Genomic DNA, 115,343 nt, shown 5'->3' on the forward strand with positions numbered 1-115,343 from the left:
GCTGAAGGCCGGCTGCTGGTGCGGCGGTTCCTTGTATGGCGCCCTTCGTTTTGTTCCCTTTGCGGGGACTTTTGGTCAGGTATGACCGGAAAGCGGAATTTTCCCTTTGGGTATTCATAAACAACTTTTGCATCCGCGATTTGCGGCATTTCTTCATTTTCTTCAAAAGACGAATCCGACATGGTTTGCTCTGTCTGGTTCGTCTGTTTTTCACTATTTTCATCATCGCCTAAAAACAGGCTGAACATTTTATTAAACCAGCTCATGAATCATCACTCTCTAACTCCCTTATATTTTTCGGGGACGATTTTTAGTATACCACTGCTTCATCAGTCAGAAAAGGACAAGGTCATCCTAATCCGTTTCGTCCGCCGAATAAAAAAACCGCTAAGTTTGGCTACCCAGCGGCTTCTTTTTACATGTATTCGAAAGTTTGTTTCATTTTATGCCGTTTTAAAATGTGAAGGCTTCCCCTGTCTGATGACTGTCATCAAGGACGAGGATTCCTTTTTCCTTCGGTGCATCGGGAAGGTTCAGTTCTTTTGCCGAGCAGATCATGCCGCTTGACGCCACACCCCGAAGCTCTGCATCTTTGATGATCATACCGCTTGGCATCACAGCTCCCACTTTGGCGACGACGACTTTCTGTCCGGCCTCGACATTCGGGGCACCGCAGACGATCTGCAATGTCTCGCTGCCGACGTTTACTTTGCAGACGCTTAATTTATCGGCGTTCGGATGTTTCTCTTTTTCCTCGACATAACCGACGACAAATTTTGGCGAAAGATCAACCGTCAGTTCATCTTTCAGACCGTTGCGGATCAATATTTCGTTCACATCCTGTACAAAGCTTTCAGAAAGAGCGATTGACCCGCTTTCCTCAAGACTTATATAGGATGAAGCGTTAAAAATGTTGTAGCCTGCCGTTTCTTTTGTGTCTTTATGAAAAATTTTGACGACATCTCCGTGGCGTTCAAAAGCGATATCTTCACGGGGAACATCTTGAAGGGCGATCAATAGCGTGTCGCCTACTCCTTCGCGGTTAAAAAAAACATTCATTGAAAAATTCCTTTCTAATCATTACTTTTTAGGGCGGTTTTTAGCGAGAATGAAAATCGGTTCGAGCTTTCCTTCTTCATATAAAAAAGAGAGCGCTGTGATCGGCACCGTGCCGTTTGCAAAAAAGCTCATCGACATTTGTCCGAGAATATCATACCCGCTGTTGTTGCGGATATCGGCGATGATCAGCACATCCTGATGAGGGACTGACACCGCAAGAGCACCCTGCGCTTTTTTTTCATATTCAGAGAGAATCGATTCATTTAAAACCCGGCTGGCATCGTAGCCGTCATTTGATCTGAAAAAGTAAAAATGGTTGCCTGCGACAACATCTTCTTTGACAACCGTGCGAAGCGAGCGGAGGTTGAACGACGCCGTCTCCCTGATTCTTTCCTTCGTCCAGCCCTCTTTTTCAAGCATGTTCTCATCAATGAGCCGATACGTATTGCCAAGATCAAGCGCATAATAAATTCTCGTCTCGGCTGTATGGTCATCGAAAATCAAGGGAATGCCGGCGCTGGACTTATCGGGGAATGACGTCGAGCGGATCACGGGATAAATCAGGCTTTCCCGGCCTTCCATCTCCTGTGACTGGCCTTTCATGGCATTGAGCGCTTCCTCCGTATAATAGACGACTTCGTCGATGGCTTCTTCTTTTTTCTGCTCCCATTTCGCGATAATGCCCGGAAGCTCAAGGGTGATGCCTTTTTTCGTGTGTTTATCCTCGATTCTCAGGCTATCTTTTTCCCTGTCAAAATGAAAGGCCCAGCTGTCATTTTGCAGGCGTTTTTTCAATATATCGGAAAGTTTCCTTGACGTCATTTTCATAGAGGAACTCTCCTTTCTGCTACTTGTTCAGAGAATCCGTCAAAAATTGCTCGATTTCCTCTTTCGTTTTTCGATCCTTGCTGACAAAGCGATTGATTTCGTTTCCGTCTTTGAATACGAGAAAGCTCGGAATTCCGAAAATGTCCCATTCAGCGCATGTGTCGATAAATTTGTCACGGTCGACATAGTAGAATGTGAACTCCGGATAGTTCGCCTCAAGCTCCGGCAAAAACGGTTCGACAAAACGGCAGTCAGGACACCAATCCGCCGAAAACATCAACAGGGACAAATCATCATTGACAGCTTTTTGCAATTCTTCATTAGACTCGATTTTTTTCAATTTACAACGCCTCCAATATATAATCTGATCATCCATTCGGATCATACCAGACAACCGGCTGTATAGCCAGACTTTTGCAACCTTCCGCAACAGATGAACGCTTCTTTATGTATCATACCCTTATGACGATTAGGCAACCTTACCTAACAGCCTACTTCATATCATTAGCATAATTTTTTTGCTTTATCAAGCCATCCTCGTTTAACATGGTGAATGAAAGGGTAAAAATATCCGTTAAGGCGCCGCAGCCATTAGCCGGGTCCGCTGCCCTATGAAAAATCAAAGTCAGGAGGAAGTTGTATGGAATTCATCGTTTATCTTGCCGGAGAAATACATAGCAACTGGCGCGAGGAAGTAAAGGAAAAGGCGAAATCTCTTAAACTGCCGATCACATTTGTAGGGCCGATGGAAAACCATGACCGTTCCGACAATATCGGCGAAGAAATTCTCGGAAAACAGGCCGATGCAATCGCTAAAGATGATGCTGCCTCCGATTTAAACAACTTTAGAACCTCAGTTTTAATGAACAAGGCGGATGTCGTCATCGCGCTTTTCGGAGAAAAATATAAACAATGGAATACAGCCATGGATGCGTCCTATGCGATCGCAAAGGGAAAACCGCTGATCATCATTCGTCCCGAGTCTCTCCACCATCCATTAAAAGAGCTGTCCAACAAAGCGAACATCACCGTTGAAACTGTAAACCAGGCGATCAAATCGCTGTCATACGTGTTCGAAAGCAAATAAAAGAAAAACCTGTGCATCTTGCACAGGTTTTAGTCGTTTTCGATGATTGACCTGACCAGGGAATCATCGCACACCTTCACCAGCTTGATGAGCAATTCTTTTGCCGCTTGATAGTCATCAACATGGATGATGGATGCTGATGTGTGGATGTACCTTGAACAGATGCCGATGACGGCTGAAGGGATGCCTTCATTTGAAATATGGACCCGCCCGGCGTCTGTTCCTCCCGGGGAAACAAAATATTGATAAGGAATGCCATTGGATTCAGCGGTATCAAGGACAAAATTCCTCATTTCGCTGTGCGTCACCATCGTCCGGTCGAAAATCCTGAGCAACGCTCCTTTTCCAAGCTGGCCAAATTGATGTTTGTCGCCGCTTGCATCATTTGCCGGGCTTGCATCCAGCGCGAAAAACAGATCCGGCTGAATCATATTGGCCGCCGTCTGGGCGCCTCTTGTTCCGACTTCTTCCTGTACGGTTGCCCCGGAGTAGAGCGTATTCGGGAGTTCTTCGCCTTGCAGCTCTTTCAGCAGTTCAATGCTTAACCCGCAGCCATAACGATTATCCCAGGCTTTCGCCAATATTTTCTTTTCATTAGCCATCGGGGTAAACGGACAGATCGGCACGATTTGCTGTCCCGGCCTGACACCGATTTTTTCGGCGTCTTCCCTGTCGTCCGCTCCGATATCAATCATCATGTTTTTAATGTCCATCGGCCGTTTTCGCTGTTCATCTGTTAAAAGGTGCGGAGGCGTGCTTGCGATCACACCTGGTATCGGCCCGTTTTCCGTATGAATTTCGACCCGTTGCGCCAAGAGAACCTGGCTCCACCATCCGCCGAGTGTTTGGAAGCGAAGCATGCCGTTGTCTGTAATCGATGTCACCATGAATCCCACTTCATCCATATGACCGGCCACCATAATTTTCGGGCCGCCTTTCCGGCCGTTTTTAACGCCGAATACGCTTCCGAGTCTGTCCTGAATGATCTCGTCTGCATATTTTTGGAGCTCTTTTTTCATGAAAGCCCGGACAAGATGTTCATTTCCGGGAGCTCCCGGAAGCTCCGTCAGCGTCTGAAAAAGCGTTTTCGTTTCCTGATTCATCAGTTTCCCTCATTTCATATGTATCTAGTTCACATTTTACATAAGTGTGCAGTATGTTTCCAGAAGAGAGCCCATTCTTAACATCAAAGGACATGTTCTGTATAATGGAAAAAAGAAGCTTTGGAGGTGCCAAAAATTATGAAATTGCGCCATTTTCTTCTCGGAGCCGGAATCGGCATCGCCGCAGCCGTCGTTGTCAAACAATATGTGATGACGCCTTATATTTCTTCAGAAAAGGCGCTCCGCATTGTCAAATCTGCTTTTAAGCAGAGAGGACCGATTGACGGCTCATGGATATATACCGTTCCAGAGTCATATACCGTAAACGGAGAAACCGTCATGGTGTATAAAACCGGCATTACCCGTTCCGTTTTTGGAGAGCTTGAGCAATATGAAGTCATGGTTGACGCTCAAACAGGAATGATCGTTGATGTGATTGACACGGCGGCATAAAAAGCTGCGGCAAAAAGGCCGCAGCTTTTTATATAGCGCGAATCGGCCGATAGACAGGATGCCACATAGCGTCCTGCACAGCCTGTATGACATCTTTCGGCTCTTCTTCTGCCACACCGTCCTGAACGGCCGCTTTGATGACCGCCGCTGCAACGGTTGCCGATACCGTCCGCAATTCCTCGACCTGCGGAAGCAACGCGGCACCGGGTCGGCCGGTATCAACCATATTCGCAATCGCTTCAGCGCTTGCGTAAAACATATTGTCGGTAATCCGCCGTGCTTTTGCAACAAGTGTGCCAAGTCCCAGCCCCGGAAAAACAAAAGCATTGTTCGCCTGGCCGATGACATATTCTGTACCGTCATATTCCACTGGATCAAACGGGCTACCGGTGGCTACAAGCGCCCGGCCTTCCGTCCATTTGATCAGGTCGATCGGCTTCGCCTCAGACAGCGGAGTCGGATTAGACATCGGAAATATCGCCGGCCTTTTGACATGAGCCGCCATTTCTTTAACAGTTTCTTCGGTGAATGCCCCAGATACGGTCGAAGTACCGATCAAAATTGTAGGCTGAACCTTTTTGACAACTTCAGCCAAATCAATCGTTTGCCCCGGTCCGTTTCGTTCAAACCCCTTGACTTCTTCGGCGAGCCTTGCATACGGCTTTTGCAGTTCCTGCAGATCGTCCATGTCGTCCGTCAGCAGTCCGTTCCGGTCCACACACCAAAAACGGCGGTAGGATTCTTCTTCTGACATCCCTTCCTTCAATAAAGCGGCACGAATCTGCTCGGCATTGCCGATACCGGCGGTACCCGCTCCAAATATGACGATTTTATGGTCTTTCAGCGGCATTTTCGATATTTTGACAGCCGCCAGCACCGCTGCAAGCGTGACAGCGCCCGTTCCTTGGATATCATCATTAAATGTGCATACCTTGTCTTGATATGTTTTTAAAATCCGGCGGGCGTTTTGCGTTCCGAAATCCTCCCAGTGCAGCAAGACACCCGGGAAAGTCTCGGTCGCAGTCTGAACATACTGTTCAATAAAGGAATCATAGCGCTCGCCCCTGATTCTAGAATGCTGGTTTCCGACATACAGCGGATCATTGAGAAGCTTTTCCTGATTCGTCCCGGCATCAATCACCACAGGCAGCACCCTGCTTGGATCAATGCCGGCTGCCGCGGTATATACGGCAAGCTTTCCGATAGAAATGGCGATGCCTCCTACACCCCAGTCCCCAATGCCGAGAATTCCTTCGGCATCTGTTGCAACAATCAACTCAATATGCCCCTTTTTGGCCGCCATGTTTTTAAAAGCCGTTTTCATGCCTTCCGGGTCATTGACAGATAAAAACAGGCCCCGCGGCTTTCTGTATTCATGGCTGTACTGCTGGATCGCCGTTCCGACAGTCGGGGTATATACGATCGGCAGCATTTCTTTCATATGATCATTCAGCAGCCTGTAAAATAAAACTTCATTCCGGTCATGAAGCGCCGTCAAATAGACGTTTTTGCTTAAGTCATCAGGCTGTGAACGGAATTGCTGATACGCCCGCTTCGCTTGCTCTTCAAGCGTCAGTACCTTCGGCGGAAGAAGCCCCGTCAGCCCCAGCGCTTTCCTTTCTTCGACAGTAAATGCAACCCCTTTGTTAAGGAAGGGGGTTGACAGGACTTCAAATCCCCTTAATTGTGTTTCGATGACTTGTTCATTCCCTTTTGTCTGGCTCACCCGTCTTCTTCCTTTCACATGTTCATTATCTATAGCATGTTTATCAATCGGGCAAACCATTCACCAAAAGCGCAAGCTTATCGTCTTTCTCTTTTCACGGATTCCGTGATATCGCCGTTTTCATCCCATTTTAAAGCTCTGTAAATGGCATCATGGTAAAAAATGTACCATGCATGTTGTTCAGCGGCTTTTTTCTGCCATGTTTGTTTTGCGGTGATCGATGTCATCGGATAATCATCATAAGCGAGCACCCACAAAGGATTCCGGTGGGCATGAGTCGGCATGATATCCGCCATATGAAGAGCCATTTCCCCCGAATCTTCGAGTGTGATGACAGAGTGGCCGTCGCTGTGGCCGCCTGTATGGTGCATTGTGATGCCTTCCAAAACCTCAAGTTTTTGTTCAAAGGTCTTCACTTGATGCTGAACCGCTTCCCAGTTTTCTTTCCAATATGTATTCTTGGAGCGGATATTCGGATTTTTCATTTCTTCCCATTCTATAGAGGATGTATATATTGCAGCATTCGGGAAAACGGAGACAAGATCATCTCCCTCATAGCGCGTCAATCCGCAGGCATGGTCAAAATGAAGATGTGTCATGAGAACAGCGTCAATATCCGCTGTTGAAAGCCCGATCGTCTGTAATGATTCGTCAATTGACGATTCCTCTGTCACACCATAGTTTCGTTTTTGTTTGTCCGTCAGTTTTCCGCGGCCGATTCCCGAATCAATCAGCAGCCTGGCCCCGTCCTTCTCCACAAGAATCGGATCTGTTCTAAGCTCAATCTGATTTTGGTCATTCGCGGCATATTTTTTCGACCAAAGCGGCTTCGGGACAACGCCGAACATGGCTCCCCCGTCCATATGTGTCACACCGCCGTTAAGCCATGTCAGCTTGATATCTCCAATGTTCAAAGTTTCCATCATCATCCCTCCTACATCTTATCGTAGCAAAAACAAATAAAAAAACAGACGGAACGGTAAGTTCGTTCGTTTTTTTAGTTTTTTTAGTCGTCCTTCCCTACCTTACTTACGACGTTCCGTTACCGTACCTTCGTTAGGTAAGTACGGTCCGGTTCGGTCCGGTTTCCGGTTTCGGGGCCGGAAAACTTTTTTAAACTTTTTTTCCTTACTAATTTTACGGTTTCCGGTACTAGTACGGTTTTACCCGTTTTTCCCTTAAAACGAAACCGGCCCGTCCTTCGGTTGGGTCGACGAAGTACTAACGGAACGGTCGTACGAAAACCGTAAACCGTAACGAAACGGAACGGTACCGGTTACCGTTTAGTAGGAAGGAAAGGAACGTTCGTTTTAGGTTAAGGAAAGTAAATTTACTTAAACTAAAAGTACCCGGCCCCGGGTTCGGGTTTCCGGTTTTTAAAAACCGTTTTTAAAAGGTAGGTACGTCCGTCCCCTTTTCCGTTTCGGCCCGACCGGGAACCGGTACCGTCGTCCTACTAACTTTTTTACCTTTTTAAAAACCGAAAAACCGGTCGGTAGTTAGGTTTGGGTAGGGACGGGCCCGGCCCGTTTTTCCTTTACTAGGTCGGGCCGTTTTTACGGTTTTTACCGGACCCGGAACGGTACTAACAAATAAAAAAAACAGACGGAATGTCTGTTTTTTTATGCTCTCCATTCAGCTTCGACTCTGTAGATCGGCTGGCCTTTGGCGGCAAATTTTTCTTCATATTCGGTCATGACGTTTCCTTCAAAGCCGCTCTGGTGCAGATCAAGGCTGACAAACGTCAAAACGAGTCCGTATTGAGAGAAGCTTGTTAGAGAATATTCAAATAGCCCGCGGTTGTCCGTTTTAAAATGGATCGCTCCCTTTGCGCCGAGGACCTGCTCATACTTTTTCAAAAACGCGTGATTGGTGAGGCGCCGCTTTTCATGGCGCTTTTTAGGCCACGGATCAGAAAAGTTCAAATAAACGCGATCGACTTCTCCTTCCGCAAAAACATCTGAAAGCATATCGGCATTGATGTTCAACAGCCTTGCATTAGGCGCTTCAGCTTGTTTTACTTTATCTACCGCGGTGACGATGACGCTCTTAAATAATTCGATGCCGATATAATTGACATCCGGGTTCTGCCGGGCCATTCCTGAAATAAACTGCCCTTTCCCGGTTCCTACTTCAATATGGATCGGATTGTCATTCCCAAAAACGGAATGCCATTTCCCTTTATATTGGGACGGTTCGCTGATGACAATATGAGAGTTTTCAGCCAAATAATCATCCGCCCAAGGCTTGTGACGCATTCGCATGTACTTACACCTCTATCTGTTATATCGTCTTACAACATACCATGAAATACAAGAGCCTCGCAAGAGCTCTTTTCAAAGCAAAAAGAACCCGACGATCGCCTTCGGGTCCTTCATGTATAAAAATAAACTTTATGAACATTTTAAACCATATACTTTTAGAATGAAGGGATGTGCCAATATTATGGGCTTAAATCGAGAAAATCAAATTCATCTATTAAAAGACATTCTCTCAGACCACCAAGCAGATTGCTCCGGTACTGTTGCCGAATGCGAACAGGTGGAACGGATCATCAAGTCTTTAATGGCGAACACAAATCTGGACGGCAATCTGAAAGGCGTCCTTGAAGATATTTATCTGTACAGCCAGAGAGGAAGATCGTCCAATTCGCTCAACGACCACATCCTGGAGCACCAAGACCGCCTCACTCAGTGGGTGGAAGAAATCGGCTCACTTTCATGAAGATCTGGCGAGCCGCTGCAACAGCAAATGCAGCTGTTCAAGCCCCTGGTTGAAGCCGTCCTGATTTCCTTTCGCCTTTTGCCAGACGGTATTCATCGCAGCTTCTGCCAAGACGTACCACGCCATTCTTAGCTTAAGATTGTCCGTTAAAGAGGCGCCGTAGCGTTCAAGCCAGCTTTCCCATTCCTGCTCTTCAACATAGTGATAAAGAAGCGGCCCCAAATCGATCGCGGGGTCCGCAATCATCGCTCCATCCCAATCGATTAAATAAAGCTGATCCTGATCTGTTAGAAGCCAATTATTATGATTGACATCGCAGTGGCAGACGACTTTTTCCCCGGACTGCACATCTTCCAGATGATGCTCCAGATAAAAAAGCGCTTGATCCAGCTGCGAAATTGGATATTGCCGGGCCTGGATAAACTGCTTTAATTGAGTGATCACAGAGATTGGCTGGAAAGGCTGTTTTCCAAGCCTTTTCAGCATGTCTAAAAGCTCTTTGGAGCTGTGGATTTTCCGAAGCATTTCAGCCACCGCCTGACTGTTCATATCCTTCGGTTTCAGCTCTCTGCCTTTGAGCCAGTGCTGTGCTGTAATCACATCCCCGTTTTCCATTCGTTTTGTCCAAACGAGCTTAGGAACAATTCCTTCCGCGGACAGGACAGCCAAAAAAGGAGAGCTGTTTCGCTTTAAAAAAAGCTGTTGTCCGTTATGTTCTGCATAATATGCGTCTCCTGTAGCTCCTCCTGCGGGGGAAATCTCCCATTCGCTACCTAGTAATTGTCCCAACCAGTTCATATCGATTTTCAACCCATCATTTCATTAAAAGATTTTAAAAGCATCTGCATCCCTTGAAGGGAGACAAACCGCCTGTATTGATCGTCTCTTTGTTTTCAAATAAAAAGACGGCTATTGAGAGTCATTTGTGCTAAACAATAGCCGTCTTTTAAATTTTAGCGCTATACGCTAAACTTCGTCAAGCAAAACTAAAAAATCCCTTTTGGTTCGTAAAGAACATACGTACCGATGCCGTTCAGCTGAAGCCATCCGCTGACCGGGACCATCTCCTGAAAAAATGTAAAAGGATCGCAGTATAACAAATAGCTTTTCCCATCCGGAAGCTTCAGCTCTTCCTTTTTCGCAAATGGACAGTGGACGACAATGATTTCATTCCAGCCGTCAATCTTTCCAATATGATACAGCCTGTAAGCGATCGCCTCTTTCGTTTCTTCCAAAAAAGAAAGGTGTTTCTTGACCTCTCCGGGTGTTCGGAGGCGAAAAGCAGGATGGGCTTTCCGCAGGGCAATCAATTTTCGCACATATTCTATATCCCCGTGAAGCGCCGCTCTTTTTTTCCAATCGAGCCGATTGATCTGATCGCTTGCTCTGTAGCTGTTTTGATTCCCCTGCTTTGTACGGCAAAACTCCTGTCCGCTATGAAGAAACGGGACACCTTGCGACAGAAGGACGATCGCGATGGAAAGCCGCTGTCTGAGCCGTTTGGTCTTTTGATCTTCCTGCAAACAGAAAGCCATCTTATCCCAAAAGGTATGGTTGTCATGAGATTCGACATAATTGATCGACTGTTGCGGCGATAAAAAGCCTGGGGAACCGGCGATTCCATCCTGAACCGCCGCTTTCTTCCGGACATCGCCCAACGCAAATCCGCGGTCTTCAAGGTGGAACGTGCTCCCCTTTACGGCATCCCTGAATCGGTCGTTGAAAAAGCCGATCCCCGGCATATTCCCCGCATTGTGGAGCGCTGCCTTTTGTCCGTCTGGAAGCGGCGTGTTCAAATCCCAGCCTTCACCGAACAGCAGCACCCCCGGTTTGACACGCTCGGCAAGCTGTTTGATCCGGCGAACCGTTTCGATGTCTAAGATGCCCATTAAATCAAAGCGAATCCCGTCGACATCATAGTCTTCCAGCCAGAAGCGGATGGAGTCGAGTATAAATTTCCTAGCCATCAGCCGCTCTGAGGCGATGTCATTTCCCACACCCGTTCCGTCAGCGGGAAAGCCGAATTCATCGTGACGGAAAAAATACCCCGGAACCGTTCTTTCAAAAGGGGAATCCTCCCTCTTGTAAACATGGTTGTATACGGCATCCATGATGACGTTCAGCCCGTTTTTGTGCAGCGCCTGGATCGCGGTTTTGAGCTCGATGATCCGCTTTTTCGGATCTTGAGGATCAAGGGAATAGCTTCCTTCAGGCACGTTAAAATGGAGGGGATTGTAACCCCAATTATATGATGTCCCCGGATCAAGCTCGTCAACCCCGGCAAAGTCGTTGAAAGGGAGGAATTCGACATGGGTGATCCCGAGTTCTTGCAAATAGGATACCCCTGTTGAGAAACCGCCGGCCGTTTCGGTATGTTCTTCTGTTAACGCTAAATATTTCCCCTTATACTGCATGCCGCTCTCATCATGAATCGAGAAATCGCGGATATGCGCTTCATAAATAACGGCATCACACGGACTTTGAAAAGCTTGAGGATCGTGCTTTTCGACTTTTAACTCGTCGGGATCAAGGACAACTCCTTTTTCACCGTTGGCCGTCACGGCCTTTGCATACGGATCGGCCGTCCTAAACCGTTCTCGATTGACATAAATGTGATACATATACATCCAGCCGTTCATATCGCCGTCGACGGTGATTTCATAAACACCTTTATGTTTTCGGACCATTTGAAGCACCGTTTTTTGCGTTCCATCGGGGCTTTGGAGTTCAAGCATAGCTGCGGAGGCACTCGGCGCCCACACTCTGAATATGGTCCGTTCTCTGGAATAAATGGCGCCCAGTGTGCCTTCGTAAAAAAAAGCTTGATCAAATTCCGCCGTTCTGATGACGGCTCCGATCTGCAGATCCGTCCATTCGCTTCCTCGGCAGCGGACTTTATGGACCCGCCCCAAAGGAACGGGTCCTTCGCTTTCCAGCACATATTTGCGGTGCTCTTTCAGTTCTCGCGTTTCCTTTATCAAAAGCCCGCTCTCCTTTCCCTGTTCATCTTCAAGCAGGAAAGGCGGGCCAAAGCAATCAGTCCGGTTTCCCGGAACCAATACGGTGATTGTGCGCATCTCATCCAGATAAGCTTCAAAAGGGCGGCTGATATTCAGCATCACAGTCTCTCCTTCATCCGGAGGATTTATGCTTTTAAGCGGAGAGATTCCGTCCCGGTTTTCACAAAAACAGGTGTTGAACCGATCAATTCTCCGTCCGCTTGGAAAAGCACTCTCTCATTGGTATGAAAATAGATGTCTTTCGTTTTAAACGAGGTGACCCCTTTTTTTCCGATATGTTTGCCAAACATCATCGCAAACAACAGCCCGGCTTTTTTCAGCGCCGGGAGATCTTCAATGATCATCACATCCAACTGCTCCTCCCGCGGATTTGCGTTTGGCGCAATCTTCATTCCTCCGCCGTAGTATGGGTGATTGGAAACAGATGCAAACCAGATTTTTTTAAACGTCCGTTGTTCAGCACCGCTTTCATAGGACAGGACAAACGGTTTGAACGTAAAAGCGGTGGCTAAGAACAACAGCGGCTGAATCAGGTGATTCAGCCGGAAAAAGAACGTCCACTTCGGCATATCAGACATTTTCTTGAGAAAACAGGCGTCAAAACCTAAACTGAGATGATTGACAAAGTAAAGTTCATGTACACTATCTTTTGTCCGGAAACCGCCGAGCGCATAAGTGCGGGTCAGCGAGTGTCCGCCCCGTTTCATTCCCTTGAATACGTCCGATTTTTTAACAGAAAATCCGCGCTTAAAGTCATTTGCCGAGCCTGCGGGTATGACGCTCAGCTGAATATCCCCCAGGCTGACCAATCCGTTCAAGACTTCGTGAATGGTGCCGTCGCCGCCGATGACGAGCAGACGTTTCAGTCTGTCATCCTGTATCGTCGATATTTGCCTCGCCAGCACTTCGGCATGTCCCTGATGCTGAGTCAAAAACGAGCGATACGATATGTTTGCTTTTTGGAGTTCTTTCTGCAATGATTTCCATACTCTGAGAGCCGCTGAGTTTCCGGCTTTCGGATTGATGATGATATACCATTCACTCATGATTCCATTCTCCATCTTCATAATATGAAATAAAACGGGGAATTAATCCAGCCATTCCTTTCTCCGCTTCGATTCCGACACTCCGTAAGACAGCAAAATTTTCGCAGCTTTCAGCTGCCGGCTTTTGATCGGGGCAAAGTTTTTCTGCTGCTTCGCCAGCCAGTCACCCCATTGTCTTCGGTCATAAATCTCGATCCCGTAGGGAGGTTCGGGATAATCGATATATGATGTTCTGCTGATGATGAATTTGCGCACCGGCAGTTCGATATCCGATCCTTTTAAGAGCTGTGAAAGGATCGAACCTGTTCTGAGAAGTTCAGTGGTCGGATTGAGAACAGACCTTTCCTTGCCTCTGACGGTTTTCTCCTTCCAAAAACGGTCTTTGGAACCGATAAAGGCGCTTTCCTTATCACCTTCAAGAAATGCCAAACAATAGATTTCAAGCGGCGTCAGGATGATGATGCTCAACTCAGCCGCCGCCTGGCTGACCTGCAAAACCGGATGATACATAATAAAATACGAATCCGGCAGCTGCTGCGCCAAAATTTGCAGAATTTTATCGCTTTTTATTTCCCGGGAAAGGCCTGATATGTCTGAAATCGTCGAGCTCGCCCATTTTAATTGAAATTGATAAAGGCGCTCTTTAAAAAAAGCAGCCAGCTCTTTTTCACCGGCGGGAATTCTGGCGATCAGATCCCCATCCATTTCCTCTTCCAAACCGTTAAACCATTGATCAACGGCTTCTTTTCCATTATTAATATCGGATAATTCTTTTTTTCTTTTTAATGAAAATGTTCTCTTTTTTCGGCTGCCATCGTTTTCTGAAGGAATACTTTCACCGCGGAAAAATCCTTCCTCTTTTTTTTCCGCCATTTCTTTCAGCGACTGCCAGCGCTGCTTTTTTAAGCGGATAAACTGATTCATATAGTGATAAGGGTCTTGCTCATATCTTGAAATGCAATCCTGAATTTTAACAATCTGTGCCATCGCTGTTCATCTCCGAATCCTGCTTTCTGATTTGCTCCCCGTTGCCGAACAGAAAAACGGCTTTATGTTCATATTTGGGAAGCCTGTCTAAATGAGTCTGAAAAAGGGTGCACTGCCGGGCAGTGAATGAAATCCCGCCTTCAAGCGGCTCCAGGCACCCGCTAAACGGAGCGGAGCCTTTCCACTTCCTGGCGACAGTCATATGCGGGTGGAAAGGCCGTTTCTCAATGTCAAAACCGGCAGCAGCCGCGGCTTGCTTGACGCGTTCCCTCAGCTGAAAAAGGGGGGCGGAATGCTCCGGTTCTACATGAAGAATCCTCGGCTCTGAAGGTTTTCCAAAGGTCCCGAGCTGTTTTAAACAGAGCGCAAAAGGAGGCGTTTCATCAGAAATAAGCGCAAGCTTCTTCTCCAGCGCGGAAAGCTGCTCCTTACCCGCTGGTCCGAGAAAGACGAGGGTAAAATGATAATCTAAAGGATGCACCCATCTATGAAAAGAAAGTTCCGGACGGCCGCTGATCGTTTGATGTAACGGCTCTGCAAGCTCAGCCGGAAAAGGGATTCCGATAAAATAATGCGGTTTTACTGGCATATGTATGACTTCCTTCCATTGATCTTCTTTACATTTTAACAAAAAACAAAGGGACTTATAACCTCTCCATTTTTCACTTTTCAATGCCTTATGATAGGATATTGAAAAAGAATGTTTTCTAGAAAGGGTGCCCAATGTGAAAGATGTGCAGAACATCGCGGAATTAATCGGGGATACGCCGCTCGTCAAATTAAACCGGGTGCAGCCTGAACACGCGGCGCAAGTTTATGTAAAGCTTGAATCCTTTAATCCAAGTGGCAGTGTGAAAGACCGGGCCGCTTATCAAATGATTCTTGATGCAGAAGAAAGAGGCCTTCTCAAACCAGGCTCTACAATCATTGAGCCGACAAGCGGAAACACGGGGATCGGGCTGGCTATGAATGCGGCCGCGAGAGGCTACAAAGCGATTCTTGTTATGCCTGATACGATGACGAAAGAACGGATCAACCTTTTAAAAGCCTATGGCGCGGAGGTCGTTCTGACTCCAGGGGACGAAAGAATGCCGGGGAGCATCAAAAAAGCGCAGGAGCTTGCAGAAGAGATCCCCGGAAGCTTTATACCGATGCAGTTTGACAATAAAGCCAACCCTGATGCGCACAGAAAAACAACAGCTTTGGAAATTGCCCGGGCAATAGAAGAAATCGGCAAACCGCTTGCGGCTTTTGTAGCAACTGCGGGGACGGGCGGAACGATAACCGGAACGGGTGAAACCCTGAAAGAGCTGTTCCCGGAAATTACCGTTCATGTGGCAGAGCCGGCCGGCTCCCCTGTTTTGTCAGGAGGCAAACCGGGCAAGCACAAACTCGTCGGGACAAGCCCCGGCTTCATTCCGAATATTTTAAATGAGGATGTCTATGACGAAATATTAAAAATTACGGATGAAGAAGCTTATGAGATGACGCGCAGATTGGCGCGTGAAGAAGGAATTCTCGTCGGACCTTCTTCAGGAGCTGCCTGCTTCGCTGCCGTTGAAACCGCAAAAAAACTGCCGCCGGGAAAAATTGTCGTCTGCATGACAGCCGACACCGGAGAACGCTACTTATCGAGCGATCTATTTTCTTTTTCTGAAGCTTGAGTGAAAACTCTCGCAGTCTAGGAAGGCCGAGAATCGGAGCGGGCTTTCACCAGCACAGAACTGCCAACGAAGGCAGGGGTTTGCCGCCACACTGAAAGCTTGATTTCTGATCAGAAATCAAGCTTTTTTATTAGGAGGAAACCGATGATTGTACGGCGGCAGCTTTCTTCGACAGGATATACATGCCTGCGATCAGCAAAAAAGACAGCGTGGATAATATGCCAAAGAACAAGTAAACATAAAGCGCGGAAGAACGCTCATAGATGAGCCCGCCCATAAATGTGCAAAACCAGTTCCCCAAACCGTTTCCGACGGCTGTATATAAACTGATCGCCGTCGCGCCTAAATGATCCGGCGCAATCTTTCTGACATACTGCAGGGCAGCGGGAATGAACAAGCCGACGGAAAATCCCTGCACGATGCATGTCGCATATACGAGCGGCAGCGAAGGCGCAGCATAATAGAATATCCAGCGGAGCGAGGAGATGAGAATGGCAAACATCAAAACTTTTTCAATCCCAAACCGCTGAATCAAACGGCTTGCTGCTTTCATGAAAGGGGCTTCACTGCCCGCCGCAATTAAAAAAGCGATCCCCACTCCCGCGAGCGTTCCGCCGATTTCCTGAATATAGATTCCGAAATAAATATTATGGGCTAAAGTAGGGCCCATCATAAAAAAAGCTGCCGTCAAAAACAGAAAATACTTCTTCAGCTTAAAGAGTTCTTTGATTCCGGCCCTCAAACTGATGTTCATCGCTTTATTTTCTTTTGGGAGCCTTGCAGAAAAGAAAGCCGACAAGATTAAAAAAACAACATACGTATAAAAAATGAGTGCCAGATGAAAGGTTTCAGCCAGATTGCCCATAAAGAAAACGGCTCCCGCAAAACCGAGCGCCCCCCACAGCCGGATTGATCCGTAGGGGACCCCGGACTTTTCAGAAAAGCCGAGTGCAATGCTGTCTGAAAGCGGAACGACAGCGCTCTGACATGCAGCCAGGAAAATCATCGCCACGATCAAGACCTCATAAGATGCGGACAGCGAAAATAGCAGTGTGAACAATGCGGTCAACAATAATGCAGTCGTCAGCAATGCGGTCGGTCTCCTCGTCAGATCGCTCATCAATCCCCAAACAGGCTGGATGAAAATCATCACGACGGGGCTGATCGACATGATCAAGCCGATTTGGCCGCCGGACAAATGGACGGCATCTTTCAAATAAACGGACAAAAGCGGATAAAACGCCCCATAGCCAAAAAAGAACAAAAAATAAAAAGAATAAAACCGTTTGTTCATATGTAAACTCTCCCTCTTAAAGAGCTTCATTCCACCTTAACTATATGCCTTATTTCCAAATCCAGCAATCCTTTATTTAAAAAGGCCGCTCCAATAATGAGCGGCCTAAATGATGTCCGTTTCATGTCAGATGTTGTGCGATCGGTTTTGCGGCCGGACGGGAAAACATCCATTTATTTTGCCAGTTCGTATATCGCCTGGGCATAAAGGGAAACTGACTGCAACAGATCATCCACTTCCATGTATTCGTCCTTTTGGTGGGCGACGTCAGGCCGGCCCGGGAAAAGCGGTCCGAACGCGACTCCGGCTTGTAAGGACCTGGCGTATGTCGCACCGCCGATCGAGATTAATTCCGCTTTCTTTCCTGTCTGCTCCTCATAAACGCGCTGAAGCGTTTGAATCAACTCATGATCTTTTGGCACATAGTGGGGCTTGCTGTCTTTAAAGCTGACAAGCTCCGTCCCTGGCATGCTCTCAAGCGCGTTTTTCACACAGCCGCTCTCCCCTGTTACCGGATAGCGGATATTGATGCCGATCTCGCCGCCTTTGCCATTTGCATAAGACAGCCGGCCGACATTTAATGTCAAATCTCCGCTGATCTGATCGGTTGCGGCAATCCCGATCTTTTTCCCTCTCGTGTCACCAGCGAAAGCATCGGTGACCGTTTCGACAAAATGGAGGCCGGCTCCATCAAGCGCCTGTGTATGTAAAAACTCTGCCAAAACAAGACCTGCGTTGACCCCGTTATCGGGTTCCATCGCGTGGGCTGATTTGCCGTGCACCTTTAAAACTGCCGTATCACCTTCCTTAAGCAGCCGTCCATCGGCATGTTTTTCCTTGACGAAAGAGGTGAAAGATTCTTCAAAATCGCTTGTGATCGGCCCGGCCAGAACAGCTTCTGCATCATCAGGCACCATGTTTAAGCGGCGGCCTGATCCGAATGACTTCAGAACCAGATCAGCTCCTGGATCAGCCGCGGGACATTTTATTTTCAAAGCCGCATCAATCAGTCCTTTTTCAGCATAAATGATCGGAAAATCAGCATCAGGCGCAAAACCGGCTGAAGGCATGTCTTCATGTTTAAAATAATGTTCCACACATCTCCAATCGCTTTCTTCATCCGTTCCAATAATGATTCTGACCCGCTTTGATAAAGGCAGATTCATTTCTTTGACGATTTTCAGCGCGTGAAACGCGGCCATTGTCGGTCCTTTGTCATCGAGCGCTCCCCTTGCGTATATCCGTCCATCTCTGATGTCGGCGGCAAACGGGTCACTCGTCCATCCGTCTCCAGGGGGGACGACATCGATATGACACAGCACTCCAATGATGTCGTCTCCTTCCCCCCATTCAATATGACCTGCATACCCATCAAGATTTTTCACCGTGAAGCCGTTTTCTTCACCTTTTTCCAAAAGCGTTGTCAAGCATTGATGGATTCCTTCTCCGAACGGCTTTTCAGGGCTTGCCGTCGCTTCATCAAGGACGCTGTTGATTTTCAAGAAATCTTGAATATCCCGGACAATCTCATTCTTTCTTTTTGATACTTCTTGTTCCCAGTTCATATTTTCGCCCTTTCTTTTAAAAGATTAACCTGAAACACTTGCAAAACCAGCTGATAACGAATAATATAGATATTGTTTTGTTACAATGTTCGTTATTGGAGGAAATGATGTTTAACATAAAAGAAAACCAAACCACTGTTAAAAAAGAAATACTTGCCGGCCTTACAACATTTTTTACGATGGTTTATATCGTCGTCGTCAATCCCGGCATTCTCTCAGGCACAGGTGTCCCTTTTGACCAGGTGTTCACCGCTACGATTATTGCCGCAGTCGTCGGAACGCTTTGGATGGCGCTGGCCGCAAACTTTCCGATCGCGATTGCGCCGGGCATGGGGCTCAACGCCTATTTTGCGGTTTCAGTCGTCGGCTCATCAAATGGCGAGATTTCGTATCAGACAGCATTCAGCGCTGTCTTCACAGCGGGTATTCTCTTTATTATCTTATCGCTAACACCGCTTAGAAAACAACTGATCGAAGCCATCCCGGCTAATTTAAAATACGGCATTACAGCGGGAATCGGCCTGTTCATCGCGTTTGTCGGCTTAAGAGGAGCGGGTATCATTACGGCAAACAAAGCGAATTTAGTCGGACTCGGCGACTTGCGCTCCCCTGAAGTGATCCTAACATTGATCGGACTCGCTTTTTCCGTCATCCTGATGGTCATGAATGTAAACGGAGCCCTGTTTTTCGGGATGGTGTTGACCGGGCTGATCGCCTTTTTCACCGGGCAGCTGAGCTTTGCCCAAGGGGTTCTGTCACTGCCCCATCTGCCGGAAAAACTGATTGTCACAAACCCTTTCGCCGCCTTCGGCGATGTCATCCATTACGGCCTCTACTCGGTTGTCTTCTCTTTTCTCTTGGTAACGATTTTTGATACGACAGGGACGATGATCGGTGTTGCCGAACAGGCGGGGCTGATGAAAAAAGGCAAGCTGCCGAACGCGAGAAAAGCGCTGCTTGCCGATTCAACAGCGACGACGATCGGCGCCATGTTCGGGACAAGCCCGACAACCGCCTATATCGAGTCATCGGCTGGAGTTGCCGCAGGCGGAAGAACGGGGCTTACATCGTTGACAGTCGCCGTCCTCTTTGGTGCGGCACTGTTTTTCAGTCCGCTTGTCAGCGCCGTCTCAGGCATTGCCGCCATTACGTCGCCGGCATTGATCATTGTCGGAAGCATGATGATCGGAGCTGTCACAAACATCCGCTGGAAAGAGCTTGATGAAGCATTCCCGGCTTTTCTCGTCATCTTGGCAATGCCACTGACATCCAGCATCGCAACAGGCATCTCGCTTGGATTTATCTCATACCCAATTGTTAAAGCGGCAAAAGGGAAATGGCGTGACATCCATCCGCTTGTCTTAGTGTTTGCGATTCTATTTTTCATACACCTCTTCTTTTTAGAAGGACATTAAACTGCGAACCCCCGTTTTTACAAACGGGGGTTTTATATCTCCTGGACGACAATGCATCCCATCTTAAAAAGAAGACGGAGCTTTGAACAATAGGCTGACGGCCAGGTTGACACAGCACCAGATGAGCCCCGGGAAAAACAGCCAATTGATACAGCTGCGCCTTGCTTCACGATAAGCGGTGCTGTCATGATCCGCCCCCAATAAATAAGAGCGTTCCATCACCTTGTCAAACTGGATGGCCACCAGATTTCGGTAAGCGGCGGCAAAAATCAAAAGGGCTATCGCTTTCAGCCAGACCGGCCCTAACAGAATCAGCGCCGTAAAAATGCTGATCAGTCGAATGAGCTGTCTTTTATAATCGGGATGGCGCAGCATCACTTTGAAAAACACTTCCCGGCAGCCATTTTGCACCGTTCGCGTTTGAAAAAGGGGCTGAGACTTTCTAAAAAACAGCCTCGGCTTTTTCGCCCTCATTGTTTTCCCGGGCTTGGGGATGGTGCCATCCTGGTTAAAAGATAAGAAAAATGCAGCCAGCTTCAGCTTGTGCTTCGTCTCAGCATCAACTTGATCGTAAAAAAGAAACAGATCCTTAAGCGAAGCCATGATGCTGTACACCGCCGCCACAGCCAGCACCAGTGCGACCCCTATAAGCACATACATAGAAGCGGATAGAACGGCGAACGAAGCGCAGATCAAAACGAGCAGCACCTCTCCCGCATGCAATAGCCGGTATTTCAAGCGGGGCGGCCTTTTGAGGTGCAGCTGTTTTAAACTAATCATGAACAGATTGATACAGAGATAGAAAAAGAAAACAGCGATACAAACTGACAGATCCATCTGCAACTTATTGATGTAAACAGGAGCACAAACCGCGATTAACAACAGCCATTTGCAAAGCTGAAGCAACAGGCAATAAACAAACCCGCATACTTTCATCTCAAAAATGACGGTTTTTTTCTGTAAAAGATACAGCTGATCCGCTTCCATCAGAAACGTCCGCACCGATCCAAACAGCGTAAAAAGCGCCGGGATCAGTAAAACCATCCCCGCATGCCATTCATGCTGCGTCACAGCTCCGCCATTCACCCATTTGATATACTGATAGACTAAAATCGCGATACCGGGCAAAACGATATACAGCCAAACCGTCCAGTCAATCACCAGGTTCAGAACGCCGAGCTGATACCGATAATCCGCCTTGAGCCTGCTTCGAAACAGTGATCGTCCATTCATAGGGCTCCACCCTTTACCGCCTCATAAAAACAATCGAGCAGCGATCCTTCCGGCAAGCCGGTCTTCACTCGGAGCTCTTCAAGCGTTCCCTGCATCACCAAGCTGCCGTTTGTAAGCAGCAAAAAGCGGTCGCAGATTTTTTCCGCGGTATCGAGAACATGTGTGCACAGGAGAATCCCCGCTCCCCGCTGTTGCTCTTCTTTCAGCATATCCAAAAAAAGCCGGTTTGCGATCGGATCAAGTCCGATAAACGGTTCGTCAATAATATATAAATCGGGCTTCATCAGAAAAGCATGGATGAGCATCAGCTTTTGCTGCATCCCTTTTGAAAATGTACCCGGATACTCATGAACGGCATGCTCCAATGAAAATTGCTCCATGAGCCGATTGGCTCTGCGATAAAAAACAGACTCGTCCTCCTGTAAAAAAGTCCCTAAAGCTGTGATGTGCTCCCAAAGGGTCAATTCATCATAAAAGCTTGGCTGCTCTGGTATGTATGCATATTTTGGTGTTTCATTCCAGTTTATCTCGCCGGTCACATGCCTAGTTAAACCGAGAATCGTTTTGATCGTCGTGCTTTTTCCCGCCCCGTTCGGACCGATTAAGCCGACAAGCTCGCCTGCTCCAACAGTAAATGCAATGTTTTCAATCGTCGGTTTCTCCTCTTCATATCCTGCTTGTTCAATATGTACTGAAAGCTTCACCGAATTCACCACCTCTGTTTTTTATTACGTATCAATCAGGAAAAAGTTTGTTTTTTTTATTAAAATGAACGTTGGTGTATGGGGATTTCCCCGCGTTTTTCGTTTTTTTCATGAATTTGGAACGGGTTTTTTGCTGGATATTTGTCTAGATCATCGTGTATAATATTTATTGATCATTTTCAGGGAAAGTGATCACAAATCGTCCATGCTGCATTTTGGAGTCGTAAGTTGTGGTAGTCAAGTCCATTCGATCATACGATAGGGAGTGGTTGTTTGAAACCTTCAACAAACCGAATGCTAACCAGGATCAAATCAGTCTACATGTTCATTCAAGAAAAAGGACTCGTTACAACCCAGGAACTGGTTGATGAATTTGGCACTACACCGAGAACAATCCAGCGTGATCTGAATGTGTTGGCATACAACGATTTAGTTCATAGCCCCAGCAGAGGCAAATGGGAAACAACAAGAAAAAAAGTAAAAATCTCCTCGTAGAAATATTCTGAAAAATAGAACATTAACGCAAAATATCATATAAGACAACCATTAAACATACAAAAAGCACCAAACGTCAAGTACGTTTGATGCTCCACTGCTTTTCATAGAATACGGGCTCTGCCAATTCTTTCAGACACTCGAATGATCAGAGTGTCTTTTGTTTTTTAATGCCTCAAGTTCGGATTCTTTCAGCTCCCTGTATTCTCCAGGCAGAAGCTTTGGATCGAGCTCGACATCCCCCATTTTCAGCCGCTTCAAAAAGATCACTTCGCGGCCGACGGCCTTCAGCATCCGCTTGACCTGATGAAACTTTCCTTCCGTGATCGTCAAAAGCAGCCGGCAGCTGTTTTCATCCTGTATCACCGCTTTGGCAGGCTTAGTCATATATCCTTCGCCGATGTCAACTCCTGTCTCAAGCTGAGCGGCAGCCTCCGGTGTCATCGGCTGATCAACATGCACTTCATATGTTTTCGGCACGTGTTTTTTAGGCGACAAAAGCTGATGCGACAGCTGCCCGTCATTGGTAAGAATCAGCAGGCCTTCCGTATCTTTGTCAAGCCGTCCGACAGGAAACGGCTCAAACCTTAAAAGCTCGGGATCGAGCAGATCAACAACCGTCTGCTGACGGCTGTCCTCCGTTGCCGAAAGCACCCCCTGGGGCTTATTCATCATCAGATAGATGAACTCCTGATAAAAGACAGGCTCACCGTACACCGTCACTTCATCCGCATCTGGATCAACCTGTGCTTTCGCATCCTTGACCATTTTGCCGTCTAATGCCACCGCGCCGTTTTTCAGCATTTTTTTGACATCTTTTCTCGAGCCGTAGCCGCTGTGCGACAGAAACTTATCCAATCTCATACAGCATGTCTCCCTTCCAGATCAAAAGAAAAGCCTGCTCATCAGGCTTTTCTTTTGAAAAAGCGATTTAGCCGCTGACCGAAGATTTTTTCCAGCAGTTTCAGCCGATAAGCCAAATACAGATAGATCGCACTGCCGGCCGCGGATGTGATGAGGATCACGATGGCGGAACGAATCGGTCCGCCTTCATAGGAAATAAATAAGCCGAGCAACGCTTGGACAACCCATAAAACAATTCCCATAACCGCCGTCAGAATCATCATCAGCAAAAGCCTTTTAAACAATTTTCGATAGGAATATCCTGCATGGCGTTTGATCATAATGAAACCGTATAGCAAGGATGCTGAATAGCCGAGGGCTGTCGCCAAAATCGAACCGTTCCCCTGAAACAGCTTGATCAAAGGAACGTTGAGCGCGATTTTGATGATGATTCCGATCAACAGGCTGACCACCGCAAATTTCTGCTTGTTCACACCCTGCAGCATCGCTGCATTGACAGTGAATAGAGAAAATAACAAGGCCAGGGGTGCATACCAGAATAGGATATTTTGTCCCATTTCAGGGTGCAGGTTGTCAGATCCATAAAAGAACGTGTACACCGGTCCTGAAAGGAGCGCCATACCGACTGATGCCGGAAGGACGATGAAAAGAATGATCTGCATCGCCTGATCAATCTGTCTGTTTAAAGCGGGAAAATTTTTGTTGGTGAAGTTTTCGGTCATCGCCGGGATCAGCGTCAGTCCGAAGGCCGTCGCAAGAGATACCGGGATCATCACCAACTTGGGAACATACAGCGTCACAATCGCCAGCATGTCCTGGCTGATGTCGCCATAGCCCGCTTCAATCATCGCCTTATTGAACGTATTCGTATCAATATACTGATAAAGCGGAATCGCCAGCCCGACAAACACGTAAGGAGCGGCATAGCAGAACAGCTCCTTAAACATCTGCGTATACGTAATATTGGATGGCGGAACGAGATTCGGCTTTAGCGCCAGCAGTGCGCCTTTCCGTTTCTGCCAGGAAAAATAAAGGGTGAAAAGCCCGGCAAACGCACCGATCAAAGCGGCGAAAGTCGCATAGCCGACAGCTACGACGAGACCGCCGTTCAATACTTTCATCACCAAATATGTGGCGGTTAAAAGAAAGACGATTCTGGCAATTTGCTCAACCACTTGTGAAACGGCTGTGGGCCCCATCATCTGATGACCTTGGAAAAATCCCCTGACAAGTGCTAATATCGGCACGACCAGTAAAGCCAGACTGACCATGCGGATGACGTAAACGACATGTTCAATCGTCAGTCCGTTGTTCTCTGCACCGCCGAGGGCCACCTGTGCAAAAAACGGAGCGGACATGTAAAGAATCGAAAAAGCAATAATGCCCGTGACGAGCATCATCGACATTCCCGCGCGCAGCATCCTTCTCGTTGTCTCGTAATCACCGATCGAATTATATTTCGACACAAACTTGGACACAGCCGCCGGAAAACCCATCGTGGCAATGCTCAAAAACATCGTGTATTGATTATAACCGTACTGGAACAGGGCACCGCCCGTGGCACCGACCATAGCTCCGAACGGAATCAAATAGATCATTCCAAGGATCCTTGAAATATAGGTACCAAGCGTTAATGTAAACGTGCCTCTTAACAGTTTGCTTGACATGTTCCCAATCACCATTTTTCTACAATAGATTCAACTTTTCTATTTTAACACACAGGTGCTTCACCTAGGTAATAATAACATGGCTAAATTTTAACAGAACTTGCTTCATCGTTTTCTAAAGGGGGCGTTATTTCGTTATAATATAAAATGAAGCGCGGATGATGATTTGTCACTTTCTGAGGCATCTCTGCATCCGGCAGGCTTTACACAAAGGAAAGTTGAGGATATGTTTATGAGTCAATTCGATTGTATTGTCATCGGCGGAGGACCTTCCGGGCTTATGGCCGCCATCGCGGCCGGTGAGCAAGGGGCCGATGTTCTCTTGATCGACAAAGGTAACAAACTCGGACGCAAGCTGGCCATTTCAGGAGGCGGACGCTGCAATGTCACCAACCGTCTTCCCGTGGATGAAATCATCCGCCATATTCCCGGAAACGGACGCTTCCTATACAGCGCTTTTTCCGAATTTAACAATGAAGACATCATCGCATTTTTCGAGCGCCTCGGTGTCAAGCTGAAGGAAGAGGACCACGGAAGAATGTTTCCCGTTTCCGACAAAGCGCAGAGCGTTGTCGACGCCCTGTTGAAAAGGCTTGAGCAGCTGCATGTGACAATCCGGACGAACGAAAGTGTCAAATCGGTCATATATAAGGATCAGAAAGCATGCGGCATCATCACAAACAACGGAGAAAACATTCCAGCCTCATCAGTCGTTGTGGCGGTTGGAGGCAAAAGCGTGCCCCATACCGGGTCGACGGGAGACGGCTATGCATGGGCTGAAAAAGCGGGCCACACGATTACAGAGCTCTTTCCGACAGAAGTTCCGGTCACATCGGCCGAGCCTTTTATTAAACAAAAAACCTTGCAGGGCTTATCATTGAGAAATGTCGCCGTCAGTGTGCTGAACAAAAAAGGAAAGCCTGTCATCACCCACAGGATGGATATGATTTTTACGCATTTTGGCCTTTCAGGCCCCGCCATTCTGCGATGCAGTCAATTTGTCGTGAAGGAATTAAAGAAACAGGAAACAGTCAGACTGAAGATCGATTTGTTCCCTGAGCTTCACGAAGAGCAGCTTTTTCAACGGATGCAAAAAGAGCTGAAAGACGCGACGAAAAAAACGCTGAAAAACGCGCTGAAATCATGGATGCAGGAAAGGTATCTGCTCTTTCTTTTCGAACGCAATCAGATCGATCCTTCTGAAACCTTTTCATCTCTTTCCAAAGACCGTTTCAGAGCGTTCGTCAAAGATTGCAAGGAGCTGACCGTCAGTGTGAACGGCACGCTTTCGCTCGATAAAGCCTTTGTGACAGGCGGCGGTGTTTCCGTAAAAGAAGTCGATCCTAAAAAAATGGCCTCCAAAAAAATGGACGGTCTCTATTTCTGCGGGGAGATTCTTGATATTCACGGATATACAGGTGGGTACAATATCACATCAGCCCTTGTCACCGGAAGGCTGGCCGGCTTGAATGCAGGCGAATTTTCAATCGCTCAAAGAAAAAAATAAAATAACCTCAACCCCTTGACAAACAAGGATTTGCGAGGCATCCGCGCCAAGATTCAGACTTGTGCCTTTTTTGAAAAGTATGTTACGGTTAAAGAGTTTTGTTTCACCTGATTGTGGGGTAATAGGAGAAGCTAGGCCAAACCTCCTGAGAGAGAATGAAATTTTTATGTGCAACTCATACTAAACATATGGATGGGAAGAAGGACGAAAAATGATTTAGAGGGTGAGGATGAATTTGAAAAATATCTCAAGCGTTTTTTGGATTGTGATTGTTATCACATCAGCAGCAGTATTATGGGGAATCGTTGCTCCGGATAACCTACAAGCGTTAACGAGTTCGATTCAAGGATATATCACGAATACACTTGGATGGTATTACTTATTGGTGGTTTCTCTATTTGTAGCGTTCAGCATCTTTTTGATCTTCAGTCCGATCGGAAAGATCAAGCTGGGGAAACCGGAAGAAAAACCTGAATTCTCTCGCTTATCTTGGTTTGCCATGCTTTTTAGCGCAGGTATGGGCATTGGTCTCGTATTTTATGGCGCGGCTGAACCGATCAGCCATTATGCCATTAGCTCTCCATCAGGTGAAACAGAAACAGCCCGGGCCTTCAGAGATTCTCTGAGGTATACATTTTTCCACTGGGGATTGCATGCATGGGCAATTTATGCGATCGTCGCTCTTTGCATCGCGTACTTTAAATTCAGAAAAGATGCGCCTGGCTTGATCAGCGCGACTCTGTTTCCGGTCTTCGGCGACAGAGTCAACGGACCGCTTGGAAAAGGGATTGACTGCATCGCTGTATTTGCAACCGTCGTCGGTGTAGCGACAAGTCTCGGAATCGGCGCCACGCAGATCAACGGCGGACTCCATTATCTATTCGGAGTACCGAACAGCTTCCAGGTGCAGCTGGCGATCATTGCAATCATCACCGTTCTGTTCTTAATTTCCTCATGGAGCGGAATCGGAAAAGGCATCAAGTACTTGAGCAATACGAACATAGTGCTGGCCGGCATCCTGATGATCTTTATGCTGTTCGTCGGACCGACGGTATTGATTATGAACTCGTTTACGGACACGCTTGGAACGTATATCTCCAACGTAGTGCAAATGAGCTTCCGCCTTGCGCCTAATGATCCGGACAGCCGTGAATGGATCAATTCATGGACGATTTTCTACTGGGCTTGGTGGATCTCCTGGTCGCCGTTTGTCGGTATTTTCATCGCCCGCGTATCAAGGGGGCGCACAATCAGGGAATTTTTGATTGCCGTCTTGTTTGCGCCTACTGTGCTGGCGTTTCTATGGTTTTCAATTTTCGGGGTTTCAGCGATGGATCTTCAGCAAAAAGGGACCTTTAACATTGCAAAACTGTCTACAGACACGATGCTGTTTGGAACATTTGACCACTACCCGCTGACTATGATTACATCTATCGTTGCCTTGGTGCTCATTGCCGTATTCTTTATCACTTCTGCAGACTCGGCAACATTTGTTCTCGGAATGCAAACGACTTACGGTTCACTGAACCCTGAAAATTCGGTCAAGATATCATGGGGCATCATCCAGTCAGCAATGGCTGCGGCGCTTCTGTATTCAGGCGGACTATCGGCGTTGCAAAACACCGCGATCCTGGCCGCTCTGCCATTTTCAATCGTGATCATCTTCATGATCGTATCGCTTTACAAATCTCTGTCCCAAGAACGGAAAGAGATTAAAAAGTCCGAACAATTTCAAAAACCGAGAAGCCCTCGGGTGAAAAAAGCATAACTGAATAACTTCAATAAAAGCCGGCTAAAGCCGGCTTTTTCTTTATCTTTGAAATGCGCTGGCGACAGGAGCAGGAAGCTTTGGGAACTTATACGATGCTTTCCGCCGTCACCGCAGTATCAGGTCTTGTGTGTACAATCATTTTGGATGTTTTTAATGGCCTATGAAGTATCATTCCAGCATATAAAGAAGATCACGCTTTCTGTACAAGCTGATGCTACTCATTTCTTTTGTTCTGAAATCATCTTTTATACTTCTCAAGTTCGACTGTTTACTACATTCTTTATTTATCATTTGCTTGAATAACACATGAAGACTTAAATTAATTTTTCTTTTTTTTACTAAATTTCCCTTAGAATTTGCCGATAAAAAAATTGGAGGAGGTGCCATTTCATAACATTCATTAAAATTGTTTAAAGGAGCGTTTAAAATGAAAAAAATCATGATCAGTTTGGCTTCATTAGCAGCCGCAATTTCTCTTTTTGTTTTCCCTAGCAGCAGCTCTGCAGCAACATACTACAGTGCTGGACCAAGCACTCCAAGTCTACTAGTTGGTGTTTATGGAAAAAATGTATGGTCTCAAAAAGCGTACTGGGATCTTAGAAACATTGACAGCATTCCTGATACAGCTGTAATAGAATCGATCAATATTCGTTATGGATTAGATTCCAATGCAGGCATGAATTTCAGTAATACCCATGTGGCTTTATTTAATGAAAAAGGTGAAGGCAAATATACGTATACTGGCAATCCAATTCCTTCTTATGGTAGTTTAATGGATTCTGGTTTAGCAAACCCTTATTTTAGAGGTCAAAAAGTGAAACAGCTATGGAGTGTTCAATACTATACTTCAAATAGTCTTCGCGGCTATATAAAGCCTAACTTGAATATTTTTTGGAAAGATCCCAGCTTAGGACATTCAGGAAGTGTCGCAATCCAATAATGATTTTTAACTAAAGGGCTGAAAATCAGCCCTTTATTCATATTTTTATCTCTCATCCGATCACGACTTTCCAGCGCCTAGTTGATCTCGTTTTCAATGTTGTCAATAATAGATTATAAAGTCTGTTATTTCCTGTATAAAATAAGTGCCGAAAAACAGTAAAGCTGTTCGCCTTGAGGGTCGCATGCGGCAGATACGTCATATTTTATATCGACCAGCTGGTCTTCGGACAGCTTTTTTAAAAATTCGTTGATTTCGTGCTGCAAATCTTTTTCGTGTTCTTCATCAAATACGGCAACCTTCAGCATACGCTCTCTCCTTTCTATATGAAAGGTATTCACGAACAGCCGAAGTTATGATCAAAAAAGAGACTGTGAGGCGCTTGGCGACGTTCGCATTGCAAAATGAAAAAGCTTCTTACCGCCAAGATAAGAAGCTAAGACCTTATGTTGTTTTCGGCTTCGTATCGCCGGTCCACTCAAGCATGCCGCCGATCATGTTTGTCACGTCAAATCCTTTGTCCTTCAGGTAGAGGCAGACGTTCTCACTGCGCTTCCCTGAGCGGCAGACAAAAATATAAGATTGATCTTTTTGAAAGATGTCGATCTTTTCCGGTATGTCACCCATCTTAATATGAACGGCTTCCGGGATCATGCCTTCGGCCACTTCTTCATCTTCCCTGACATCAATGATGTTGAGCGTTTCTCCTTTTGAAAGCTTTTCCTGCAGCTTGTCAGGTGTGATTTCTTTTACTGTCATATTTCCAGCTCCCTTTATCATGTACGTGAACATATTATAGCAAAAGTCAGGAGCGGATTTCTATCGGAGGGTGCTTTGGTTCAGCTTGTTGTCGGGAAAGATCGATTTTCCAAACGATTGGAAAGATCCGCTGCCCGCGGCGGCTCCCTCTGCCATGCCCGCTCCAACCAGACAGACCAGCATGACAGCTGAAAAGCAAATGACCTTTTTCATATGATCCCCTCCTTCACTTTGCATATTTGATTTCTTGCACAACGGGATTTCTCAAGATACAAATCACTTTTTTTGTCATCACCCGAGCACAGATAGTAATCGGCAATATCTTTTGTCAATTCGGCGACATCCACCCACAGCTTCTTACCTGCCAGGTATTCCAATGAAAATTCGATATCCAGCGGATTTCCGGTATCATACAAGGCAAAAATAAGCCTGAATTTCGCCGTATATTCTTCCTCACCATCTTCGACAGACCTGGAAAAGCCCTTTTTGCAGAGCCGGCTCGCTTCTTCGCGGCGGCCGTTTTTATACATGAGATGAGAAAGTTCGAAGATGGTGTTGATGCCAAAAACGGACCGCTTATGGAGATCAACGGCAAGCGCCTTTCGAAAATGCTCCTCCGCCAAAAGAGGCATGTTCCGATTCGCATACTTCAGTCCCATATTATGATGGATGAGTCCGATAATTCTTTCATTTTGAAGAGAAACGGCCTGATCCAATGCCCGTCGGTAGTGCTTCTCCCCCTGCTTCATGCGGAACAGGTCAAACTGGTTCGAACCGAGAATCATGTCGCATCCAATCGCTTTATCTATGTAATCGTCATGTTTGCTGAAGATGGAAAGCGCTTTTTCGGCATGGTTCATCGAACGGAAATGATCATTAATCTGATAGTAGGCGCCCGCGATTTTATAATGAAATTCCGCTTTTTCGATTTCATCTGTCAGTTTATATAGTTTGTTTTCCGCTTTCTTGTAGCAGCTGATCGCCTCAAGATAATTTTTCTCATGAAATTCGTACATGCCGGAAAAAAAGTAGAAATAGTATTGAATAACATCATCAGCATGCACAATCGTTTCCTTCTGTCGTTTGATTTCTCTGAAAAGCTCGGCAGATTCGGCAAACTGTTCGGTCATCAATTTGAACCTGTAATCGAGCAGATGAAAATAAAGCTGTAAATCTCCTTGTTTCTCCATTCCCGAAAGCAGCCTCTTAATCTCGTACTTTAAAGATACAGCTTGGAGCGCTTCATGGCGCTTGATCATGGTATACCATCGGTTCAAAAGTCCGGCCGCCTTTTCGTACGCCGTTTTCGCATCCACTTCTTGATTCATCCTTTCTTATTTTCAAAAAATGGCCATACTATTATTTCCTTTTTATAACTTTATTTTACAGAAAATGATTGTTGTTAGCAATCAATTTTCTAATCGGTCAGCTCCAGTGCTTCAGCTGGCTTTCGAGATTTTGCGCTGTCACAAGGCCCTTTTGGAACTGGCTTGGACAGGAAAGATTGTATTTTTTGATTTTCCGGTTGATGTCTTCAATCTCTTCTTCCCGTTTATTCGATTTGCTGGCTTTTTCGATTTCTTGCTTTATTTCCTTTTGCAGCTTCAGCCATTCGGGCAGATATTTGGCGTTTTTCAGCGTGCTGGAAAGCGCGTCTCCTTGAAGCGCTTCTTTTGAGAGCGGTTTGCCGAAGCCGGGCAGAGATTGAACACCGCCGTCTTGATTAAGACTGTCTTGAACAGCCTGATCGATCCAGTGAATATAGCGTTTATCATTTTCTTTGCTCATGTGTACCGCCTCCTTTCATGAAAAAACACACCCGCTTCATAAACGCAGGTGCAGTGTCACGCTTCCGCTGAGTGAGACCGCTCCGCCGGACCCGTTGCTTCCGCCTTTTTCAGGACTTGATAGGCCAGCCACATGATCGAATAACCGAGCAGGCTGACGCTGAAAAATGGAACGATTCCCGGCAGGTAGGCAAAAACGGCAAACAGCAAGGCGGTAAGCGCGATCATCGTCAAGGTATATTGCAGGTACGAAATCCCGAGAAGCAGGGAAAATTTTAAATACAACCGCTTTTTCCAGTCGAAATGGGCCAGAAGCGGAAACACATAGAACAGCATGATGACGTATAAAAACCCGAACACCATAATGACGAAACGAAGAATGTGCAAAAATAGATTTTCCGGATGAATAAATGCCAGATCAACATAAATAATCGCTCCAACGATCAATAGAATGAAGCCGATTGCGTTCGCGCGGAAAAATTCCCCGCGGTACGCCTGCCAAAACGTCCGAAAGATCGGAATGTCCGAGCGGCCCATCACCCATTTCCTTGTGACGGCAAATAAAGCGGCGGTCGCCGGCATAAATCCGAATACACCAAACCCGAAAAGTGTAAACGCAAACCACAGCAGATTGGCATAAGAAAATCTCATCACCCACTCGCAAAAGCTCAGCACTCTTCCCATGGAGACATCCTGTTCCACGTTTTTAGCCCCCTTTTCAGTGTATGGCTTGGACCTGAAGAAGCTCTCGAATGTCGATCGGCCTTTTTTCCTTGATGGAACGCCACAATCCTTCCCCGGCTGCGATCGAATAGGCGCCGGCTTCAGCCCCAGCCAGAATCTCGTAATCCCTCAAAGGGTCTTTTCCTGAAAACAGCTCCTCCATAAGCAGGGGATCTCCGCCGCCATGTCCGCCGGGCTTCTGAACGACGCGGATCGTTTCTTTCGACTCGAACAGCGGAAAATAGTCGATCGTCTGCTCATCCACTTCAAAAGGAATTCTTCCTGGAGCATGGTATTCTTTCGTTTCCAGCCTTCCTTTTGTACCGTTGATCGCAAGGCGGTAGCCTTCATACGGAGCGGAAAAAAGCAGCGAATAATTCAATATGGCACCCCCGTCATATTTCAAAACGGCGGCGTAGGTGTCTTCGATGTCGATTTCTTCATCGAATATACAAGCGTCAGGCCGGTAGCCGGAGTATAAAAGATGCTGATTGTCATCCGCTTTGATGTGGTCATCCTCGGGATCGCCGTCTTTCCATCTCATATAGTAACGGCATTTCTTTTTGACGTGACATGTCCCGCAATAACGCGGCTCCCCTTTTTCAGGGTTCATTTCACCGTCCGGTCCGTAGTAGTTCAGACCGCCGTAGGAAAAGACTTCACGGGGTTTTTGATCAAGCCACCAATTGACAAGATCGAAGTGGTGTGTGGACTTATGGACGGAAAGCCCGCCGGAGTACTTTCTCATTCTGTTCCAGCGCTTAAAATAGCTCGCTCCATGGTACGTGTCGATATACCAGTTCAGGTCAACCGATGTAATGGTGCCGAGCTTTCCTGCAAGAATCATCTCTTTAATTTTGCGGTGGAATGGATTATAGCGGTAGTTGAACGTGACGGTCACTCTGCCTTTGCTGGCCTTTTCGGCTTCCAATACAGCTCTTGCATCCCCGGCTGTTGTCACCATCGGCTTTTCAGCAATCACGTCGATATTCTTTTTTAAAGCGCCCAAAATATAGCGGGCATGTGTATCATCGCGGCCCGCAACAATCACAGCGTCAGGTTTGACTTCCTCAAGCATGGCCTCAAATCGTTCAGCGCGAAAAAAAGGTACCGGCCCAAGCTCCGGAAATCTCTTTTTGCAGACGGCTTCCCGCAGCGGATCATCATCCAAAAGCGCGGCGATCGAGTGCTTCCGTCGGTATTGCTTCAGAAGAGGCTCGATAAACATATTGATGGCGCGGCCGCTCAGCCCGCAAATCGCATATTTTTTCATTGGCACCCCTCTGTTCATTGACCTTGAAGCGTCTGAATGAGCTTCACCGCTTCAGAGGTTTTCTTTGCATAGACCGGAATAAATGCAGCCATATCCGTGTTCAGTTGAAACGTGTAGCCGTTCAAACGTTTTTCCCCTTTTTTAATGATGGCGGCATACATCTGCTCCCGGCCGTTTTTGCCGGCAGCACTGTATGGCGACCGCTCTTCTGATCGAGCCTTGAGCGGCTGAAGTCCTTCAGGATCGTAAAAAGGTTCAAACATGTCTTCTGGAACGATAAACAGATCTCCTTCTTTCGCTGCGATTTCAACAAGCAATTTTTCGGGTGAAGCCGGGAAAGCCGTAACATGCAAGCCCTCTTTCCCGGCGGCTTTCCCGATGTTCTGCTTAACTTGTTCCGGCGCATCGGAAAAGACAAAAACATCCGTCCCCGCCGCCTCGCCCTTTCCGCAGGCAGAAAGAATAAAGGCAGCGATGGCCGGCATGAATAGCCAAACAAGCTTTCTCACCTTTCTCCTCCGTCCACAAAGCGGCTGCTTCTCTCAAGCTCTGTAAGCGCCATGATCAAGGCGCCGACTCCGTGCAGATCATTGGTGCTTTTGTCGCGGCCGACATAATACTCATACGTTCCTGCTGATGTGCCGACGCAAATGTCTTTTAGCAGCAGGCCTTCCTCAAGGCTGAACTCGATTTTCTCCGCCAGAAGCCCCCTGTATCCCTTTAGCGCCTTTTTTTGATATGACGGGTCGATATAGCCCATCCGCGTCCCTTTTGCCATCACGTATATATACAGGCATGAACAGGAGCTTTCAAGCCAGTTGTCCTCCCGTCCGCCTTTATCAACGACCTGGTACCAGAGCCCTGTTTCCTCATCCTGAAAATCGGCGAGGCTTTTCACCATTTCTTGAAGCGTTGCCGTCCATTCCCGTCTTTTTTCGTGATGCTGCGGGAGGAGCTCGATCATATCGCTCAGTGCAAGGGCGTACCAGCCGATCGATCTTCCCCAAAACTCAGGGGAGCAGCCTGACTCCGGATCGGCCCACGGCATTTTTCTTTTCTCGTCCCAGGCATGGTAATACAATCCTGTCCGAGCGTCTTTTGTATGCTTTCTCATCAAATTTTCTTCGAGGACGACCATATCGTGAAGCTCCGGCTCATTGAAGGCCCGCGCGAATTTCAGGGCGAATGGTCCGCACATATACAAACCGTCAAGCCACATTTGGTAAGGGTATTTATCTTTGTGCCAAAAGCCGCCTTCTGCCGTTTGATTGAGCGTTTCAAAAAGGCCCCGCAGCTTTTTCGCCGCCTTCAGGTAGCGTTCATCTCCCGTCTCTTCATACAAAGGAAATAAGAGAAGCCCTGCTTGAATGGCATCCAGCTCATCTCTTGCGAAATAAAAGTTTCCGTACTCATCAACGAGATCATCAACGTAATCTTTTACATAATTAAAATACGTCTGTTTTCCCGTTTCATTCCAAAGATGAATAAGACCGCACAAAAACACGCCTTGATGGTAGTGCCAGCGTCCGGCGGGGGGCAGCCTGTCTACTGTATACGCTTTCATTATTGTTTTGGCTGCTTCCTCAGCGACAAAAAGCGGTGATTTTGTGGCGAGAGATTGGTTCATTTCACTCAAATCCTTTCATTCAAGAATTTTTCAGTAAATTCCTTCTTCTCCAAACTTCTTGGCCATCCTGTTCGCAAACATGACCAGCACGAGTCCCACAGCGGCTTTGAACAAACCGACAGCCGTGCTGTAGCTGAATTGCCCCTGCTTTAACCCGGCCGTATACACATACGTATCAAAGATCTCGGCTACTTCCCGGTTCGTAGCATTCAACAGCAGGTACACATGCTCAAATCCAAGCTCCAAGGTATCGCCGATTTTCAGAATCAGCAGTACGACAATCACGCTTCTGATCGCCGGCAGGGTAACATGCCACATCCTCCGCAGGCGATTGGCCCCATCCATTTTTGCCGCTTCGTAAAGCTGCGGATCGACCGCGGTCATCGCCGCCAAATAAATGATCGTCGACCATCCGGCCTCCCTCCAGATGACCTGAAGAATATACATCGGCCTGAACCAGTTTTCATTCAGCAAAAAGTTGATTTTTTCCCCGCCAAAATAGGCGATCAACTCATTAATCAGCCCTCCGTCCACCGTCAACAGGACAAATGAAAGCGAAACGACGATGACCCAGGACATAAAATGCGGAATATAAATCATCGTCTGGACAAATTTTTTAAAAAGTGCGATTCTGACTTCGTTGAGCAAAAGAGCTAAAATAATCGGAATCGGAAAAAATACGACAAGGTTTAAGAAAAACAACACCAACGTGTTCTTCAGCAGCATAAAAAAGGTCGGTTCTGTAAACAGTCTTTCAAAATGCTTAAATCCGACCCATTCGCTCCCCGTTATGCCGAGAAATGGCTGGTAATCCTGAAAGGCGATGACAATTCCCCACATCGGTACATACTTGAAAAGAAGAAAGTAAATCAATCCCGGAAGGATCATTAAATATAAATATTTTTGCTGAAGGGCTTTCTCAAAAAAACGCGTCTTTCTCTCTTTTCCGACAATCAGGGCCTTTTCCTTCCCGGTCGGAACTTGTGCAGCTTTCATAAACGGCCTCCCTTCACGGTGTTTGCTTCCACTTTAAATCAGGCCGCAAAATGCAGTCTACAATCATATCATCACATCGCCCGCTGCTTTCTTTCCAAGCTTTAAGATCTAATAAAATGAAACGTTGATTAGGAAATGATTATTGACAAATTCACACAAAAGTCGGATTAATTATATATGAGCAATTCATTTCCAGACTCGGTTGGGGGGGAATTTATGAAAAGGAAACAATATAAGTTTTACTATAAGCTGGTGACCTTCTTTTTGATTCTCAGCACCATTCCGGTCGTCATCGTCGGCTTTTTTTCCTATCAAAGATCAGCGGAGACGATTGAACAAAACGTCACAAACGAAAAGCTCCAAACCGTTGGCCAGGCGCAATTGAATATCGAACATATTTTAAAAACGGTTGATCATTCCTTCACCCATTATGTCCGTTCCTACCCTTTAATTCAGACGCTAAGCCTGAGCATCACGCCAGAACGCTTTCAGCTGTACAACCAAATCAATAAAGAATTAAACAAGCTGCAGACATTTGACACCGACTTGAGCGATATCACCTTGATCAGTGAAGAAAAAAAGTGGTATATCAACAATTCGGGGCTATACCATTTGGATCAGCGGCGGCAAGCCCTGATGATCTCGCTCTACAACTCGCTAAAAAGCCGGTCAAGCTGGGTGCTTGAAAAAAACAATGCCCTTGTCGCTACAAAGGAAGGAACAGCTGAAAACTGCCCGTACAATATCAACCTGGTCAAACAGCTTCCTTTGAACAGCATGGAAAACAAAGGTCTTGCGATCGCAAGCATTCCTTCCTGCTCGCTCGTGAAAAGAATGCCGCTCAAATCAAAAACAAGCAGCATGATGGCGCTCGATGACAACGGCCGGATTATGCTGCATCCCAAGCCCTCCATGATCGGACAATCGATCAAAAATGAAGGGTACTTCAAAAAAATCCGCAGGCTGTCAACAAAAAACGGGCAGTTTGATACAATGATCAATGATACAAATTACAACATTACATACCAGAAATCCGACTATAACAACTGGATATACATTTCTCTCACGACCATGCCTGAGCTCTATCAGCAAACCACTTCAATCGGCTGGTTCACCTTTACGATCTGCGCCATTTTGTTAGCGCTTTCATGCTTGTTTTCCTGGTTCGGATCACGCCATTTCTACAAGCCAATCAAGGTTCTTTATGAATCCGTCTCAGGCTTCACCTCAGGAACCGACTCCGGGAAAAAGCGGCCTGAAAGCGAATTCGAATTGATTGAGCGGAATATTAAAGAGATGAAAGATAGAAATCATGACCTCACGATACGGGTGAAGCAGCAGGTCTCACAATTGAGGCAGTATTTTTTGACAAGACTTTTGCTCGGCAAGCTGACGGAAGAGGAAATCAAAGAGCGCTTCTCAGGGCTCGGATTTCCCGAAGATTGGAGCCATCTCTCCATCTTTAGTTTGCAGATTGATACACTGAAAGGTACGGCATATGAAAAAAAGGATCTCGATGTCCTGCTGTTTGCGATCAACAGTCTTGCGGAACGCGCCGTGCCGCAAGAAAAGCGGCTGCCGCCAGTCGTCATCGACAAAACGCAAACAACCATCATCATCAACCGCGGCCAGTCACTCGACAGATTTCACCAATATTTAAAAACGGCCGCCGTGTCCATTCAGGAAAAAATCCATAAGGAGCTCGGACTCCATGTCAGCATCGGCATCAGCCAGCCTTTTACAAGCCTTTCCATGTCCAAGCATGCTTATCTGGAAGGTCTTGAAGCCTTAACATACAGGCTGCAATCCGGAAAGCGCGCGGTCATTTTCTTTGAGCATCTTGACCGGAACAAAGCGTTGCTGACCCAGTTTCCCAAACAGATTCAAAATGAGTTGTTTGAAGCGATTAAAGCGTGTGAAGAGGAAAAAGCAGCCGAGAAGCTCCGGCTTTTGCTGGACGCCATCTGCTCTGAGAACGCGAACCCGCATCAATGCCAGGTCGCCATTGCGAGACTGCTGAACAACTTAATCGAATATATGCACCTGCTCGGCATCGAACTGTTCGAATCGGATGGAAACAAAATGCTGTATGACGATATATTTGAGCTGACCACATTGGAAGAGATCGAAAGCTGGCTGAACAGACAGATGATCGGAAAAATGATCGAGACGCTCTCAGTCAGAGAAGAATCGCAGTACAAAAACATCTCAGAGCAAATCGTCCATATCATCCAGCAGGAGTTCGATACCGATCTGACCCTTGAATCCATCGCCGGAAGACTCCATTACAACCCGAATTATTTAAGCAGCATTTTCCGAAAAGAAATGAAGATATCATTCAGCGAATATTTATCATCATACCGTCATCATATCGCGAAAAGCTGGCTGACCGAAACGACCTTGTCCGTCAAAGAAATCTCTGAAAAACTGAAATATAAAAATCCGCAAAACTTCATCCGTTCATTCAAAAAACTGGAAGGGATCACACCCGGAAAGTACCGCGAATTGAAAAATCATTCGGCATAAATAATAACCACCCGTCATCAAGGGTGGTTATTATTTTTGATGTCCCCAATTATGCTGGACATAAGCCGCCATGGGTTTACATTTATGTTAAATGATTTAAAATAATACATGAAAAGGATACTTCCTGTTAGGAGGTCATTAAATGCCATTAGGAACTTTAATAGTTTCCATCTTAGCCGTTATCGGTACTGTATTTCTGATTATTAGAGCATTTAAAAGACAAAGATCCAATTGAGTAAGAAGGAGGATGCCTCAAAAACATCAATTGGTTATTTTAGAACCAGAACAGACTGTTCAGTAGCAGGCGAAATCGCCCCATCCTATAGAGTCAAAATTACATAAAAACAATCCCGGGGGGCCGGGATTGTCTCCTATTTCTCCGCTTTTTGAAACGCTTCTTCATACTCCTTTATCACTTGATCGCCGCCGTTTGAGCGCCATTTTTCGACCGCTTGTTCAAATTGGCTTTCATCTATCTTCCCGAGGATGAATTGATATGTGGCATCATCGATGATCTTTTGCAGTTCATCTCCCCTTTCCGATTCGGTTTGGGAGTACAGGCTCTCAGCCGGGTTTGAGACGATGATCTTTTGATTGTCTTCTGTCAGCTCTTCATATTTTGAACGAAGCGGATCTCCCGTGTTTTTCAAATAGGCTTTATCAATGCCGACAAGTGAGACAAGCGGCTGAATTTCGGCTTGCCAGTCTTTCAGGTTTTTCTCAATGCGTTTGAAATGTTGATCCCCTTCTTTTTTGTAGTGAACCCCTTCGATGCCGTATGTCATCAGGCTGTAGACATCCTCTTCTGCAATTCGGTCAAAAAAGGCTAAAATCCGTTTCAGCTCTTTCTCCGTTTTGACGCTCGTTTTCGGAAAGGCGAAGATTCCATTATGTCCGCCGGATGCCCAGACGTGTTCTTTCCCGTCAGGTCCTTTGATGCGGTTGATGATATCAAGCTCCATCTTGTCATCAACAGACTGGTCTCTTAAATTGACGGCATCGACCATGTTTCCTACATAAATGCCGGATTTCCCTTGAGAAAACAGCTCCTGCTGCTGTGTTTTGCTTGTTACCGGAAAATCCTTATTGATCAGCCCTTCGTCATACAACTTTTTCATATACTTCATGGTGTCCATATATGCTGTCGTCATGAAAGCAGGGGTAAACTTGCCGTTCTGTTCTTTCCAGTCTGTCGGCATCCCCATATATGAACCCAATGTTTTAAACGCCCCGTAAATCAGATCATTTCTGTCGGCAAATCCAATCGTATCCTGCTTTCCGTCTTGATCTGGATCATTTTCTGTAAACGCTTTGGCCGTTTTGTATAAATCATCCAATGTTTTCGGCATCTCGAGACCCAGGTTGTCGAGCCAATCTTTGCGGATGACGATCCCTTGTCTTGATAGCGGGCGCTCTCTGTAGATGCCGTAAAGCTTTCCATCGATTGATGCATTTTTATTGATGAGCTTGTTCATTTTGCTCAGATTCGGATAATCCTTTAAATAAGGGCCGACTTCCCAAAACATCCCCGATCTGAAGGCATTCATGACAGATGAATTTTTGATGTCCTGAATGGTGACCACTTTCGGCAGGTTTCCGGCGGCGAGGGCGGAATTCAAGCGGTCTTCTTTGACCGCATCAGGCACCCACATTAAATCAAGCTTTGTATTGGTGAGCTCTTCAATTTTTTTAATCGCCGTATCCTTTGGCGGCTGCTGGTGATAGAGAATCACCATCCAGCTCAAATCAAGGGGAGAATCAAGATCCACCTTCTCATCCTTTGAAGAAGCCTGGTCGGCTCCCTTCGAGCAGCCCAGCAATCCCCCCGCCAAAAGCAGCAGCATCAACATCGGGATCAGCCATTTTTTCCCCATATCGTCCCCTCCGTTTTCATCCTTTTATAGATCCTAATAACGCTCCCTTTGCAAAGTGCTTTTGAATAAACGGATATACGAGCAGCACCGGTATGGTCGCAACGACGATAACCGCCATTTTAATCGTTTGCTCCGGAGGCGGTGAAGCCGCTCCCATTTCCGTCATATCTCCCTGCATTCCGCTTGATACAATCACGATTTGCCGAAGCAGAACCTGAATCGGCCACTTCGTCGAATCATTCAAATACAGAATCGCCTGCATATACGTGTTCCAATAGGTGACGGCATAGAACAGTGAAATCGTCGCAATCGCCGGCAGGGACAGCGGCAGAATGATGCGGAAGAAAATCCCCAGATCATTGCAGCCGTCCATTTTCGCTGATTCTTCCAAACTATCCGGGATATTTTGAAAGAAATTTTTTAAAATGATCAGGTTAAAGGCATTGATGGCGGTCGGGAGAATCAGAGACCAGTAGGAATCCAAGAGTCCAAGTGTTTTGACGACGAGAAATGTCGGGATCATACCGCCGCTGAAGAGCATCGTAAAGACGACTAAAAACATCAGCACCCGTCTGCCCGCCAGCTCTCTTCTCGACAATCCGTAGGCCATCAGTGAGGAAAGAAACATGCTGACCGCCGTTCCTGCGGCCGTCACAAGAATGGAAATGATTAAGCTTCTGTAGACAATATCGGTCGAAAAAATATATTTGTACGCCTCCAGTGAAAAAGTCGTCGGGATTAAAATGAACTTTTTCGAAATCACCTCTTCCACTGTCGCAAAAGAAGCGGCTATCACATGGATAAACGGCAGTACACAAACCAGTCCAAATCCCGCTAAAAATGAATAATTCAATATGTCAAACAAACGGCTACCTGCAGAATGTCTGATCGTCATTCCACCCCTCCTTGTAAGCGCTATCAAAAAATTACGATATCGTGTCTAAAATGTAGCAAACAGAGGTGAGAGCGTCTATAATCATTTTTTAAGCAGGGGCGGGAAAACGGAGAATCGGATTATGACCTTAAGAAATGACATGTCAGGTCCCGAGAAGGTCTGACGTGTTGACTTTCGGCGTGTAGCCCAGCTCGCGGACAGCTGAGTCAATCGACCACGGCTTCTGTGGATTGTCGCTGACTGCGTAATATGTACCATACGTGATCCCGGATTCGATGGCGGCTTTAAAAATACTGATAAGGTCCGTGTGCGACAACAGTGTTTTGATTGTTCTCGGCTTTTTATGAAGCGTTTCTTTTTCGTTGTCAGCCGCTGTTCCGATCCGCAAATTGATAACGGAATGCGGAGCCTCTGAATGATGTGCAAACAAATGACCGAGGTTTTCGGAAGCCAATTTCAACAGTCCGTACAAGCTTTTGGACTGCGGGTAGTCATCTGTCTGGATCTCCCTCTCTAAAAGAGACACCCCGTCTTTTTCATAAACATCTGTGACATGGTTGCTGCTGGCAAAAATAACTTTGGGAACACCGCACTCGGCTGCCGCCCGCAAAATGCTGTACGTCGCTTTAAAGTAGATGCCGGTCATTTTCTCGAATTCATTTCGGTCAAGGAGATCGCCGGACGGCTTTACAGCCAAAAGGTTGATCAGCACGTCTGTCCGCGCCGGAATACTGTTTACCACCTGTTCATAATCTGTTGCATCACCGCGGACAAACCGGGCTGACATTGCCGATTCAGGCTTTTTCAAATCCATGACCGTCAGCTCATACCCGTCCCGTGACAGCCCCTTGGCTAAAATGCGCCCCACCGTTCCGTTTCCTCCGAAAATCATCACCTTTTTCACAGCTTTTTCATTCCTCCTGTTCAGAGCCACGTTTTTAAAAAGTCAAGCGCTTTCTGCCTCATCACAGCCGTTTCAATGTGGCCGGAATGAGAGCGGAACACTTCATAGCGTTCGCCCGCGTTTTTTTCTTTATACACAGAAGAAAGCTTTTCCTCAATGATGTCAATTCCTGTGACAGGCGTCAGTTTGTCCGCTGTCCCGACAAGGCTCAGATGCGGCCTTGGTGCGATCAGACTTTCGATTTGGGCAGTGGAGAAGTGCTTGACGAGCCCCGGAACGTAAAAATACAGATTGTGGCGGTCCAGGTTTTGCGTTTTGAGCAGTGTTTCACTGTCGACTTGGCCGCACATATCAACGCATACGCTGACCCGTTCATCCAATGCCGCCGTCCACCAGGCCATCACTCCCCCCATTGACATTCCAAGCGTTGCCATCCGGCTGCTGTCCGAATCATCCCTGGCTTCTAGATAGTCGAGAGCCCTCAGGCTGTCGTACACCATCATTCCCCACATCACCCGGCCTGTCCACAGCATTTCTTTAAACGTCTCGCTTTCCGTTTTCCCGCGCCTGTCTCCGAACGCCCAATGATCGATGGCAAGCGCTGAGAACCCAAGGGATGTGAGCTCCTCGGCATATGGCGGCGACGCTAAATATTCCGCACCTTCAAGAAGCTCTTTTTTTCCTCTCTCATAACGCCCGCCGTGGGAATGGCAATAAAGCACGGCTGGAAGCGGGCCCTTCGCATGCTTCGGCTTTGCAAAATAAGCCGGAACCGGTTCCATCCCGTTTAAGTCAAGCAAAAGCGTTTCAACCATGAATGATTCCTTTTCTTCAATCCTAAGGGTGCTGGCTTGAATGTCCCTTTTTTCCGGCAAATCGCCGAGCAATTTGAAAAGGTGTTTGCGCATATTGGTGCTCCTTTCTTTTTATCGCTTGATTCATTAATACGATTTGAAAGGGCTTTTTACCTTTTTCCAGCTGAAAACGCGAGCCTTGTTCAAAACAAAAAAGGCGGTCATAAGAAAGATAAACAACAATACCCATGGTGATGAAAAAAGGAGAAGCAGTAAAAAACATGCCGTTAAAAAAAGGCAAACCATTTGGTAAACAAGGCCGGATAGCAGCTTATAAGCAGCGGCCAGACCGCACAGCGAATGGCAGATGAAAAAGGCGTTTGCAATCGCAACCAGGGCCTCAACATTCAGAATGTGAAAAAACAAACAGACAAAAACCATCGTATGGATGCAGAATATCAATCCTAAAGCTGCAAGCGGCTGATTGCTCTTTGACCGGTACGCAAAAAACCCGCCGGCTTGCGAAGCTATAAGCCTGGCAACTCCGCCCGCAACCTGAAAATAAGCGCTCATACACAGGACAGCAGTCAGGACCGCAATCACCGGCAATGCAAAAGAACCGAACAGCGGTGTCAGCATGATCACAAGCTTCAACTGTCCGCTTTCAAAGCGCTCAGGATCAATCCATTGAACAGCCGCGGCTGTCACCAGGTAAATCACGGTTACCGTGAGACAGCTGATCATGACGGCCCGGGGAATGGTTTTCTTCCGGTCTTTCACCTCCATGCTGTAATTGCCGACGATTTCCCAGCCGACCAACGCCCAAAACAGCAAAAGCAACCCCCAGCCAAAATCGGCAAACTGAAATGTCCCTTCCACGAGCGGCCCCTCCCTGAAATGAGGAACGGATGCCACACTGCTCCCAAACAAGACGAGCGCAGCCGCCGTGGAAAAGATGAAGGAAACCATCCCGACAAACGAAAGATTAAAGCACAGGACAATCATGCAAATGATGAAAAACAAAAAACCATATCCTGCGGCGGGGATCGAAACATCGCCTGCAAGCGAATGAATATATTCGCTTGCCGTCATTAACACTGCGGCGGGTCCGAAGCTGGCAGCCATGATAAAATAAAAGACAGCAACCTTTTTGATCCGGGGACCGAACGCTTTTTCAGCCGCATAGGCGACCCCCGCATCATTCGGATGCTCAACGCTTAACCTGGCAAAGACCCAGGCAAATAAAAAGCCGATGCCCATCATCAGCAGCCACGCAAAAATCGCGTAATCCCCCGCTATCTGATGAATCATCGGCGGCAATAAAATAATCCCCGATCCTAAAATAGGCCCTGTCATTAAACCGCTTAGCAACACGGACCCAAGCTTTTTTTCTTTCATAATGAGCACAACCCTTCCAAGAAGCAATTTAAAATGATTGTAATCTTGTTTGTTTAATCAGTAAAATAGATATTATCGATTCCAAGATTCGAATTTTTCGATATTAGAAAAAAAGGAGATAGTTGAAATGGAAATCCGGCATCTGAAAACGTTCAAAACCATTGTGGAAATCGGAGGCTATACAAGAGCGGCCGATTATTTGGGCTATGCGCAATCAACCGTGACATCACACATTCAGGCGATCGAACAGGAAATCAGAAAGCCGTTGTTCTACCGGCTGGGGAAAAAAATGCTCTTGACAGAAGCGGGGAAACACCTTCTCCCTTATGCGGCGGAAATGATAGAGCTTTATGAAAAAGCGAGGCACATTCCCGAAAATGACCAGGAACCGTCGGGAAACTTAACCATCGGGGCTTCCGAGTCTTTAACCGTTTACAGATTGCCTGCGATTCTTCATGAATTTACAAGCCAATATCCGCAGGTGACGGTGACATTAAAGTCCTCAACATGCTGGCAGCTGAGGGATGAGCTGAAACAGGGTAAAATTGACATCGCTTTTCTATTGGATAAGGAGCGCAAAGAGGATGACCTTCAGATCGAAAGTCTTGTCGCAGAGCCGATGGTGTTCGTGTTTCCAAAGGGACATCCATCCGGTGAGACAGCCTTTGACGACCTGGCTTTTTCCGCGAATGAAACGTTCTTATACACGGAACACGGCTGCAGCTACAGGGACTTTTTTGAGGAATACTTGCAAAAACAAGGCGTCATAACCGATCATACGATGGAGTTTTGGAGTGTAGAGGCGATAAAACAATGCGTGATGTGCGGTTTAGGCGTCTCTCTCCTGCCATTGATCACGACGAGGACTGACATCAGCGAAGGGAAGCTTCAGGGCACAATGGTCCGCGACGCCCTTTTTTCTACACAAATGGCTTATCATAAAAACAAATGGCTGTCGCCTGCCATGACGGCTTTCCTCGAAATTGTCCGCAGGCAGGCCAAAGAATGGGCGCAAGAGTTGGCAGAAGTTTAGATGCCTTCGGTATTCATCAGGACGATTCGCCATCCATCAGGATCTTCGACTGTCACGCCTTTGTCTTTCCAATATGGATTTTCCGGCGGCACTTCTTGATATCCCATAGCAGCGAGCCTCTGCAAAATGGCCTTGATTTCATGCGAATCAGGCATGTAAAACACGAGCAAATTGTCTTTTGTCGGTGCGGGGCAGGGGCTTCCGCTGACATGGGAAGTGAACTCCAGATGGTATTTTTCATTCGGCAGGCCGAACATCACACCGTCATAACCGGCATGTCCGGAAAATTCGCCAAGCCTTTCTAATCCCAGCCCTTTTTCATAAAAATCGATGACTGCACTCATGCGGTCTGTCGGCCGTGCCATTCTGACCTGCACAGCGGAAAAATCGGCAAACTTCATGATGATCACACTCCTTTATCCATATGTTACGACTGACGCCGGCTGCTGAAACCGGCTAAAATCATGAAAAACCCTCAGACTTTGGCCTTAAAGAGGAGCCGGTTAAAAAAAGAACCATTGCGAGAAAAAAGGCTTCGGCCCTGTGAAATCCAGGGCTGAAGCCTTTTCTTTAATAAGCCGGTTAATTCGCGACTATATTCACTAGCTTTCCGGGAACAGCGATCACTTTTCTGATCGTTTTTCCTTCCAGCTGTTCTTTTACTTTGTCATTGTTTTTGGCCAGTTCTTCAAGCTCTTCTTTTCCAGCATCAGCCGGTACGTTTAACTTCGCTTTCACTTTTCCGTTCAGCTGAACGACGATTTCGATTTCATCATCGACAAGCTTTGCTTCATCATAGACAGGCCATGATTCATATGTGATCGTTCCTTCATGCCCGAGGCGGCTCCACAGCTCCTCAGCAAGGTGCGGCGCTACAGGAGAAAGCAGCTTCACAAAGCCTTCCATGTATTCCTTCGGAAGCTCGTCCGCTTTATACGCTTCATTGACAAAAACCATCAGCTGGGAAATCCCTGTATTAAAACGCAAGCCTTCAAAATGGTCTGTCACTTTCATGACTGTTTCATGGTAGACGCGCTCAAGCGTTTCACCGGCGCCTTCTTTGATCTTGCTGTTCAGCTCGCCATTGTCATCGATAAACAGACGCCATACACGGTCTAGGAAACGGCGGGCTCCGTCAAGTCCTGTCGTTGACCAGGCGATCGATGCATCGAGCGGTCCCATGAACATTTCGTACAAACGGAGCGTATCCGCGCCGTGCGTCTCGACAATTTCATCCGGGTTGACGACATTGCCTTTAGATTTGCTCATTTTCTCGTTGTTTTCGCCAAGGATCATGCCTTGGTTGTACAGCTGCTGGAACGGCTCTTTCGTCGGGACGACACCGATATCATAAAGGAATTTGTGCCAGAAGCGCGCATACAATAAATGAAGAACCGCATGCTCGGCGCCTCCGATATACATATCGACAGGAAGCCATTCCTTTAATTTTTCCGGCGAGGCGAGTTGATTCGGATTATGAGGATCGATATAGCGCAGGAAGTACCAGCAGCTGCCGGCCCACTGCGGCATTGTATTCGTTTCCCGTCTTCCTTTTTTGCCAGTCTCAGGATCTGTCACTTCCACCCACTCTTTAATGTTGGCAAGCGGGGATTCACCTGTACCGCTCGGCTTGATTTCAGACGTTTTCGGCAGCATAAGCGGGAGCTCTTCTTCAGGGACGGGTGTTGATGTGCCGTCTTCCCAATGAATGATCGGAATCGGCTCGCCCCAGTAGCGCTGACGGCTGAACAGCCAATCGCGGAGGCGGTATGTCACCTTTTTCTCACCTTTGCCGTTTTCTTCAAGCCACTCGATCATTTTTGCAATCGCAGCCGCTTTATCAAGACCGTTCAGAAAATCGGAATTGATATGTTCGCCATCTCCTGTATAGGCATCTTTCTCAACATTCCCGCCTTTAACGACTTCTTTGACGGGCAGACCGAAGGCCGCAGCAAACTCATGATCGCGTTCATCATGGGCCGGCACAGCCATGACCGCCCCGGTTCCGTATGTAGCCAGAACATAATCCGCAATCCAGACCGGAATGTTTTCTCCGTTTGCCGGATTGACCGCGTAAGCCCCTGTGAAGACGCCTGTCTTCGTTTTGGCCAGGTCTGTCCGCTCTAAATCGCTCTTTGACTGAATCTCTTCAATATAGGCATTGACTGCATCCTGCTGTTCTTTCGTCGTAATTTTTTGAACAAGCTCATGTTCGGGAGCGAGTACGGCATATGTCGCGCCAAACAGTGTATCAGGACGCGTTGTGAAAACGGTGAACGTTTCATCGCTGCCGTCGATGGCAAAATGGACGTGAGCGCCTTCAGAGCGGCCGATCCAATTCCGCTGCATTTCTTTAATGCTTTCCGGCCAGTCAAGCTCTTCAAGATCTTCAAGAAGGCGGTCGGCGTATGCCGTAATTTTCAGCATCCACTGCTTCATCGGACGGCGTTCTACGGGGTGGCCGCCGCGTTCGCTTTTTCCGTCGATGACTTCTTCGTTGGCCAGAACCGTTCCGAGCGCAGGGCACCAGTTGACAGGCACTTCATCTATGTAAGCGAGTCCTTTTTCATAAAGCTTTAAGAAAATCCACTGTGTCCACTTATAGTAGGCCGGATCTGTTGTATTCACTTCACGGTCCCAGTCGTACGAAAAACCGAGGGCCCTAATCTGGCGGCGGAAGTTGTCGATGTTCTGCTTTGTAAAGACCGCAGGATCGTTTCCTGTATCAAGCGCATATTGCTCAGCCGGAAGCCCGAATGCGTCCCAGCCCATTGGATGCAGGACATCATACCCTTGCATCCGCTTCATGCGGGACAGGATATCCGTTGCTGTATAGCCTTCGGGATGGCCGACGTGCAGCCCTGCACCTGACGGATACGGAAACATGTCCAATGCATAAAATTTCGGTTTGGATTTATCTTCAAGCGTGGCAAACGTTTTGTTGTTCAGCCAATAGTCCTGCCACTTTTTTTCGATTTTTTGATGATCAAAACTCAATTGAAAAACCTCCTTATTGTGCGTACGGCTTCGTTGTTTCAAGTATGGACGGGCCTGACAGCTTTATATTCAGATTATTCTAAAATCAAAAAAACTCTCCCATCCCCAAAAGGGACGAGAGATTTTCCCGCGGTACCACCCTTGTTAGCGTGCAGGCTGCACACTCACTTGATATCTTTAACGCAGAAATGCGGCAGCAGCTTATCACTGCTGCAACTCTGAGGCGAGTTCAGAAGCGCATTTGATTGACTTTCACCAGCCGTCAACTCTCTAAACAAAATGGGCTTCTTACTGCTCCTCTTCACCGTTCTTGCCGTAACCGTAATCTTATCTGTATTTTATAGAATTCTGTTCATAAGTGCAAGCAGGTTTGTATACAATGGGAATGTGCTGAAAAAAGGGTAAGAGTGAGGATCTTATTCATGTGGAGATTTGTTTTGCCGTTCGGAGTTCTGTACATTTGCCTGCTGTTCTCTGACAAAGTCAAAACTTCTCAATACAGCTTCACCGCCGTAGCCTGCAATAATCGATAAAATCACAAGCTGAATTCCCGAGTCGGGTTCCGCAGATAAAACAAGCAAAATAGAAGCAACCATACTGACAAGAATATCTTCAAAAAATCCAAGGTAAATGAATCGTTTCGTTGTTCTCGGTTTCTCAAGGCGCCCTCTTTTTTTAATATGCCCGAGAACCCCCATAATCCCTCCAATCAAACAAGCAACAAAAACTTGATGCAGCATCTTCATCACCTTCCTAAAGCCCTTATTTAGTCAAGCGACTTCAGGCCATCGAGCAGCCCCCCTAGACCCCTGTGCGATGATATTCGATACTACCAAACAGAAAATGTGTTCTGTCTTTGAAGAAAAAAAGCTTGTTTCTTCCATTATATGTGAAGATTTGGTTGATAATCTTGATTCCTTTGATTCATTTTCGAGTAATTACAATTACCTATTTTTTCTATGCATTGTCATTACTGTGGTGATGGGTTGGCAGCTGCTTTTCTTTCCTTCCGTATAAACATGCCGTTCCGATGCCGATCGCTAATATGGCGATCATCACCGCCAACAAAGCCTGCATGCTGAAAACATCAACCAGCACGCCGCCAAAAAGAGGCCCGATCATCCTTCCTCCTGTGGCCATGCTGTTGACAAACCCTTGGTAAAACCCTTCTTTTCCCTGCGGGGCGAGGCGGTTGGCTATCGTCGGAACCGCCGGCCACACAAGCATTTCACCTATCGTCAGCACGATCATGGCAGCAAGGAACGCCGGAAAATGTTCCGCCGCAAACAAAATGCCGTAAGCAAACATAAAAACGACAAAGCCGATCACAATCTGTTTCAACAGCGATTCGGCTACCCGTTTCACAAAGAGGCCGATCAGCGGCTGTCCAAGGACGATCAGCGCTCCGTTTACCGTCCATAACAGGCTGTACTGGCCAAGGGATATACCAAGCTCCTGTGTGTGTGAAGCGATGGTTGAGGACCACTGGGAATAGGCGATCCAAGCCAGAAGATATCCCGTACATACGATCATCAGGGCGGCAAACCGCGGCTTCACATTGACCGTATCGGCATGATCGAGAACAGATGACTGAACCGTCTTTTCCGTCCGGATATGTTTCAATCCAAAAAACGCAATCAGGAAAAACAATGCATAGAGAAGCGCATTCGCAAAAAATACATAAGTGAAAGAAAAAGAGGCGACAAGCCCTCCGAGGGCCGAACCTACGGCAACCCCCGCGTTTTGTGCCACATACACTGCGTTAAACGCTTTTCTTCCGCCTTCCGGCCAAACCGAACCGGCCATTGCATAACATGCCGGAAAAACAATGCCCGAACCAAAGCCGGCCGCTGTCAACAGAAGAATGTAAGCGGTCCAGCCGTGAAAAAAGACAAGCCCTGACAGGCAGGCAAACGTCATCACAATTCCTAAAAGAACCGTTTTAAAACCGCCGATTTTATCAAAGAGAAGTCCGCCGCACAAGTTGCCGATGACATTCGCACCGGAGTTGAGCATCAACACGAATCCGGCTGCTGTTAAAGATTTGCCCAGGTGCTGGTGAATATAAATCGTATTCAGCGGCCACAAAAAAGAAGCTCCCGTTACATTGATAAACATCCCGATGACCAAAAGCCATAATGTTCGCGGCATTGTTTTTCCTTCTTTCTAAATTTAGTTCCTCCTAGATTCTATTCGTTCTCCTTGTTTTTTTCAATTGAAGAGAATTCTGTTTTCCTCATTTAAAAAACCCCTTTGAAAAGGGGCTTTTAATATTCAGCAAAAGGATCATTTCTGTTTTTCCGCTACAAACCGCTGATGAGCGCTTTTTTCAGGTCCAGGAGCATGATGTAATTGCATCTTCTCAGGCCCGCCGCCCTCTTTGTTCCATGCGTCAACAAACTGTTTTGCCTCGGGACGTTTACCGCATCCTGCTAACGGATGATCCGGCTATTTCGCTTCAGCCGCTCCGCCGGGCTTTTTGCCTGTTTCTTTCGATTGAAGTTCTGCCAAAATCCCATTTTGAAACAAATCGATATAACGATTTTCTGCATTTAGTGACTCCGAAAAAACAGCCGCCGTTGCTTTTTTACGGGGTTGAAAATGAAAATACTGTTCGATCTCGTCCACGCTGATAATCTTTCGGCTGCCGCTGTCCGTCCCGTTTGCCCATGAGACGAAGAGCGTCATGATGACCGCCAATCCCAGCGCACCCGTCATCATGATCACTTTGATCCCCTCCTAATCAAAAAAACTCTTCCGCACTCTGCAAGAGTTTTTTCCGCTTTCCTTTAAACATCCTACATCTTGGCTGCTCCGATCCCTCATTGTTCATCAGGTCTCAGCTTTCCTTTTTTCTATCGGCTATTTTGCCATTCATTTTATGCAGGTTACAGAAATATCTAGTTAAACATTTTTTTCATAATAAGTTAAAATATGATTATCAAAACAGAAAGGAGAGGAAAAATGGAATCTTTAATGGGGATTGGATTTTTATCTATTATGTTTTCCATCGGCTATTTGCTATTTGTCTTTATTCGAAAGTTCTTTTCCAAAGAAGACAAAAGGCTTTCAAGAAAAATCTTCTATCCTTGTTTTATCGGCGGGCTTCTTCTGATGTTCATCACTGCGCCATTTACAGATCAGCAAACATATTCCGCCGCAAAAAAATCTGAAGATTTGACGGCGGAAGTGAAAGAATTAACCTCTGAAAAGTCAAATTTACAAAAAGAACAAAAGACATTAAAACAGCAGATCAAACAAGCACAAGAAAAGCTAACAGCCACTCAAACAGAGAATAAAGCGCTGAAAAAAGAAAACGAAAAACTCGCCAAAGAAAAAGACAAGCTGACAAAAGAAAAAAAATCATTGACTGAAAAACTCGCAAAAGCTGAAATCAAAAGCGGGGAGGAAAAACCGGAGCTAAAAGAAAAGAGCGCTTCCGCCGCCCCTCCGTCAAACAACAACGACAGTTCTTCGCAAAATACCGCACAAAGCAATCAAGAGTGCAAAATCAAGGGAAGCGTCAACCACATTTACCATACACCGGGAAGTACATACTACAACCGCACGAAAAACGTCGTCCAATGGTTCTGTTCAGAAAAAGAAGCCCAGGCGGCTGGATACAGGCCGCCTAAACGTTAAAAAAGCCGGCATTGCGCCGGCTTTCATTCTATAATTCTCTTCTTAATGCCGTCAGCACATTCGTTCTTGTCGCTTTGACGGCCGGATTGAGGCCGGAAAGGATCGCGACGCCTGCGCTGATGGCGGTGGCGATGATGACAAGGCTCAACGGAATATAAGAAAATGTAATGTTGAACTCTTCCCCTCCGCCTTGAGTCATGGATGTCAGAAGCGGCGGAATCATTTTGTTCACTAAAAAGCTGACGCCGTAAGAAATGACCACACCGAAAACCGATCCGATGATGCCGATATAGGCGCTTTCCATCAAAAACATTTTGCGTATCACATTCGGGCTCGCGCCGATCGCCTTCATAATGCCGATTTCCTGTGTGCGCTCTGTGACCGCCATCGTCATCGTGTTGAAAATGCCGATCGCGGAAATCAGTACGGCAATGACGCCGACGAAAATCAGGCCGATTTTAAAAGCCATGAAAAACACATTGATACTGTCAAGCTTTTTCGTCACTGAATCAACGTAGAACCCTTTGTCTTCCAAATCGCTTGTCAGCTGTCCAACATGTTCAAAGCTGTCGGCAAAGACTGACAGTGTTTTTTGAATGACACCGTCGGCTTTGTCCGTTTTCAAAAAGTCGCTGAATTGTTTTGCCATTTCATCGCTGATATACACATTCGTATCGCTTGCCCAATCATATGAAGGCTTCTTCGTCACTCCGACAACTTTAAAATCGTACGTTTTTTCTTTGCCTTCTTCCCCTGTTTTCTCATCGATTTGCGAGACCTTTAATTCAATCGTTTTGCCGAGAATATCTTGTTGATAGCCTTTTGGCTCTTTTATATCTTCCGCATTGCTGCTCATCTGCTTTTCATATTCTTCGGCTTCTTTTTTCGTCCAGAATGTCTCTCCAAAATGATAGCCGACAACAATTTCATTCGGGGATTTCGCAACCCGTCCGCGGTCCAGGTCAATATTGGCCTTTTGCTCCGCTGCCATATCGGTTATCGTAACATACGGAATTTGCTGATTGGTCCTGTCGCCTAATTTGGCTTCAACAGGTACATTCACTTGTGCACGCTCAATGATGGCCGCCACATCATCGCGGTCTGCAAACTCATTTAAATCTTTCTTTTGTACGGGCTTGTCACTCTGCCCCTCTTGACCGACAATATCGATTTTCGTCACAACCTGCTCCTTCATCAGCTGCTCGGTCAGCGATTTTTGCAGGCCAAATCCGACGGAGGAAAGCACGATTAAAAACGCGCAGGCCACAGTCGTCGCAAGGATCGTCATAAACACGCGGAGACGGTTTTTCTTCATATTTCTTCTGATGAATGTCAGCTGATCCTTAAACTTCAACAGGCTCCACTCCCTTCTCCAGCACACCATCTGCTAAATGAAATTTCGTATCGGCGATCGATGCCACTTCGTCATCATGGGTGATGATCACAAAGGTAATGCCCCGCTCCCGATTCAGCTGCTTGATAAATCCAAGGATTTCCTCTTCTGTTTCCGTGTCCAGGCTTCCCGTCGGCTCATCCGCCAAAATGATGGACGGATTTAAGATCAGCGCGCGGGCGATGCTGACGCGCTGCTGCTGCCCTCCTGAAAGCTCGTTCGGATAATGGCCGGCATGATTTTCAAGGCCGACGCGGTGCAGCATTTCGGTCACCCTTTGTTTGCGCTCCGCCGGGCGGACGCCTTTTAACGTAAGGGGCAGCTCAATGTTGTCAAATGTCGTCAGACTCGGAATGAGCTGAAAGCTTTGAAAGATAAAGCCGAAATGTGCGAGGCGGAACTCCGCCCACTCTTTTTCATTGAAGCCCGTTACATCCGTCCCGCCGATCGCGATCTTTCCCTTTGTCGGCGCAATATAGCCGGAGATTAAGTTTAAAAGCGTCGATTTTCCCGAACCGCTTCGCCCGACGATGCAGGCGATTTCTCCTTTTTGGACCGTGAGCGAGACATCCTTCAGCACTATAATTTCATTTTCCCTGCCTTTTTTTCCGACTTTAAACGAATGGTGAACATGCACTACATTGATCATATTTTGTAAATCTCCCTTCTTTGTTTTCAGCCCCGAGCTAAGTTAATCTTCCGGAAACAAACCATATAAACCGGATCAGCCGTTGAGAGTTGTGGTTGGGTGCAAATATACTGAATGAAATGCACGCCAGAAATTTACGTCCACATCGTCTGCACAATAAAACCAAATCCGAAAAAACAAAAATGAAGACAAAAGAAATCACCACATTTGCAGCCAAATTTATATATTTCCTTTTCTCGGCTCTATTTCTGCTCCTCGCTTTTAAATTGCCTACTAAGAGAACATTTTAGGAAATAAAGATGCATTAATTGTATTATTCGTTATAGTACAATTAATACATTAATGACATGCTTTCAAATTGTCAACACATTTTTCTAAGTTTCAAAAAAATAATACTTAATATGATTAAAACCCTTTGAAATCAAACAGATTAAAGATAAAAGCCGGTGAACCGTCAATGCGGATCACCAGCTTTTGATGTTATTCGTATTTGATTGGGTCTTAAGACGGCGATCGACCATCGTTATGTTTTGGCTGAGAACGACAAATCCAATTTCCTTCCGATCGCTATATTAGAACAATAGAAAATTCAAATTAACAGCAAACCCGATAACGTTGTAGAAAAACAAAGCTATTTTAAGACAAAAAGTCGCTTTAGATAAACCTGTACCAGGCGAGAATTATGCTAAATAACATAACAGTTCTTCAAAAAATCACGTAAAGATCAAGAATGCAGCAGACACCGAAAAGCAAATAAAAAAAGCCAGCATGAAGCCAGCCCGACACTCAAAATTCTATGATTCTTTTCTGGATGAGTATTAGGGCGTTGCCGTCGTTTTAACAGCCGGATTATAGTTTAAAAACATAAACCACTGAAGTACGCGAGGTAACATAACCGACAAAATTGACGTAACTCCCCCTATAGTAAACCAAAGTTATTAGTTATTCCAATAAAACCCATTCCCTTAAATTCACCTTAGTTATACAGGCCTCTATGATTTTCGAAATTAAGAACAGGACTGAATTCTATTCAAATGTTCACTCATGAAATTTTACTCTTTTCATTTACACTACTGGAATATAAATTATAATACTCTCCTTTTTTCTCAAGCAATTCACTATGGCTTCCCTGCTCAACAACTGAACCATCTTTCATAACAAAGATAACGTCAGCATCTACTATTGTTGACAATCGATGTGCAATTATAATACATGTACTTCCCATTTTCACAAAATAAGAAGCTACTTTAGCTTCGTTAACAGAATCTAATGAGCTTGTCGCTTCATCTAATAAAACAATACTGGGTTCATGGATTAAAGCCCTGGCTAATGCAATTCTTTGTCTCTGTCCTCCTGAAAGATTCATTCCCATATTTGAAATTAACGTATATTGCTTCATAGGCATTTCATTAATTTCTTTATCTATGTTTGCAATTTTTAATGATCTTATAATATCTTCATCACTTACATCAGATTTACCCATCGCTATATTTTCATAAATTGATTTGTTAAATAAATAAATATCTTGCGGCACAGCCCCCATATTTTTCCTTAGTTCTTTTTTGTTGATTTTGTCAATACTAACACCGTTATAAAGTATATCGCCGCTCGTTGGTTCGTATAAACCAAGAAGCAATTTTCCTAAGGTACTTTTGCCGGATCCTGACCTCCCGACTATAGCGACCTTTTGCCCCTGTCCTATTCTTATATTAATGTTATTTAAAACAGTTTCAGAAGTTTTTGCATAGGTGAAATCTACGTTTTTTAAAATGATATCACCTTCTAGGGAAATCGCAGGTCGCTCCTCGTTATCCTTTTCAACCCGTGCGTCAGTAATATCTTTCACCCTGTCGATATTTGTCGTGATCACCAATAAATCGTTTATCAATTGAAACATGGAAGTGGTTGTTGAAAAAAACATTGTAGTTACAGAATAAAAGGCCAGAACCTCTCCAAATGTCAACTCTTGCTTTATATACATATGAAAACCAACTAACAAAACAATAAATGGACCAATGATTTGAATCCCTTGGGAAAACGTATTATAAAAATTTAATAACTTACCTTTCTTTTTATATCTTTTTATAACATTTTTCAGTTGTTTATTCCAAGTATGAAAAATATCATTTTCAATCCCGGATAATTTGATATTAAATATACCAGTAATGGTTTCGATTTGCAGTCTTTGTATTTTGCTCCGCTCCAATATTTCGTATAAGTTTAATTCTTTTAATTTTGGTCTTATTGAAAAAGTAACTGCACTAAAGGCTATAAACAAAAGTGAAACTAATATAAAGAGAAACAAAGACTTATATGAAATATATAGTAAGATAACAATTAGAGAAACGACATCAAGAATTCCTTTTATCGCCTTTTCGGACAATAAATCTTTTATATATTCAATACTACTTAATCTGTATTGAATATCTCCCGTTGGCCTAGATTCGAAGAATTTATAAGGTACTCTTAATAAATGTCCAAAAACTTTACTAATAAGTGTAGTATCTAAAGTAGATTTTATATTAATTAAAACGCTCCCCTGCAAATACTGAAGCAAGAAAAAGATAATTAATAACGTTAAGGAAGCTGTTATTTCTAGTTCAGATATAAACCCTTTTTCCATTACATTATCGGTTAATTTTTGTATTATAATTGGAATTAACAATGTTCCCATCGCTGTTAAAAAGGATAAAACAAATAATAATATAAATGTTTTTTTGTTTTCAAGAACACTTAATAACAAAAATTTGAAAGAATGTTCTTTTTCTTCTTTTGGTTTAAAATCACTATTTGGTGAAGGCACTAATACTATTTTCGAAAATGATCTTTCAACCTCTTGCAAAGTAAAAGACCTTCTTCCTATTGCTGGATCAACAATGGTAAACTTGTTTTTCCTTACTTTTTCCAAAATGACAAAATGATCATTATTCCAGAATAAAATAGCTGGAAGGTTTATGATTTCTAGAGCTTTAGCTTCAGTTTTATATACCTTTGAATCAAAATTTAAAGTTTTAAATAAATCATGTATTTGTTTTAAATTCAGTCCGTCTCTCCCTACTTCGGCTATATCTCTTAAATCATTTAATGTGTTAAAACTGCGATGAAACCTTAAAATCATAGCAACACAGCACAAACCGCATTCTGTCTGATGAAATTGTTCAATAAAAGGAACTTTTTTCAACGTCAACCCACCATTGCCTTTTTTAATAGAATTTTCTCACTACTCCAGCCATAAGATGTTATTTAAATTTGGATTTAAATTTTTCAACATGATGTACCCATAACCTGTTAAACCAATCATTAGCCCAAACAGGTGATTATCTGGATGATTTTTATTTAAAATTACTTGTTTTATCGTATCTTCATAAATTTTCAAATAAGTATTTTTACAATATTTTTTGAGACTCAGATCATTCATAATATCAGCTGTATAATCAAGAATTAACAAGCTTCCAAGATCTCCGTGACAAAGGGTTGAATTATTTCCAAAACCTTTTTCTATTGTAGTCTCTATAGCCCTTTCTATTTCGATATCAATAAATTTATCATCATAACCGTTAGCTTTTAAAAGTATTCTATTCAATAGAATTCCAGGTGCTCCATGACACCAACCATTGCTGAACCCCTCATCTCCAATTTGAATATGCCAATTTTTATCTTTTTTTGAATATAACCCTCGTTCAAATTCCAAAGCAGACGCAACCAGTTTTAAAATGAAAGCATCTTGAATTATAGGGTATAGTTGCATCATTGTAGCTGATATACCGCTACTTCCATGAGCAAATCCAGTGTAACCTTCTGAAATCTTGCTCCAGTCTATTTTATCTTTTGTTCCTTTTAATTCTAATATTGCAATAAACCTTTTATATAACCTTCTTAATGTTTCAAGTAAAATTTCTTGTCTATCTTTTTTATCAATATTTTTATATAAAGACAAGACAACTGAAATAGCTCCACTTACCCCTGAAATAATGTCTTCTCGCTCATTCATTTCTGAAAATTCAATCAATAATTCTGTTCCCTGAATTGCTATCGAAACATATTCCTCCTCATGAATATGCCGTCCGGCGTGATAAAGTGAATAAATCATACCGCCAATACCCGAGAATCCGCCTATTTCCAATACAGTTTCTTTTTTCGTAAGCTGCAATATATCCTTTATAAGAGAACTAACCGGATTTAAAGCTTGAATAGCTGCATTTTTGTATTTGTGATTTTTGGTAATATCGTATAAATAAGCAAAAAATAATGCTATACCACTATTACCTTTATATAAGTCCGATTCTACTCCAGATATCTGTGTAAGTTGTTCTTTTTTACCATAAATCATCAACCCAAGCCAAGTATATTCTTTGCGGTTATTATATTCTCCTAGAACTGCTTTATCTATTATAAAGTCTCCAATTTTTATTAAATCTTCAATTTCAGATTGCGTATCTCTGTTTATCAAACTCCTTGTTTCTGTTTGAAAAGAAATATTGGTTAAAGCATTATCACCTTCATAATTATTATAAAGAAAACTTAAATCAATAAAGTCTAACTGCATTTCAAAATCACTGGTACTCATCTTATCAATTTTATTTTTAGCTGCTTCTAGAGGAGATTTTAATAATTTTACACCCTTAACTACCTTATCATAAGAATTTTTAATTTGTTTCGAATTAGCATTTGTGTAAAAATAAGGAATATCTCCATTTAAAAGATCCATATATTCACTTTCAAGAAAATTTTTAAGCCTCTCATGAGATTTACTTAACCCAATTCTTGACAAATAAACTTTTCTATGTATGGCGTCCTGAAGTAAGTCTGGATGATAACTAGTGTTTAATAAATTGGAATATAGATAAGTGGCCTTTATAATTAATCTGCATTGAGCATCTCTAAATGCAGTATATATATTTTCAATGAAAAGACTTTTATTATTTTGTATCCATTTATAAAGTGCTGAGAAACCTTGCTTAATATCAATTACATATTTATCAGCTCTTAATACGTTATTTTTATGTTTCGGTAAATTCTTCTGAGTAGGTAAAACTCCATAGTCTCTAACAATTTTGATTTCATCTGTACCTGCATTTTGTATAATTGAAGATTTTAATGCAGCAACTTGTTCCTCAGCACCACTTACTCCGCCAAAATCAAAGTAACCATTATCATCATTAGCGAATGTTACTCTGTTAGGCAATAAATAAATCGAACAAACAGATTGGTTAATTAACTTTTCTGCATTAACACTTGCAGATGATTCATTGGAATCAGTATTTAATTCTCCGTGAAAAATAGTTTCTATATCAATTAAAATAGGGTTATCTTTATTAGCGATTATATTTTCGTAATGAAAATCTTTGGAGTTAAATGTATACAGCAAACAAAGGAATTGTCCTATTTTATAATAATAATTTGAGGCATCCTTTAGATCATCCAGTTCTTCATAATGAATATACTCCATCCAACCGCATGCAGAGGTTGAGTAAACTTTCGCTGTCTTTAATTCTAAGTAATCTTTTATTTTCATAGAATTAAGCCATTTTATAAAATTGTTATACTTCTTTTCCAACATCATTTCCTTAGGTTTGTACACCAGCTTATATCCAGAACTAAAGGTTATTAAACTTACTGACTTTGCACCTCTATGAGAATCTCCTTGTCCCAAATCTATTTCTTCTATTTTTCCAAGCGTTCTAGAGTTGTTGAATTCTGCGTCTAACTGTTTATAATTTTCTCCTGTATTCTTAGTTATAGTGATTATAAAATTTATAACCTCAAAAGTACGTTTATCAACCAAGTTAAATAAATGGGGATAATCTAAATATAAGTAACGCAGGTAACTTTTGTCTTTTAACAAACAATCTTTAAAATATAAAAACCTCTCTTTTGTAGTGTCCCCTTTTAATTTTGACTCTTCCCGAGCTATATTTATCTCAAAGATTATAGTCTTGTAAAATATTTTATAAAGATCATTGTAAGTATTCTTAAATATACAATCAACTATATTCTGAAAATTAATAATATACTCTTGTTTTAATATTTCGTCTAGGAATACCGATATATGGTAGTTTACAAAAGGTTTTATCACTCCAATAAAGTCATAATCATAATAATTTTTCTCTATAATATTTTCAATTTTTTTATTTTCTTCTGTATTTAAAATGATATCGATCCATTCTTCAGACAAAGCTCTTTCCCTTGAAGAGTCATCCCAATGTTTCTTAAGATCCATAAAGTCCTTTTTGGTTGTTTCTATAATCACATTCTCTATGTCTGATAAAGACTCTTTTTTTTCAGGAAAAAAGGTAACCCAATAATCTAACACATCATCAAATGAGACTGTCGAATACTCCATAAAAATCGCCCTTTCTTCTTAGACTATGCCAATCTTTAAACATGAAAAACCTATAATTTATAATAAAAGAGTAATAATTAAACTAACATAGATTATATAAAACCAGTCTATTTTATAAACTTTAAGTTGTATAGGGTGAAAAAAAATGGCCCTCCATTTTTTCATAGAATTAAACTAATTATATTTGACTATCAACCCATTTTCTGTTAATATGGTGATAAAATAAGGAATAGAAGGAAGATGATAGGTGATAAAAGTTAGAAGCACTTTCTTATAAAAGTTCAATATACTAATTAAATCTCTAAAAGCGGGGTACTTTTGGAAGTGATCAATTTACTTTTAATTGAAGATGATGTATATTGGTTGGATAATATCAAGAAATTTTTAGAAGATGAATCAGATATCAAAGTAGTAGGTGAGATTATTGGAAGAAAAAATTTGAATAATTTCTTAGCATCTAATATTGATATTGATGTTATCTTATTAGATATAGAGTTAGAAGGAGACCTAGCTAACGGTATAAATACCTGCTACGATATTATGAAGAAAAAAGAAAACACGAATGTTATTATTCAAGCTTCCAACAACATGAATGCAGAGTTAATCAAAAAGGCATTTACAGCTGGTGCAATTGATTTTATATTTAAAAAAAATTATAAAGACCTACCTAATAAAGTAAGATATGCAAATAGTCCCTTTAATCCTTACAAAATATTATTATCGGAATATTCTAAACTAAAGAGGGAATCGATTCTTTCTCAACTTAGCCCTGCAGAAAAAGAATTGTATAAATTAATTTGCAAGGGTCACAGTAGAGCGAATATCAGTAAAATCCTTTTCAAATCTCCAAATACAATTAAAAAACAGATAAAAAGCATTTTTAAAAAAACAGGCTATAAAACAACACAAGAGCTTCGAGAGCATTTAAGTTGGTCAACATGGAAAAAGCATCATTAATTTAATACAAAGGAATGAAATTTACTTATCTGATTAACAAAAAACAGGCTATAGATGTTAATTGGCATAAATTTGATATAATATCAAATTTATGCCTTTTTACATTAATTTTATTGAGGACAAAAATGAAAAACCTTATTTTTCTTCAGAATATCTTTTTATAGGGCGACTATTTCGCAATTTGAGGTAAATTTTACATATAAACACCCCAACGTAGTACCAGTTGGGGTGAGCGTATTTTAACATAATCAAGTTGTTTTTTATTTACCACACGAGACTGTACCCGCGCATTCAGCTGACCAAGTACAATATTTTCCAAAATTATTGCCTAATCCTACACTCCTAGCTATGGCAGCCGATACTGCATCAGTTGTACCACCAGCAATTTCAGACATGTCTTGCTCTCTAATCTCTTCCAACAAATTACCTGAAGGATGATTTTCATTATTGTTTCTTCTTAAAATCGGATTTTTGAAATCTTTCCCCATTTTACTCACTCCTAGTTTGAGATTCGATAACGTTATCATAAATAATTTTATTTTATACTATTTAATTTTAATAGGGTGAAAAAAAATGGTCCATATTATATTAACAAATAAGCTACTCAAGAGTTTATTCTTAAAAGCCAAAACTTAACTCTTCTTATTGAATATTCTTGGAATCTCAAATCTATATTTCTCGTCTTAAAGCAGATAAAACATCCGTTCTTGTCGCTTTGATTGCAGGATTTATGCCCGATATGGCTGCGACCCCCACACATATAATCATTGCAGTGATTACAAGATTAAATGGGATATAGGAAAACGTCATCTCCATACTACCCATAGTTGCACCCTTTTCCACAGATGACAGTATTTGCGGAACGATTAAGTTAACCCCAAAACTGATCCCATAGGAAGTAATCACACCGATTATTGAACCTAAAGTGCCTATATATAAGCTCTCCAGTAAAAACATTTTTCGAATAATAGACGGGGTCGCCCCAATTGCCTTCATAATACCAATTTCCTGTGTCCTCTCAGTTACTGCCATCGTCATCGTATTAAAAATACCTATTGATGCAATGATAACTGCTACTGTGCCTACAAATATCAATCCTATTTTAAATGCATTAAAAAACACACTTATATCATCAACCATTGTTGTAACTGAACGAACATAAAAACCAGAGTCTTGTAAATCTTTTGTAACCTGCTCAACATTTTCGAATTTATTTGCATACACATTTAGTTCTTTATTAATATCTTTATTTTTATTAGCATCGATAAGAATATTCTCAAAATCCTTTTTTAATTTATCGTTTATTAAAACATCAGTATCTGACATGCCGTCCTGCTTAGGTTTTTCTTTTACACCTACAATTGTTAACTTAATTGTTTTCTCTTTTTTTTCTTTTCCTGTTTTAGGGATTTTGAATTCAACCGTTTTCCCGATTATGTTTCCTTTATAACCTTCAGGTTCTTTGATATCTGTTGGTTCCTTAGCATTTTCTAATTGTTTATTATAATTTTGTCGTTCTTTTTCAGTCCATAATTGACTCGCAAAACCATATCCAACAACAATTTCATTAACTGCATCAGGCATTCGGCCTTCTTCCAGCTTCATACTCTTTTTCTTCTCTTCTTCCATATTAGTGAATGTCAGATTAAAATCACCTTTTAGGTCATTTAACTTTATTTGTATTGGTTCAAATAAAGTTGTCCTCTCTATAATTGCTGCAATATTATCGTTCCCTTTAAATTCAGACAATTCATCAACATCGACTTCTTTTCCATTTTTTTGCCCTTTGACTGCGATTTCCGTAATAATTGTTTGACTCAAGATACTTTCTTCTGTTGATTTTTGAAGCCCAAATCCCACAGAAGCAAGAACGATTAGAAACGTACAACCTATCATAGTTGATAATATAGTCATGAAAACACGCAATCTATTTTTTTTCATATTTCTTCTAATAAATCTAAGCTGATCCTTAAACTTCAACAGGCTCCACTCCCTTCTCCAGCACACCGTCTGCTAAATGAAATTTCGTATCGGCGATCGATGCCACTTCGTCATCATGGGTGATGATCACAAAGGTAATGCCCCGCTCCCGATTCAGCTGCTTGATAAATCCAAGGATTTCCTCTTCTGTTTCCGTGTCCAGGCTTCCCGTCGGCTCATCCGCCAAAATGATGGACGGATTTAAGATCAGCGCGCGGGCGATGCTGACGCGCTGCTGCTGCCCTCCTGAAAGCTCGTTCGGATAATGGCCGGCATGATTTTCAAGGCCGACGCGGTGCAGCATTTCGGTCACCCTTTGTTTGCGCTCCGCCGGGCGGACACCTTTTAACGTAAGGGGCAGCTCAATGTTGTCAAATGTCGTCAGACTCGGAATGAGCTGAAAGCTTTGAAAGATAAAGCCGAAATGTGCGAGGCGGAACTCCGCCCACTCTTTTTCATTGAAGCCCGTTACATCCGTCCCGCCGATCGCGATCTGTCCCTTTGTCGGCGCAATATAGCCGGAGATTAAGTTTAAAAGCGTCGATTTTCCCGAACCGCTTCGCCCAACGATGCAGGCGATTTCTCCTTTTTGGACCGTGAGCGAGACATCCTTCAATACCTTAATTTCGCTTTCTCTGCCTTTTTTTCCGATTTTGAATGAGTGGTGAATGTGCTGAATGTCAATCATTTTCCCTCTCCTTTATAACAATTTTGTCTTTTTATAAATGGCAAAATAGCTGATTAAAAAGCCGATGACAGCGCCCAGGATCATGCCGAGCAGATATCCGATAATGGAATCGCCGGCGGAATAGCCCATATATCCAAAGGCGAGAACACCTAGAATAATAACCAAGATTTGAATCGGCCGATCAAGCTTCTTCCATAAGAAAAAGCTCCCGTTTCGTTCGCATGGATGTTTAATAAAGCTGACATACCCGATAAGATAAAATAGAACTCCCATTGCAGCCGGAATCAGTAAAATATATTTCGAATCCATGACCCACGAAGGATTTACGTATATAATCGGGATTAAATACTGAAAAATCGGAGAATCCACAATTGGATATCTTCCCCAAAAATGATCACTTCCTATGATGATGCCGAGATTGATAGCAGGGAGCACCACAAGTAAAACGGGCAAAATCGTTACGGAAAAAGATGTTAACAACTGGGCAAATATATTTCCCGTTAATGCTCCTGCCGCCATCACCAGAGCATACGCCATAAAGCTGATGATCATCGAGCCGACCATAAAGTGATCGAAAAATTCGACGCTTCCGGGATTTAATAGCATGATCAAAAGCTTTGACAACATGTAGCCCAGCAGCTGGGCGCCTACGATAATAGAGCTTCCCATCCAAAATTTCGTGTTAAACACCTGGCCTCGTGAATACGGCAGGCTTAACGTAAAATCCAGCAGCCCTTTGCTTCGCTCAAGCCCCACTTGGACTATCGCCAACAGCACAGCCGGCGCCCAGAAAAATTGAAGTGAACCGCCGGTTTGATAATCTAGATAAAATCGGCAATCTTTAGGATAAAAATGATCACTCAAACATCCCTGATAAGTAAAATATTCGCTTATGATTGAAATAGGAGTGCTTAAAAAGAAAAGCAAGAAAATCACAAGCAATACGGCTTGATGCTGTTTCCATTCCTTATAAAACAGCCCTCGGTCTACCATCTTCGCTTCCCTCCAAACTTCGCGATGAATACTTCCTCAAGGCTGACTGGAAGCTCGTTCCACACCTTAGGAGACAAACTTTTAAGAAACTGCTTTTTTACGTCATCTTCTTTCGGGATGAGGACTGTATAAAACACGCCCGCATGATCTAAAACAGGAATTTCCCTCTCTCTGATTTTCAAATCGACATCTTCTTCTTCAAAAGCCATCTGAATTTTGATAAAGTCGCCTTTCAGATCGTCAAGATCCATGACATTTGACAATGTATTGTCTTCGAGAAATCCGATTCGGCTGCACATCCGCTCGATATCTTCAAGCCTGTGTGATGTGATCAGGATAGCCGTATTATTCTCAGCGACTTCATCGACCATCAGCTGAAGAACGTCGTGTCTTGTCACTGCATCAATTCCGTCTGTCGGTTCATCAAGCAAAATGACGGCCGGGCGGATGGCAAACGAAAGAATGAGTGACAGCTGTTTTTTCATACCCGTTGACAGCTCCCGGTATTTTTTTGAGTCGGATATGCCGTAACGGTTCATTAATTCATTGGCATATGTAACATCAAAATCGGGATAAACATTGCGTAAAATCGCAACGAGCTGCTTGTAGTTATACTTCTCAAAATAAGGGTTCTGGACCGGCATATAAACGATATTGCGCTTCACCAACGGGTGGTCTTTAATTTTGATGCCGTCAAATAAGATCTCCCCCTGATCAGGAAGCAGGATTTGCTGAATGAGCCGAAGGAGCGTCGTTTTCCCGGACCCGTTTCTGCCGAGCAGTCCGAAAATCTCCCCTTCTTCAAGCTTAAAAGAAATATCCTTGAGCACTTGTTTTCCATCTATCGTTTTAGAAACATTCTTTACCTCAATCATTCGTCTGGCCTCCTTTCACTTCTTCGCTGATTTCCGCCATCCATTCCTGCAGCTTTTTGATATCAACTCCTGCATAATGGGCATCGATGATCAGCTGCTTTAACTGCTCTTTCATCATCGTAATCTTCCCTTCATCAAGCGTGATTTTCGCATTTTCTGAAATGTATGTCCCTCTTCCCCGCAAAGTTTCGATAATTCCTTCGCGTTCAAGCTCTTTGTAGGCTTTGCTAACCGTGTTTGGATTTGCAATGATAATGGTTGCAAGCTCTCGGACAGAAGGAAGCTTATCTCCTGGTTTCATAATCCCTTTTAAACAAAGCTCTTTCATCTGCTGAATGATCTGTTCATAGATCGGTGTCGAGCTTCTCGGATCGATTTGAATCATCTATCTCCCTTCTTTCTGTCCAATTTCAATTTTCTTCATCGTACACCAGCTCCATCCTTATTAAGAACTTACATCAGGAGTCCAAATTTCTTTATAAGCCGCTCGAAGGCAGCTGATCTTTTGTTTACAGCACATGATGCTACTAGAATTGAAGACGCTATGTATCCCTGAACTCGCGGGTCCGCCGCTCCGTTCTTACGAGATCACTCTATTTTCGGCTTGATTTGTGTGTGGATATACTCGATGGAATCGCTCGTCAGGAATTCTTGCTCCATCTTTTTCTGGACGGCAAAACTGAACACCGTAAACATAAGCAGGAATGAGCAGGCAATAGCTACCGAGACAATCAAACTCATATATTTTCCATCACTGATCAAACGTTTCATCATCAATTTTATTTTATTCATTTTGAAACTCTCCTTTTAGATGAAGAGACTGTATTGGTGTATTATAAAACATAATACACTTAATACATTAATGACATGTTTGCAGATTGTCAACATATTTTCTTAAATTCGCGTTTAAAAATTAGGTTAAAAATACTATCCAATACGGAATTCGCAATGTTCAGCAAGTATTTCTATATAATAACGACAATAAAGGATGGTTTTACCATCAGGAAAGTTGAGGGTAAAAAAAGACAGCGCCCCCCCTCAAGGGACACTGTCCGTCAGAATATCATCATGCTGCAAACGGTTTACACATGGAAAAAGCTCCGTTTGCCATCTTTTTTCTTAGTCCAAAACACGATTGCATTTCCTGTAAGAATTAAAATGAAAGAAATCACACACCAAAAACAAATGGCGTTTATAACAAAAATTTCAAGATACGTTAAATAGATAGAGAATAGCAGACCGAATAGCAGCATCGCTTTCATCAACAAAGAAAAAAGTTTTCTTCCGCTAAACATAGAGACCGCGAATAGGCACATGTAATAAAAAAATCCAAGGACTGACATTGGGATTCCGCCGATTTGGGCATATTTGCTGTTATTGACTGCTGCACAATCCCCCAGCGGACAAAAAGTACTGCTTGATAAATGCGTGAGGTAGAGATAGAGAGAAACAAGCACCCCTAAAATTGCAATGATCTGCAGCAACAACAAACGTATGTGATTAAGCATTTTCACCGGCCTTCCTTAGCATGCCATTTAGCTGGTCTTCATCCAAACCATTCAATCTCTCTTCAATGGTACCTTGTTCATTGACCAAATAAAACACAGGGAAAATTTTAAAATTCAGTTGTTTACGGATTTGAGCATTCGCCGACATAATAGGAAATTGAAATTGATGCTCCTTTTTGACTTCGGCATATTTGCCTTTATCCCCTTGGCCGATCAGTATCAGCTTTGTATCCGGATACTCGGTCTTTAATTTTTCTAAAAGAGGATATGTCTGCTGACAAACTTCACAATCGATCCGGCCGATCATCACCACAAATTTCTTACCCTTATACTCTGTTAAGGAAACCGGTTTGCCATCTACTTCTTCTCCTTTTACCAACGGAAGTTCGGCTCCTTCCTTTAATCCGCCCATATCGACAAATGTCTCAATCGCAGCCTTGGGATTGGTCACCACCCAAATACCCAGGACAGCAATCCCCAACATCACGATCAACATACCCCACTTTAAATATTTTTTCATGAGATAACCTCCGCAGTTTTCTTGATTTGGCTTTTCTGCAAGTTAGCATAATGCCCATTGAGTTCCATCAATTCAAAATGCGTACCTTGTTCAACAATTTGCCCCTTTTCAACAACAAGAATTAAGTCTGCGCGAACAACCGTGCTTAAACGATGGGCGATGACGATTCGCGTACAATCCAATTCATCAAGGTTATCATGAATTTTTTGCTCCGTTTTCGTATCCAAAGAGCTGCTCGCTTCATCCAGCAGCAAAATCCTTGGATTGTGCGCCAATGCTCTTGCTAAAGCAAGACGCTGACGCTGCCCTCCTGAAATATTCGTGCCTTCCTCTGATAGCAGTGTTTCGTACTTCATTGGAAGATTCATGATGTCTTCATGAATTTCCGCCATCTGAGCCGCACGTATCACTTCTTTTTCCGACAAGTTTTGATTATGGAAGGCAATGTTTTGAAAAACAGACCGATTGAATAGATGGATTTGCTGCGTAACCACCCCGATTTGCTGTCGCAGCTGAGATTTGTGGAGTCCGCTGATGTCCTGGCCGTCAAATAAAATCTTTCCTTGTGTCGGCTGGTAAAGTCCCAATAACAAAGATGCCAACGTGCTTTTACCCGATCCGGTTGAACCGACGATGGCCACAAATTGACCGGGCTGAATCTTGACCGAAACATTATGAATCACCTGGGGACTGTATTGATGATACCGAAATCCCACATTTTGAAGCTCTATATCGCCTTTTATTTGCGGAGGACTGATCGCCTGCTCTTCATTTTGTTCCGGTGTGGCATCAAGAATGTCCATGATGCGCCTGAAATAAGTTCCCATGAAAATCATCTGATTTGCAGTTGTGACAATATTGGTAAGCGGCATTAAGAAGCTTACTGACAATGTATAGAATGCAAACATTGAACCGAGCGTCATTTTCTGGGCGATGACTTCCTGAGTTGCAACCCACAGGACAAGAAGTGGTGCTGCGTAGCGCAGCGTTTGCAGCATGCTGTCTACGTAAGCCGTAAAGAAGCCTCTTTTGCGGGCTGCTTTCATCTGCTCTTGAAACAGACCGGACCAATGGCCGTATACACCGGGCTCTACACCTTCAGCCTTCACGACCAATATCCCTCTCAATATTTCCGCCAAATAGCTCGAAGCGCGCGTTTGGCGCAGTATCTCTTCTTGGGCATACATCTTCGTATAACGCTGGCTGATCATGAGCAAACCAACCTGTAAAATTCCGATTGCCAGAACGTACATCGTTAAATGTGCCGATTTGCTAAACATATAGAAAAGAAATAGGAACACAAGGCCGCCATCAAGAAACATTGTGACTGTGCGGGTCGATAAAATTTCCCGGACAATCATGTTGCTGTTTGCCCGCAAAATTAAATCGCCGCTGGACCGCATTTGAAAAAAATGAAACGGAAGCTGCAGCAAACGGTTAAAGAACCGGCTCATTAAATTCCAATCAAGCCGTGTTTGCAGCCATACAAGGGTTCTTGACCTGAACAATGTAAAGATAAACTGAATAACGACCAGCAAGATGATGGCAATCCCTAGTACGTTCATATAATTTGCTTCTTCGCCTGGGGTAATCACCTGATCAACCACAAACTGTACGAACATCGGAGTTGCAATGGCCAATACTTGCACCCATAGGGAGCAGGCAATAATAAAGCTTACAAGCCAAGGCTCTTGCCATAAAAAGCGAAGGTATTCGCGCCATATTCCCTTTACTTTGCGGCGTTTCAAATGTTCGGAAGGCTTCATCGTTAAGCACATTCCGGTCAAATGGTTTTCCATATCTTTCATTGGAAGGATTCGACGCCCGACAGCAGGGTCTAAAATGTGAGCTTTTTTGCCCTTTACTTTCTCCAGTACGACAAAATGATTGCCCTCCCAATGCAAAACAGCAGGAGTTTCAAGCTTATCAAGATGCTCGGGCTGCACGCGCTTTCCTTCTGCTTTTAATCCCAATGTTTCAGCCATTTTTTTTATCGTCAATAAATTGATCCCGTCCCGGCCTCCGCCTAACATATCCCTTAATTCCGTCAATGTGTATTGACATTTGTAGGAGGATAATACCATGGCAAGACAGCATAGCCCGCATTCTGACTGCTCCATCTGTTCTATGAAAGGTATACGCAAACGTTTCATCATTCCCTCCTCAATGGAGTTCCGAGTACGACGACAGGCGGCACCTTCTCAGGAGCTGCAAGACGCAATAAGCCGTATCCGATCCCTGACAGCCCCAGCATTAAGCTCGGGGTTTCCTCATTTTGAGGTATTCCGCAGCACCATCCCTTATCCATCGCTTCTTCTACGATTGCACTTCCGATTTGCATGGCATTTTTCTTCAGCTTTTCATCTTTTAAAACATCTGAAGCCAATAACAAAACTTCCAAATTGCCGAAGTCACCGTGACATTGGCAATGACTTCCGCCAAACCCTTCACGGAGCGTCGTCTGGATTGCCGTTTCAAGTTCTTCCTTCATTTTATCGTCCCGCCAGTGCTGCATTGTCATAAGCCGTCCCAGCGCTATTCCAGCCGCGCCATGGCACCATTGAACCGGATTTGTAATGCCTAGACTCTTTCGTTCTTCCCGGTAGCGAAGATCCGCCCAATTTCCCTCTTCAGGTATAAACATTGTTCGCTCATAGGAAATGGCCTGTTTGCTGCATTCAAGAAAACGCGTATCTTTTGTGGCGGTGTACAGTTCCGCCAATGCCCAAGCGATCCCTGCAGTGCCGTGAGACAAGCCGATCAGCGCCCTGCTTTTGTCAACTGGCGATGTCCAGCCGCACCCTGCCTTTTGCTCAGCTGCATTTGCAAGCAGGTGTTCGCCGCATTGAACGGCAACCTGCAGAAGCTTGTCTGACTTTGTCAAATGGTAAAGACGCAATGCCACTAGGAGTGTTCCCGCCGATCCGCCGATCAGATCAAACATTTGATCTTTTTCGATCCACTTTTCACACTCTCCGATGGCATCCGCCGCTTTCCGGATATATTTCTCTTCCTTCCATAATGCCCACAGATGGCTGTACACATAGGCAATGGAAGCATACCCGTGAAAAGCGGAGAGAGAACCGAGACCATTATACCGGTGAAGAAAGTCTTCGGCTGATTTTACCGCGGCTTCAGCTACTTCTGCATAACGCCGATCCTCGGAAATTTCCGCCAAATACGCATAAAACAACGCGACGCCAAGCACGCCGTCATATAAGGTGGCATCCAAAGGCGTAAACAGCCACCGGTCATTAAGGGAAGCGCCGATACCGATCCAGCTGACATCTTCTTTTTTGTCGCCCCAATAAGCTGCTTCCAATAACCGATCACCGATCATCATGGCCTGCTTGACAAATTCCTCAGGCGGATGCTGATGTCCAATTTTCACGTTAGAAAAATCGTTTCGGTATTGCTTAAGGTCCCAGCGCTTCAGCATCGTGGCCATCGAGGTGCGGATATACCTAATCTGTTTGGAACAGTCCTCTCTGCTGAACATCTTGATCCTAGTCAATACTCGCTCTAATACCGTAATATGATAAAAGTTCTGAATCTCCTTGCCGTCGCTGTCCCAAGCAGACAAAGAATTAATTTTCGAATAGAAGTAAGGGATGTCCCCCTGCAGCAAATCCCGTGTTTCTGAAGGTATAAGTTCCAAAAATTTATCATTTGTGTCCACTATCCGCCATAAGTAATCAAATAGCCGAACTCTGTCAAGTCCGTTTCGAAGATAATCAGGATGTAAACCGGCTTCCAGCATAGTAGAATAGGACTGTGTATGCCGAAAAATCGAACGGACTGTATCATGTTGAAAAGCCTTGACAGGCCCCTCTGAAGAAAGCAGTTCTTCCCGATGCCGCATAAATATTAAGTAAACTCGTTCAAATCCGGCAGCGATATCATCGATATAATCCTCCGGCGAAATCTCGTTCCCATTATGGCTCGGCCGATTTTTCGCCCCTTTTGAAAATCCGCTTCCTTTTACAAGCCGCATTTTGTCTGTTCTGATATTTTCGTACTTATATTTTCCCCTCGGCAGTCTTTGTCCGCCATGTCCGCCGATTCCGCTCAGTTCAATGGAACGGAATGATCCCGACTTAAATAAGGAGGCAGGCAAGATGCCGGTTCTTAATACGGACTGTGACAGTTCTTCGGAAGTTCTCTGCAAGGCGGTAAATTCGTCCTCATCCGTCGGCTGGATGTTTTGGAATAAGGATTCCAAGTCGATAAATTGCGGAAATTCTCCTGAAGCGATCATGTTTTCCATGTGCATGTCAGTCGCATACAGCATATGTAGTACCGCTATACAGCCCCCCAGCCGCTGATAAAAATGGCTTACTTGCTCAAGAGTTTCGCACTCTCTTGCTTCAGCAAATTCCTGCCAGCCGTAGCTAGTGCAGTCCATTGTATGTAAAGGTTGAAAAGATGGAGTAGCGCCTTTTTCATTCAGCCAGAATAGCAGCTGATTGAAATGAAGATCGACGCCAAGTGAACGAGGCTTATACACCAGGCGGCTGCCTGAGGCAAACTCAAAAATCATCACGCTCCGCCCATTCCGATGCAAATCACCGCTCCCTGTATTAAGGTGTGTTAGATGAGAGAAGTCTCCTGAAAAAGAATGCTGAATAGAATCATAATCAGCAAATAAACGTTCAATTCCTTCACAAATGGCATTCTTTCTCCTCATTGCCGTTTCAACCATGATGCGGGCCAGCAGAGGATATTTAGATAATAATTGAGAAATGCTTTCCTTTTTTTCAGCGTATTCAGCAATAAAATATTCAAAACGCTTTTCCGGGGTGTCTCCTTTCAGACGTCCTTCCATCCGGGCAAGATTCAATTCATAGACAAGGACGCGTTCTGCCAGAGCCAATAAGTTTTTGCATACAGCGCTGAGGATGCTCCGCCTGATGACGGATTCTTCCGCACATACCCGTCCGTATTTTATCTTCCAAATCCGGTATGTATCGGCTATGCCGGTGTTCAGCCAATCCAGAAATGGCCTAATAAAACTGATGAACATATGACTTTTCAACTCGTCATCTTCCAGGTCCACCTTGCAATTGATCGGCAAATGCTCGTTAAAAAATATGTCATCCAGCTCATCCATCCACTCGGCCTTTTGGCGGGCGGCCGGAGAATGTTTGGCGGCCAGCAGCAATTGGAAAGAACGCTTATCAAGTCCGTCATTTTGCAGACGATGTTCCATCAAACGCAAAGGTAAACCAGTCTGTTTGCACCATTTTTCCAGTTCTATTTCTTCATCGATCTTAGTATCTGCGTCATTCTCAATTGCCCTTTCATGCAAATAAAGACCCCGATTCCATGCTGCTGTCTGATCTACTGTAGACAAGCGATTTGACATTTGCCTTACCTCCCTGTCTTTTACATCATCCGTAATGACAATAGAAGACAAGGGTGAACGAATTCTCCCTTGCCCTCTATAAAAGGTTTCCATTGTTGAAAATAAAATATATATAGCGTTTGGAAAACCTTCAATTTAATCCATGCTCAACGATGCTGCCTGCTGAATACTTTGCAGCTGCTGGCATAGATATAGAATGTATAATATTTTATTAGCAGCAGACAAACACGCTGTTAGGACAATCGTCAGTGATTGTGCATGCCCAGCCGCAGCCTGCAGCTCCTGCTGCTTCTTTCAATTCTTCATCAGATAGAGTAACAACCGTATTCTTCAATTCTTCCATTTTATTCACCTCTTTTTAATTTTAGAGCATTTCTCTCAAAAAATTGGTAAAGAAGAACTTGTTTACACGAGTTTGTACTTAGCAGCAAACAAACACGCTGTTAGGGCAATCGTCAGTGATTGTGCATGCCCAGCCGCAGCCTGCAGCTCCTGCTGCTTCCTTCAATTCTTCATCAGACAAAGTGACGACTGTGTTCTTCAATTCTTCCATCTTTTCACCTCCTTTCAATTGGGATTATTACCTGTATTTCCTATTATATGAAAAGAGAGGATGATGTCAAAGGGATTTTTCAAAATAATTCAAGACTTTCAACACCCTTTTAATTTAGTAATTTTCTAGTATAATTAAACCCATTTATTAGGGGTTATTTCGGTATATTTGAATCTATTTCGCATACTCATATGAAAGAAAACGGTTTATTCAATATTCCGAAAAGAGCACAACCTTTTTCATAAAAAGTTTTTTATTATATTTATATAAAGTGGAATTTAAAAAATTTTTTAAAACCCGACTAAACTTATATAAAAACAACAAGATGGAATATTTACACTTTTTGACGCTTTTTTAACCTGAATGTAAAATAAAAAAAGATAGACTCCCATCAGAAGTCCATCTTTTTTTTATTTCGATACGCTGCCATCATGATAAATGGCGTTTTTCAATTGTTTCAAATACTGAAAGCGAATAAACAAGAAATACATGCATTGAATGAGAAGAAATGCACCAAGCACGAATGCTGATTCTTTGATGAGTGAAACACCTGCCGCTTCAAAAACATGCTCCAGTGCAGTAAGTGCAACGGCTCCATGAGTCAGCGCCACGCCAATCGGAACAAAAAACAGCAACATAAGCTGCGTTGTTATGATGTTTGACATCTCTTGTTCGGTTAAACCTAATTTTTCGATTGCCTGCAGCTGAGCCCGGTCATTTTCAAAATCAGTATATATTCTAAAGTATAAAAAGCTTCCCGCAGCAGCAAAAAACACGGCCCCAATGAATAGACCAGCAAACAAAACATGCCCCATTTGCTGTTTTATTTCGTTAAAGTACAGCGCTTTTGCCTGAAAATGATAAGCGTCATCCTTTAAGGAACTTTCCAGTTTATGCTGAATCTCCTTTGAAACCTTTTCAGTCTGCTTCCAGTCCGCGATATCATATGCATAAACTTTTCTTTCATTCTCGCCATTTCCCAGCTGCGCGTATAGATCATCAGATACAATCAGGGCCCCGTTATAGCCGGTGAATTTCAAAAGAGGCGCTGGAACGGCTTGAGATTGAATGACATGAATCTTTTTTTGACTTTCTTCAAGCGTCCATTCACTTTTTTTAGCCGCGCTCATCCCTTTGTTGAAAAGAAAAACGGCTTGGCTTCCGGCAAGATCGATGGATTGTTTATGGCTTTCGATCACTTTATTATAGTCGGAAGCCTTTAATATGGTCAGCTTATTTGAAGTGCTAACATCGGTTTCGTTTTTTATACTCATGATCGTTTTTTCATAATGTATCTTTTCTTTGTTCAGTAAACGTTCGATCATTTGAATATCGTTTTGCTGATGAGAGCCGCCCGCTGGTGATTCATATTGAATGGCAGCCTCGGGTTTATCTTCTTCCATTTGCAGCAATAATGACCTTAATCCAACAAGTGTTCCGATTGCGGTGCACGCTACCGTTGAAACGATCGTTACAATAAAGAACATCCGGGCATTATCCCTCAACCGGTAAGCCAGATCAGAGAGCGTGATCAAATTTGTTTTTTTCCAATAAAATTGTTTTTTCTTCTTTGATAATTTGATGAGGAACACACTGAGTTGTGAAAACAATAAATAAGTGGCAATAATCACAGCTATCGTTACAGGAATCATTGCAGCTAGAACCATGATTCCCCTTACAAGCAATGCAGCCGTATATCCGCCGATCAGCAGCACAACGGCCAAAACAGTCAAAAATGGGGAAACTGCCGGGTCGGGCTTTGGCTTGGCGGTTCCTTTCAACAATGAAATAATGGAACTGTTTTTTAAAATCGCGGCTGTGAAAAAAGAAATAAACAAAAATAGAGCCATGAACGAAAAAAATGTAACCCCTATGGCCTTGAGAGGCCAATAAAACCCGAGGGAATAATCAATGTCCAGCAGCTTGGAACCGAGAGCTAAAATTCCCTGCGAGAGAACAAGTCCGGCCGCAATCCCGGAAATGGTCGAAGCAAATCCAATCAGCAGGTTTTCCAAAAACACAAGAAACTTTAATTGCATATTCGTCATGCCAAACATGCTCATAATTCCAAATTCTTTTTTGCGTGTTTTTAATAAAATGCCCATTGAATACAATATAAAAAAAAATGTAAATACATAGATGATAAACTGGGCAAAATACATTCCTGTCTGTGCTCCCGAACCCAGCGTTCCGCTTTTTTCCAAGTTGAGATTTGGATGAAAGGCGAGCATCGAATAAACGAAAAAGAGCATGACAGAGAAAGCGCTGCTTAGAAAATAGCCGGCATAAAGGCGTTTATTGCGCAACACATTATTGAACACCAGTTGGCGAAAGCTCATCTTTATTTCCTCCTATAGCCGATAAAACCGTCAAAATTCGATTAAAAAACGCTTGTTGATCCTCTTCTTTATAAATTTCGTTATACAGCGTACCGTCTTTAATAAAAATGATGCGGTCGCAATAACTGGCCGCCAATGGATCATGCGTCACCATCATCATGGTCACGCGGTCCTCCCTGTTGATCTTTTTTAAAATTTCCAGCACGTCTTTTGCCGATTTAGAGTCTAAATTCCCCGTGGGCTCATCTGCTAAAATTAATTTCGGTTGATGGATAATGGCACGGGCGATCGCTGTTCTTTGCGATTGTCCGCCCGATATTTCGTACGTGCGTTTGTTTAAAATATGCCCAATCCCGAGTTTTTTCGCGATCGCGACCGCACGTTCTTCCATTTCTTTCACATCCGTTCCCTCAAGCGTGAGGGGCAGCACAATGTTCTCGATGACAGTCAACGTTTTCAAAAGATTAAAGTCTTGAAATACAAATCCCAATTCTCTCCGGCGGAATAGCGCCAATTTCTTTTTGCTGAGGTTGCGGACGTTTTCTCCATTGATCAAAACATCACCGGAATCAGGCGTATCAATAGTCGAAATCACATTTAAAAATGTCGTTTTTCCGCTTCCGGAAGGACCCATGATTCCGACAAATTCACCTTCCTTAACCGTCAGGCCAATATTGGACAATGCCTGATAAGGAACCTTACCATTGTATACTTTTGAAAGATTTTTCACCTTTAAAATATCCACTATTAACACAATCCTTCTAATCAAATTTTAATCGTTAAACCGAACGCGCGGCTGCCGATTCTTTTATGAAAGGATCGCTCTGGAAGGATCTGAACGATCCTTCTCCAGAGCTACTGAACATCACGTCGTCTAAACATGGCAAACCCGATCACAAATATAATAAGAAATGAGATAAGCGAAATGCTTAAAAAGTAAGAGTACCCGGGAAGCTCATTTCCTCCAGTTCCGGGATTGAGTGTCAAAGAAGGAAGCGACCACAGATAATACTTTCCATAAGAGCTGTTTGAAATGACCATACCTGCAATCGATGCTGCCAGACCAACACCGACCGGAACTCCAAGACTGTGAAATCGAATGCTGAGCAGCATTTGCACAGCCAAAATCGGCAAACACGTTATCCAGCACAACAAAACACTGATTGCCAGCGAATGATAAGGGATCGTCCCGATATCAACAATTTTTCCGGCAACAACCATTCCTGCGAAAAAAAACAGCATCGATATACCGACCAATAAAATATGGACAATTGTTTTGGCAACATAAATATGAACGTATTTAATCGGAAGAACAAACAAGTGTTTCCAATTGTTTTCGGAATGTTCAATTCGTGCGAGCCAAACAGCCATTACAGCAATTGATAAAGGAAGCAGCAGCATCGCGTAAAAGACGACGACCTGTCCGAGCAGTTTATCCCAAGGGACTGCATCCCCCTGCAAAAAGACTTCTTTATAGCGTACAAAGTTGAAAGCACCGAAGATAACCATGATCAAAGGTGCAATGATCATCAGCAGCCATACGTATGAACGTTTAAGTTTTAACAGCTCCATCTGCATAACATGCGTAAACTTCATAATTATCATGTCCCCCTTTCTATACATCCCTGCGGACAAACTCGCGGCATCCCGCCCATAAGCAAATGATGCCGACAATCAGGGACTGACAGATATACCACATCACATTTGTTCCTTCATTCAAGGTGATCGGCAGTGTCAAATACGGATAAACCCATGGAAGCCAATGTGTAAATGTAGACTGGACGAAAAAGATAGCTGCTACTGTGGCACAAATGGCTACACCAAGAGGAATTCCGGAATTTTTAAATCTGATGCTGAGCCAAAATTGGACTGCAAGGACTGCAAATGTTCCCAAAAGCGCAGCACCGATCGTTTTGACCAGATCATCAACCGGCACAGCGCCGGATAAATTCAACAGCATGGCGCTCGCAATCATTCCGATTCCTAAGATCACCGAGCTGATGATAATAAAAAAGAGAACAAGCGCCACTTTGACAAAATATAAATATCCCCGTTTAAACGGAAGAGAAAACATATACTTCCAGCTGTTGTTTGTGTTTTCGATTGAAACGACCATTCCGGACAGAATAGCGACAAGAATAGGCAAAATCAATAATGCCCACATCGATAAATGCTGTGCAATAAAAATCGTCCAAGGATCAGCCCCCGGTTTGACGACGCTATCGTAGCGCACAAAAAAGTTGGCGAGTTGGAGCAATACAATCAGCAAAGGAGCCAGGATGACCGGAAAAGCAATTCGGCTTTGTTTCAGCTTCATCAATTCTGCTCTCATTATGGTCCAAAACACTTACAGCGCCCCCTTTCCTCCGGTTAATTCAAGGAAGATCTCCTCCAGCGTCCGCACTTTCACAAACAGATGGGAAACTTTCAAGCCATTTTGAACCAGCAGGCTGTTAAGATCAGCCGGATCGTCTTCAAAATCCGGAATGCATAACACATCATGTCTTAAGTCAGCTTTTATTTGTTGTTCGCTGAGAAGTTCTTTCGCCTTTTTCGGATCATTTACTTTAATTTCTAAAACGGGCTTATTCTCATCTTGAAGTTTGGCTAATTTTCCGTGAAACTTTAATTTCCCCGTCTGAATAATGCCGACATGGGTCGCGACCATTTCAATTTCCGCCAGGTTATGACTGGAGATAATGACGGTAATGCCAAAATCCTCCGGCATCCTTTTGATCAGCTGACGAATCTCATGAATCCCGCTCGGATCAAGACCGTTCGTCGGTTCATCAAGGATCAGCAATTCTGGAGAACCGAGCAAAGCCAAGCCGATTCCCAAGCGCTGCTTCATTCCGAGTGAATACTGCTTCACCTGCTTATTGGCCGCTTCCTTAAGGCGGACAATGTCCAGCACTTCCTGAATGCGTTGATCTGATACGCCTAAAATTTTGCTGGACAGCTTCAGATTTTCGTACCCTGTCAAATTTCCATAGTAGGAAGGGGATTCCACCAGGGCCCCGACCTTGCTTAAAATAGCTAACCTATCCTTTGCAAAGGATTTTCCAAAGAGGCGGACCTCTCCTTCCGTCGGCTTCATTAAACCGAGCAGCATCCTGATCGTCGTCGTTTTGCCCGCGCCGTTCGGGCCCAGAAATCCAAATATTTGGCCTCTTTCAATTTCCAAATTAAGGTGATCGACTGAAACCTGCTCACCAAACTGTTTTGTCAATCCTTTTGTCTTAACCAATACTTCGTTGGAGTTCACGATTGATTTCCCCCTTTTTCTTTATTTCATCAATGATTTGAATAAATGCTGTCAATCTAAATAAATTCTTGTGATTCCCCCTTGGCAGTGAACTAAGTGTATTCATATAAGTAGTACACTTAATACAATAATGACACACAAAAGATTTGTCAACAATTTTTCCCAAAAAAAAGACCCCAATTAATGGGGCCTTTCGAATGACCTTTGCAGGATCATATTGTTTTGAAGGGTTTGCAGCTGAAGTCTTTTGCGGTAAATCTCTTCCCTTTGCTGTTCATTGGAAAACAATGAAAGCTTATTTAAATCATTTACGGCATCTTCAAGCTTCTGCTGCGCTTCGCTGTATTCTATCTCATTGTAATGTTCCTGCCTGCTTGCAGTTTCAAATTGAGATAACGCATATTCATAAGCGTCTTCGCTTCTTTGGATGTGTTCTCCGACGGATTGTCTTGTTGCCAAAGAAAACCCCTCCTTAATGGAAAAATCCATCGTGATTAGTTTGACCACTTCAGCCTTTATTCAATAAAGAAAATGATGGGGATTTGTTCAATTCGTATTTATTTGCTACAATTTTAGGATGTGCCATTTATTCTAAGGAGGTTCTTTAGATTTGCATCAGAACAACCCTTTTCCATACACGAACAGTGAAAAACGATACCATACATGGAATTATCATTTAAGGAAGCATTTCGGACATAAAGTCTTTAAGATAGCCCTTGACGGCGGGTTCGACTGTCCGAACAGGGACGGCACGGTCGCACATGGCGGATGCACATTTTGCAGTGCTGCAGGCAGCGGCGACTTTGCGGGAAACCGGGCTAATGACCTCATCACCCAATTTCATCAAATACGGGACAGAACGCACAAAAAATGGAAAGACGGCAAATATATGGCCTATTTTCAGGCGTTTACGAACACGCATGCCCCAGTCGACGTTCTTCGTGAAAAATACGAAACCGTGCTTGGCCTCGACGGTGTAGTCGGCCTTTCGATCGCCACACGGCCGGATTGCCTGCCGGATGATGTCGTCGAATATCTTGCAGAGCTGAATGAACGGACATACCTTTGGGTGGAGCTCGGGCTGCAAACCGTTCATGAACGGACGGCAGACTTGATCAACCGCGCCCATGATTTCCAATGCTATGTCGATGGCGTCAACAAACTGAGAAAACACGGAATACGCGTCTGCTCACATATTATTAACGGCCTTCCGCAGGAAGACTACGCTATGATGATGGAAACGGCTCAAGCGGTGGCAAACCTTGATGTACAAGGCATTAAAATTCATCTGCTGCACCTTTTAAAAGGAACGCCGATGGTGAAGCAATATGAAAAAGGCAAATTGACGTTTCTTTCCCAAGATGAATACGTCCAGCTTGTCTGCGACCAGCTGGAAATTCTGCCTCCGGAGATGATCATCCACAGAATCACAGGCGACGGACCGATTGAATTAATGGTCGGACCGATGTGGAGCGTCAACAAGTGGGAGGTATTGAACGCCATCAACGGTGAACTCGAAAAGCGCGGAAGCTACCAGGGAAAACGGTTTAACAAAACGAAAGAGGAAGCGATGTCATGACGCTGAAGAACATTTTGCCATACTCAAAAGAGCTGCTGAAATCAGCAGCCGGAGAAGGAGATATCGTCATTGACGCGACGATGGGAAACGGTCATGATACTTATTTTCTGGCTGAACTTGTCGGCGAAAGCGGACATGTTTATGCTTTTGACATCCAGGAATCCGCGTTGGAGAAGACCGCTGAAAGGCTTGGTCAAACATACGGGAAAAGGGTCACATTGTTTCAAAAAAGCCATGATGAGTTGATCTCCGCACTCCCGTCCGAGGCTTTTGGCCGGGTGGCGGCTGCCGTCTTTAATCTCGGCTATCTGCCGGGCGGAGACAAATCGGTCACAACGAAAAGCGAATCAACCATCTCAAGCATCAGACAGCTTTTAGAGGTTTTACAAGAAGGCGGGCTGATCGTTTTGGTCGTGTATCACGGCCATCCGGAAGGAAAGCGGGAAAAAAGCGATCTCCTTGATTTTTGCGCCTCCATTGACCAGGATGCGGCCCGCGTCCTCTGTTATCAATATTTAAATCAGCGAAATGATCCGCCGTTTATTATCGCGATTGAAAAAAAAGCTCAAATCAACCAATGATTTGGGCTTTCTGTTTGTTTTTATATTGCCGCATCTAGGAGCTTTTAATCCAGGGCATTTTTTGAATTTTACGATAGGCCCTGCCATTGATATAGAAGAAAAAGGATGTTTTGCCGCTCGCTTTGATCAGCCTTTTCGCCAGCCGGCCGATCTCCTTTTGCCCCGCGACTTTGTCATCTGACAAATAAACACCTAAAAGACCTCTGTTGATCAAGCGGTGGAAGTTTTCATGCGGAATACCGCGCAGATGCTCATCGGCCATTTGGATGAAATGTTCAAGCCTCTCCATCATCTCTGAATGTGACGGATAATATGTGCAAAAGTTCAAATCCCCGCCGATTAAATCCTCCTCTTGATCAATTAAATAATCGAGAAGGATGTGCAGCCCTTGTATGTATGGAAAATAACTGTCGCGTATTTTTCCCGCCATCGCTTTTGTAAAATCGGAATGGACCGAATAAGAGACTAGGCAAAAGATGCCGAGCGTTGAGCCTGCACATGCCGAAAACTCGTACCACTCCATTTCAGGCAAAGCGGATTTATAATTGTTAAACCATGCTTCAAGCCGCGGAACGCGTTCATGCTCAACCACGTGCTTATGGACTTGCAGATCACAGTAATAGCTGCAAAGTTCGAGGAGATGATCTTTGATGACATCATAATTTTCAATCTCAGTCAGCACATCCTGGCACGTTTTGACCAGATCGTGCAGATAGCCGCCGTCATCCTGGTCTTCTCGATACCGATAATAGTTCTTCAGTTCGGCTCCGACCGTCAATGCGTCTTTCATCGACTGATGGAGCATTGTAAAGTCATCCGGATCAAGAGAGGTGCTGCGGTCGCATAAATTGTCCAGATAGTCGCTTATCGTTTGATAGGCGGTAATAAACCGAATGGACTTGCTGATTTGTCTGCCTGAAAGAAGCGCCATAATGCCGCCCCCTTCACAGTGAAAGGTTTTGTCTCTGATGCTGGCCAGCGCCTGCAATTTCAGCTCTGGATTTTGAATATGTTCAGCTTTGGCCCGCCATTTGTCCAATTCCTGATGGACGAGCGGAAAAACCTCTCTGTAAACTTTCGCCATTAATCCAAATGGATGTTCCGGTACTGACAAAGAATGCACCTCCATTATGTGATATGTTGTTCAGCAAACGCTTTGGCCGCTTTAAAAACGTCCTCCCGTTCAGGCTCATTAAAGATTTCATGATACAAGCCCTCCCACTCCCTGTATGTCTTGTTGCGGGAAGCGAGCTGGTCAAACCATTTGAGCACCATTTTTTTGTCGACGAGCCAGTCAGTCCCCCCCTGCATGACAAGCAAAGGGATATTGAGAAAGGCGTCGGTCGGCTCCATCGCGCTTTGAATCGCTTTTAATATCTCCTGATACCATCTGACGGAAACTTTTGTGATATATAATGAATCATTGATATCCACTTCGATGACTTCTTTATTTCTCGTTGCTTTATCAGGCGTTATCCCGGATTCAAATCTGAGGGAAGGAGCCACAACATTAAGCCCTTTTGATATCACATCGAGAAATTTGTTCGGCTTCAATTGCAGCCCGAGACAAGGGGATGATAAAATGAGACCGGCAACATCGCTTTGGCGCTGTTTAAACCACTCGATCGCAATCAGACCGCCCATACTGTGCCCGAGAAGGAGTACCGGCACCTGAAAGGCTTTCGCCCGATCTATCCACTTGTCTACTTCATCAATATATTCTTGAAATGTGCGTATATGTCCTCTATCCCTCGTCGATGTTCCCTGGCCGGGGAGATCGCCCATGACGACATTGTATCCGGATGAACGCCACATCTCGGATAACCATTTATACCGGCCAGAATGCTCACAAGCACCGTGAACAATGACAATCGAGGCAACAGGTCTTTCCGCTTCCATGCACCACATGCTGGCCACCTCACGCTAGTTTTTAAAAACACTTGAAAGAAAGGATGAAACTGATGATCTACCCTTATCAAAACACCGAACCCGCTATTCATGAAACGGCCTTTATCGCCGACAATGCGTGCATCACCGGTGACGTCACCATCGGAGAGCAATCAAGCGTCTGGTTCTCCGCTGTTATCCGCGGCGATGTCGCACCGGTCCGGATTGGAAAAGGCGTAAATATTCAAGACCTTTCGTGCCTGCATCAAAGTCCAAACCGCCCCCTTTTGATCGAGGATGGTGTGACAGTCGGCCATCAGGTCACATTGCACAGCGCCGTTATACGAAAGCATGCCCTTATCGGAATGGGTTCGATTATTCTGGACGAAGCCGAGATCGGGGAAGGCGCCTTTATCGGCGCGGGCAGCCTTGTCCCGCCGGGAAAGAAGATTCCGCCGTTTCACCTTGCATTTGGCAGACCCGCAAAAGTCATTCGCCCGTTAACCGAAAGCGATCAGCAGGATATGGAAAGAATTCGCAACGAGTATGTTGAAAAAGGACAATACTACAAATCCCTGCAACAGAAAGATTAGCTTTGCTACAACTTTACCATTTTTTTAGGGATAAATTAAGCAAAAACCCTTCCGGCCGCGATCTGCGGCTTTTTTTTTCGCCACGGCAATCTTTACAATTTCTTATTATGTGCTAAACATTTGTTTTTTACAATAAATGAGAAGCAACCATTCATCTAAGGGGGTTATGACGCTGAATAAACTGATGCTTGGCATGTACAACTTTGAATGCCGGATTTTTCTCGGCATGAACAGCTTGTTCGAACAAAAAGCATTAAATCGCTTTTTTCGTTCCTCAACCCATTTAGGAGGAGCTTTATGCACCATTCTCGCTTCCCTGTCGCTCATCGTTTTCGGATCAGGAAGCATACGTCAAGCCGGAACCGCGAGCGCACTTGCGCTGTTAATCAGCCATCTGCAGGTCGTGCTCATCAAAAAGCTCTACCCGCGAAAACGTCCGTATATGACGCTGAAACAAGCACAGGTTTTGAAAGATCCGCTGAAGGATCATTCCTTTCCATCCGGACACACGACAGCCATATTTTCTGTTATAACACCGATAATCGTATTCTTTCCGATACTTGCACTTTTATTAATTCCTCTTGCCATCAGTGTCGGTCTTTCGAGAATTTATCTGGGCTTACACTACCCGTCAGATGTGCTCGCCGGCATGCTGCTTGGCGTCTCTGTCGGCATTCTGTCATCCTTTCTCATGTAACCCGTCTTTTGTTTAAGAAATCATCATCAGGAGGGAAACAATGAAAATTGCGATTTTTACAGACACGTTTACACCGGATGTGAACGGCTGTGCCAAAACGTTAAAAAGGTATACGGACTACCTTAACAGCAAAGGAATCCCGTTTAAAGTATTTGCGCCGGAAAGCACGCATGAGACACCTTTCTCAAGCGATATCCGGCGGTTTACAAGCCTTCCGTTCTTCTTATACCCCGAATGCAGAATGGCCCTTCCAAATCTCGTCCAAATCAAAGCTGAACTTCGCACGTTCAATCCTGACCTCATTCATATCGCCACACCGTTCAACATCGGCCTTGCGGGGCTGAAGCTCGCAAAAAAATGGAACATCCCCGCTGTCGCATCATATCACACCGATTTTGACCAGTACCTTTCTTATTATGATCTGCAAATGTTTTCCAATCTCTTGTGGAAGTATATGCGCTGGTTTCATAAATCTTTTCATAAAATCTTCGTTCCCTCCAATGAAACGCTGATGCAGCTAAAAGCGAAACGGTTCAGAAACCTTTCAATTTGGAGACGGGGTGTGGACTGCTCGCGGTTTCATCCGTCTTTCAAATCCGAACAGGTCCGCGAGCGCTATGGCATAAAAGAAACATACATCCTGAGCTATGTCGGCAGGCTTGCCCCTGAAAAGGACTTGGAAACGCTGCTTAAGATCGCAAGACACCCTTCATTGAGAAAAGATGTTCACTGGCTGATCGCAGGCGACGGCCCATTAAAGAAGGAGCTTGAAAAACAGGCACCGGCCAACATGACGTTTGCCGGCTATGTGGAAGGAGAAGAGCTCTCCCGCATTTACGCCAGCTCAGACCTGTTTGTGTTTCCTTCCCCGACGGAAACCTTCGGAAATTCCGCTCTTGAAGCGCTCGCCTGCGGTACACCTGTCATCGGCGCAGACTCCGGCGGCCTGAAAGATTTTATTCAAAACGGAAAAAACGGATTTCTTGCAGAGCCAAAATGTCCGGAAGCCTTCACAGAAGCCATTATGCATGTCCTCGGGAACCCTTCTTTGAAAAAACGAATGGAACAGGAAGCAAGAAACTACGCTCTTGCCCAATCGTGGGAGGCTATTTTTGAGAGCCTCCTTGCGGAATGTGAAAGCGTGCTTGCCAAATCCATTGGAGACAGAACAGCATAATAAAAAAAGTAAGTTCGTACGTACGTAACGTTAACGCCTTCTTTGAAAAAACGAATGGAACAGGAAGCAAGAAACTACGCTCTTGCCCAATCGTGGGAGGCTATTTTTGAGAGCCTCCTTGCGGAATGTGAAAGCGTGCTTGCCAAATCCATTGGAGACAGAACAGCATAATAAAAAAAAGGTTTTCGACGAATCGAAAACCTTTTTTTGCAGTTAAACAATGATGACTTCTTTCGGCTGATGGTTTAATTCTTCCGGGACATAGCGCTTTTCGACAAAAATGCTGTGCCAGATCATAAAGATAAGTACCGTCCAGATTTTACGGCTGTTGTCCGCTTTGTTGGCGCAGTGGTCTTCAAGGAGCTGAAGCACATAGTCTTTATGAATATATGCGTCTGTTTCGCTCTCTTTAATAATGCCCACGGCCCAGTCATGCATTTCGTTTTTCAACCAGTGGCGGATCGGCACAGGGAAGCCGAGCTTTTTGCGGTTCAGCACATGCTCGGGAACGATGCCTTCCGCCGCTTTTCGAAGCAGGTATTTTGTCGTGCCGTTCTTTGTTTTCAGCTCTTCCGGAATTTTTGAAGCCGCTTCAAAAACGACTTTGTCCAAAAATGGAACGCGGAGCTCCAGGGAATTGGCCATCGTCATTTTATCGGCTTTCAGCAAAATGTCCCCGCGCAGCCATGTGTGAATATCAACATACTGCATTTTATTGATTTCGCTGTAGGACTTGCTTTCTTCAAAATACGGCTTTGTCACGTCACAGTAAGAGAGGTTGCTGTCATACTGGCGAAGAAGTTTTGATTTCATACCTTCTTCAAAAATCTTCGCATTTCCGATATACCTTTTTTCAAGAGGGGTGCATCCTCTCATTAAAAAGCTTTTTCCTTTCATTCCCTCAGGCATCGCTTGGGCAACGCGGAGAAGCATTTTTTTCAAAGGCGACGGAATCCGTTCAAACGGTTTTAATGACAGCGGTTCGCGGTAAATGTTATATCCGCCGAACAGCTCATCCGCCCCTTCTCCGGAAAGGACGACCGTCACCTGTTTTTTCGCTTCCTTCGCTACAAAATACAAAGGAATCGCAGCAGGATCGGCAAGCGGATCATCCAAGTGCCAGACGATTTTAGGAAGCTCGTTCATGTATTCTTCAGGAGAAATGACGGCGCTGAAGTTTTCCAAGCCGAGTTTGTCCGCGGTTTCTTTCGCAACGTCCACTTCGCTGAAGCCTTCTTGTTCAAACCCGACCGAGAATGTTTTCAAATTCGGATGAAACTGTTTGGCCACAGACACGATAAAGGAAGAGTCAATTCCGCCTGAAAGGAATGAACCGACAGGCACATCGCTTCTCATATGGACTTTGACAGAATCAAAAATCGCGTCCCTTACTTCCTGAACAAGCTTTTCTTCTTCCGTCTGCACCGGCTTAAATTGAACTTTCCAGTATGTTTTAAATTGAAGATCTTCTCCGGGACGAATCGTAAACTGCTGACCCGGTTCCACTTTTCGCACCTTTTTGTCAAGCGTTTCAGGCTCAGGCACGAATTGGAAAGATGTATATTGCTGAAGGCCTTTTTCGTTAAATTCCAGCTCAGCACCGACAGGCATCAGGCTTTTTCGTTCTGATGCAAAATAAACATGGCCGTCCGTTTTTGTAAAATAAAGCGGCTTAATGCCAAACGGGTCGCGTGCTCCGTATAAAAGCTGTTCTTGTTTATCCCAGATTAAAAAGGCGAACATTCCCCGCAGTTTTGATGCAGCCTCCTGTTTATAATGGCGGTAGGTCGCAAGCAAAACCTCGGTATCGGAATCGGTCTGAAATTGATAGCCTTTTGAAAGAAGCTCATCTTTCAATTCTATATAGTTATAGATTTCTCCGTTAAAAATAATCCAGTAGGAATCATCTTCATATGACAGAGGCTGTCCTCCGTTTTCAACATCGATGATGCTCAGCCTTCTAAATCCGAAGCCTACATGCTCATCATGATAGTACCCATCATCGTCGGGACCGCGGTGTACAATCAATTCATTCATTTGTTTAATCAGTTCTTCCTGGCCTGCCGTCTCGGATGATGGGCGATGATTGAATACCCCTACAAATCCACACATAGTATTGCCTCCGATTTTTTAAATTTCATGCAGAGTAAGATCTGCTTCTTGATTAGACATGTATTTAAAGAAAAACGTTTCAAAAAACTTGAAAAACGAGCATATTGCCTTCATTGTTTTCAATAAAAAAACAAACATATGAAACCTGTTTTTCAAGTTTCAAAAGCGTCCCGTATTCGTCGCGAAAAAGAAAGCCGCTTGATTAAGCGGCTATGCGGTTGTTATTCTCCTAGCGCCTCTTTGCGAAGCTGATCTGCTTTATCCGTGCGCTCCCAAGGCAGATCAAGATCAAGGCGTCCAAAATGTCCGTATGCTGCCGTTTGTTTATAAATCGGACGGCGCAGGTCAAGCATCTTGATAATGCCGGCAGGTCTTAGATCAAAGTTTTTGCGAACCACTTCAATCAAAGTCTCTTCGCTCGCTTTTCCCGTACCGAATGTATCAATCGAAATCGATACCGGCTGAGCGACGCCGATCGCATAGGCAAGCTGAACCTCGCATGACTCGGCAAGTCCTGCTGCGACGATGTTTTTCGCTACATATCTGGCAGCATAAGCGGCAGATCTGTCAACTTTTGTCGCGTCTTTCCCGGAAAACGCGCCGCCTCCGTGGCGGGCATATCCGCCGTACGTGTCGACAATGATTTTCCGGCCGGTCAATCCGGCATCTCCCTGCGGACCGCCGATGACAAAACGTCCTGTTGGATTAATGAAATATTTCGTGTTTTCATCGATCAGTTCTTTTGGCACAACCGGATTAATGACATATTCTTTCAGGTTGCGCTGAATCTGCTCAAGCGTAATCTCCGGATGATGCTGTGTAGAAATCACGATTGTATCGATGCGAATCGGTTTATTGTTCTCATCATATTCAACGGTTACTTGAGTTTTTCCGTCCGGACGCAAGTATGGAAGGATTTCCTCTTTCCGAACTTCCGTCAACCGGCGGGACAATTTATGAGCAAGGGAAATCGGCAGAGGCATGAGTTCCTTTGTCTCGTTGCAGGCAAAGCCGAACATCAGGCCTTGGTCTCCGGCTCCGATCGCTTCAATTTCTGCGTCGCTCATGTCACCTTCACGCGCTTCAAGCGCCTGATCGACACCCATTGCAATATCAGGAGACTGCTCGTCTATAGATGTTAATACTGCGCATGTTTCAGCATCAAAGCCGTATTTTGCGCGAGTGTATCCTATCTCTTTAATCGTTTCGCGTACTGTCTTCGGAATATCCACGTATGTGGATGTTGTAATTTCACCGCTTACCAGCACCAAACCGGTTGTTACAGATGTTTCGCATGCGACGCGTGCATTCGGATCTTTCTTTAAAATTTCGTCTAATATACTATCCGAAATCTGATCGCAAATTTTGTCCGGATGGCCCTCTGTAACTGACTCTGAAGTAAATAACCGACGATTTTTGCTCATGTTTATATTTCCTCCTGTATATGAAGATCAGCCGTGATCTTAATGATGATACGGAACCCGTCCCTTTTACATGATATGACGCACCGGGGCATCATGACCTCTCACTTTGAAAGAATTTCCATATTTCTTATTCTTAACGAGATCCTGAGCCGATATTCCCCTTTTGCAGGCGGCCTTTCCTGATCGGCTTCCCGGCTGCATCCCTTCACGTCCTGTGAAAAACGCCCAGTACCTTCGTCCTGCTTGATACTCGGCTAAAACCTTTCACGTCCTGTGAAAAACGCCCAGTACCTTCGTCCTGAAGGCATTTTTTTTAGCAGTTTTTGTATATGGATTTATGCAATAAAAAAACCTTTTCCTATTCTCTGAGGAAAGGGTCTGGTATTGCGTGCCTTTCACTCTTATCGCTCAAGGTATTCGACACCTTGCATCAGGTTAGCACCATAGTGTTCTCAGGAACTGTTTTACATCCTTTATATAGAGAGAAACCGGTTGCTGGGCTTCATCGGGCCTGTCCCTCCGCCAGCTCGGGATAAGAGTATCCGCTCAATGAAATATCTTATCTTAAAATGGCTTGTCATGTCAATATCGGTCGAGATAAATTTGGAACAACTCTTTGAAGAAAAAACCCGAACGAAATTGCAGAAAACAGTATAGACTATAAGAGTAAATGTGTTATACTATTTCTACATTAATGTTATACACATTAAAAAACACGCAAAGGAAGGTTTTTTATGAATTCTGTAGATTTGGCGACTGACTTGCAAACATTATTAACGGGTGATAACGTCCAGTTCAATTTATCCGTTCCGCATCTTGTTGAAAAAATCCTTCACCGCAAAGAGGGGGTCTTGACATCATCAGGAGCCGTACGGGCGACGACCGGTACATATACCGGCCGTTCTCCAAAAGACAAATTCATTGTTGAGGAGGAAAGCTCAAAGGAAAAGATTGACTGGGGCGCCGTAAACCAGCCGATTTCAGAGGCCGCTTTTGAAAGGCTTTACACAAAAGTCGTCAGCTATTTAAAGGAGCGCGACGAACTGTTTGTGTTTGAAGGATTTGCGGGTGCAGATGAAAAATACCGCCTTCCGATCACTGTCGTCAACGAGTTCGCCTGGCACAACCTGTTCGCGAGACAGCTGTTCATCAGGCCTGAAGATCATCATCAAAAGCCGGCTGAAGAGCCTTTTACGATCCTTTCCGCTCCTCATTTTAAAGCCGATCCGCTCCTTGACGGTACAAGATCGGAAACATTTATCATCGTCTCATTTGAGAAGCGCACCATATTAATCGGAGGAACCGAATATGCCGGAGAAATGAAAAAATCGATTTTTTCGATTATGAATTTTCTTCTGCCGGAACGAAACATTCTGCCGATGCACTGCTCTGCGAACGTCGGCGAGGAAGGGGGAACCGCTCTCTTCTTCGGTTTGTCAGGCACCGGAAAAACGACCCTTTCGGCAGATCCGAAGCGGAGGCTGATCGGCGATGACGAACACGGCTGGTCAAGTACAGGTGTATTTAATATTGAGGGCGGATGCTACGCAAAATGCATCCATTTAAGCGAAGAAAAAGAACCGCAGATTTATAGAGCGATCCGCTTCGGCTCCGTTCTTGAAAATGTCGTCGTTGACACTGAAACCGGGGAACCGGATTACTCTGACAGCTTTTATACGGAAAATACTAGAGCCGCTTACCCGATAGAGGCGATCGACAACATTGTCAAACCGAGCATCGCGGCACACCCGCAAACCATTGTATTTCTGACGGCGGATGCGTTCGGCGTGCTTCCTCCGATCAGCAAACTGACGAAAGAACAGGCGATGTATCATTTCTTGAGCGGATATACGAGCAAGCTTGCCGGAACAGAACGCGGCATCACCTCTCCTGAAGCGACTTTTTCAACCTGCTTCGGCTCGCCATTCCTCCCGCTCCCGGCCCATGTTTATGCAGAAATGCTGGGACGCAAAATTGATGAGCACGGCGTCAGCGTATTCCTCGTCAACACAGGCTGGACCGGCGGAGGCTACGGCGTCGGAGAGAGAATGAGCCTGGCTTATACGAGAGCAATGGTTCAAGCCGCAATTGAGGGTGAACTGGATCATGCAGACATGAGAACGGACCGGATTTTCGGTCTGCATACGCCGATACACGTTCCGGGTGTTCCCGATCAGGTGCTCGAACCGGCAAAAACTTGGGCGGATGAAAAAGCGTACGAAGAAAAAGCAATTCTTTTGGCAAACGAATTTAAAAAGAACTTTAAAAAGTTTTCTAATACCGGCGATATCGAAAAAGCCGGAGGTCCTCTGATCTAAAACCAATTAGCAGCAGCGCAAGATCTTGCGCTGCTGTTGTTTGAAAATAAAGACTTTTTTCATTTTTAACAAAAGAAAGTTTTCATATGATAATATGATAAAAACATTTGTATACTTCAGGAGGACATATCGATGAAATTTGGATTGCTGCCGAGAATTATCACGGCAATTGTTCTTGGTGTTATCGTTGGAAGCTTTGCTCCGCTTTGGTTTGTCAAAACCGCCGCAACGTTCAATGACATTTTCGGAAACTTTATCAAATTTGCCATTCCTTTTATTATTATTGCTTTTATCATTCCGGGCATTGGACAAATCGGACGCGGAGCTGGAAAAATTCTTGGCCTTACAGCCGGTATCGCCTATGCGTCAACCATTATCGCGGGGCTTTTGGCCTTTCTCGTCGGCTCAAACCTGCTGCCCGCCATCATTTCCGGACATCAGCTGCAGGAATTTAAAAATCCGGAAGAAGTGCTGCAAAGCGGATTTTTCACGATTGAAATGACGCCTTTCATGAGCGTGATGAGCGCGCTGATTTTCGCTTTCATCATGGGTATCGGAATCGCCTATCTGCCTGGCAAAACATTAAAAAACGCGTTTGATGAATTTCAAACGGTTATCGAAAAGCTGATCTCGTATATCATTATTCCTTTATTGCCCGTTCATATTTTCGGCATTTTCACAAATATGACGTACGGCGGCCAGGTACAGACCATCTTATCCGTGTTTGCAAAAGTGTTTGTGATGATTATTGTGCTGCACTTCGTCATTCTCTTGTTTCAATACACGACGGCAGGCCTTGCCAATGGCAGGAACCCGTTCGCACTGTTGAAAATCGTGGCGCCTGCTTATTTTACCGCGCTTGGCACACAGTCTTCAGCCGCAACCATTCCGGTGACGCTCAGACAAGTGAGAAAAACAGGCGCCAGCCAAAAAGTGGCCGATTTTGCGGTTCCGCTTCTCGCCAATATTCATTTGTCAGGCAGTACGATCACCCTGACAAGCTGCGCAATGGGCGTCTTGATTTTAAACGGGCAGACGCCGACCTTTTCAATGATGATGCCGTTCATCTTAATGCTTGGCATCACAATGGTCGCAGCGCCGGGCGCTCCGGGGGGAGCTGTCATGGCTGCAGCCGGGCTTTTACAGTCCATGCTCGGCTTTAATGAAACAAGCGTCTCCTTAATGATCGCCCTTTATCTCGCCCAGGACAGCTTGGGCACGGCGACGAATGTCACGGGGGACGGCGCTCTTACGATGATCATTCACAGACTGACTTTCAAAAAAGGTCTTGGAAATGAAGAAGATGTACCTGCATAACTGCAGAAAAGCCAAGGACGCATTCAGCGCCTTGGCTTTTTTAATTCGTTGAATTTAAGGAAACGAGTCTATATGTTAAATGTGTGCGTCCTTCTGACCATTCAAGGCGCTCCGCATGCGCCGTTCCAGTAATGTCGCCCTTCTTTGTCTTTCTGACTTCGATCGGTACGTGAAGAGGGTACACCCGATAGCCTTCTTTTTCCAGTGTAAACAAGTTTTCCTCGACCCTTGTTTCTTTTCCTTTTGTCACAATCATCGTATTAAATTCAACTGGCATTCCCACGCGAAAGCCCCCTCCTTTATCTTTTACTTTAGTTTATCATAACTTGTCCATCACCTGCTCTTCATCCACCGCGAGAGCTCTCTGACAATCCTTCTGTTTTCCCCCGGAGGGAAGTAATGGGTGAACGCATTGAAGTACCAGGTTTCAACCGATTTCCTTCTTTTCATCAATTCCTGTTCCAGGCGGCGCGCATGTTCAATCGAGACATTTTGATCGTTCACTCCGTGAATCAAAAGGATCGGCGCATCAATATGATCGAGCTTGTCAAACGGCGTCCGCCAGGCATATGCCTGCGCCGCTTTTTCCGGCGTCCCGCCGATGACCCGCTTCATCATCCTCCGCAAATCCTTACGTTCGCGATAGGTCATGACCATATCGCTCACACCGCCCCAGGAAACAAAAGAAGCGGCGGCTGATTTCATTTCTATGGCTGTTAAAATGCCCATAATTCCGCCGCGCGAAAACCCGAATATATGAACGCGTTGTTCTTTCACAAGCTCATGCTTCTGCAGCAGACGGAATGCCGCAAACGCATCTTCCCGGTCATCCCCGGCAAAATCCTCGTTCCCCTCACCGCCTTGATTGCCCCTGTAATAGGGAGCGAGAACGACAAAGCCTTGCGAGGCAAACTGCACGATCCGCCCGGGCCTGACCATACCGACATTTTTAATCCCGCCGCGCAAATACAAAAAACCGTCGTAGCGTCCGGGCGCTGCAGGTTCCGCAAGCAGTCCCTTGACTTTCAGTCCTTGTGAAAGGTATGTAACGGAAAACAGCCGCACTTGGCCGTTCGGTGATGGGAATCTTCTTTTTTCTATCCACATTTGGTCATGTCACCTCTATTTAATCCGCAGTTGTCCCTCACACCTGTTTTGCATTTAACATAAACTATTTTATGCCGAAAACAACCGAAATTAAAGGAGGGAAATCGGTTTGAAGCGTTTCTTTTTGACCATATTATCCTTCACCGTGATGCTCTTTATCCTCGCTTCCTGCAGCGGGCAGCAATCAGAAAAAGTCCGCCTGGCGGAAGTGACCCGTTCCGTTTTTTATACGCCTTTATATATCGCCATCTCCGAAGGCTTTTTTAAAGAAGAAGGCATCGATATCGAGCTGAAAACGACCTGGGGCGGAGATAAAACAATGACTGCCCTGTTGTCAAACGGCGCAGATATCGCGCTTGTCGGATCGGAAACATCCATCTATGTGAATGCACAGGGAGCAAGCGACCCTGTCATTAATTTTGCCCAGCTTACCCAGACGGACGGAACATTTCTTGTCTCCAGGCAAAAGGCGGATGATTTCAGCTGGGATCAGCTGAAAGGTAAAACGTTCCTCGGCCAGCGGAAAGGCGGCATGCCGCAGATGGCGGGAGAATACGCCTTAAAGCAAAAAGGCATCGATCCTAAGAAAGACCTTCATTTGATCCAAACGATCGACTTTGCCAACATCGCCAACAGCTTTGCTTCCGGAACGGGAGATTATGTTCAGCTTTTCGAACCTCAGGCCTCCATTTTTGAAAAAGAAGGCATCGGCCATATTGTCGCCTCCTTCGGCAAAGAATCGGGCCGGATTCCCTACACGACTTTCATGGCAAAAGAAAGCTACTTAAAGAAGAATAAAGAAACAGCGGAAAAATTCACCCGGGCGATCTATAAAGCTCAAAAGTGGGTCAAGTCACATTCCTCAAAGGAAGCCGCGCTCAGCATTCAGGATTATTTTAAAGACACAGATCTGTCCATCATTGCATCCTCTATCGAACGATATAAAAAACAGGATTCTTTCGCACTCCATCCTGTTCTTGATGCAGAGGAATGGAATCAGCTGCAAACCATTATGGATGAAGCCGGAGAGCTGCCGAAACACATATCTCACCAAGAGCTGGTCAATACACAGATCGCCGAAAAGGTCACAAAAAATCAATAGGAGGTGGCCGCATGTCTTTTTTGCAAGTTCAGGATGTCACACATACTTATTTTTCTTTGCAAGAAAAAACCACCGCGCTGGAGAATGTCAGCATCAATGTTGAAAAAGGCGAGTTTGTCTCTTTTCTCGGTCCGAGCGGATGCGGCAAAACAACGCTGCTCTCGATCATCGCCGGCATCGTGGCGCCGACGGAAGGCCGTGTTTTATTTGAAGGGCAACAGCCTGATGAAAAAGACCGGCTGATCGGCTATATGCTTCAGCAGGATTATTTGTTCCCCTGGAAAACGATTGAAGAAAACGTCCTTATCGGCTTGCGCATCTCAAAAAAGCTCAGCCTTGAAACAAAACAGGCCGCTTTGGAGCTGTTGGAAAAGTTCGGACTTCATCAAGTGGAAAACAAGTATCCGAAAGAGCTTTCAGGGGGCATGAGACAAAGAGCCGCTCTCGCCCGCACACTCGCCGTCGATCCCGGAATCCTCCTGCTTGATGAACCCTTTTCAGCCCTTGATTATCAGACAAAGCTCAACCTTGAAGACCTGGTTTTCAACACGCTGCATACCTATCAAAAGACAGCCGTCCTTGTCACCCATGACATTGAAGAGGCGATCGCCATGAGCGATCGGATCCTGCTGTTTTCAAAGCAGCCGGGTACGGTTCATAAAACCTTTGCGATTCCCGAATCTTTACGAAAGCTGACACCGTTTGAAGCAAGGCAGGAACCGGAATTTCAGGCCATCTTTCAGGCCATATGGAAGGAGCTCAATCACCTTGAACAACACTGATTTCCTTCATCAACAGTTTTTAAAAAAGCAGCAGGCGGAAAAACGACGGGTCCGCTTTTACCAAATCGCGATATTTATCATCTTTTTCTCACTGTGGGAAACGGCAAGCCGCCTGGCATGGATCGATCCGCTCATCTTCAGCTCCCCTTCAGCCGTCTGGGGGCTTTTCCTTGAAAAAATGGGGGACGGTTCATTGCCTGGACATATCGGCGTCACGGTATTTGAAACCATTCTCGGCTTTCTTGCCGGCACCTTGCTCGGAATTTTCCTGGCCGCGCTCTTATGGTGGTTTCCAAGGCTCTCCAATATATTGGACCCCTATCTCGTCGTCTTAAATGCAATGCCAAAGGTTGCATTGGGCCCGATCCTCATCGTCGCCATCGGTCCCAGTCTCACAAGCATCATTGCGATGGGCGCCATCATCAGCGTCATTATCACGACAATCGTTGTCTACACTTCATTTCAGGAAATCGATGAAAATTATGTAAAGGTCATGAAAACGTTCGGCGCCAAAAAAAGTGAAATTTTCAAAGAAGTGATTCTTCCCGCTTCCATTCCGACGATGATTTCAACGCTGAAAGTAAACGTCGGACTGAGCTGGGTCGGTGTCATCGTCGGGGAATTTTTAGTATCAGCCCGAGGACTCGGCTATATGATCATTTACGGCTTTCAAGTTTTCAATTTCACCCTTGTCATGCTGAGCCTTCTCATCATCGCCGTGTTTGCAACGATCATGTATCAGTGCGTGGAGCTCTTGGAAAGGAAATGGATGAAGGGAAGAACTTGAAAAAAGGCCCCGCTTAACAGCGGGGCCTTTTCCTAGATCATCCCCTGCTTTTTCAGCTTTTCAAGGCTGATCGTCAGGACGGAATCTTTCATGATAAAACTATACTTTCTGTTTTTGGCCATGTCATCAGGCAGGTTCTTTAGCAAAACAGGGCCTTTCGTTTCATAGTATGTCTCCTGTTTTTCAATTTTTTCGATCTCGGCAAAATAAATATTTTTGACAATCACTTTTTCTCTGCCGAGAACTTTATATTGTCCGAGATATGTCAGCTTTCGTACATCCGCGCCTGTTTCTTCTTTCACTTCCCGCAGAGCCGCTTCTTCGGCGTTTTCGAAAGGCTCGACTTTGCCGCCCGGAAATTCGTAGCCCCTGTCCTGATGGTTTGTTAAAAGCCATTGATTTTGATAGCGGCAAATGACCCATACATGTTTGGGCTTCTGTGAAAAGGGATGCTTTTCAAATGAAAGCTGAACCGTATTGCGGTAGAAATCTTTAAATTCGTACATCATAATCCCTCAAATCCGTTTCCTTGCTTCTTCCACTCATCATATCATATATTGATTCGTTCGGTATGTTTTTTGTCGAGTTCCCGCCTTTTAATTAAAGCTAATCGATATGAGAGGGTACAAGGCGGACACACCGGGCGGCTCCCGTCTATAGGTTAATCAGCAGAATTCATGTCCGCCAGACCGTTTTCACTGATGAATGTTTTCGTTTCTTCCGTGCCGAGCCGATAGAGCATTGAATATATGTCCTTCCGCAGTTCATCCAGTTTGTCATTGGAGCTGTCATAATGGTACTCGACAGCAGGTACATGGGATCGGAAAAAGTTGACCCAATCCTCGGAATGCATCTGATCAAAATACTCTCTCAAAATGATAATGTCATCGTCTGTTGCCTTGATTTCAAACTCCCACGGGGAAGCGTCAGAGCTTTGTGAAATCATTCCATCTTGAACCGAAACAAAGTATGTCCTCTTTTCCAAAGCCAATCATCCTTTTTCGTGTTAGTATGGCCAGTTGTTTTAAAATGTTACAGCTTTCCCCGCAGTTTTTCCTTAATGATTTCAAGAATATCCACCACCACCTGCGGAACCGGGATTCCCAGTGAATGGGCGGTGCTGATGATTTGAAACGCCTCATATAAAATATAAAACATGATTGAAAAATCACGGATCGAATTATCGGTTTGCAGCAGCTGGTCAAAAAAGTGGGCAACAGATATGAGAAAAATCGTGACTAACTTTTTCGCCAGCCTTGTAAACAGCCCGTTGATTGTAAATTGATCTTTCACACATTCATTCAAGCTTTTGCTTACAAATTCAATTCCCATTAACGTGATTAAAATGAAGAAAAAATATTCGATCGCGCCAAACAAAAATCCGACGGCCGATAAGCTGACCGATAGCGAAAAGATGCCTATGCCTAAGTCCTTAAACATGCGCTTCAACATCCTTTCAAAAAAGACTTTTCATAGCTTATCCTATGAAAAAAAGCTTTGAAAGGCTTGGATGAATTGTTTGACAATTTTCAAAAGAGGCTGTAAAAAGAACGAATAACACAAAAAAAGCCGGGCATCAGCCCGGCCTTTCCGTATCATCCTAAATAAGCTTTCAGCATCCAGTTGTGCTTTTCTATCGATTGGTGGATCGCCAAAAACATATCGCCCGTCGTTTCATCATTGACTTCCTCAGCAAGCTCGATTCCGCTTTTCAGCTCGTCAGCCACCGTTGAAAAATCATCGTAAATGTTCTGCACCATTTGCTCGGCCGTCTCGCTGCCGTCCGCTTCTTTAATGGATGACAGCTCGAGGCATTCCTTCATCGTGCCCACGGGCGAGCCTTGCATGGCGAGCAGGCGTTCAGCCAAATCGTCGATATACTGTGCAGATTCCGTATAAAGCTCTTCAAATTTTTCATGCAAAGTAAAGAAATCTTTGCCTTTCACATACCAATGATAATTATGTAGCTTCACATACAGCACGGTCCAGTTAGCGACTTGTTTGTTAACCGTTGTTTTCAACTTTTCTGACATCTTGATCGTCCTCCTTTGTTTACTTTTTCTTTACCCGTTTAGGTTGTGCAGGAAACATTTCTTTTACTCTTGCTCATGATTTTCTTTCTCCCATATGGTAAACTGTTGGAAAAAGCATGCGGAGGTTGCATATGATCCTGTTCTGGATTATAGTAGGTGTTTTGATTACAGGCGCCGTGCTGGCAGTGTCGCTTGTCACTACGTCAAAAGCGTACGATTACAGGCATCAGGTCGATCCCCTGCCGAATCAGGAAGAAAAACAGACCCATCAATGATGATGGGTTTCCTCTTTTTCATCATCTCCCTGATGTTCATCCCCAGGCGAGCCGACTGTCATGTCGGCTACGGGCATCGTATGCTGATTTTTGGCCGTGACATGGACTTGGATTTTATAATGTCCGTCATCCGGAAACGATTTCTCGATGCTGTAGACTCCTTTTCCTTCATGCTTTGCTTTTTGAAGCTGGCTCTCTTCCTTGCTCCCCGCCTTCCAAGATTCAAATTCCACCTCATCTGCATCTGCCACCGGCTCGTCCCCGTAAAGCACGGTCGCCTTGATGACAGCCTTTTCATTTTTGGCGACTTGTTCAGGCGCCGAGAGCTTGGCTGTCAGCACTTTGGGATTTTCATCCGATGCCGCAGGCTTTTCCGTTTGGCCGCAGGCGGTGAGGCCAATTGCTAAAAACAAGAGAACAATCCATTTTCCCCAACGCATCCTATCACCCTTTTTGTCATGTTATGTACTACATAAACAAGTGTAGCAAAGTTCAGGGATTAATGGCATTATTTTCTTTGTGAACAAAATATGAAAAACCGGCGCCATACTCTTGGCGCCGGCTGCTTATGTTTTTAGCCAAATACTTTTAATAAATCTTCTTTGTTTTGCGAAAGCCAATAGCGCATCATGCGTTTCGCACCTTCAAGATCATGAAGCTTTGCCTGCCCGCACTGCTTTTCATTTGCGGCCGGAATAATCTCAGTCACTTCTACGGCTTCCTTAAACGTGTCCTCAAGCAAATCGACGATTTCTTCCACCTTCGGCTCACCGCTTACGACAAGGTAATAACCTGTCTGGCATCCCATCGGCGACACGTCAATAATATCAAAATGATCGTATTTTTCAGCATATGTGCGGATCGTAAATGCGAGCAAATGCTCAAGTGTATGAATTGTATCAGGCTTCATCGCCTGTTTGTTCGGCTGGCAAAAACGGATATCAAACTTGTTGACAACGCCGTCCGTCCCAACTTTGTGAACGCCGCAATGTCTGACATAAGGCGCTTTTACCGCATCATGATCCAGTTCGAAACTTTCAACTGAAGGCATATTCCTCTCTCCCTTCCATCGGTCTTTTTGTATTATATCATACTTTACCGGTCAGTTTTCAGGTGAATGCTTTTCCTTTTTGTGCGTGTTTTGCTTATATTATAATAAAGACAAAACAAAAAGGTGCTGAAACACATGAAATCACTATTCCTCTTGATTATCCGGCTCTATCAGAAATGGATATCGCCTGTTCTCCCGCCTTCCTGCCGATTTTATCCGACCTGCTCCAACTACGGCCGTGAAGCGATCGAAAAACATGGAGCGCTTAAAGGAGGCTGGCTTACCGTCAGGCGGATTCTAAAATGCCATCCTTTTCATCCCGGCGGCATTGATCCCGTGCCTGATAAAAAGCAAAAGGATTAATTCACTTCTTCATAGCCGTTGACAACAAGGTCAAGCTTTCCTGTTTCCGGATCGATAACAAGCCCGTGCACAGGAACATCTGCCGGTGTCAGCGGATGGTTTCGGATGACTTTCACACTGTCTCTGACGCTGTCTTCCACAGAGTGAAAGCTTTTCAGCCATTGCTCAAAATCAACACCGGAATATTCAAGCGTTTCGATCCGTTCTTTTGGAATTCCGCGTTCCACCACTTTTTCCAAAAAGCTCTCAGCTTTCAGCTTGCTCATTCCGCAGTCGTGATGGCCGATTACACATACTTCATCAGCGTTCAGCTCATAGACGGCGACAAGAATGCTTCGCATGATGCTTCCAAATGGATGGGCCACAAGCGCGCCGGCGCTTTTGACGATCTTCACATCCCCGTTCCGCATGTTCATGGCATGCGGCAGAAGTTCGACAAGCCTTGTATCCATACAGGAGAGGATGACCATTCTTTTATCGGGAAATTTGCTTGTTTCATATTTCTTGTAGTCTTGCCGTTCTACAAACTGCTGGTTAAATTGCAGAATATTATCCAAAAGTTTCATGATCCGATTCCTTTCTTTTCACTTTTTTAATTTTAAATATAACATATGTCTTTTCTTTTTTTCACCATTTGCCCACGATGAAATTCGTAATAATTACGTTTTATAAGAAAGGTTGCTTCGGATACCTCCACTTTCCAACACGATTTGACGAAGATTACCTCTTTTCAAATCGGAACTATTACGATACAATGATACAGGATTTATTAAATCGGAACGATTTCAGTTTTGATGTTGAGAGGAGAAATACGATGAAAAAAGCATTCGGATTAGCATCTGCATTTATTCTTGCTGCCGGATTAACCGCAGGCTGCTCAAGCAATGGAGCTTCCGGCGACCAAAAAGAAGACAACGGAAAATTGGACATTTATACAACGATATATCCGCTTGAGGATTTCACTAAAAAAATCGGCGGTGAATATGTGAACGTCAAGAGCGTTTACCCTCCTAACGTAGAGGCCCATACTTATGAGCCAAGCTCAAAAACAATGGCGGAAATTTCCGACTCCGATGCCTTTATTTATTCCGGCGTCGGTGTTGAAGGCTTCGCAGACAAAGCCGTCAATACGTTAAAGGGAAGCGACGTGAAAATCGTCAAAGCCGGGGAAGGCATTGATCTCCTGACGCATGAAGAAGAACATGGACATGAAGAAGAACACGGGCATGAAGAACATGGACATGGACATGATGAGGAGCACGAACATGCCGATGACGGACACGACCATGGAGATCATGACCCGCACGTCTGGCTCGACCCTGTACTTGCTGAAAAATTAGCGGAAAACATTAAGAATGAGCTTGTTCAACTCGATCCCGATCATCAAAAAACATTTACAAAAAACTACGAATCTCTAAAAAAAGATTTAGAACAGCTTGATCAGGAGTTTAAACAAACTGTCGACAAGGCTGACAAAAAAGAGATCCTCGTGTCTCATGCCGCATACGGCTACTGGGAAAAACGCTATGGGATTGAACAGATGAGCGTGCTCGGCCTTTCACCGACAGAGGAGCCTTCCCAAAAAGAACTTGAAAATATCGTCAAAACCGCGAAAGAACACAATATAAAATATGTTATTTTTGAAAACAATGTAAGCAGCAAAATCTCAGAGATCATTAAAAAAGAGATCGGAGCTGAGAGCCTGACGATGAAAAACCTCGAATCCGTTACAAAAGAGGATATCGAAAAAGGCGAAGATTACATCAGCATCATGAAAGAGAACTTGACTGTTTTGAAAAAGGCATTGTCAAATCAATAACAGCTTACACGCGCATGCATGTCATGCGCGTTTTTTATTGCATAAAAAAAGACCGGAGCATCCGGTCTTTTAATCCATATTGAACCTTTTCTTAAACTGTTCGACCCTTCCGCCTTTTTCGTTGAATTTTTGTCTGCCCGTGTAAAATGGATGGGTATCTGAGCTGACTTCAACTTTAATCACCGGATATGTTTTGCCGTCTTCCCACTCCGCCGTTTCAGTAGACGTTCTTGTTGAACGGCTCAAAAAACGGTATCCGCTGTTTACATCCTGAAAAATCACTTGATATGTTTTGGGATGAATATTTGGTTTCATTGACTATTCCTCCTTTTAAAGCGTAATAATTACGTTTTATTATAAACCTTCCGCTTCTTCATGTCAAAATCATACGATTGATATGACAAATTTTAAACATCCTGACAATTTTGCTGACAGACAGGAAGAATAATCTAAAAAAGGAGGTAAACAATAAAAGGAAACTGGTGTGAATGAAAGGTGGCTTTCCGGATGAATGATTTAATGTTTGCAAGAAGCCTTTTCGGAACAACGATGGGATTCCACATCATTTTTGCCTCGCTTGGCGTCGGAATTCCTTTAATGATTCTTTTGGCTGAGCTGATTTATCAAAAAACAAACGATCCCCACTATGCGATTATGGCAAAAAGATGGACAAAGGCCCAAGCCGTTTTGCTGGGGGTTGCGATCCCGACCGGAACCATTGCAGGAACACAGCTGGCGCTTCTTTGGCCGGGCTTTATGGAAGTGATCGGAAAAGTGATGTCCCTGCCTTTTCAAATTGAAATATACGCGTTTTTTATCGAGGCATTATTCATGTCAATTTATGTATACGCGGCAGACCGTCTCTCGCCTATGATGCGAATCACAGCCGTGGTCTTTATCGTGATTGGCGCCGCCGCTTCTGCCATTTTAATCACCAATGTCCACGCTTTTCAGGGAACGCCTGAAGGCTTCAAAATTGTAAACGGGGAAATTACCGATGTGCAGCCGTGGACGGCCTTTTTTAATAAAAGCTTTGCAGTAACGGCTGCTCATGTCGTTGTTTCTGCTTTTATGACAGGCGCTTTTATCATTGCGACAATCGCCGCATATAAAATGCTCCGTAATCGCGGGAACGAAAAAGTGTATATCCTGCACAGAAAAGCGCTTCTTCTCGGACTGCTCGTCGGAGGCGTGTTTTCTCTTATCACTGCCATAAGCGGACATGAATCCGCACAATACCTGCACCGTTATCAGCCTGAAAAGCTGGCGGGTGCGGAAGGGTTATTTGAAACCCAGTCCCATGCGCCCTTGGCAATCGGCGGTATAACCGATGAAGCCACACAATCGATCAAGTGGGCGATTGAAATCCCATGGGCTCTGAGCTTTTTGGCAGGTAACCGGTTTGATACCGTCGTCAAAGGTTTGAATGAATTTCCCAGAGATGAGTGGCCTCCGCTGTTCATCCATACGCTGTTTAACGGAATGGTATTAATCGGAGGGCTCTTGATCGTCTATGCTGCCTGCGGCTTTTTATGGAGAAAAGTGTTGAAAAAGGACCATTTTCCGCGCTGGATGCTCGTCTTTTTCACGACGGCAGGACCGCTCAGCCTGCTTGCGATCGAATTCGGCTGGGTGTTTGCCTGTACCGGAAGACAGCCGTGGGTGATCTATCACATGCAGAAAACGTCTGAAGTCGTGACCTCATCGGGGTCAATCGGGATTTTATTTCTTTTGTTTTTTATCGTTTATATCATTTTGGGGGCAGCGGTGGTGTTTGTTTTACAGTATTATTTTAAACGCCATCCTGTCGAAGAAGATCTCAAGGAAGCATAAACATTACGCCATAACAGAAGGGAAGTCATATGATGCAATTTGATGGGACAACAGATGCACTGCTGGCCATTTCGATCGTCTGGGGTTTCATATTCATCTACGCCGTCATGGCGTCCATGGATTTTGGAGCCGGTTTTTGGTCGATGATTTATATGAACAAAAAACAGCTGAAAGCAACGAATATTGCAAACCGCTACCTTTCTCCGACATGGGAAGTGACAAATGTCTTTATCGTCGGAATCGTCGTGGCTCTCTTCAGCTTTTTTCCCGGCGGAACTTATGTGTTGGGAACGGTGCTTTTGATTCCCGGCAGCATCATTTTGCTGCTGCTGGCGATTCGAAGCGGCTTTTTGGTTTTTTCTCACGCTGCGAAAGGGTATGAAAAAGCGTTGACATATGTTTCAGGCATCAGCGGCTTTATTATTCCCGCCGTCTTAATTCTCGTTCTTCCCGTGACTCACGGAGATTTCGTCTACCAGCAAAACGGCGCTTACCAATTGGCTTTCGCTCATTTATTGTTGAGCCCGCACGCCTACTCATTTATGGGATTTGCCATTTTCAGCACCCTGTTTTTGTCATCCTTATTGCTGGCCGATTTTTCAAACGTTGCCGGGGAAAGAGATGCTTATCAGGTTTACCGACGGAACGCTCTGATATCCGGACCGCTCGCTTTGATCATGTCTTTTTTCATTATGATGACGATGAGAACCGAAGCAAACTGGCTTTTCACAAGAATGATGAACGGCCTTCCTTGGCTGGTCCTTTCTTTTCTCTTGTTTCTGATCGCGTTTGCAGCACTGTTTTTACCCAACACCTACAATAAAGACCGGCTTGGAAAACCGCGCCTTGCCGTCATCGCTATTACCCTGCAGTATTTTACGGCAAGCTATGTGTACGGGCGCTCCCATCTGCCATACATGATCTATCCCGATGTGACGATTCAATCCGGCTTTACCGCCCCGGAAACATTCAGGGCGCTGTTTATTTCATACATTATCGGTTTTATTATTCTGTTTCCCGGCTTTTATTACTTCTGGAAATTATTCATGAAAGACAGGCGGTACATTAAACAGCACGAGTAAGTATGAACCTGAGGCAGGTGGATAAGCTAAAGGTGTACTACATTTTTAGGGGGGCTCAAAGTCCGTATGGAACAAAAAATACTGTGTGAAGTCAGCAACTGCACATACTGGGATCAAGGAAACAAATGTACGGCCGACGCCATCTATGTCGTCAGCCATGCCGAGGGCGAGAAAGCCTCAAAAAGCGAGGAAACAGATTGCAAAACATTTAAACCTGAACACCATTAAACCGAAAGGAATGAAGGAGGGCAAGGTTATGAATAAAGAGTCGCTGCTTGAGGCTTTTTATCAAGAAATCCAGGGAGCCGATGAAACATCTTTTCAAAAGGCGGCCCGCTCCTTCATGAACTTATGGGACTATGAATACGGCGGCCTTGACGATTTGCCGGAAGATGCGGATCGGCTGATCGGACAGACCGAGCATTGAGCAAAGCAAAAGAGCTGTCTTTAAAGACGGCTCTTTTGTTGTTAAAAAACCGGCTGATCGTTAGCCGGCCCAAACGAGAAGGGGATAATGTGTACATGTTCAATATACAATTTAGCAGGCTTGCAAACAAATCCCGAAAATCGATCATTCAATGGCTAAAAACCGTTTTTTATCGCTTAAAGACATCCATTTTTGATGAATGTCTTCTCAAAACATTTTCATCCACCTCAAACCCCATTCCCGGTCGTTTCGGAACTTTTATCCAGCCGTTCTCAATCTCAATTTCCGGTTTGACAATATCCTCTTCCCAATACCGTGAAGATGAGGAAATATCACCGGGAATTAAAAATTGCGGAAGGGAGCTGAGCGCAATATTATGCGCCCTGGAAATACCTGTTTCAAACATGCCGCCGCACCAGACCGGCATATGATGCTCTTTGCAAAGATCGTGGATCTTCAGCGCTTCCGTCAGACCGCCGACCCGTGAAGGCTTGATATTGATGATTTTACAGCTGCCGAGTTCGATCGCCTTTCTCGCATCATCGGCAGACCTGATGCTTTCGTCAAGGCAAACCGAAGTTTTAATATGCTTTTGAAGATGGCGATGGTCGACGATATCATCATCTGCCAGCGGCTGTTCGATCATCATCAGTTTGAATTGATCAAGCTCCTTGATGCGGCTGATATCTTTCAGGTGATAGGACGAATTTGCGTCGGCCATCAGCGGAACTCTCGGAAAATGCTTGCGGATTTCTTTTAAAAGCTCTACATCCTGTCCGGGCTGAATTTTTAATTTTATTCTTTGATATCCTTCTTTTACATATTGGGCCATTTCCTGAAGCATATCCTCAAGTGGAGCAAGTCCGACGACAACACCGGCAGCCACTTCTGCTTTGACTCCGCCCAGGGCTTCACTTAAAGATACACCCTTTTTTTGGGCGTAAATGTCCCAACATGCTGCCTCAAGTCCCGCCTTTGCCATTCGGTTGCCTTTAAACCCCCTTAAGCTTTCGGGAACTTCTGAAGGATGTGAGAAGGATTCGCGCAGCACGACAGGGATAAAAAAACTTTTTAGCATGTGGTAGCAGGTCTCAGTCGTTTCTTCTGTATACCAGGGCGATGAGAAAGCGGAGACTTCGCCCCAGCCTGTCACACCGCTTTCGTCTTCAGCCTCTATAATGATGAATTTGCGCTCTTGAATGGTCTCCAAGCTTGATTTAAAAGGTTTTTTCAAGCGCATGCCGAGGTGGTACAATGTCAGCTGTCTGATTTGAATCATGGCGATCTCCTTCTACAATTTATGTCTCATCAATTTATTTGAAGCATTGCGCGGCAATCGGTCGATAAAATGAAAAGCCTTCGGCACTTTATATGAAGCGAGTCTCTCCTTGCAAAAACGGAGCAGTTCCTGTTCATCGACAGGCTCATTCACGACGAGGTAAGCGTGAGGAACTTTCCCCCATGTCTCGTCATCGGCTCCTCTGACCCCTGCTTCCAAAACGGAAGGATGTGCAAGAAGAACCGCTTCAACTTCGGCGGGGTAAATATTTTCCCCTCCTGAAATGATTAAGTCCGAACGTCTGTCGAGAACATATAAAAATCCGTCATCGTCAAGATACCCGATGTCGCCAGTTTTAAACCAGCCTTCCTTGAAAGATGCTTCATTTGCCGCTTCATTTTTTAAATAGCCTTTCATCACAGTCGGGCCTTTGACGATGATATCCCCGTGTTCCCCCGCCCGGCATTGTGCACCGTTTTTTTCGATTCTGATGCTTGAAGCAAACAACGGTTTTCCTGCTGAGCCAAGCTTCAAGATGCTGTATTCGGGAGCGAGCGTCGCGATTTGCGAACACGTTTCCGTCATTCCGTACGATTGAACGACAGGCATCTGTTTGCTTTTGCATTCTTCAAGCAAAGCAAACGGTGCAGGCCCTCCTCCCAGCAAAAGGCATCTCAGCGATTCCGGACAGCTTTCTACACAGGCTGCAAGGCGGGAAAGCATCGTCTGAACGACCGATATGATCGTCACCCGATGCTGGTTAATCGAATGCAGAACATCTTCTGCGGCAAATTTTTGATGAAGCACAACAGTCATTCCATAGATCACAGATTTAAATAAAGCCGATAATCCGCTGATGTGAAACAGCGGCAAAGCGATCAGCCAGCGGTCATTCTCCGAGAGTCCGAGATTCAAGGCTGATGAAACGGCGCTGAAATAATGGTTGGCGAATGTTTGCATCACACCTTTCGGCCGTCCTGTCGTACCCGATGTGTACATGATGGTGGCCGGATCGTCCAAACGAATCTCCGCTGCTGTTAAAAGGGGACCGGCCTGTATGCTTTGTAGTTCATCAATGTCAACTGTGCGGAAAGAAGCATTCTCCTTGTGCTCTTTTGCAAAAGGCTGTTCCGTAATCAAAAGCTTTGCCTCGGAATGTTCGAGCTGATACATTCTTTCCGCTTTTGACAGCTTCGTATTCAGCAAAACGATTCGGGTGCCGAGAAAAATACAGGCGTGAAGGGCGATGACCATTTCAATCCGGTTTGTCAGCAGCATCGCGGCTGTATCCCCTTTTCCGATTGAACAGCTTTTGAGCTGAGCAGCCATTTTTGCCGCTTCTTGATGCAATTCCATAAAGGTGAGCTGCCGGTTGCCCTGAATGACAGCCAGCCTGTCGGGTGAGAGTTCTGCGCGCTGTTTAAGCCAATTCGGCTGGTCCATTAGCATATCATCATCTCCAAGACGTATTTCTGGTGGATAAAAGAAAACAGCTCAGTCGCACTAAGCTGTTTCTTCAATGTTCTGTTTTTACGGAAAACGCGGGAACTGCCCAAAGTCTGGACGGCGTTTTTCTTTAAACGCATCGCGGCCTTCTTTTGCTTCATCTGTTGTGTAGTAGAGGAGTGTGGCATCTCCGGCAAATTGCTGAATGCCCGCCAGTCCGTCGGTGTCTGCGTTGAACGCAGCTTTAAGAAATCTGAGTGCCGTCGGGCTTTTCTCAAGCATTTCTTCACACCATTTGATCGTTTCCTCTTCAAGCTTCTCAAGCGGAACAACCGTATTGACCAGACCCATTTCCTTTGCTTCCTGAGCATTGTATTGACGGCACAGATACCAGATTTCACGGGCTTTTTTATGGCCGACGATGCGCGCCAAATAGCCTGAACCGTATCCGGCGTCAAAGCTGCCTACTTTCGGGCCTGTTTGTCCGAAAATGGCGTTGTCCGCGGCAATTGTCAAGTCGCATACGATGTGAAGCACGTGGCCGCCGCCGATCGCATAGCCTGAGACCATCGCAACGACGGGCTTCGGTATCACACGGATCAAACGCTGCAGATCAAGCACGTTCAAACGCGGGATTTCGTCTTCTCCGACATAACCTCCATGGCCTCTGACCTTTTGGTCTCCGCCTGAACAGAACGCCTTATCTCCCGCACCGGCAAGGACGATCACACCGATGTCAGCATCATCCCTTGCATAAGCAAATGCATCGATCAGCTCTGAAACGGTCTTCGGTCGAAATGCGTTATGTACTTCAGGCCTGTTGATCGTGATTTTTGCAATACCGTTATATGTTTCATATAAAATATCTTCGTATTGACGTTCGCTTTTCCATTCTACAGTCATGGAACACGACCTCCTCATAAAATAAATTCACTTACCATTTTACCAAAAAAACCGGGCTCTTCCACATGAATCGCATGGCCTGCCCGCTCACAAACGATGAGGCGGCTGTTTGGGATGCGCCGCTCCATCTCCTGATTGATCGCGACAAACTTTTGATCAAGGCCGCCGGCGATGAGCAGAACCGGAAAATCGAGTTCGCCGAGCCTTTCCCACCAGGAAGGCTGTGCCCCGGTTCCCATGCCGATTAAGCTGCCGGCAATCCCGAGCGGATTGTTGTTCAGCCGCTCTATACGGATTTTGTTCCTTTTGGAAAAATCTAATGACCGCTGGGAAGCAAACAGAGGAATCCTTTCCCAGTATGTCACAAAAGACTCGATTCCTTCATCGATCACCCTCCGGCTGAGCCGGCCGTCCTGTTCCCTTCGTTTCTCTCTTTCAGACGCTGTCTGCAGTCCAGGCGAGCTGCTTTCCAATACCAAACCTGCGACGCGGTCGGGATGGATCATTGAAAAGGATAACGCAAGCCTTCCACCCATTGAATAGCCGATCAAAAAAACTTGCTTCAACCCCAGTCGATCAAAGATTTCCTCAAGATCAGCGACTTGCTTTTCCGTTGTGTAGCGGCTTGCCTCTCTAGGTGAATCGGTTTTGCCGTGCCCAAGCAAATCGATCTTGATGAGCCTGATGCCTCGCATATAATTGTCGATTTCATCCCATGTTTTCACACTGCCGGTAAAGCCGTGCAGAAAAACCGCTGTTTTTTCCTCAGGCAGGCCGCTGTCTTCTATTTCATAACAGACACCGTCATGTAATGTCAATTTCAAAACGGCCACTCTTCTTTCATTTGATCAAGAGCCGCATCCAGCATCCGGCGATGATGCGGCACGCGGTCATCACGCTTTGTTTTCACCTCAATAATGTCGAGCCCTGGGCGGTCGACGGCTGACAAGTAGGCGTCTTTAAAATGGGCGGGAGACTCGGGACAATGATAGCGTCCCCCATACAGCCTGGCGGCATGCTCAAATTCAAGTCCTGTCGGCGTTCCGAACAATTGCTCGAAATAGGTCTCTTCTGCAGACTGGGGCAGAAATGAGAAAATCCCTCCTCCGTCATTATTGACGAGGACGACAGTCAGCGGTATGCCGAGCGTTTTCGTGACCAAGAGGCCGTTCAAATCGTGATAAAAAGACAAATCTCCGATGATGAGTGTCACCGGCTCTTTTGTAGCGGCATATATGCCGAGTGCGGTCGATACCACTCCGTCGATTCCATTGGCCCCCCTGTTGGCAAAAATCGAAAAAGACCGGTCCTGGTTTTCGAAAAACGTATCAACATCGCGAATCGGCATGCTGTTGCCGACAAATAAAGAACTGTTTTCCGGAATGTAATGCTGAAGATGTCGGTAAACATTTCCTTCAAATGTAAGATCCTCAGCTTCAAGATTTCTTAAGTGATGGCGGAACCGTCTGTTGGCGAACTGCCATTGCTCAAGCCAGCCGCCCGGCCTTTCTTCGGAAACCGAAGCCTCTACAAAAGCGGCAAATTCCCGTTCCTCAGCCTGTACCATATGCGCGCCTTGCTGTGTCGGATCGCGCCAGCCGCCATCAGGATCAACGACGATTTGCACGATTTCGGGATTTTGCTTTAAAAGCTGAAACAGCGGCTTTGAAACCGGCATCGGCCCGAAGCGGATGACAAGCTTTGGCCTGAGAGTCCCTTTCATTCCTTCGTCTTTTAAAAGCGAGTCGTACGCATCGATGACCGTCTCCTTCGAATAGCTGCCGTTCCTTAAGTTTGAAAGCGGATCGGCCAAAATCGGATATCCCAAAGCCTTTGAAAGGGAAAGAATATGCGGGATGGCTTCGGCATGTGGAAGCTCTCCGCAAACAATCACGCCTTTTTCAGTCCCGCTGATGAATTCGCTTAGCGCTTTGAGCTCGTGTTGGTCAGCTGAGGCACGCCCGCTTACAGCAGATACGTGACGGCTGCCTTTCGCTCTTGTGAACGGTTCATCATCGAGATTCGGCATCAACGGCTCTCTCAAAGGAAAATTAATGTGCACCGGCCCAAACGGCGCTTTCACCGCTTCAGCGGCGGCGCGCCCTGCCAATGAACGAATATATGCCAGCATATCGGGATGGATATCAGGCAGAGCCGAGTCTGTGAAATATTTAACAAAGTTGCCGAATAAGAATTGCTGATCAATCGCTTGGGGCGCTCCTACTTCGCGCAGCTCATGCGGCCGATCAGCCGTTAAGACGATAAGCGGGACTCTTGCGTAATGAGCTTCAACAACCGCCGGGTAAAAATTCGCCGCTGCCGTCCCGGATGTGCAGATCAAAGTGACGGGTTTCCGTTTCGCCTTTGCCATTCCCAGAGCGAAAAACCCGGCTGACCGTTCATCAACATGAACATGGACGTTGATGTCCGGATGAGCGGCCGCCAAAATCGCGAGCGGTGTCGATCTTGACCCCGGACAGACGACCGCTTCTGTCACGCCTGCTAATGAAAGCTCATCGATAAAGTTTCCTATATATTTTGTAATCGGATTTTCAGTCAACGAATTTCGCCTCCAAGAGCAGACAGCATCGGCTTCAGTTTCATCTGCGTTTCTTCATATTCCAGTGCGGCATCGGAATCGGCGACAATCCCGCAGCCTGCAAAAAGCCTGGCTTCTTTCGATTCAATCAAACCTGATCGTATCGCAACCGCAAACTCACCATTGCCTCCCATATCAACCCATCCGGCTGGAGCGGCGTACCATCCCCGTGACATCGGTTCAATTTCCCTGATGACCTCAACCGCTTTTTGCTGCGGCGCTCCTCCGAGAGCCGGTGTGGGATGGAGCTGTCTGATCAGATCAAACAAGGATGCTTCCTCATTCATTTTGCCGACAACAGGCGTGTATAAGTGCTGTACATTTTTAGTTTTGTATAATCCGGGCTTGGCCGGTTTTTTGACATTGGTGCAGTTTGATAAAAATGCTTTGTAGATCATGTTAACGACAATATCGTGTTCAATTAAATTTTTCTCATCATTCAACAGCTCAAGACCGATCCTTCGGTCTTCCTCTTCGCTTTCGCCTCTTCTGGTCGATCCCGCAAGGCAGGTGGACAGCACCTTGTCGGCCTCTTTTTTAATCAGCCGTTCAGGCGTCGCCCCGACAAAACTTTTGCCGTTTTCCTCAATGGCGAAAATATAGCTGGTTTGCTGTTCAGACATCAGATTGGTCAGAACTTGATCAAGCTGAACAGGCCGGTCAAATGTCAAGACAATGTCTCTTGCCAGTACGACCTTATCATAATTTCCTTTTTTAATGTCCTCTGTCGCCTGATTTACCGCTCCGAGCCATTCTTGAAGGTGAAGCTCTTTCTTTCCTTTACACAAAGACTGCCGTTTCTCAGCAACTTTAAGAACTTTTTGATTGAAGAGCTGTGAAACGGCGTTTTTGGCACAGTCAAGGACAGACTGGATATCTTCTTCTGGATATTTCCATTTATTAATGGTTAGGAATGTTTCCTCTCCGGTTTGCGTCAGCATGACGGAAGGGATAAAAAAAGCGCCTTCCCCGTAGCCGTTCCAATGTCGTTCCCGTTTTTCCAGGGGATCGAAAGAAAAACCGCCGAACAAAAGCGGTCCTACTGCCGTTTGATTTCGTCTTTCACCCTCATGGAAATGATACGATGTCTCTTTTAAGCGCTCCCATTTTTCATGAATATCCCGAAAGCGGCCGGCATCCTTTCGGTCGGTGGAAATCGTGATTTCTTTTCCCCAGCCGACAAGCGTCAAGCCTCCGTCGGGGTCAGACCACAAAAACCGTTTACCGGCATACTTCTCTTCTCCATTTTTAAAAAAGGAAAGGGCATTGATGTCTTCTATTTTACTGGAATAACTTATTAAAACAGCATGGTTGACTTTTTTGACTGCATTTATTGCTTCAGGCGCTTCCCGCAGGAATGTGCGCTGCACTGCTGTCACCATGATACATTCCTCCAACATGCGTAAAATGCTTTTATAACCATACACCTGTGTACGATGTGTGTCAACAAAACGACACTTTCTGAAACAGATGCCCTTACTATTATAAACGTTATCGTCCGTTTGAAAAAGACGAGGCGTTTTTTATTTTTTGCAGATGACCCGAACGCTTTTTTCAACCCATTATATTGACACCTTTTTTAACTTTTTCTAAACTTAGTATGGACGTGTACGTATTAAAACTAAAGGAGTCAAACTTTATGCAGCATCAATCACTTTCAGGGAGTGTTTCTGAAATAAAGCCAGAAAAATGGCGCGTATGGTGGATGTTAACAAGACCGCATACACTGACAGCCGCGTTTGTCCCTGTCACACTCGGGACGGTGATGTCTCTAGAAGCAGGGCGGATTGATATATGGCTGTTTTTAGCTATGCTTTTCGCCTCCATATTAATTCAAATCGGAACGAATTTGTTTAATGAATATTTCGATTATGTCCGCGGGCTCGATAATGAAAAATCGGTCGGCATCGGGGGCGCCATCGTCCGCTACGGAATGAAGCCAAAAACGGTATTATATCTGGCCTACGGCCTTTTTCTGGCAGCCGTTTTGCTCGGGGTCTATATATGTGTTTCTTCAAGCTGGTGGCTGGCGCTCATCGGATTGATTTGCATGGCCGTCGGCTATCTTTATACAGGCGGTCCGCTTCCGATCTCATATACACCGTTCGGCGAAATCATGTCAGGCCTCTTTATGGGTATGGGCATCATCCTCATTTCCTACTATATCCAGACAGGCGGACTCACTTGGAGCGTGTTTCTGATTTCACTGCCGATTACGATTTTGGTCGGAGGAATCAACCTGTCCAACAATATTCGCGATTTGGTCGGTGATAAGGAAAACGGAAGAAAAACGCTGCCGATTTTGGCGGGAAGAAAAAATGCCGTACAGATTTTAAGCTGGGTATTCATTGTTTCTTATTTATTAATCGGACTGTACATCGTGTTCGGGATCATTTCGTTCTGGAGCTGTCTCGTTCTGTTAAGCCTGCCAAAGCCGATCAAAGCGATTAAGGAATTCAAGGTGAAAGAAAAACCGGCCGATTTGATGGTCGCCATGAAATCAACAGCGCAGACAAACACATTTTTTGGCCTTCTGCTGGCACTCGCCCTGGCCATTGAATATCTTTTCTAAAAAGAGCCTTTTATAGGCTTTTTTTTTGCTTTTTTTACAATGAAAGTTCTGTTTAAATTCGCTCATACTAAAAAGGCAGCACTTTTTAGAAATGAGGCGATATACGTGCTAACCAAAGGACAATTGGAAAGATTGAAAAATGAACTTGAAGCCGGAAAAGAACAGATTATCACCCGGTTTAAAGACAGCGACCATTTTGGCATGGATGACGCATATCCTTACAATTCAACCGGAGAGCTGTCCGCTTACGACAATCACCCCGGTGATGAGGGAACAGAGCTGTATGAACGGGGAAAAGACCTGGCCCTTTATGAACATGAAAGGGAGCATTTGCACGATATCGAGCACGCGCTGGAACTGATCGAAAAAGGGGAATACGGCCGCTGTGAA

The 115,343-nt window shown here is 44.8% G+C and carries 114 protein-coding genes, 1 riboswitch and 1 other annotated feature (2 of these 116 running past the window's edge); of the genes, 32 read left to right on the forward strand and 82 right to left on the reverse strand.

The genetic code is table 11. The annotated features are described in order from the left end of the window. The 4 genes from M654_RS18225 to M654_RS18240 form a co-directional block, all read right to left on the reverse strand. Positions 1-266: the 5' portion of a DNA translocase FtsK gene (locus tag M654_RS18225; RefSeq protein ID WP_026588291.1), read on the reverse strand. The gene continues 2,530 nt to the left of window position 1, outside the view; 266 of the gene's 2,796 nt are visible here — the first part of the coding sequence; its start codon is at positions 264-266; the stop codon falls past the left edge of the window. 187 nt (positions 267-453) lie between these two features. Beyond that, a complete protein-coding gene (gene ytpR, locus M654_RS18230; RefSeq protein WP_026588292.1) occupies positions 454-1,059 on the reverse strand; it encodes a YtpR family tRNA-binding protein in 606 nt (201 codons plus the stop codon). A 21-nt stretch (positions 1,060-1,080) separates the two neighbouring features. Further along, a complete protein-coding gene (locus tag M654_RS18235; RefSeq protein ID WP_026588293.1) occupies positions 1,081-1,887 on the reverse strand; it encodes a DUF1444 domain-containing protein in 807 nt (268 codons plus the stop codon). A 19-nt stretch (positions 1,888-1,906) separates the two neighbouring features. After that, positions 1,907-2,227, reverse strand: coding sequence for a thioredoxin family protein (locus M654_RS18240; protein WP_026588294.1), 321 nt, complete (start codon positions 2,225-2,227; stop codon positions 1,907-1,909). Between the two features lie 300 nt (positions 2,228-2,527). Here M654_RS18240 and M654_RS18245 point away from each other — a divergent pair, with 300 nt between their 5' ends. Then, on the forward strand, positions 2,528-2,974 hold the full coding sequence (locus M654_RS18245; RefSeq protein ID WP_026588295.1) for a YtoQ family protein: 447 nt from the start codon (positions 2,528-2,530) through the stop codon (positions 2,972-2,974). Between the two features lie 29 nt (positions 2,975-3,003). Here M654_RS18245 and M654_RS18250 read toward each other — a convergent pair whose 3' ends face one another. Continuing rightward, positions 3,004-4,077, reverse strand: a complete 1,074-nt coding sequence (locus M654_RS18250; protein ID WP_026588296.1) for a M42 family metallopeptidase — start codon at positions 4,075-4,077, stop codon at positions 3,004-3,006. 138 nt (positions 4,078-4,215) lie between these two features. On the opposite strand from M654_RS18250, the gene M654_RS18255 reads away from it, so the two are divergent. After that, positions 4,216-4,530, forward strand: coding sequence for a hypothetical protein (locus tag M654_RS18255; protein ID WP_026588297.1), 315 nt, complete (start codon positions 4,216-4,218; stop codon positions 4,528-4,530). 28 nt (positions 4,531-4,558) lie between these two features. On the opposite strand, the gene M654_RS18260 is transcribed toward M654_RS18255, so the two are convergent. The 3 genes from M654_RS18260 to trmB form a co-directional block, all read right to left on the reverse strand. After that, positions 4,559-6,274 carry an NAD-dependent malic enzyme gene (locus M654_RS18260; protein WP_442858852.1) on the reverse strand — a complete coding sequence of 572 codons (1,716 nt, stop codon included), beginning with the start codon at positions 6,272-6,274 and terminating at the stop codon, positions 4,559-4,561. A gap of 59 nt (positions 6,275-6,333) precedes the next feature. Continuing rightward, on the reverse strand, positions 6,334-7,179 hold the full coding sequence (locus M654_RS18265; protein WP_026588299.1) for a YtnP family quorum-quenching lactonase: 846 nt from the start codon (positions 7,177-7,179) through the stop codon (positions 6,334-6,336). 699 nt (positions 7,180-7,878) lie between these two features. Then, the gene (gene trmB, locus M654_RS18270; protein ID WP_026588300.1) at positions 7,879-8,520 is read right to left on the reverse strand and encodes a tRNA (guanosine(46)-N7)-methyltransferase TrmB; all 642 of its coding nucleotides are present in this window, start codon (positions 8,518-8,520) and stop codon (positions 7,879-7,881) included. Between the two features lie 181 nt (positions 8,521-8,701). Between trmB and M654_RS18275 the strand changes: the two genes are divergently transcribed. After that, the gene (locus M654_RS18275; RefSeq protein WP_026588301.1) at positions 8,702-8,980 is read left to right on the forward strand and encodes a YtzH-like family protein; all 279 of its coding nucleotides are present in this window, start codon (positions 8,702-8,704) and stop codon (positions 8,978-8,980) included. On the opposite strand, the gene M654_RS18280 is transcribed toward M654_RS18275, so the two are convergent. The 5 genes from M654_RS18280 to thpR all read right to left on the reverse strand — a co-directional run bounded on the left by M654_RS18280 (position 8,975) and on the right by thpR (position 14,622). Further along, a complete protein-coding gene (locus M654_RS18280; protein WP_026588302.1) occupies positions 8,975-9,778 on the reverse strand; it encodes a phosphotransferase family protein in 804 nt (267 codons plus the stop codon). The genes M654_RS18275 and M654_RS18280 overlap by 6 nt on opposite strands. Before the next feature lie 188 nt (positions 9,779-9,966). Continuing rightward, complete coding sequence (gene pulA / locus M654_RS18285; protein WP_026588303.1) at positions 9,967-12,099, reverse strand: type I pullulanase; 2,133 nt, start codon at positions 12,097-12,099, stop codon at positions 9,967-9,969. A 26-nt stretch (positions 12,100-12,125) separates the two neighbouring features. Beyond that, positions 12,126-13,046 (reverse strand): YegS/Rv2252/BmrU family lipid kinase, encoded by a 921-nt coding sequence (locus M654_RS18290; RefSeq protein WP_026588304.1) that lies wholly within the window; start codon positions 13,044-13,046, stop codon positions 12,126-12,128. 42 nt (positions 13,047-13,088) lie between these two features. Beyond that, the gene (locus M654_RS18295) at positions 13,089-14,033 is read right to left on the reverse strand and encodes a hypothetical protein (RefSeq protein ID WP_026588305.1); all 945 of its coding nucleotides are present in this window, start codon (positions 14,031-14,033) and stop codon (positions 13,089-13,091) included. Continuing rightward, positions 14,017-14,622: an RNA 2',3'-cyclic phosphodiesterase gene (gene thpR, locus M654_RS18300; RefSeq protein WP_026588306.1), complete on the reverse strand. Its 606-nt coding sequence runs from the start codon at positions 14,620-14,622 to the stop codon at positions 14,017-14,019. Before thpR ends, M654_RS18295 begins: the two co-directional genes overlap by 17 nt. 136 nt (positions 14,623-14,758) lie before the next feature. On the opposite strand from thpR, the gene cysK reads away from it, so the two are divergent. Continuing rightward, entirely contained in the window at positions 14,759-15,697 is a 939-nt protein-coding gene (gene cysK / locus M654_RS18305; RefSeq protein ID WP_026588307.1) for a cysteine synthase A, read from the forward strand. Between the two features lie 130 nt (positions 15,698-15,827). Here cysK and M654_RS18310 read toward each other — a convergent pair whose 3' ends face one another. Both M654_RS18310 and pepV read right to left on the reverse strand, forming a co-directional pair. Continuing rightward, a complete protein-coding gene (locus tag M654_RS18310; protein ID WP_026588308.1) occupies positions 15,828-16,991 on the reverse strand; it encodes an MFS transporter in 1,164 nt (387 codons plus the stop codon). 173 nt (positions 16,992-17,164) lie between these two features. Then, entirely contained in the window at positions 17,165-18,556 is a 1,392-nt protein-coding gene (pepV, locus tag M654_RS18315; RefSeq protein ID WP_026588309.1) for a dipeptidase PepV, read from the reverse strand. A 107-nt stretch (positions 18,557-18,663) separates the two neighbouring features. On the opposite strand from pepV, the gene M654_RS18320 reads away from it, so the two are divergent. After that, on the forward strand, positions 18,664-19,971 hold the full coding sequence (locus M654_RS18320) for an NCS2 family permease (RefSeq protein ID WP_026588310.1): 1,308 nt from the start codon (positions 18,664-18,666) through the stop codon (positions 19,969-19,971). Between the two features lie 63 nt (positions 19,972-20,034). Here M654_RS18320 and M654_RS18325 read toward each other — a convergent pair whose 3' ends face one another. Both M654_RS18325 and M654_RS18330 read right to left on the reverse strand, forming a co-directional pair. Beyond that, positions 20,035-21,204, reverse strand: coding sequence for an ABC transporter permease (locus tag M654_RS18325; protein WP_026588311.1), 1,170 nt, complete (start codon positions 21,202-21,204; stop codon positions 20,035-20,037). Continuing rightward, positions 21,201-21,908 carry an ABC transporter ATP-binding protein gene (locus M654_RS18330; protein ID WP_442858853.1) on the reverse strand — a complete coding sequence of 236 codons (708 nt, stop codon included), beginning with the start codon at positions 21,906-21,908 and terminating at the stop codon, positions 21,201-21,203. The genes M654_RS18325 and M654_RS18330 overlap by 4 nt, the downstream gene beginning before the upstream one ends. A 273-nt stretch (positions 21,909-22,181) precedes the next feature. Between M654_RS18330 and M654_RS18335 the strand changes: the two genes are divergently transcribed. Then, positions 22,182-22,403: a DeoR family transcriptional regulator gene (locus M654_RS18335; protein ID WP_003184500.1), complete on the forward strand. Its 222-nt coding sequence runs from the start codon at positions 22,182-22,184 to the stop codon at positions 22,401-22,403. Between the two features lie 132 nt (positions 22,404-22,535). On the opposite strand, the gene M654_RS18340 is transcribed toward M654_RS18335, so the two are convergent. Together M654_RS18340 and M654_RS18345 are read right to left on the reverse strand one after the other, a co-directional pair. After that, entirely contained in the window at positions 22,536-23,267 is a 732-nt protein-coding gene (locus M654_RS18340; RefSeq protein WP_026588313.1) for a pseudouridine synthase, read from the reverse strand. 41 nt (positions 23,268-23,308) lie between these two features. Then, complete coding sequence (locus tag M654_RS18345; protein ID WP_026588314.1) at positions 23,309-24,934, reverse strand: putative polysaccharide biosynthesis protein; 1,626 nt, start codon at positions 24,932-24,934, stop codon at positions 23,309-23,311. A gap of 232 nt (positions 24,935-25,166) precedes the next feature. On the opposite strand from M654_RS18345, the gene M654_RS18350 reads away from it, so the two are divergent. The 3 genes from M654_RS18350 to M654_RS18360 all read left to right on the forward strand — a co-directional run bounded on the left by M654_RS18350 (position 25,167) and on the right by M654_RS18360 (position 29,152). Beyond that, positions 25,167-26,441, forward strand: a complete 1,275-nt coding sequence (locus tag M654_RS18350) for a BaiN/RdsA family NAD(P)/FAD-dependent oxidoreductase (RefSeq protein WP_026588315.1) — start codon at positions 25,167-25,169, stop codon at positions 26,439-26,441. A gap of 229 nt (positions 26,442-26,670) precedes the next feature. Further along, positions 26,671-28,209: a glycine betaine transporter OpuD gene (opuD, locus tag M654_RS18355; RefSeq protein ID WP_035428239.1), complete on the forward strand. Its 1,539-nt coding sequence runs from the start codon at positions 26,671-26,673 to the stop codon at positions 28,207-28,209. Positions 28,210-28,639: 430 nt separating this feature from the next. Continuing rightward, the gene (locus M654_RS18360; protein ID WP_026588318.1) at positions 28,640-29,152 is read left to right on the forward strand and encodes a hypothetical protein; all 513 of its coding nucleotides are present in this window, start codon (positions 28,640-28,642) and stop codon (positions 29,150-29,152) included. Positions 29,153-29,277: 125 nt separating this feature from the next. Here M654_RS18360 and M654_RS18365 read toward each other — a convergent pair whose 3' ends face one another. The 10 genes from M654_RS18365 to M654_RS18405 all read right to left on the reverse strand — a co-directional run bounded on the left by M654_RS18365 (position 29,278) and on the right by M654_RS18405 (position 36,317). Beyond that, positions 29,278-29,460, reverse strand: coding sequence for a sporulation protein Cse60 (locus M654_RS18365; RefSeq protein ID WP_026588319.1), 183 nt, complete (start codon positions 29,458-29,460; stop codon positions 29,278-29,280). Between the two features lie 136 nt (positions 29,461-29,596). Further along, the gene (locus tag M654_RS18370; RefSeq protein WP_026588320.1) at positions 29,597-29,911 is read right to left on the reverse strand and encodes a rhodanese-like domain-containing protein; all 315 of its coding nucleotides are present in this window, start codon (positions 29,909-29,911) and stop codon (positions 29,597-29,599) included. Positions 29,912-29,971: 60 nt separating this feature from the next. Further along, positions 29,972-30,124 (reverse strand): hypothetical protein, encoded by a 153-nt coding sequence (locus M654_RS23640; protein ID WP_179115699.1) that lies wholly within the window; start codon positions 30,122-30,124, stop codon positions 29,972-29,974. Beyond that, complete coding sequence (locus M654_RS18375) at positions 30,121-31,227, reverse strand: response regulator aspartate phosphatase (protein ID WP_236251149.1); 1,107 nt, start codon at positions 31,225-31,227, stop codon at positions 30,121-30,123. Before M654_RS18375 ends, M654_RS23640 begins: the two co-directional genes overlap by 4 nt. Before the next feature lie 109 nt (positions 31,228-31,336). Next, positions 31,337-31,699 (reverse strand): DnaJ family domain-containing protein, encoded by a 363-nt coding sequence (locus tag M654_RS18380; RefSeq protein ID WP_026588322.1) that lies wholly within the window; start codon positions 31,697-31,699, stop codon positions 31,337-31,339. Positions 31,700-31,755: 56 nt separating this feature from the next. After that, a complete protein-coding gene (locus tag M654_RS18385; RefSeq protein WP_026588323.1) occupies positions 31,756-32,400 on the reverse strand; it encodes a YesL family protein in 645 nt (214 codons plus the stop codon). Between the two features lie 16 nt (positions 32,401-32,416). Next, positions 32,417-33,694: a Gfo/Idh/MocA family protein gene (locus M654_RS18390; RefSeq protein WP_026588324.1), complete on the reverse strand. Its 1,278-nt coding sequence runs from the start codon at positions 33,692-33,694 to the stop codon at positions 32,417-32,419. 14 nt (positions 33,695-33,708) lie between these two features. Further along, complete coding sequence (locus M654_RS18395) at positions 33,709-34,179, reverse strand: hypothetical protein (protein WP_026588325.1); 471 nt, start codon at positions 34,177-34,179, stop codon at positions 33,709-33,711. A gap of 20 nt (positions 34,180-34,199) precedes the next feature. Continuing rightward, on the reverse strand, positions 34,200-35,321 hold the full coding sequence (locus M654_RS18400; RefSeq protein ID WP_026588326.1) for a glycoside hydrolase family 88/105 protein: 1,122 nt from the start codon (positions 35,319-35,321) through the stop codon (positions 34,200-34,202). 30 nt (positions 35,322-35,351) lie between these two features. Continuing rightward, the gene (locus M654_RS18405; protein WP_026588327.1) at positions 35,352-36,317 is read right to left on the reverse strand and encodes an ABC transporter permease; all 966 of its coding nucleotides are present in this window, start codon (positions 36,315-36,317) and stop codon (positions 35,352-35,354) included. Between the two features lie 216 nt (positions 36,318-36,533). Between M654_RS18405 and M654_RS18410 the strand changes: the two genes are divergently transcribed. After that, positions 36,534-38,843, forward strand: coding sequence for a helix-turn-helix domain-containing protein (locus M654_RS18410; RefSeq protein WP_026588328.1), 2,310 nt, complete (start codon positions 36,534-36,536; stop codon positions 38,841-38,843). Positions 38,844-39,214: 371 nt separating this feature from the next. On the opposite strand, the gene M654_RS18415 is transcribed toward M654_RS18410, so the two are convergent. The 5 genes from M654_RS18415 to M654_RS18435 all read right to left on the reverse strand — a co-directional run bounded on the left by M654_RS18415 (position 39,215) and on the right by M654_RS18435 (position 44,708). Next, positions 39,215-40,717, reverse strand: a complete 1,503-nt coding sequence (locus tag M654_RS18415) for an extracellular solute-binding protein (protein ID WP_026588329.1) — start codon at positions 40,715-40,717, stop codon at positions 39,215-39,217. 16 nt (positions 40,718-40,733) lie between these two features. After that, a complete protein-coding gene (locus M654_RS18420) occupies positions 40,734-41,612 on the reverse strand; it encodes a carbohydrate ABC transporter permease (protein WP_026588330.1) in 879 nt (292 codons plus the stop codon). 142 nt (positions 41,613-41,754) lie between these two features. Further along, a complete protein-coding gene (locus M654_RS18425; RefSeq protein WP_026588331.1) occupies positions 41,755-42,516 on the reverse strand; it encodes an NAD-dependent epimerase/dehydratase family protein in 762 nt (253 codons plus the stop codon). 20 nt (positions 42,517-42,536) lie between these two features. Beyond that, positions 42,537-43,424, reverse strand: coding sequence for a dienelactone hydrolase family protein (locus M654_RS18430; RefSeq protein ID WP_026588332.1), 888 nt, complete (start codon positions 43,422-43,424; stop codon positions 42,537-42,539). Between the two features lie 33 nt (positions 43,425-43,457). After that, positions 43,458-44,708 (reverse strand): APC family permease, encoded by a 1,251-nt coding sequence (locus M654_RS18435; RefSeq protein WP_026588333.1) that lies wholly within the window; start codon positions 44,706-44,708, stop codon positions 43,458-43,460. A 127-nt stretch (positions 44,709-44,835) separates the two neighbouring features. On the opposite strand from M654_RS18435, the gene M654_RS18440 reads away from it, so the two are divergent. Beyond that, entirely contained in the window at positions 44,836-45,741 is a 906-nt protein-coding gene (locus tag M654_RS18440) for a LysR family transcriptional regulator (protein WP_026588334.1), read from the forward strand. Here M654_RS18440 and M654_RS18445 read toward each other — a convergent pair. The 5 genes from M654_RS18445 to M654_RS18465 all read right to left on the reverse strand — a co-directional run bounded on the left by M654_RS18445 (position 45,738) and on the right by M654_RS18465 (position 51,465). Next, entirely contained in the window at positions 45,738-46,142 is a 405-nt protein-coding gene (locus tag M654_RS18445; protein WP_026588335.1) for a VOC family protein, read from the reverse strand. The two genes, M654_RS18440 and M654_RS18445, sit on opposite strands and share 4 nt — an antisense overlap. A gap of 181 nt (positions 46,143-46,323) precedes the next feature. Continuing rightward, the gene (leuS, locus tag M654_RS18450) at positions 46,324-48,738 is read right to left on the reverse strand and encodes a leucine--tRNA ligase (protein ID WP_026588336.1); all 2,415 of its coding nucleotides are present in this window, start codon (positions 48,736-48,738) and stop codon (positions 46,324-46,326) included. A 107-nt stretch (positions 48,739-48,845) separates the two neighbouring features. After that, positions 48,846-49,052, reverse strand: a binding site (T-box leader). Between the two features lie 102 nt (positions 49,053-49,154). Then, on the reverse strand, positions 49,155-49,484 hold the full coding sequence (locus M654_RS18455; RefSeq protein ID WP_142246139.1) for a DUF4257 domain-containing protein: 330 nt from the start codon (positions 49,482-49,484) through the stop codon (positions 49,155-49,157). A gap of 211 nt (positions 49,485-49,695) precedes the next feature. Further along, a complete protein-coding gene (locus M654_RS18460; protein WP_026588338.1) occupies positions 49,696-50,889 on the reverse strand; it encodes an MDR family MFS transporter in 1,194 nt (397 codons plus the stop codon). A 297-nt stretch (positions 50,890-51,186) separates the two neighbouring features. After that, a complete protein-coding gene (locus M654_RS18465; protein WP_026588339.1) occupies positions 51,187-51,465 on the reverse strand; it encodes a hypothetical protein in 279 nt (92 codons plus the stop codon). A gap of 237 nt (positions 51,466-51,702) precedes the next feature. Here M654_RS18465 and M654_RS18470 point away from each other — a divergent pair, with 237 nt between their 5' ends. Further along, positions 51,703-52,380, forward strand: a complete 678-nt coding sequence (locus M654_RS18470) for a sunset domain-containing protein (RefSeq protein ID WP_026588340.1) — start codon at positions 51,703-51,705, stop codon at positions 52,378-52,380. Positions 52,381-52,408: 28 nt separating this feature from the next. On the opposite strand, the gene M654_RS18475 is transcribed toward M654_RS18470, so the two are convergent. The 4 genes from M654_RS18475 to M654_RS18490 all read right to left on the reverse strand — a co-directional run bounded on the left by M654_RS18475 (position 52,409) and on the right by M654_RS18490 (position 60,765). Beyond that, positions 52,409-53,734 carry an ABC transporter permease gene (locus M654_RS18475; protein ID WP_026588341.1) on the reverse strand — a complete coding sequence of 442 codons (1,326 nt, stop codon included), beginning with the start codon at positions 53,732-53,734 and terminating at the stop codon, positions 52,409-52,411. Then, positions 53,724-54,422: an ABC transporter ATP-binding protein gene (locus M654_RS18480; RefSeq protein ID WP_026588342.1), complete on the reverse strand. Its 699-nt coding sequence runs from the start codon at positions 54,420-54,422 to the stop codon at positions 53,724-53,726. The genes M654_RS18475 and M654_RS18480 overlap by 11 nt, the downstream gene beginning before the upstream one ends. Positions 54,423-55,464: 1,042 nt before the next feature. After that, positions 55,465-57,603, reverse strand: coding sequence for a peptidase domain-containing ABC transporter (locus M654_RS18485; protein ID WP_035428243.1), 2,139 nt, complete (start codon positions 57,601-57,603; stop codon positions 55,465-55,467). Between the two features lie 39 nt (positions 57,604-57,642). After that, the gene (locus M654_RS18490; RefSeq protein ID WP_026588344.1) at positions 57,643-60,765 is read right to left on the reverse strand and encodes a type 2 lanthipeptide synthetase LanM family protein; all 3,123 of its coding nucleotides are present in this window, start codon (positions 60,763-60,765) and stop codon (positions 57,643-57,645) included. Between the two features lie 324 nt (positions 60,766-61,089). Between M654_RS18490 and M654_RS18495 the strand changes: the two genes are divergently transcribed. After that, the gene (locus M654_RS18495) at positions 61,090-61,722 is read left to right on the forward strand and encodes a response regulator transcription factor (RefSeq protein ID WP_236251284.1); all 633 of its coding nucleotides are present in this window, start codon (positions 61,090-61,092) and stop codon (positions 61,720-61,722) included. Between the two features lie 260 nt (positions 61,723-61,982). On the opposite strand, the gene M654_RS18500 is transcribed toward M654_RS18495, so the two are convergent. The 19 genes from M654_RS18500 to M654_RS18590 all read right to left on the reverse strand — a co-directional run bounded on the left by M654_RS18500 (position 61,983) and on the right by M654_RS18590 (position 80,267). Beyond that, complete coding sequence (locus M654_RS18500; RefSeq protein ID WP_026588346.1) at positions 61,983-62,210, reverse strand: plantaricin C family lantibiotic; 228 nt, start codon at positions 62,208-62,210, stop codon at positions 61,983-61,985. Between the two features lie 181 nt (positions 62,211-62,391). Beyond that, positions 62,392-63,702: an ABC transporter permease gene (locus M654_RS18505; RefSeq protein WP_026588347.1), complete on the reverse strand. Its 1,311-nt coding sequence runs from the start codon at positions 63,700-63,702 to the stop codon at positions 62,392-62,394. Then, positions 63,692-64,390, reverse strand: a complete 699-nt coding sequence (locus M654_RS18510) for an ABC transporter ATP-binding protein (protein WP_026588348.1) — start codon at positions 64,388-64,390, stop codon at positions 63,692-63,694. Before M654_RS18510 ends, M654_RS18505 begins: the two co-directional genes overlap by 11 nt. A 12-nt stretch (positions 64,391-64,402) precedes the next feature. Further along, positions 64,403-65,383 (reverse strand): ABC transporter permease, encoded by a 981-nt coding sequence (locus tag M654_RS18515; protein WP_026588349.1) that lies wholly within the window; start codon positions 65,381-65,383, stop codon positions 64,403-64,405. Continuing rightward, on the reverse strand, positions 65,377-66,258 hold the full coding sequence (locus tag M654_RS18520; protein ID WP_026588350.1) for an ABC transporter ATP-binding protein: 882 nt from the start codon (positions 66,256-66,258) through the stop codon (positions 65,377-65,379). Before M654_RS18520 ends, M654_RS18515 begins: the two co-directional genes overlap by 7 nt. Beyond that, the gene (locus M654_RS18525) at positions 66,251-66,643 is read right to left on the reverse strand and encodes a GntR family transcriptional regulator (protein ID WP_026588351.1); all 393 of its coding nucleotides are present in this window, start codon (positions 66,641-66,643) and stop codon (positions 66,251-66,253) included. The genes M654_RS18520 and M654_RS18525 overlap by 8 nt, the downstream gene beginning before the upstream one ends. 203 nt (positions 66,644-66,846) lie before the next feature. Beyond that, entirely contained in the window at positions 66,847-67,050 is a 204-nt protein-coding gene (locus tag M654_RS18530) for a hypothetical protein (protein WP_026588352.1), read from the reverse strand. A gap of 290 nt (positions 67,051-67,340) precedes the next feature. Then, entirely contained in the window at positions 67,341-67,766 is a 426-nt protein-coding gene (locus M654_RS18535; RefSeq protein ID WP_051290395.1) for a vitamin K epoxide reductase family protein, read from the reverse strand. After that, positions 67,759-68,286 (reverse strand): TlpA family protein disulfide reductase, encoded by a 528-nt coding sequence (locus M654_RS18540; protein WP_026588353.1) that lies wholly within the window; start codon positions 68,284-68,286, stop codon positions 67,759-67,761. The genes M654_RS18535 and M654_RS18540 overlap by 8 nt, the downstream gene beginning before the upstream one ends. Further along, complete coding sequence (locus M654_RS18545; RefSeq protein ID WP_026588354.1) at positions 68,283-70,439, reverse strand: peptidase domain-containing ABC transporter; 2,157 nt, start codon at positions 70,437-70,439, stop codon at positions 68,283-68,285. The genes M654_RS18540 and M654_RS18545 overlap by 4 nt, the downstream gene beginning before the upstream one ends. Beyond that, positions 70,439-73,651 (reverse strand): type 2 lanthipeptide synthetase LanM family protein, encoded by a 3,213-nt coding sequence (locus M654_RS18550; RefSeq protein ID WP_051290396.1) that lies wholly within the window; start codon positions 73,649-73,651, stop codon positions 70,439-70,441. The genes M654_RS18545 and M654_RS18550 overlap by 1 nt, the downstream gene beginning before the upstream one ends. Positions 73,652-73,862: 211 nt before the next feature. Continuing rightward, positions 73,863-73,994 (reverse strand): type A2 lanthipeptide, encoded by a 132-nt coding sequence (locus M654_RS18555; protein WP_035428248.1) that lies wholly within the window; start codon positions 73,992-73,994, stop codon positions 73,863-73,865. A gap of 78 nt (positions 73,995-74,072) precedes the next feature. Continuing rightward, on the reverse strand, positions 74,073-74,204 hold the full coding sequence (locus M654_RS18560) for a type A2 lanthipeptide (RefSeq protein ID WP_035428248.1): 132 nt from the start codon (positions 74,202-74,204) through the stop codon (positions 74,073-74,075). A gap of 410 nt (positions 74,205-74,614) precedes the next feature. Continuing rightward, positions 74,615-76,543, reverse strand: a complete 1,929-nt coding sequence (locus tag M654_RS18565) for an ABC transporter permease (RefSeq protein WP_026588356.1) — start codon at positions 76,541-76,543, stop codon at positions 74,615-74,617. Next, a complete protein-coding gene (locus tag M654_RS18570; RefSeq protein WP_026588357.1) occupies positions 76,515-77,288 on the reverse strand; it encodes an ABC transporter ATP-binding protein in 774 nt (257 codons plus the stop codon). Before M654_RS18570 ends, M654_RS18565 begins: the two co-directional genes overlap by 29 nt. 110 nt (positions 77,289-77,398) lie before the next feature. Beyond that, positions 77,399-78,139 (reverse strand): ABC transporter permease, encoded by a 741-nt coding sequence (locus M654_RS18575; RefSeq protein WP_026588358.1) that lies wholly within the window; start codon positions 78,137-78,139, stop codon positions 77,399-77,401. A 19-nt stretch (positions 78,140-78,158) separates the two neighbouring features. After that, entirely contained in the window at positions 78,159-78,890 is a 732-nt protein-coding gene (locus M654_RS18580) for an ABC transporter permease (RefSeq protein WP_026588359.1), read from the reverse strand. Next, positions 78,891-79,808 (reverse strand): ABC transporter ATP-binding protein, encoded by a 918-nt coding sequence (locus M654_RS18585; RefSeq protein ID WP_035428250.1) that lies wholly within the window; start codon positions 79,806-79,808, stop codon positions 78,891-78,893. It lies immediately after the preceding gene. 180 nt (positions 79,809-79,988) lie between these two features. Beyond that, on the reverse strand, positions 79,989-80,267 hold the full coding sequence (locus M654_RS18590; RefSeq protein ID WP_026588361.1) for a YtzC family protein: 279 nt from the start codon (positions 80,265-80,267) through the stop codon (positions 79,989-79,991). A 151-nt stretch (positions 80,268-80,418) separates the two neighbouring features. Here M654_RS18590 and M654_RS18595 point away from each other — a divergent pair, with 151 nt between their 5' ends. Together M654_RS18595 and M654_RS18600 are read left to right on the forward strand one after the other, a co-directional pair. After that, the gene (locus M654_RS18595) at positions 80,419-81,387 is read left to right on the forward strand and encodes a tRNA modification radical SAM protein MnmL/YtqA (protein WP_026588362.1); all 969 of its coding nucleotides are present in this window, start codon (positions 80,419-80,421) and stop codon (positions 81,385-81,387) included. After that, positions 81,384-81,968 carry a tRNA 5-(aminomethyl)-2-thiouridylate-methyltransferase MnmM gene (locus M654_RS18600; RefSeq protein WP_026588363.1) on the forward strand — a complete coding sequence of 195 codons (585 nt, stop codon included), beginning with the start codon at positions 81,384-81,386 and terminating at the stop codon, positions 81,966-81,968. Before M654_RS18595 ends, M654_RS18600 begins: the two co-directional genes overlap by 4 nt. A gap of 34 nt (positions 81,969-82,002) precedes the next feature. Here M654_RS18600 and M654_RS18605 read toward each other — a convergent pair whose 3' ends face one another. Continuing rightward, positions 82,003-83,082 (reverse strand): tetraprenyl-beta-curcumene synthase family protein, encoded by a 1,080-nt coding sequence (locus M654_RS18605; RefSeq protein WP_026588364.1) that lies wholly within the window; start codon positions 83,080-83,082, stop codon positions 82,003-82,005. A 14-nt stretch (positions 83,083-83,096) separates the two neighbouring features. Next, positions 83,097-83,876 (reverse strand): alpha/beta hydrolase, encoded by a 780-nt coding sequence (locus M654_RS18610; RefSeq protein WP_026588365.1) that lies wholly within the window; start codon positions 83,874-83,876, stop codon positions 83,097-83,099. Between the two features lie 53 nt (positions 83,877-83,929). Between M654_RS18610 and M654_RS18615 the strand changes: the two genes are divergently transcribed. The 3 genes from M654_RS18615 to M654_RS18625 all read left to right on the forward strand — a co-directional run bounded on the left by M654_RS18615 (position 83,930) and on the right by M654_RS18625 (position 86,322). After that, the gene (locus M654_RS18615) at positions 83,930-84,448 is read left to right on the forward strand and encodes a gamma carbonic anhydrase (RefSeq protein WP_026588366.1); all 519 of its coding nucleotides are present in this window, start codon (positions 83,930-83,932) and stop codon (positions 84,446-84,448) included. Positions 84,449-84,614: 166 nt separating this feature from the next. Next, on the forward strand, positions 84,615-85,145 hold the full coding sequence (locus tag M654_RS18620) for a phosphatase PAP2 family protein (protein ID WP_051290397.1): 531 nt from the start codon (positions 84,615-84,617) through the stop codon (positions 85,143-85,145). A 40-nt stretch (positions 85,146-85,185) separates the two neighbouring features. Continuing rightward, positions 85,186-86,322 carry a glycosyltransferase family 4 protein gene (locus M654_RS18625; protein ID WP_026588368.1) on the forward strand — a complete coding sequence of 379 codons (1,137 nt, stop codon included), beginning with the start codon at positions 85,186-85,188 and terminating at the stop codon, positions 86,320-86,322. Between the two features lie 213 nt (positions 86,323-86,535). On the opposite strand, the gene asnB is transcribed toward M654_RS18625, so the two are convergent. Next, complete coding sequence (asnB, locus tag M654_RS18630) at positions 86,536-88,434, reverse strand: asparagine synthase (glutamine-hydrolyzing) (RefSeq protein WP_026588369.1); 1,899 nt, start codon at positions 88,432-88,434, stop codon at positions 86,536-86,538. A gap of 221 nt (positions 88,435-88,655) precedes the next feature. Beyond that, on the reverse strand, positions 88,656-89,858 hold the full coding sequence (metK, locus tag M654_RS18635; protein WP_026588370.1) for a methionine adenosyltransferase: 1,203 nt from the start codon (positions 89,856-89,858) through the stop codon (positions 88,656-88,658). 398 nt (positions 89,859-90,256) lie between these two features. Continuing rightward, positions 90,257-90,397, reverse strand: a riboswitch (SAM riboswitch). Positions 90,398-90,592: 195 nt separating this feature from the next. Here metK and pckA point away from each other — a divergent pair. After that, entirely contained in the window at positions 90,593-92,176 is a 1,584-nt protein-coding gene (gene pckA / locus M654_RS18640; protein WP_026588371.1) for a phosphoenolpyruvate carboxykinase (ATP), read from the forward strand. 132 nt (positions 92,177-92,308) lie between these two features. Beyond that, entirely contained in the window at positions 92,309-93,493 is a 1,185-nt protein-coding gene (locus M654_RS18645; RefSeq protein WP_026588372.1) for a dicarboxylate/amino acid:cation symporter, read from the forward strand. Between the two features lie 40 nt (positions 93,494-93,533). Here M654_RS18645 and M654_RS18650 read toward each other — a convergent pair whose 3' ends face one another. Then, entirely contained in the window at positions 93,534-93,776 is a 243-nt protein-coding gene (locus tag M654_RS18650) for a DUF2584 domain-containing protein (RefSeq protein WP_026588373.1), read from the reverse strand. 50 nt (positions 93,777-93,826) lie between these two features. After that, complete coding sequence (locus M654_RS18655) at positions 93,827-94,600, reverse strand: alpha/beta hydrolase family protein (protein WP_026588374.1); 774 nt, start codon at positions 94,598-94,600, stop codon at positions 93,827-93,829. A 109-nt stretch (positions 94,601-94,709) separates the two neighbouring features. Here M654_RS18655 and M654_RS18660 point away from each other — a divergent pair, with 109 nt between their 5' ends. The 3 genes from M654_RS18660 to M654_RS18670 are packed head-to-tail and all read left to right on the forward strand — an operon-like array spanning position 94,710 to position 97,271. Next, on the forward strand, positions 94,710-95,702 hold the full coding sequence (locus M654_RS18660) for an ABC transporter substrate-binding protein (RefSeq protein WP_035428253.1): 993 nt from the start codon (positions 94,710-94,712) through the stop codon (positions 95,700-95,702). 11 nt (positions 95,703-95,713) lie between these two features. Further along, positions 95,714-96,484 carry an ABC transporter ATP-binding protein gene (locus M654_RS18665; RefSeq protein WP_026588376.1) on the forward strand — a complete coding sequence of 257 codons (771 nt, stop codon included), beginning with the start codon at positions 95,714-95,716 and terminating at the stop codon, positions 96,482-96,484. Then, positions 96,471-97,271 carry an ABC transporter permease gene (locus tag M654_RS18670; RefSeq protein WP_236251152.1) on the forward strand — a complete coding sequence of 267 codons (801 nt, stop codon included), beginning with the start codon at positions 96,471-96,473 and terminating at the stop codon, positions 97,269-97,271. The genes M654_RS18665 and M654_RS18670 overlap by 14 nt, the downstream gene beginning before the upstream one ends. Positions 97,272-97,303: 32 nt before the next feature. On the opposite strand, the gene ytkD is transcribed toward M654_RS18670, so the two are convergent. The 4 genes from ytkD to M654_RS18690 form a co-directional block, all read right to left on the reverse strand. Then, on the reverse strand, positions 97,304-97,777 hold the full coding sequence (ytkD, locus tag M654_RS18675) for an RNA deprotection pyrophosphohydrolase (protein ID WP_026588378.1): 474 nt from the start codon (positions 97,775-97,777) through the stop codon (positions 97,304-97,306). Between the two features lie 155 nt (positions 97,778-97,932). Further along, the gene (locus tag M654_RS18680; protein ID WP_026588379.1) at positions 97,933-98,256 is read right to left on the reverse strand and encodes a hypothetical protein; all 324 of its coding nucleotides are present in this window, start codon (positions 98,254-98,256) and stop codon (positions 97,933-97,935) included. A 47-nt stretch (positions 98,257-98,303) separates the two neighbouring features. Continuing rightward, positions 98,304-98,711, reverse strand: coding sequence for a phage holin family protein (locus tag M654_RS18685; protein ID WP_026588380.1), 408 nt, complete (start codon positions 98,709-98,711; stop codon positions 98,304-98,306). 155 nt (positions 98,712-98,866) lie between these two features. Then, the gene (locus M654_RS18690) at positions 98,867-99,304 is read right to left on the reverse strand and encodes a Dps family protein (protein WP_026588381.1); all 438 of its coding nucleotides are present in this window, start codon (positions 99,302-99,304) and stop codon (positions 98,867-98,869) included. A gap of 131 nt (positions 99,305-99,435) precedes the next feature. On the opposite strand from M654_RS18690, the gene ytzI reads away from it, so the two are divergent. Beyond that, positions 99,436-99,579: a YtzI protein gene (gene ytzI, locus M654_RS18695; RefSeq protein WP_077736168.1), complete on the forward strand. Its 144-nt coding sequence runs from the start codon at positions 99,436-99,438 to the stop codon at positions 99,577-99,579. Here the strand turns inward: ytzI and M654_RS18700 are convergent. Beyond that, positions 99,573-100,019 carry a FixH family protein gene (locus M654_RS18700; RefSeq protein WP_026588382.1) on the reverse strand — a complete coding sequence of 149 codons (447 nt, stop codon included), beginning with the start codon at positions 100,017-100,019 and terminating at the stop codon, positions 99,573-99,575. The genes ytzI and M654_RS18700 overlap by 7 nt on opposite strands. 134 nt (positions 100,020-100,153) lie before the next feature. After that, positions 100,154-100,630 (reverse strand): S-ribosylhomocysteine lyase, encoded by a 477-nt coding sequence (locus M654_RS18705; protein WP_026588383.1) that lies wholly within the window; start codon positions 100,628-100,630, stop codon positions 100,154-100,156. A 135-nt stretch (positions 100,631-100,765) separates the two neighbouring features. On the opposite strand from M654_RS18705, the gene yidD reads away from it, so the two are divergent. Continuing rightward, complete coding sequence (yidD, locus tag M654_RS18710) at positions 100,766-100,993, forward strand: membrane protein insertion efficiency factor YidD (protein WP_026588384.1); 228 nt, start codon at positions 100,766-100,768, stop codon at positions 100,991-100,993. Here yidD and M654_RS18715 read toward each other — a convergent pair. Then, a complete protein-coding gene (locus M654_RS18715; protein WP_026588385.1) occupies positions 100,990-101,559 on the reverse strand; it encodes a beta-class carbonic anhydrase in 570 nt (189 codons plus the stop codon). The genes yidD and M654_RS18715 overlap by 4 nt on opposite strands. 248 nt (positions 101,560-101,807) lie before the next feature. Between M654_RS18715 and M654_RS18720 the strand changes: the two genes are divergently transcribed. Further along, positions 101,808-102,812, forward strand: coding sequence for a metal ABC transporter solute-binding protein, Zn/Mn family (locus tag M654_RS18720; protein ID WP_026588386.1), 1,005 nt, complete (start codon positions 101,808-101,810; stop codon positions 102,810-102,812). Between the two features lie 69 nt (positions 102,813-102,881). On the opposite strand, the gene M654_RS18725 is transcribed toward M654_RS18720, so the two are convergent. Beyond that, positions 102,882-103,127, reverse strand: coding sequence for a type B 50S ribosomal protein L31 (locus M654_RS18725; protein WP_026588387.1), 246 nt, complete (start codon positions 103,125-103,127; stop codon positions 102,882-102,884). 192 nt (positions 103,128-103,319) lie between these two features. On the opposite strand from M654_RS18725, the gene M654_RS18730 reads away from it, so the two are divergent. From M654_RS18730 to M654_RS23645, 4 genes are all read left to right on the forward strand, one after another. Beyond that, the gene (locus M654_RS18730; protein ID WP_026588388.1) at positions 103,320-104,645 is read left to right on the forward strand and encodes a cytochrome ubiquinol oxidase subunit I; all 1,326 of its coding nucleotides are present in this window, start codon (positions 103,320-103,322) and stop codon (positions 104,643-104,645) included. 32 nt (positions 104,646-104,677) lie between these two features. After that, positions 104,678-105,727: a cytochrome d ubiquinol oxidase subunit II gene (locus M654_RS18735; protein WP_026588389.1), complete on the forward strand. Its 1,050-nt coding sequence runs from the start codon at positions 104,678-104,680 to the stop codon at positions 105,725-105,727. 66 nt (positions 105,728-105,793) lie between these two features. Then, positions 105,794-105,955, forward strand: a complete 162-nt coding sequence (locus M654_RS18740) for a DUF1540 domain-containing protein (RefSeq protein ID WP_077736165.1) — start codon at positions 105,794-105,796, stop codon at positions 105,953-105,955. Between the two features lie 28 nt (positions 105,956-105,983). Further along, entirely contained in the window at positions 105,984-106,154 is a 171-nt protein-coding gene (locus M654_RS23645; protein WP_201278479.1) for a hypothetical protein, read from the forward strand. 169 nt (positions 106,155-106,323) lie between these two features. On the opposite strand, the gene menC is transcribed toward M654_RS23645, so the two are convergent. From menC to M654_RS18770, 6 genes are all read right to left on the reverse strand, one after another. Then, entirely contained in the window at positions 106,324-107,433 is a 1,110-nt protein-coding gene (gene menC, locus M654_RS18745; protein WP_026588390.1) for an o-succinylbenzoate synthase, read from the reverse strand. Positions 107,434-107,445: 12 nt separating this feature from the next. Continuing rightward, complete coding sequence (locus M654_RS18750; RefSeq protein ID WP_026588391.1) at positions 107,446-108,882, reverse strand: o-succinylbenzoate--CoA ligase; 1,437 nt, start codon at positions 108,880-108,882, stop codon at positions 107,446-107,448. 81 nt (positions 108,883-108,963) lie between these two features. Continuing rightward, entirely contained in the window at positions 108,964-109,782 is an 819-nt protein-coding gene (gene menB, locus M654_RS18755) for a 1,4-dihydroxy-2-naphthoyl-CoA synthase (RefSeq protein WP_026588392.1), read from the reverse strand. Positions 109,783-109,796: 14 nt separating this feature from the next. Then, a complete protein-coding gene (gene menH / locus M654_RS18760; protein ID WP_026588393.1) occupies positions 109,797-110,615 on the reverse strand; it encodes a 2-succinyl-6-hydroxy-2,4-cyclohexadiene-1-carboxylate synthase in 819 nt (272 codons plus the stop codon). Then, positions 110,603-112,342 (reverse strand): 2-succinyl-5-enolpyruvyl-6-hydroxy-3-cyclohexene-1-carboxylic-acid synthase, encoded by a 1,740-nt coding sequence (menD, locus tag M654_RS18765; RefSeq protein ID WP_026588394.1) that lies wholly within the window; start codon positions 112,340-112,342, stop codon positions 110,603-110,605. The genes menH and menD overlap by 13 nt, the downstream gene beginning before the upstream one ends. Beyond that, positions 112,339-113,763 carry an isochorismate synthase gene (locus tag M654_RS18770; protein WP_026588395.1) on the reverse strand — a complete coding sequence of 475 codons (1,425 nt, stop codon included), beginning with the start codon at positions 113,761-113,763 and terminating at the stop codon, positions 112,339-112,341. The genes menD and M654_RS18770 overlap by 4 nt, the downstream gene beginning before the upstream one ends. A 257-nt stretch (positions 113,764-114,020) precedes the next feature. On the opposite strand from M654_RS18770, the gene M654_RS18775 reads away from it, so the two are divergent. Both M654_RS18775 and M654_RS18780 read left to right on the forward strand, forming a co-directional pair. Beyond that, positions 114,021-114,953, forward strand: a complete 933-nt coding sequence (locus M654_RS18775) for a 1,4-dihydroxy-2-naphthoate polyprenyltransferase (protein ID WP_026588396.1) — start codon at positions 114,021-114,023, stop codon at positions 114,951-114,953. A 105-nt stretch (positions 114,954-115,058) separates the two neighbouring features. Then, positions 115,059-115,343, forward strand: the start of a protein-coding gene (locus M654_RS18780) for a TraR/DksA C4-type zinc finger protein (RefSeq protein WP_026588397.1). It continues 468 nt past the right edge of the window; only the first 285 of its 753 coding nucleotides appear in the window; the start codon lies at positions 115,059-115,061; its stop codon lies beyond the right edge, outside the window.

The organism is Bacillus sp. NSP9.1, assembly GCF_000465465.2.
Lineage (GTDB): Bacteria > Bacillota > Bacilli > Bacillales > Bacillaceae > Bacillus > Bacillus sonorensis_A.

Coding starts and splice junctions, on each gene's coding strand:
- ytpR (WP_026588292.1), bottom strand. CDS start 1,059: ATGAATGTTTTTTTTAACCGCGAAGGAGTAGGCGACACGCTATTGATC.
- M654_RS18235 (WP_026588293.1), bottom strand. CDS start 1,887: ATGAAAATGACGTCAAGGAAACTTTCCGATATATTGAAAAAACGCCTG.
- M654_RS18245 (WP_026588295.1), top strand. CDS start 2,528: ATGGAATTCATCGTTTATCTTGCCGGAGAAATACATAGCAACTGGCGC.
- M654_RS18250 (WP_026588296.1), bottom strand. CDS start 4,077: ATGAATCAGGAAACGAAAACGCTTTTTCAGACGCTGACGGAGCTTCCG.
- M654_RS18255 (WP_026588297.1), top strand. CDS start 4,216: ATGAAATTGCGCCATTTTCTTCTCGGAGCCGGAATCGGCATCGCCGCA.
- M654_RS18265 (WP_026588299.1), bottom strand. CDS start 7,179: ATGGAAACTTTGAACATTGGAGATATCAAGCTGACATGGCTTAACGGC.
- trmB (WP_026588300.1), bottom strand. CDS start 8,520: ATGCGAATGCGTCACAAGCCTTGGGCGGATGATTATTTGGCTGAAAAC.
- M654_RS18275 (WP_026588301.1), top strand. CDS start 8,702: ATGGGCTTAAATCGAGAAAATCAAATTCATCTATTAAAAGACATTCTC.
- M654_RS18280 (WP_026588302.1), bottom strand. CDS start 9,778: ATGAACTGGTTGGGACAATTACTAGGTAGCGAATGGGAGATTTCCCCC.
- pulA (WP_026588303.1), bottom strand. CDS start 12,099: ATGCTGAATATCAGCCGCCCTTTTGAAGCTTATCTGGATGAGATGCGC.
- M654_RS18290 (WP_026588304.1), bottom strand. CDS start 13,046: ATGAGTGAATGGTATATCATCATCAATCCGAAAGCCGGAAACTCAGCG.
- M654_RS18295 (WP_026588305.1), bottom strand. CDS start 14,033: ATGGCACAGATTGTTAAAATTCAGGATTGCATTTCAAGATATGAGCAA.
- thpR (WP_026588306.1), bottom strand. CDS start 14,622: ATGCCAGTAAAACCGCATTATTTTATCGGAATCCCTTTTCCGGCTGAG.
- M654_RS18310 (WP_026588308.1), bottom strand. CDS start 16,991: ATGAACAAACGGTTTTATTCTTTTTATTTTTTGTTCTTTTTTGGCTAT.
- pepV (WP_026588309.1), bottom strand. CDS start 18,556: ATGAACTGGGAACAAGAAGTATCAAAAAGAAAGAATGAGATTGTCCGG.
- M654_RS18320 (WP_026588310.1), top strand. CDS start 18,664: ATGTTTAACATAAAAGAAAACCAAACCACTGTTAAAAAAGAAATACTT.
- M654_RS18325 (WP_026588311.1), bottom strand. CDS start 21,204: ATGAATGGACGATCACTGTTTCGAAGCAGGCTCAAGGCGGATTATCGG.
- M654_RS18340 (WP_026588313.1), bottom strand. CDS start 23,267: ATGAGATTGGATAAGTTTCTGTCGCACAGCGGCTACGGCTCGAGAAAA.
- M654_RS18345 (WP_026588314.1), bottom strand. CDS start 24,934: ATGTCAAGCAAACTGTTAAGAGGCACGTTTACATTAACGCTTGGTACC.
- M654_RS18350 (WP_026588315.1), top strand. CDS start 25,167: ATGAGTCAATTCGATTGTATTGTCATCGGCGGAGGACCTTCCGGGCTT.
- opuD (WP_035428239.1), top strand. CDS start 26,671: ATGAATTTGAAAAATATCTCAAGCGTTTTTTGGATTGTGATTGTTATC.
- M654_RS18360 (WP_026588318.1), top strand. CDS start 28,640: ATGAAAAAAATCATGATCAGTTTGGCTTCATTAGCAGCCGCAATTTCT.
- M654_RS18365 (WP_026588319.1), bottom strand. CDS start 29,460: ATGCTGAAGGTTGCCGTATTTGATGAAGAACACGAAAAAGATTTGCAG.
- M654_RS18370 (WP_026588320.1), bottom strand. CDS start 29,911: ATGACAGTAAAAGAAATCACACCTGACAAGCTGCAGGAAAAGCTTTCA.
- M654_RS23640 (WP_179115699.1), bottom strand. CDS start 30,124: ATGAAAAAGGTCATTTGCTTTTCAGCTGTCATGCTGGTCTGTCTGGTT.
- M654_RS18380 (WP_026588322.1), bottom strand. CDS start 31,699: ATGAGCAAAGAAAATGATAAACGCTATATTCACTGGATCGATCAGGCT.
- M654_RS18390 (WP_026588324.1), bottom strand. CDS start 33,694: ATGAAAAAATATGCGATTTGCGGGCTGAGCGGCCGCGCCATCAATATG.
- M654_RS18395 (WP_026588325.1), bottom strand. CDS start 34,179: ATGCCGGCCATCGCTGCCTTTATTCTTTCTGCCTGCGGAAAGGGCGAG.
- M654_RS18400 (WP_026588326.1), bottom strand. CDS start 35,321: ATGAACCAATCTCTCGCCACAAAATCACCGCTTTTTGTCGCTGAGGAA.
- M654_RS18405 (WP_026588327.1), bottom strand. CDS start 36,317: ATGAAAGCTGCACAAGTTCCGACCGGGAAGGAAAAGGCCCTGATTGTC.
- M654_RS18410 (WP_026588328.1), top strand. CDS start 36,534: ATGAAAAGGAAACAATATAAGTTTTACTATAAGCTGGTGACCTTCTTT.
- M654_RS18415 (WP_026588329.1), bottom strand. CDS start 40,717: ATGGGGAAAAAATGGCTGATCCCGATGTTGATGCTGCTGCTTTTGGCG.
- M654_RS18420 (WP_026588330.1), bottom strand. CDS start 41,612: ATGACGATCAGACATTCTGCAGGTAGCCGTTTGTTTGACATATTGAAT.
- M654_RS18430 (WP_026588332.1), bottom strand. CDS start 43,424: ATGCGCAAACACCTTTTCAAATTGCTCGGCGATTTGCCGGAAAAAAGG.
- M654_RS18435 (WP_026588333.1), bottom strand. CDS start 44,708: ATGAAAGAAAAAAAGCTTGGGTCCGTGTTGCTAAGCGGTTTAATGACA.
- M654_RS18440 (WP_026588334.1), top strand. CDS start 44,836: ATGGAAATCCGGCATCTGAAAACGTTCAAAACCATTGTGGAAATCGGA.
- M654_RS18445 (WP_026588335.1), bottom strand. CDS start 46,142: ATGAAGTTTGCCGATTTTTCCGCTGTGCAGGTCAGAATGGCACGGCCG.
- M654_RS18455 (WP_142246139.1), bottom strand. CDS start 49,484: ATGAAGATGCTGCATCAAGTTTTTGTTGCTTGTTTGATTGGAGGGATT.
- M654_RS18460 (WP_026588338.1), bottom strand. CDS start 50,889: ATGCCGCGAACATTATGGCTTTTGGTCATCGGGATGTTTATCAATGTA.
- M654_RS18470 (WP_026588340.1), top strand. CDS start 51,703: ATGGAATCTTTAATGGGGATTGGATTTTTATCTATTATGTTTTCCATC.
- M654_RS18480 (WP_026588342.1), bottom strand. CDS start 54,422: ATGATCAATGTAGTGCATGTTCACCATTCGTTTAAAGTCGGAAAAAAA.
- M654_RS18490 (WP_026588344.1), bottom strand. CDS start 60,765: ATGGAGTATTCGACAGTCTCATTTGATGATGTGTTAGATTATTGGGTT.
- M654_RS18500 (WP_026588346.1), bottom strand. CDS start 62,210: ATGGGGAAAGATTTCAAAAATCCGATTTTAAGAAGAAACAATAATGAA.
- M654_RS18510 (WP_026588348.1), bottom strand. CDS start 64,390: ATGATTGACATTCAGCACATTCACCACTCATTCAAAATCGGAAAAAAA.
- M654_RS18515 (WP_026588349.1), bottom strand. CDS start 65,383: ATGGTAGACCGAGGGCTGTTTTATAAGGAATGGAAACAGCATCAAGCC.
- M654_RS18520 (WP_026588350.1), bottom strand. CDS start 66,258: ATGATTGAGGTAAAGAATGTTTCTAAAACGATAGATGGAAAACAAGTG.
- M654_RS18525 (WP_026588351.1), bottom strand. CDS start 66,643: ATGATTCAAATCGATCCGAGAAGCTCGACACCGATCTATGAACAGATC.
- M654_RS18530 (WP_026588352.1), bottom strand. CDS start 67,050: ATGAATAAAATAAAATTGATGATGAAACGTTTGATCAGTGATGGAAAA.
- M654_RS18535 (WP_051290395.1), bottom strand. CDS start 67,766: ATGCTTAATCACATACGTTTGTTGTTGCTGCAGATCATTGCAATTTTA.
- M654_RS18540 (WP_026588353.1), bottom strand. CDS start 68,286: ATGAAAAAATATTTAAAGTGGGGTATGTTGATCGTGATGTTGGGGATT.
- M654_RS18545 (WP_026588354.1), bottom strand. CDS start 70,439: ATGAAACGTTTGCGTATACCTTTCATAGAACAGATGGAGCAGTCAGAA.
- M654_RS18550 (WP_051290396.1), bottom strand. CDS start 73,651: ATGTCAAATCGCTTGTCTACAGTAGATCAGACAGCAGCATGGAATCGG.
- M654_RS18555 (WP_035428248.1), bottom strand. CDS start 73,994: ATGGAAGAATTGAAGAATACGGTTGTTACTCTATCTGATGAAGAATTG.
- M654_RS18560 (WP_035428248.1), bottom strand. CDS start 74,204: ATGGAAGAATTGAAGAACACAGTCGTCACTTTGTCTGATGAAGAATTG.
- M654_RS18565 (WP_026588356.1), bottom strand. CDS start 76,543: ATGAGCTTTCGCCAACTGGTGTTCAATAATGTGTTGCGCAATAAACGC.
- M654_RS18575 (WP_026588358.1), bottom strand. CDS start 78,139: ATGAAGTTTACGCATGTTATGCAGATGGAGCTGTTAAAACTTAAACGT.
- M654_RS18600 (WP_026588363.1), top strand. CDS start 81,384: ATGACGCTGAAGAACATTTTGCCATACTCAAAAGAGCTGCTGAAATCA.
- M654_RS18610 (WP_026588365.1), bottom strand. CDS start 83,876: ATGTGGTGCATGGAAGCGGAAAGACCTGTTGCCTCGATTGTCATTGTT.
- M654_RS18615 (WP_026588366.1), top strand. CDS start 83,930: ATGATCTACCCTTATCAAAACACCGAACCCGCTATTCATGAAACGGCC.
- M654_RS18620 (WP_051290397.1), top strand. CDS start 84,615: ATGACGCTGAATAAACTGATGCTTGGCATGTACAACTTTGAATGCCGG.
- M654_RS18625 (WP_026588368.1), top strand. CDS start 85,186: ATGAAAATTGCGATTTTTACAGACACGTTTACACCGGATGTGAACGGC.
- asnB (WP_026588369.1), bottom strand. CDS start 88,434: ATGTGTGGATTTGTAGGGGTATTCAATCATCGCCCATCATCCGAGACG.
- metK (WP_026588370.1), bottom strand. CDS start 89,858: ATGAGCAAAAATCGTCGGTTATTTACTTCAGAGTCAGTTACAGAGGGC.
- pckA (WP_026588371.1), top strand. CDS start 90,593: ATGAATTCTGTAGATTTGGCGACTGACTTGCAAACATTATTAACGGGT.
- M654_RS18645 (WP_026588372.1), top strand. CDS start 92,309: ATGAAATTTGGATTGCTGCCGAGAATTATCACGGCAATTGTTCTTGGT.
- M654_RS18655 (WP_026588374.1), bottom strand. CDS start 94,600: ATGTGGATAGAAAAAAGAAGATTCCCATCACCGAACGGCCAAGTGCGG.
- M654_RS18665 (WP_026588376.1), top strand. CDS start 95,714: ATGTCTTTTTTGCAAGTTCAGGATGTCACACATACTTATTTTTCTTTG.
- ytkD (WP_026588378.1), bottom strand. CDS start 97,777: ATGTACGAATTTAAAGATTTCTACCGCAATACGGTTCAGCTTTCATTT.
- M654_RS18685 (WP_026588380.1), bottom strand. CDS start 98,711: ATGTTTAAGGACTTAGGCATAGGCATCTTTTCGCTATCGGTCAGCTTA.
- M654_RS18690 (WP_026588381.1), bottom strand. CDS start 99,304: ATGTCAGAAAAGTTGAAAACAACGGTTAACAAACAAGTCGCTAACTGG.
- ytzI (WP_077736168.1), top strand. CDS start 99,436: ATGATCCTGTTCTGGATTATAGTAGGTGTTTTGATTACAGGCGCCGTG.
- M654_RS18700 (WP_026588382.1), bottom strand. CDS start 100,019: ATGCGTTGGGGAAAATGGATTGTTCTCTTGTTTTTAGCAATTGGCCTC.
- M654_RS18705 (WP_026588383.1), bottom strand. CDS start 100,630: ATGCCTTCAGTTGAAAGTTTCGAACTGGATCATGATGCGGTAAAAGCG.
- yidD (WP_026588384.1), top strand. CDS start 100,766: ATGAAATCACTATTCCTCTTGATTATCCGGCTCTATCAGAAATGGATA.
- M654_RS18715 (WP_026588385.1), bottom strand. CDS start 101,559: ATGAAACTTTTGGATAATATTCTGCAATTTAACCAGCAGTTTGTAGAA.
- M654_RS18720 (WP_026588386.1), top strand. CDS start 101,808: ATGAAAAAAGCATTCGGATTAGCATCTGCATTTATTCTTGCTGCCGGA.
- M654_RS18725 (WP_026588387.1), bottom strand. CDS start 103,127: ATGAAACCAAATATTCATCCCAAAACATATCAAGTGATTTTTCAGGAT.
- M654_RS18730 (WP_026588388.1), top strand. CDS start 103,320: ATGAATGATTTAATGTTTGCAAGAAGCCTTTTCGGAACAACGATGGGA.
- M654_RS18735 (WP_026588389.1), top strand. CDS start 104,678: ATGCAATTTGATGGGACAACAGATGCACTGCTGGCCATTTCGATCGTC.
- M654_RS18740 (WP_077736165.1), top strand. CDS start 105,794: ATGGAACAAAAAATACTGTGTGAAGTCAGCAACTGCACATACTGGGAT.
- M654_RS23645 (WP_201278479.1), top strand. CDS start 105,984: ATGAATAAAGAGTCGCTGCTTGAGGCTTTTTATCAAGAAATCCAGGGA.
- menC (WP_026588390.1), bottom strand. CDS start 107,433: ATGATTCAAATCAGACAGCTGACATTGTACCACCTCGGCATGCGCTTG.
- M654_RS18750 (WP_026588391.1), bottom strand. CDS start 108,882: ATGCTAATGGACCAGCCGAATTGGCTTAAACAGCGCGCAGAACTCTCA.
- menB (WP_026588392.1), bottom strand. CDS start 109,782: ATGACTGTAGAATGGAAAAGCGAACGTCAATACGAAGATATTTTATAT.
- M654_RS18770 (WP_026588395.1), bottom strand. CDS start 113,763: ATGGTGACAGCAGTGCAGCGCACATTCCTGCGGGAAGCGCCTGAAGCA.
- M654_RS18775 (WP_026588396.1), top strand. CDS start 114,021: ATGCAGCATCAATCACTTTCAGGGAGTGTTTCTGAAATAAAGCCAGAA.